The sequence below is a fragment of the Pseudanabaena sp. FACHB-2040 genome (assembly GCF_014696715.1).
Lineage (GTDB): Bacteria > Cyanobacteriota > Cyanobacteriia > Phormidesmidales > Phormidesmidaceae > JACVSF01.
Genome location: NZ_JACJQO010000022.1, coordinates 515,669 through 630,602 on the forward strand (window position 1 = coordinate 515,669; position 114,934 = coordinate 630,602).

Annotated in this window: 99 protein-coding genes, 1 pseudogene and 1 riboswitch (2 of these 101 cut by a window edge); of the genes and pseudogenes, 38 read left to right on the forward strand and 62 right to left on the reverse strand. The window is 54.8% G+C overall.

Annotation, left to right across the window (positions count from 1 at the left end):
• From H6G13_RS25290 to H6G13_RS25305, 4 genes are all read right to left on the reverse strand, one after another.
• Window positions 1-2,389, reverse strand: the 5' portion of a protein-coding gene (locus H6G13_RS25290; protein WP_199306722.1) for a cellulose biosynthesis cyclic di-GMP-binding regulatory protein BcsB. Its footprint begins 218 nt before the window's first position; only the first 2,389 of its 2,607 coding nucleotides appear in the window; it begins with the start codon at window positions 2,387-2,389; its stop codon lies off the left edge, out of view.
• A 79-nt stretch (window positions 2,390-2,468) separates the two neighbouring features.
• Window positions 2,469-3,713 (reverse strand): glycosyl hydrolase family 8, encoded by a 1,245-nt coding sequence (locus tag H6G13_RS25295; protein WP_242028511.1) that lies wholly within the window; start codon window positions 3,711-3,713, stop codon window positions 2,469-2,471.
• 311 nt (window positions 3,714-4,024) lie between these two features.
• A complete protein-coding gene (locus H6G13_RS25300) occupies window positions 4,025-6,340 on the reverse strand; it encodes a tetratricopeptide repeat protein (RefSeq protein ID WP_190488089.1) in 2,316 nt (771 codons plus the stop codon).
• 8 nt (window positions 6,341-6,348) lie between these two features.
• Window positions 6,349-8,475, reverse strand: a complete 2,127-nt coding sequence (locus tag H6G13_RS25305) for a hypothetical protein (RefSeq protein WP_190488091.1) — start codon at window positions 8,473-8,475, stop codon at window positions 6,349-6,351.
• A gap of 344 nt (window positions 8,476-8,819) precedes the next feature.
• Between H6G13_RS25305 and H6G13_RS25310 the strand changes: the two genes are divergently transcribed.
• On the forward strand, window positions 8,820-9,365 hold the full coding sequence (locus tag H6G13_RS25310; RefSeq protein ID WP_190488093.1) for a hypothetical protein: 546 nt from the start codon (window positions 8,820-8,822) through the stop codon (window positions 9,363-9,365).
• 157 nt (window positions 9,366-9,522) lie between these two features.
• Here the strand turns inward: H6G13_RS25310 and H6G13_RS25315 are convergent, their stop codons facing one another.
• On the reverse strand, window positions 9,523-10,317 hold the full coding sequence (locus tag H6G13_RS25315) for a hypothetical protein (protein WP_206756545.1): 795 nt from the start codon (window positions 10,315-10,317) through the stop codon (window positions 9,523-9,525).
• A gap of 571 nt (window positions 10,318-10,888) precedes the next feature.
• On the opposite strand from H6G13_RS25315, the gene H6G13_RS25320 reads away from it, so the two are divergent.
• The gene (locus H6G13_RS25320; protein WP_190488098.1) at window positions 10,889-11,779 is read left to right on the forward strand and encodes a peptidoglycan recognition family protein; all 891 of its coding nucleotides are present in this window, start codon (window positions 10,889-10,891) and stop codon (window positions 11,777-11,779) included.
• On the opposite strand, the gene H6G13_RS25325 is transcribed toward H6G13_RS25320, so the two are convergent.
• From H6G13_RS25325 to H6G13_RS25365, 9 genes are all read right to left on the reverse strand, one after another.
• Window positions 11,696-12,622 (reverse strand): Npun_R2821/Npun_R2822 family protein, encoded by a 927-nt coding sequence (locus H6G13_RS25325; RefSeq protein ID WP_199306725.1) that lies wholly within the window; start codon window positions 12,620-12,622, stop codon window positions 11,696-11,698. The genes H6G13_RS25320 and H6G13_RS25325 overlap by 84 nt on opposite strands.
• The gene (locus H6G13_RS25330) at window positions 12,619-13,662 is read right to left on the reverse strand and encodes an Npun_R2821/Npun_R2822 family protein (protein ID WP_242028512.1); all 1,044 of its coding nucleotides are present in this window, start codon (window positions 13,660-13,662) and stop codon (window positions 12,619-12,621) included. Before H6G13_RS25330 ends, H6G13_RS25325 begins: the two co-directional genes overlap by 4 nt.
• Window positions 13,659-14,627, reverse strand: a complete 969-nt coding sequence (locus H6G13_RS25335) for a glycosyltransferase family 10 (protein WP_190488101.1) — start codon at window positions 14,625-14,627, stop codon at window positions 13,659-13,661. The genes H6G13_RS25330 and H6G13_RS25335 overlap by 4 nt, the downstream gene beginning before the upstream one ends.
• A 44-nt stretch (window positions 14,628-14,671) precedes the next feature.
• On the reverse strand, window positions 14,672-15,910 hold the full coding sequence (locus H6G13_RS29545; RefSeq protein ID WP_190488103.1) for a glycosyltransferase: 1,239 nt from the start codon (window positions 15,908-15,910) through the stop codon (window positions 14,672-14,674).
• Between the two features lie 29 nt (window positions 15,911-15,939).
• The gene (locus tag H6G13_RS25345) at window positions 15,940-17,730 is read right to left on the reverse strand and encodes an ABC transporter ATP-binding protein (RefSeq protein ID WP_347277530.1); all 1,791 of its coding nucleotides are present in this window, start codon (window positions 17,728-17,730) and stop codon (window positions 15,940-15,942) included.
• 78 nt (window positions 17,731-17,808) lie between these two features.
• Window positions 17,809-18,837, reverse strand: a complete 1,029-nt coding sequence (locus H6G13_RS25350; RefSeq protein WP_190488107.1) for a glycosyltransferase family 2 protein — start codon at window positions 18,835-18,837, stop codon at window positions 17,809-17,811.
• A 235-nt stretch (window positions 18,838-19,072) separates the two neighbouring features.
• Window positions 19,073-20,233 (reverse strand): glycosyltransferase family 4 protein, encoded by a 1,161-nt coding sequence (locus H6G13_RS25355; RefSeq protein ID WP_190488109.1) that lies wholly within the window; start codon window positions 20,231-20,233, stop codon window positions 19,073-19,075.
• A 7-nt stretch (window positions 20,234-20,240) separates the two neighbouring features.
• Window positions 20,241-21,119 carry a ribosome biogenesis GTPase YlqF gene (ylqF, locus tag H6G13_RS25360; RefSeq protein ID WP_190488110.1) on the reverse strand — a complete coding sequence of 293 codons (879 nt, stop codon included), beginning with the start codon at window positions 21,117-21,119 and terminating at the stop codon, window positions 20,241-20,243.
• 41 nt (window positions 21,120-21,160) lie between these two features.
• Entirely contained in the window at window positions 21,161-21,568 is a 408-nt protein-coding gene (locus tag H6G13_RS25365; RefSeq protein WP_190488112.1) for a universal stress protein, read from the reverse strand.
• Between the two features lie 185 nt (window positions 21,569-21,753).
• Between H6G13_RS25365 and H6G13_RS25370 the strand changes: the two genes are divergently transcribed.
• Complete coding sequence (locus H6G13_RS25370; protein WP_190488114.1) at window positions 21,754-22,959, forward strand: phosphoglycerate kinase; 1,206 nt, start codon at window positions 21,754-21,756, stop codon at window positions 22,957-22,959.
• Window positions 22,960-23,322: 363 nt separating this feature from the next.
• Window positions 23,323-24,519, forward strand: coding sequence for a class I SAM-dependent methyltransferase (locus H6G13_RS25375; RefSeq protein WP_242028513.1), 1,197 nt, complete (start codon window positions 23,323-23,325; stop codon window positions 24,517-24,519).
• 20 nt (window positions 24,520-24,539) lie between these two features.
• Here H6G13_RS25375 and H6G13_RS25380 read toward each other — a convergent pair whose 3' ends face one another.
• From H6G13_RS25380 to rpaB, 8 genes are all read right to left on the reverse strand, one after another.
• The gene (locus H6G13_RS25380) at window positions 24,540-25,670 is read right to left on the reverse strand and encodes a geranylgeranyl reductase family protein (protein ID WP_190488116.1); all 1,131 of its coding nucleotides are present in this window, start codon (window positions 25,668-25,670) and stop codon (window positions 24,540-24,542) included.
• A gap of 131 nt (window positions 25,671-25,801) precedes the next feature.
• Window positions 25,802-26,806: a homogentisate phytyltransferase gene (locus tag H6G13_RS25385; protein WP_190488118.1), complete on the reverse strand. Its 1,005-nt coding sequence runs from the start codon at window positions 26,804-26,806 to the stop codon at window positions 25,802-25,804.
• 100 nt (window positions 26,807-26,906) lie between these two features.
• Window positions 26,907-27,203, reverse strand: coding sequence for a DUF2288 domain-containing protein (locus H6G13_RS25390; RefSeq protein ID WP_190488120.1), 297 nt, complete (start codon window positions 27,201-27,203; stop codon window positions 26,907-26,909).
• A 131-nt stretch (window positions 27,204-27,334) separates the two neighbouring features.
• Complete coding sequence (locus H6G13_RS25395) at window positions 27,335-27,970, reverse strand: lysophospholipid acyltransferase family protein (protein WP_190488122.1); 636 nt, start codon at window positions 27,968-27,970, stop codon at window positions 27,335-27,337.
• Window positions 27,971-27,979: 9 nt separating this feature from the next.
• A complete protein-coding gene (gene fabD / locus H6G13_RS25400) occupies window positions 27,980-28,870 on the reverse strand; it encodes an ACP S-malonyltransferase (protein ID WP_190488124.1) in 891 nt (296 codons plus the stop codon).
• A gap of 327 nt (window positions 28,871-29,197) precedes the next feature.
• Window positions 29,198-30,205 (reverse strand): beta-ketoacyl-ACP synthase III, encoded by a 1,008-nt coding sequence (locus tag H6G13_RS25405; protein ID WP_190488126.1) that lies wholly within the window; start codon window positions 30,203-30,205, stop codon window positions 29,198-29,200.
• Window positions 30,206-31,240 carry a phosphate acyltransferase PlsX gene (gene plsX / locus H6G13_RS25410; protein ID WP_190488128.1) on the reverse strand — a complete coding sequence of 345 codons (1,035 nt, stop codon included), beginning with the start codon at window positions 31,238-31,240 and terminating at the stop codon, window positions 30,206-30,208.
• Between the two features lie 38 nt (window positions 31,241-31,278).
• Entirely contained in the window at window positions 31,279-32,007 is a 729-nt protein-coding gene (rpaB, locus tag H6G13_RS25415) for a response regulator transcription factor RpaB (RefSeq protein ID WP_190488130.1), read from the reverse strand.
• A gap of 360 nt (window positions 32,008-32,367) precedes the next feature.
• Here rpaB and radA point away from each other — a divergent pair, with 360 nt between their 5' ends.
• Complete coding sequence (radA, locus tag H6G13_RS25420) at window positions 32,368-33,936, forward strand: DNA repair protein RadA (protein WP_190488132.1); 1,569 nt, start codon at window positions 32,368-32,370, stop codon at window positions 33,934-33,936.
• A gap of 112 nt (window positions 33,937-34,048) precedes the next feature.
• Here the strand turns inward: radA and H6G13_RS25425 are convergent, their stop codons facing one another.
• Window positions 34,049-35,338, reverse strand: a complete 1,290-nt coding sequence (locus tag H6G13_RS25425; protein WP_190488134.1) for a serine hydrolase — start codon at window positions 35,336-35,338, stop codon at window positions 34,049-34,051.
• 229 nt (window positions 35,339-35,567) lie between these two features.
• Between H6G13_RS25425 and gatA the strand changes: the two genes are divergently transcribed.
• The 3 genes from gatA to H6G13_RS25440 all read left to right on the forward strand — a co-directional run bounded on the left by gatA (window position 35,568) and on the right by H6G13_RS25440 (window position 38,625).
• The gene (gene gatA / locus H6G13_RS25430) at window positions 35,568-37,025 is read left to right on the forward strand and encodes an Asp-tRNA(Asn)/Glu-tRNA(Gln) amidotransferase subunit GatA (RefSeq protein WP_190488136.1); all 1,458 of its coding nucleotides are present in this window, start codon (window positions 35,568-35,570) and stop codon (window positions 37,023-37,025) included.
• Window positions 37,026-37,040: 15 nt separating this feature from the next.
• Window positions 37,041-37,907 (forward strand): alpha/beta fold hydrolase, encoded by an 867-nt coding sequence (locus H6G13_RS25435; RefSeq protein WP_190488351.1) that lies wholly within the window; start codon window positions 37,041-37,043, stop codon window positions 37,905-37,907.
• Window positions 37,908-38,004: 97 nt separating this feature from the next.
• Complete coding sequence (locus H6G13_RS25440; RefSeq protein WP_190488138.1) at window positions 38,005-38,625, forward strand: exopolysaccharide biosynthesis protein; 621 nt, start codon at window positions 38,005-38,007, stop codon at window positions 38,623-38,625.
• 24 nt (window positions 38,626-38,649) lie between these two features.
• On the opposite strand, the gene H6G13_RS25445 is transcribed toward H6G13_RS25440, so the two are convergent.
• Together H6G13_RS25445 and H6G13_RS25450 are read right to left on the reverse strand one after the other, a co-directional pair.
• Window positions 38,650-39,177, reverse strand: a complete 528-nt coding sequence (locus H6G13_RS25445; protein ID WP_199306860.1) for a thylakoid membrane photosystem I accumulation factor — start codon at window positions 39,175-39,177, stop codon at window positions 38,650-38,652.
• A gap of 167 nt (window positions 39,178-39,344) precedes the next feature.
• Window positions 39,345-39,950, reverse strand: coding sequence for a hypothetical protein (locus tag H6G13_RS25450; protein WP_190488140.1), 606 nt, complete (start codon window positions 39,948-39,950; stop codon window positions 39,345-39,347).
• Window positions 39,951-40,125: 175 nt separating this feature from the next.
• On the opposite strand from H6G13_RS25450, the gene ychF reads away from it, so the two are divergent.
• The gene (gene ychF, locus H6G13_RS25455; RefSeq protein ID WP_190488142.1) at window positions 40,126-41,217 is read left to right on the forward strand and encodes a redox-regulated ATPase YchF; all 1,092 of its coding nucleotides are present in this window, start codon (window positions 40,126-40,128) and stop codon (window positions 41,215-41,217) included.
• A gap of 154 nt (window positions 41,218-41,371) precedes the next feature.
• Window positions 41,372-42,241: a GDSL-type esterase/lipase family protein gene (locus tag H6G13_RS25460; protein WP_347277531.1), complete on the forward strand. Its 870-nt coding sequence runs from the start codon at window positions 41,372-41,374 to the stop codon at window positions 42,239-42,241.
• 59 nt (window positions 42,242-42,300) lie between these two features.
• Here the strand turns inward: H6G13_RS25460 and H6G13_RS25465 are convergent, their stop codons facing one another.
• Window positions 42,301-43,161 (reverse strand): fatty acid desaturase, encoded by an 861-nt coding sequence (locus H6G13_RS25465; protein WP_190488144.1) that lies wholly within the window; start codon window positions 43,159-43,161, stop codon window positions 42,301-42,303.
• A gap of 143 nt (window positions 43,162-43,304) precedes the next feature.
• On the opposite strand from H6G13_RS25465, the gene H6G13_RS25470 reads away from it, so the two are divergent.
• The 4 genes from H6G13_RS25470 to H6G13_RS25485 all read left to right on the forward strand — a co-directional run bounded on the left by H6G13_RS25470 (window position 43,305) and on the right by H6G13_RS25485 (window position 49,384).
• Window positions 43,305-44,555: a TetR/AcrR family transcriptional regulator gene (locus H6G13_RS25470; protein WP_190488145.1), complete on the forward strand. Its 1,251-nt coding sequence runs from the start codon at window positions 43,305-43,307 to the stop codon at window positions 44,553-44,555.
• Between the two features lie 303 nt (window positions 44,556-44,858).
• Window positions 44,859-45,665 carry a class III extradiol ring-cleavage dioxygenase gene (locus H6G13_RS25475; RefSeq protein ID WP_190488147.1) on the forward strand — a complete coding sequence of 269 codons (807 nt, stop codon included), beginning with the start codon at window positions 44,859-44,861 and terminating at the stop codon, window positions 45,663-45,665.
• 944 nt (window positions 45,666-46,609) lie between these two features.
• Window positions 46,610-47,932, forward strand: a complete 1,323-nt coding sequence (locus H6G13_RS25480; protein ID WP_190488149.1) for a carbamoyl-phosphate synthase — start codon at window positions 46,610-46,612, stop codon at window positions 47,930-47,932.
• Between the two features lie 6 nt (window positions 47,933-47,938).
• Complete coding sequence (locus H6G13_RS25485) at window positions 47,939-49,384, forward strand: alanine racemase (RefSeq protein ID WP_190488151.1); 1,446 nt, start codon at window positions 47,939-47,941, stop codon at window positions 49,382-49,384.
• A gap of 106 nt (window positions 49,385-49,490) precedes the next feature.
• Here the strand turns inward: H6G13_RS25485 and H6G13_RS25490 are convergent, their stop codons facing one another.
• The 4 genes from H6G13_RS25490 to trxA all read right to left on the reverse strand — a co-directional run bounded on the left by H6G13_RS25490 (window position 49,491) and on the right by trxA (window position 53,569).
• The gene (locus H6G13_RS25490) at window positions 49,491-50,285 is read right to left on the reverse strand and encodes an ABC transporter ATP-binding protein (RefSeq protein ID WP_190488357.1); all 795 of its coding nucleotides are present in this window, start codon (window positions 50,283-50,285) and stop codon (window positions 49,491-49,493) included.
• Window positions 50,286-50,342: 57 nt separating this feature from the next.
• Window positions 50,343-51,764 carry a CmpA/NrtA family ABC transporter substrate-binding protein gene (locus tag H6G13_RS25495; protein ID WP_190488153.1) on the reverse strand — a complete coding sequence of 474 codons (1,422 nt, stop codon included), beginning with the start codon at window positions 51,762-51,764 and terminating at the stop codon, window positions 50,343-50,345.
• A gap of 170 nt (window positions 51,765-51,934) precedes the next feature.
• A complete protein-coding gene (ntrB, locus tag H6G13_RS25500; RefSeq protein ID WP_190488155.1) occupies window positions 51,935-52,774 on the reverse strand; it encodes a nitrate ABC transporter permease in 840 nt (279 codons plus the stop codon).
• A gap of 118 nt (window positions 52,775-52,892) precedes the next feature.
• Window positions 52,893-53,055, reverse strand: a riboswitch (cyclic di-AMP (ydaO/yuaA leader).
• Between the two features lie 184 nt (window positions 53,056-53,239).
• Window positions 53,240-53,569 carry a thioredoxin gene (gene trxA / locus H6G13_RS25505; RefSeq protein ID WP_190488157.1) on the reverse strand — a complete coding sequence of 110 codons (330 nt, stop codon included), beginning with the start codon at window positions 53,567-53,569 and terminating at the stop codon, window positions 53,240-53,242.
• Window positions 53,570-53,653: 84 nt separating this feature from the next.
• On the opposite strand from trxA, the gene H6G13_RS25510 reads away from it, so the two are divergent.
• A complete protein-coding gene (locus H6G13_RS25510) occupies window positions 53,654-54,109 on the forward strand; it encodes a YaiI/YqxD family protein (protein ID WP_190488159.1) in 456 nt (151 codons plus the stop codon).
• On the opposite strand, the gene H6G13_RS25515 is transcribed toward H6G13_RS25510, so the two are convergent.
• Window positions 54,099-54,383 (reverse strand): hypothetical protein, encoded by a 285-nt coding sequence (locus tag H6G13_RS25515; RefSeq protein ID WP_190488162.1) that lies wholly within the window; start codon window positions 54,381-54,383, stop codon window positions 54,099-54,101. The genes H6G13_RS25510 and H6G13_RS25515 overlap by 11 nt on opposite strands.
• A 154-nt stretch (window positions 54,384-54,537) precedes the next feature.
• Complete coding sequence (locus H6G13_RS25520; RefSeq protein ID WP_190488164.1) at window positions 54,538-56,547, reverse strand: hypothetical protein; 2,010 nt, start codon at window positions 56,545-56,547, stop codon at window positions 54,538-54,540.
• A gap of 228 nt (window positions 56,548-56,775) precedes the next feature.
• Between H6G13_RS25520 and H6G13_RS25525 the strand changes: the two genes are divergently transcribed.
• A complete protein-coding gene (locus tag H6G13_RS25525; RefSeq protein ID WP_190488165.1) occupies window positions 56,776-57,300 on the forward strand; it encodes a peptidylprolyl isomerase in 525 nt (174 codons plus the stop codon).
• Window positions 57,301-57,390: 90 nt separating this feature from the next.
• On the opposite strand, the gene H6G13_RS25530 is transcribed toward H6G13_RS25525, so the two are convergent.
• A complete protein-coding gene (locus H6G13_RS25530) occupies window positions 57,391-58,755 on the reverse strand; it encodes a GH1 family beta-glucosidase (RefSeq protein WP_190488167.1) in 1,365 nt (454 codons plus the stop codon).
• A 205-nt stretch (window positions 58,756-58,960) separates the two neighbouring features.
• On the opposite strand from H6G13_RS25530, the gene H6G13_RS25535 reads away from it, so the two are divergent.
• Window positions 58,961-60,304 (forward strand): TrkH family potassium uptake protein, encoded by a 1,344-nt coding sequence (locus H6G13_RS25535; protein ID WP_190488169.1) that lies wholly within the window; start codon window positions 58,961-58,963, stop codon window positions 60,302-60,304.
• Between the two features lie 68 nt (window positions 60,305-60,372).
• On the opposite strand, the gene H6G13_RS28850 is transcribed toward H6G13_RS25535, so the two are convergent.
• The 3 genes from H6G13_RS28850 to H6G13_RS25555 all read right to left on the reverse strand — a co-directional run bounded on the left by H6G13_RS28850 (window position 60,373) and on the right by H6G13_RS25555 (window position 63,907).
• Window positions 60,373-61,080 (reverse strand): HepT-like ribonuclease domain-containing protein, encoded by a 708-nt coding sequence (locus H6G13_RS28850; protein WP_347277532.1) that lies wholly within the window; start codon window positions 61,078-61,080, stop codon window positions 60,373-60,375.
• Between the two features lie 63 nt (window positions 61,081-61,143).
• On the reverse strand, window positions 61,144-62,643 hold the full coding sequence (locus H6G13_RS25550) for a DUF3747 domain-containing protein (RefSeq protein ID WP_190488171.1): 1,500 nt from the start codon (window positions 62,641-62,643) through the stop codon (window positions 61,144-61,146).
• Window positions 62,644-62,860: 217 nt separating this feature from the next.
• On the reverse strand, window positions 62,861-63,907 hold the full coding sequence (locus H6G13_RS25555; RefSeq protein WP_190488173.1) for a fatty acid desaturase: 1,047 nt from the start codon (window positions 63,905-63,907) through the stop codon (window positions 62,861-62,863).
• A gap of 474 nt (window positions 63,908-64,381) precedes the next feature.
• On the opposite strand from H6G13_RS25555, the gene H6G13_RS25560 reads away from it, so the two are divergent.
• Both H6G13_RS25560 and H6G13_RS25565 read left to right on the forward strand, forming a co-directional pair.
• Entirely contained in the window at window positions 64,382-65,692 is a 1,311-nt protein-coding gene (locus tag H6G13_RS25560) for a GTPase (RefSeq protein ID WP_190488174.1), read from the forward strand.
• Between the two features lie 299 nt (window positions 65,693-65,991).
• Entirely contained in the window at window positions 65,992-66,567 is a 576-nt protein-coding gene (locus tag H6G13_RS25565) for a hypothetical protein (protein ID WP_190488175.1), read from the forward strand.
• 226 nt (window positions 66,568-66,793) lie between these two features.
• Here the strand turns inward: H6G13_RS25565 and H6G13_RS28855 are convergent, their stop codons facing one another.
• Window positions 66,794-67,234 carry a molybdopterin-binding protein gene (locus H6G13_RS28855; protein ID WP_190488176.1) on the reverse strand — a complete coding sequence of 147 codons (441 nt, stop codon included), beginning with the start codon at window positions 67,232-67,234 and terminating at the stop codon, window positions 66,794-66,796.
• Window positions 67,235-67,368: 134 nt separating this feature from the next.
• Here H6G13_RS28855 and modA point away from each other — a divergent pair, with 134 nt between their 5' ends.
• Window positions 67,369-68,166 carry a molybdate ABC transporter substrate-binding protein gene (gene modA / locus H6G13_RS25575; protein ID WP_190488177.1) on the forward strand — a complete coding sequence of 266 codons (798 nt, stop codon included), beginning with the start codon at window positions 67,369-67,371 and terminating at the stop codon, window positions 68,164-68,166.
• Here the strand turns inward: modA and H6G13_RS25580 are convergent.
• Window positions 68,163-68,777: a Uma2 family endonuclease gene (locus tag H6G13_RS25580; RefSeq protein WP_190488178.1), complete on the reverse strand. Its 615-nt coding sequence runs from the start codon at window positions 68,775-68,777 to the stop codon at window positions 68,163-68,165. The two genes, modA and H6G13_RS25580, sit on opposite strands and share 4 nt — an antisense overlap.
• Window positions 68,778-68,862: 85 nt before the next feature.
• Between H6G13_RS25580 and modB the strand changes: the two genes are divergently transcribed.
• Window positions 68,863-70,692: a molybdate ABC transporter permease subunit gene (modB, locus tag H6G13_RS25585; RefSeq protein WP_190488179.1), complete on the forward strand. Its 1,830-nt coding sequence runs from the start codon at window positions 68,863-68,865 to the stop codon at window positions 70,690-70,692.
• An 82-nt stretch (window positions 70,693-70,774) separates the two neighbouring features.
• Here modB and H6G13_RS25590 read toward each other — a convergent pair whose 3' ends face one another.
• From H6G13_RS25590 to murF, 5 genes are all read right to left on the reverse strand, one after another.
• Complete coding sequence (locus H6G13_RS25590; RefSeq protein WP_190488181.1) at window positions 70,775-71,245, reverse strand: nucleoside deaminase; 471 nt, start codon at window positions 71,243-71,245, stop codon at window positions 70,775-70,777.
• A 322-nt stretch (window positions 71,246-71,567) separates the two neighbouring features.
• A complete protein-coding gene (locus H6G13_RS25595) occupies window positions 71,568-71,972 on the reverse strand; it encodes a hypothetical protein (RefSeq protein WP_190488183.1) in 405 nt (134 codons plus the stop codon).
• A gap of 248 nt (window positions 71,973-72,220) precedes the next feature.
• A complete protein-coding gene (gene moeB, locus H6G13_RS25600) occupies window positions 72,221-73,393 on the reverse strand; it encodes a molybdopterin-synthase adenylyltransferase MoeB (protein WP_190488185.1) in 1,173 nt (390 codons plus the stop codon).
• A 100-nt stretch (window positions 73,394-73,493) separates the two neighbouring features.
• Window positions 73,494-73,988: a Mov34/MPN/PAD-1 family protein gene (locus H6G13_RS25605; RefSeq protein WP_190488187.1), complete on the reverse strand. Its 495-nt coding sequence runs from the start codon at window positions 73,986-73,988 to the stop codon at window positions 73,494-73,496.
• A gap of 69 nt (window positions 73,989-74,057) precedes the next feature.
• Window positions 74,058-75,419 (reverse strand): UDP-N-acetylmuramoyl-tripeptide--D-alanyl-D-alanine ligase, encoded by a 1,362-nt coding sequence (gene murF / locus H6G13_RS25610; RefSeq protein WP_190488190.1) that lies wholly within the window; start codon window positions 75,417-75,419, stop codon window positions 74,058-74,060.
• A 412-nt stretch (window positions 75,420-75,831) separates the two neighbouring features.
• Here murF and H6G13_RS25615 point away from each other — a divergent pair, with 412 nt between their 5' ends.
• Entirely contained in the window at window positions 75,832-77,199 is a 1,368-nt protein-coding gene (locus tag H6G13_RS25615; RefSeq protein WP_199306732.1) for a hypothetical protein, read from the forward strand.
• A gap of 319 nt (window positions 77,200-77,518) precedes the next feature.
• Here the strand turns inward: H6G13_RS25615 and H6G13_RS25620 are convergent, their stop codons facing one another.
• A complete protein-coding gene (locus H6G13_RS25620; protein WP_190488192.1) occupies window positions 77,519-79,726 on the reverse strand; it encodes a hypothetical protein in 2,208 nt (735 codons plus the stop codon).
• Between the two features lie 442 nt (window positions 79,727-80,168).
• Here H6G13_RS25620 and H6G13_RS25625 point away from each other — a divergent pair, with 442 nt between their 5' ends.
• The gene (locus tag H6G13_RS25625) at window positions 80,169-80,555 is read left to right on the forward strand and encodes a phage holin family protein (protein ID WP_190488194.1); all 387 of its coding nucleotides are present in this window, start codon (window positions 80,169-80,171) and stop codon (window positions 80,553-80,555) included.
• Between the two features lie 73 nt (window positions 80,556-80,628).
• Window positions 80,629-80,769 carry a hypothetical protein gene (locus H6G13_RS25630; protein ID WP_190488197.1) on the forward strand — a complete coding sequence of 47 codons (141 nt, stop codon included), beginning with the start codon at window positions 80,629-80,631 and terminating at the stop codon, window positions 80,767-80,769.
• Window positions 80,770-80,933: 164 nt separating this feature from the next.
• On the opposite strand, the gene H6G13_RS25635 is transcribed toward H6G13_RS25630, so the two are convergent.
• Entirely contained in the window at window positions 80,934-81,824 is an 891-nt protein-coding gene (locus tag H6G13_RS25635) for a neutral zinc metallopeptidase (protein ID WP_190488199.1), read from the reverse strand.
• 300 nt (window positions 81,825-82,124) lie between these two features.
• On the opposite strand from H6G13_RS25635, the pseudogene H6G13_RS25640 reads away from it, so the two are divergent.
• A pseudogene (locus H6G13_RS25640) lies at window positions 82,125-82,319 on the forward strand (aquaporin Z); the annotation flags it as partial.
• A gap of 194 nt (window positions 82,320-82,513) precedes the next feature.
• Here H6G13_RS25640 and H6G13_RS25645 read toward each other — a convergent pair.
• Together H6G13_RS25645 and H6G13_RS25650 are read right to left on the reverse strand one after the other, a co-directional pair.
• Window positions 82,514-83,203 carry a COP23 domain-containing protein gene (locus H6G13_RS25645; protein WP_190488202.1) on the reverse strand — a complete coding sequence of 230 codons (690 nt, stop codon included), beginning with the start codon at window positions 83,201-83,203 and terminating at the stop codon, window positions 82,514-82,516.
• 218 nt (window positions 83,204-83,421) lie between these two features.
• The gene (locus H6G13_RS25650; RefSeq protein ID WP_190488204.1) at window positions 83,422-85,269 is read right to left on the reverse strand and encodes a mechanosensitive ion channel family protein; all 1,848 of its coding nucleotides are present in this window, start codon (window positions 85,267-85,269) and stop codon (window positions 83,422-83,424) included.
• A 263-nt stretch (window positions 85,270-85,532) separates the two neighbouring features.
• On the opposite strand from H6G13_RS25650, the gene H6G13_RS25655 reads away from it, so the two are divergent.
• On the forward strand, window positions 85,533-87,278 hold the full coding sequence (locus tag H6G13_RS25655; RefSeq protein WP_190488206.1) for a hypothetical protein: 1,746 nt from the start codon (window positions 85,533-85,535) through the stop codon (window positions 87,276-87,278).
• 113 nt (window positions 87,279-87,391) lie between these two features.
• Window positions 87,392-87,904, forward strand: coding sequence for a GNAT family N-acetyltransferase (locus H6G13_RS25660; protein ID WP_190488208.1), 513 nt, complete (start codon window positions 87,392-87,394; stop codon window positions 87,902-87,904).
• On the opposite strand, the gene H6G13_RS25665 is transcribed toward H6G13_RS25660, so the two are convergent.
• From H6G13_RS25665 to H6G13_RS25675, 3 genes are all read right to left on the reverse strand, one after another.
• The gene (locus tag H6G13_RS25665) at window positions 87,835-88,365 is read right to left on the reverse strand and encodes a hypothetical protein (protein WP_199306738.1); all 531 of its coding nucleotides are present in this window, start codon (window positions 88,363-88,365) and stop codon (window positions 87,835-87,837) included. The genes H6G13_RS25660 and H6G13_RS25665 overlap by 70 nt on opposite strands.
• Before the next feature lie 73 nt (window positions 88,366-88,438).
• Window positions 88,439-89,218, reverse strand: coding sequence for a hypothetical protein (locus tag H6G13_RS25670; protein ID WP_190488210.1), 780 nt, complete (start codon window positions 89,216-89,218; stop codon window positions 88,439-88,441).
• 99 nt (window positions 89,219-89,317) lie between these two features.
• Window positions 89,318-89,575 carry a hypothetical protein gene (locus H6G13_RS25675; RefSeq protein WP_190488372.1) on the reverse strand — a complete coding sequence of 86 codons (258 nt, stop codon included), beginning with the start codon at window positions 89,573-89,575 and terminating at the stop codon, window positions 89,318-89,320.
• Between the two features lie 318 nt (window positions 89,576-89,893).
• Between H6G13_RS25675 and thrC the strand changes: the two genes are divergently transcribed.
• Window positions 89,894-90,973 (forward strand): threonine synthase, encoded by a 1,080-nt coding sequence (gene thrC, locus H6G13_RS25680; protein ID WP_190488364.1) that lies wholly within the window; start codon window positions 89,894-89,896, stop codon window positions 90,971-90,973.
• 31 nt (window positions 90,974-91,004) lie between these two features.
• Here thrC and H6G13_RS25685 read toward each other — a convergent pair whose 3' ends face one another.
• Window positions 91,005-91,478, reverse strand: coding sequence for a hypothetical protein (locus H6G13_RS25685; protein ID WP_190488212.1), 474 nt, complete (start codon window positions 91,476-91,478; stop codon window positions 91,005-91,007).
• A gap of 55 nt (window positions 91,479-91,533) precedes the next feature.
• Entirely contained in the window at window positions 91,534-93,009 is a 1,476-nt protein-coding gene (locus H6G13_RS25690) for a site-2 protease family protein (RefSeq protein WP_190488214.1), read from the reverse strand.
• A 223-nt stretch (window positions 93,010-93,232) separates the two neighbouring features.
• Here H6G13_RS25690 and H6G13_RS25695 point away from each other — a divergent pair, with 223 nt between their 5' ends.
• Window positions 93,233-93,931: an MBL fold metallo-hydrolase gene (locus H6G13_RS25695; protein WP_190488216.1), complete on the forward strand. Its 699-nt coding sequence runs from the start codon at window positions 93,233-93,235 to the stop codon at window positions 93,929-93,931.
• On the opposite strand, the gene H6G13_RS25700 is transcribed toward H6G13_RS25695, so the two are convergent.
• On the reverse strand, window positions 93,910-95,184 hold the full coding sequence (locus H6G13_RS25700; protein WP_190488218.1) for an HD domain-containing protein: 1,275 nt from the start codon (window positions 95,182-95,184) through the stop codon (window positions 93,910-93,912). The two genes, H6G13_RS25695 and H6G13_RS25700, sit on opposite strands and share 22 nt — an antisense overlap.
• Complete coding sequence (gene ctpA / locus H6G13_RS25705) at window positions 95,174-96,412, reverse strand: carboxyl-terminal processing protease CtpA (protein ID WP_190488220.1); 1,239 nt, start codon at window positions 96,410-96,412, stop codon at window positions 95,174-95,176. The genes H6G13_RS25700 and ctpA overlap by 11 nt, the downstream gene beginning before the upstream one ends.
• Before the next feature lie 501 nt (window positions 96,413-96,913).
• Between ctpA and petB the strand changes: the two genes are divergently transcribed.
• The 5 genes from petB to H6G13_RS25730 all read left to right on the forward strand — a co-directional run bounded on the left by petB (window position 96,914) and on the right by H6G13_RS25730 (window position 100,498).
• Complete coding sequence (gene petB / locus H6G13_RS25710) at window positions 96,914-97,582, forward strand: cytochrome b6 (RefSeq protein ID WP_190488222.1); 669 nt, start codon at window positions 96,914-96,916, stop codon at window positions 97,580-97,582.
• A 72-nt stretch (window positions 97,583-97,654) separates the two neighbouring features.
• Entirely contained in the window at window positions 97,655-98,137 is a 483-nt protein-coding gene (petD, locus tag H6G13_RS25715; RefSeq protein ID WP_190488224.1) for a cytochrome b6-f complex subunit IV, read from the forward strand.
• 178 nt (window positions 98,138-98,315) lie between these two features.
• Entirely contained in the window at window positions 98,316-98,735 is a 420-nt protein-coding gene (locus H6G13_RS25720) for an ATP-binding protein (protein ID WP_190488226.1), read from the forward strand.
• A gap of 88 nt (window positions 98,736-98,823) precedes the next feature.
• Entirely contained in the window at window positions 98,824-100,002 is a 1,179-nt protein-coding gene (locus tag H6G13_RS29550; protein WP_347277533.1) for a glycosyltransferase, read from the forward strand.
• Between the two features lie 91 nt (window positions 100,003-100,093).
• A complete protein-coding gene (locus H6G13_RS25730) occupies window positions 100,094-100,498 on the forward strand; it encodes a hypothetical protein (protein WP_190488228.1) in 405 nt (134 codons plus the stop codon).
• 71 nt (window positions 100,499-100,569) lie between these two features.
• On the opposite strand, the gene H6G13_RS25735 is transcribed toward H6G13_RS25730, so the two are convergent.
• Window positions 100,570-101,004 (reverse strand): hypothetical protein, encoded by a 435-nt coding sequence (locus H6G13_RS25735; RefSeq protein ID WP_190488230.1) that lies wholly within the window; start codon window positions 101,002-101,004, stop codon window positions 100,570-100,572.
• A gap of 230 nt (window positions 101,005-101,234) precedes the next feature.
• Between H6G13_RS25735 and H6G13_RS25740 the strand changes: the two genes are divergently transcribed.
• Complete coding sequence (locus tag H6G13_RS25740; RefSeq protein ID WP_190488233.1) at window positions 101,235-103,421, forward strand: pentapeptide repeat-containing protein; 2,187 nt, start codon at window positions 101,235-101,237, stop codon at window positions 103,419-103,421.
• A gap of 43 nt (window positions 103,422-103,464) precedes the next feature.
• Complete coding sequence (locus H6G13_RS25745; RefSeq protein ID WP_190488235.1) at window positions 103,465-103,824, forward strand: DUF565 domain-containing protein; 360 nt, start codon at window positions 103,465-103,467, stop codon at window positions 103,822-103,824.
• Here the strand turns inward: H6G13_RS25745 and H6G13_RS25750 are convergent.
• The 3 genes from H6G13_RS25750 to H6G13_RS25760 form a co-directional block, all read right to left on the reverse strand.
• Entirely contained in the window at window positions 103,821-104,456 is a 636-nt protein-coding gene (locus H6G13_RS25750; protein ID WP_190488237.1) for a bifunctional 4-hydroxy-2-oxoglutarate aldolase/2-dehydro-3-deoxy-phosphogluconate aldolase, read from the reverse strand. The two genes, H6G13_RS25745 and H6G13_RS25750, sit on opposite strands and share 4 nt — an antisense overlap.
• A 167-nt stretch (window positions 104,457-104,623) precedes the next feature.
• Window positions 104,624-106,465 carry an ATP-dependent zinc metalloprotease FtsH3 gene (ftsH3, locus tag H6G13_RS25755; RefSeq protein WP_190488239.1) on the reverse strand — a complete coding sequence of 614 codons (1,842 nt, stop codon included), beginning with the start codon at window positions 106,463-106,465 and terminating at the stop codon, window positions 104,624-104,626.
• Between the two features lie 151 nt (window positions 106,466-106,616).
• Entirely contained in the window at window positions 106,617-107,417 is an 801-nt protein-coding gene (locus H6G13_RS25760; RefSeq protein WP_190488241.1) for an aminotransferase class IV, read from the reverse strand.
• 133 nt (window positions 107,418-107,550) lie between these two features.
• On the opposite strand from H6G13_RS25760, the gene H6G13_RS25765 reads away from it, so the two are divergent.
• Entirely contained in the window at window positions 107,551-108,333 is a 783-nt protein-coding gene (locus H6G13_RS25765; RefSeq protein WP_190488243.1) for a TIGR01458 family HAD-type hydrolase, read from the forward strand.
• A 102-nt stretch (window positions 108,334-108,435) separates the two neighbouring features.
• Here the strand turns inward: H6G13_RS25765 and H6G13_RS25770 are convergent, their stop codons facing one another.
• A complete protein-coding gene (locus H6G13_RS25770; protein WP_190488246.1) occupies window positions 108,436-109,386 on the reverse strand; it encodes a class I SAM-dependent methyltransferase in 951 nt (316 codons plus the stop codon).
• A 202-nt stretch (window positions 109,387-109,588) separates the two neighbouring features.
• Here H6G13_RS25770 and H6G13_RS25775 point away from each other — a divergent pair, with 202 nt between their 5' ends.
• Window positions 109,589-112,198 carry a M1 family metallopeptidase gene (locus H6G13_RS25775; RefSeq protein WP_190488248.1) on the forward strand — a complete coding sequence of 870 codons (2,610 nt, stop codon included), beginning with the start codon at window positions 109,589-109,591 and terminating at the stop codon, window positions 112,196-112,198.
• A 69-nt stretch (window positions 112,199-112,267) separates the two neighbouring features.
• Here the strand turns inward: H6G13_RS25775 and H6G13_RS25780 are convergent, their stop codons facing one another.
• From H6G13_RS25780 to H6G13_RS25790, 3 genes are all read right to left on the reverse strand, one after another.
• Window positions 112,268-112,930: a hypothetical protein gene (locus tag H6G13_RS25780; RefSeq protein WP_190488250.1), complete on the reverse strand. Its 663-nt coding sequence runs from the start codon at window positions 112,928-112,930 to the stop codon at window positions 112,268-112,270.
• The gene (locus H6G13_RS25785) at window positions 112,908-114,134 is read right to left on the reverse strand and encodes a sulfite exporter TauE/SafE family protein (protein ID WP_190488252.1); all 1,227 of its coding nucleotides are present in this window, start codon (window positions 114,132-114,134) and stop codon (window positions 112,908-112,910) included. Before H6G13_RS25785 ends, H6G13_RS25780 begins: the two co-directional genes overlap by 23 nt.
• A gap of 88 nt (window positions 114,135-114,222) precedes the next feature.
• Window positions 114,223-114,934 carry the 3' portion of a tetratricopeptide repeat protein gene (locus H6G13_RS25790; protein WP_190488254.1) on the reverse strand. Its footprint extends 119 nt past the window's final position, so only the last 712 of its 831 coding nucleotides appear in the window; its start codon lies off the right edge, out of view; its stop codon occupies window positions 114,223-114,225.

Genomic DNA, 114,934 nt, shown 5'->3' on the forward strand with positions numbered 1-114,934 from the left:
TGGCTGTGGTTCGCTTCACCAGCACTGTGTCCCCTTCAAGCTTGGAGAAAAGCTCGTCTCGGCGGAACAGCTGGCGAATGTCGGCCAGCCCCTGTTCACTTTGGCCGGTCAGACCTAACAAGATGCGATCGCGACTCCAGGGAGACGCAACTGCCTGAATCACGCCTGCGTTGTCAGGCAGGGTTTGCACCAGGCTTTGATTTTGTCGCCGCAAAAACCGTTCTCCTAGCGAAAAACGATCTGGCTGTTGAAACACCTCAGGAATTGGAAATCGGTTGCGAAGCCCAATGCCCACCAGGTTTTGCTGCTCTCGCACATTATTTGGCAATCCGCCTGCCAGATACACTCCTAGCTTGACTGAATCGGCTTGACTGAGACGACCCAGCCGGCCACTGACCTGAAGCAGGGTCAGCACCTCGGCGTCAGAAGGATTGTCTGGCAGCACAAAAGCCATCTGCGACAAATCCTGGGGGGCCGCCAGTGGGAACCCAACCTGTAAATGCCTAAGATCAGGCAATTGCACAATGTTGGTGCGCTGCAGATTAAAGCTGCTGTCGCCATGAACCGTTGCCCACATCGGCTGGTCGGGCACCTCCCCACAGGCAATCACCGCTGTTTGAGGGTAGGTAAAAAACTGAACCTCCAGCGTTGACGTGGGCGACATAACTGCAGGCGGCACCTCTACCGTAATAGAGTCACTACCACCTTTAGCCGACGATAGCCGCTCACCGCCAACCCCCTGACCGTTGATCCGAACAGTCACAGAGGAACGCCGCGTATCGATATTGGGGCCGTAGCTGTAGCGGAGCGTAAAATTACTGCCTTTGAGAAACTGATCGTCGGGCAAAGTATGCAGGGGTATAGAAATCGGGGGGGGTGCCGGCAACCCATTTACCGTGATGTCTTGGTAGGGCTTGCCGTCTGCTGTCAGAAGATCGCTCAACTGCAGTCGATTCCCTTCAGCTGGCAAATACCCCGGCCAGTCCCTAGGTGCAGGAGAAGGGACGTCAGCCACCTCGTTTACTAGCACTGCCTGGCCAGTCGCGAGCTGCCGATCAACGGGTTGGGCCAGCATCTGTACCGCCTTGAGAACAGCAGGCGAATCGTTACCCGTGGCCACTAATACCGGATGACTGCCATCAGCTGTGGTCGTTAGCATGAGGACGCCCACACCGTTGGGTAAAGCCTGACCACTGCCGTCTAAAACTTTGTTGTCTTTAATCGCAAACGGCAGCGCTAGCTGAGCTAGGGCAGGCTGCTCTGCCGGAGTCCCCAGCACAACCACCCCAGATTCGGCTCCAATGTCATCCAGGCCATTCACCAGGCGAGTCTCAATGGCTCGGAAGTTAGTCAACCTGGAGGCAGCGGCTTGAAAACGACCCGCTGCAGTCAGCCAAAGGTTATCGACCGATTTGGGGCGCAGGTAGGTCAGCTGATCGGCTTCTAACCCCAGGTCATCCAGGAAGGGATAGGGAAAGTTAGCAAAGTCTAGAGCAACATCCTGGGGCTGATAGTTCATCACGACCTGGGAGTCGGGCAAGATTTCAGTCCACAGGGTGGGATCAGTCGGGTCGGTACACTCCTCAGACGTGTGCTGCTGAGCTCGGATAATCAGGGTGTTGTAGTCCTGAATGAGGTTAGCTGGCACATCAAAGAGAACGTTGCCGATTTCGTCCGGCTTGCGGTTGAGCGGCAAGCTGCCCAGATGGGAGTTGTTCAGCCTCACCGTCAGGTTAGACCGACTGGCAACTAGAGCCGGAGAGTGGCGGAAGCGAATCAGCACCTTAGCCGAGTTGACCTGCCAGTTGCGAGGCCGGGTAAAGCCTAGCCGGGCCTGCGAGAGCACCCCTCCTAGCTGCAAGGCATTGCCCACAACTGGGCTGCGGTTAAACTGCAGGACATACTGGCTTGAAGCCGGTTGGGCTGGCGTTGACGAGGCTGCTGGCGTTGGCTCCTCTGGTTCTGGCGTGGGCGCAGCTGGGGCCGGGGTAGCTAGGGCAGGTTGGGGTCTAGCCGGTGCTGAGGGCCGGGGCGATGGAGCAGGCGAGGCCTGTCGGGACGGCGGCGAGGCCGGAGCAGACCGTGCAGGGGGTTCAGCGGGCCGAGGCCGGGGTCTGACGACGGGGGCTTGGGGCGCGGGACTGGGCAAGGAGTACTCTCGAATGACCTCGTCTTCCTGCTTTTGCACCGCCTCATTGGACTGAGCCATGACCTGAGGCATTTGCAGACAGAGCAGCAGGGTCAAGCAGCCTAAGCCTGCCCCCCAGGCTAGCCAGCCTGAGCGCCGACCTGACCAGAAACCAGAAGTTTTGCCAGATCGACGGGAGCTAGTTGGGATTGAGGATCGCCGCCAGCTCCGCCGCCGAAGCTGCTGATTCGGGAGCTTCAATAGAAGTTGCTTTATGAAATTACGCATAGGGTTAAGAGCTAGTTTGAGTCAGTTCAACTGGCTTGAAGAAGGTTGTTTATCAAGGGGTTCCCTTTAATAGGGAGGCGGGCAGACGTTCAGCTGGAAATAGGCCCAGCCAGGCCAGGTTTTGCACATAGTAGGCATCGTTGTTATCCCAAATTCCTTGGCGGTAGGCAGTTAACAGCTTTTCTCGGCGTAGACTTTCAGCAATCTGTGGTTCTATCCGTAGAAAAGCTGGGTAGAGCATGGCGTATTGGGCAGTCGCTTCGTAATCTACGAGGGCCTGCCCCTTGAGATCCAGCACGGCTGGAATGTTTTTTTGGCTCTCCCACTGGGTCTTTAAATAGCCCAGGTGTTCGGTCAAAAAGCGGTCGGCTCTAGGTTCTCCAAACCAGGCGGCATCTAGCGCTATTCGCCACCAGACCCGGTAGGCATCAAAGCCATAGTGGCTTTTCAGAGTGCTGTTTCTGCCGACGGGTGCTAGCTGCTGTGTCGCCATTTCCAAAACGACCCAATCCCCAGGTAAGCCCTGAGGAGAGAGGTCTTTGGTTTGGTTCAATACGCGGTAGCTACTCTCGACTAGAGCGGCCCAGTTCCGGTCTGGATCAACTTGAGCAAAGAGGCGAAAGGCATAGGGAGCTAGGTAGGAGGGGTTGAGATAGACCTTGCCAGGGCTGGGTTGAAATGCCTGCAAAGGGCCGGGCAAAAGATATCTGAGGGAGTTCTGAGCTTCCACTGCAGGCAGCATTAGAGTGGAGAAGTCCCAGAGGTCAGCCAGCTTTTCCTGGGCCAAAGCCTCGTAGTCTGGACGGTTCCAGCGCCGAGCTGCCAGAATCAAGGCTGTAGCAGCATCAATATCGGCATCGCTGGCGAAGTTACCGTCGATAACACCCCAAGAACCGTCCTCGCCCTGCCCCCATTTCCAAGCCCATAGGCTGTCGCCCTGAGCACTCCCTTCTCGCCTCAGGTTGCTTTCAGCCCATTGCAGAGTCAGTTCAAAGGTGGCGGGGTCGTCTGCCATCACAGCTCGCAGCAGGGCATACGCCTGTCCCTCTGAAACGGTACGGGCGTTGCCCTCCCAGTCGATTACTCGCCCATCGGCCTGAATAAAGCGCTGCCGGTAAGCAGCCCAACTCTCCTGCAGCAAAGCATCGGTAGAGAGGGCTGCCGGGTCTCTACCAGGCTGCTCTCCAGCGAGGTTGATTGCGGTTTCAACTGTAGGTGCGAGGTCTTCATCAAGAGGGTTAGCTGCCGTTGGAGGCCCCTCTTGGCTACAGCCCAGCAGACCTAAGCAGACAGCCAAGCCGACTGAACTGAGAACAGCTTGCCTGCTGGCATAGCTACGCCTGAAGCATTTGCACCCAGGGTTGCGCCCAAGATGCCAGGCAGATCCGAAAAGGGAAGTGGGAAGCATCGGTTTAAAAAGCGCTGGCGTGCGACTGCTATTGCGGGAGCATACTGGCAGTTATGCGGGTATTTCATCCTAGGTTGCCTTAGATCAGGTAAACGCGTTAACGATGGGTCCTGATCTTTATCAAAGAGTGCGATCGCATGTGAAAACTGTTAAGACGCACCCCTAAATCCTGCCGACGAGGCACTTCTCTGAAGCTGGCCCTAAAAACGCTCCCAAGGCGGCTGAATACCTCGCTGTTGCAACAGCCCTGCCTCGATCTGCTGAATCTGGGCAGATACCTGCGGATCGGCAAGGCCCTGGGCCTGCTGGAACTGTTGCCAGGCCCGCAGTTCCTTAATGGCCTGCAGCGGCCGACCTTGGACCGCATTGAGAGCCGCCAGAGAGGTGCGAGCTACGCCGCTGCTGGTATCGAGCGCTAGCGCCTGATTGTAAAGTTCGTTTGCCTGGGCCAAGTTACCCTGCTGAAATTCCAATCCGCCTAGAGCCAGCAGGGCATCGAGGTTGTTGGGCTGCTGCTGCAGGATTGCGGCGTAACTCTGACGGGCCAAGGCCTCATCGCCAGTCTGTTGGGCAATGTCTCCCTGCACAAAGTAGAGGTCAAGATTATTAGGAGACTGGGCAAGCAGTCGGGCAATCTCGGCTCTAGCCTGGGCTGGGTTGCGGTCGGCCAAGACCTGGAGCGATCGCAACTGCAGGCCCAAATTACCAGGCTCAACGGCCAGCAGTCGCTGATATAGATCGGCCCGACTTGGATCGGGCGGCAGAGCTGCCGCTAGAGCAATCAGTTCCGGCGGCGGCGTACTAGCCCCATACTGCTGCAAACTCTGATTCAAAACAGCGGCGGCCTGCGCTTCACTAATTAACCCAGCTTGGTAAGCCAAAGATGTTCGGCCCAAGGCAAAGGCTGGATCCTGAGGATTCTCAGCAATGATCTGGTCGTAAAGTGCGATCGCCTCTCGGTTGAGCCCCTGGCTCTGGTATACCGCAGCTAGGCCCTGAAGCGCACCACGTCGAACATCTAGAGTTCGGCTGCTGCTGATTAGGGCCTGATACCGCTGAATACTGGCATTGAGATTGCCTTCCCGACGGTCAATATCAGCCAGCAACAGCTGAGTTGTATCCCCATCCCGCTGGCCTGCTGGAGTGCTCGCGTAGGCAGCCAAAGCTGACTTGGCTGCCGCTAGCTGCCCCTGCTGAATCAAAATTTGGGCTACGCGAAAATTGAGAAAGCCCTCAGGCGATCCTGCGGCCAGCAGGCTTTGGTAGAGCGGCAGCAGATCTGCAATGGGCGGATCGACTCGGCTCAGCGTTTGACTAATACTGCGCACCTGTGCCGGATCTCCAGGAAGGCTAGGAAACGCTGCCCGCACCTGCTGGACAAAATCCGTCCGGGAAAGTTGCCCAGTTTGATACGCCAGCACCTGCTGACTAAAGACTAAACTGCTGTCATTTGGAGTTTCTCGGCTGAGTGCCTGCACCAGTTGCAAAGCAGAGGGTCGCCACTCCGGCAGGTTGCTAAAGACGGCAATAGCCTCCCTGCGAATACCTGGCGGTAGATTGGGCACTGTCGTTAAAACGGTTTGATAGATCTGGGCTGCCTCTTGAGAATAGGCAGTTTGGCGGCTGTACTCTCCAATGGCATTCAAAGCACGGGCTAGTGTGAGACGAGCATCGCTGCGGCCTCGTAGCGGTTGGATAACCTCCAGCGCCTGTTGATACTGGGCATTTGCTGCGTAGGCTGTACCCAGAGCGCCCCGCAGCCGAACCTGCTGAGTATTAAACTCTGGAGTCCGGTTTAGCTCTGCTTCAAGCACCTGAACAGCCTGGGCCACACTGCTGCTCTCGCGCAGCGCCTGAGCATAAGCAATCGCCTGATCGCCTCGCACGGCTCCGCCCGCAGCCTGGTAACGGTTAAACAAACTCAGCCCGGTTGCGTAGTCACCACTGTAGGTGTACGCTTCTGCAGCTGCCCCGACAACAGCAAGACTTTGCGTCTGGGGCAAGACCAGCGCATAGTCGGCCAAGGACTGAGAAAATAGCCCCTGATAGTAGTAGAGCTTGGCGCGTTGGGCTCTGGCATCTAGGTTGTTGGGCTCTAGATCGAGCAAGCGGGTCAGCGCCTGAATGCCGATCGGCTGCCATTCTGCCCGAAATTCACCCAGGAACCCCAGGGAGCTGAGGGCTAGCCGATTGTTGGGGTCCAGCTCCAAAACTCGCTGATAGGCTGCTAGAGCATCTGCATCTCGGCCTGCCCGCCGATAGGAGATACTCAACCCCAACTGAGCGTCAATATCTCGGGGATTTTGCCTAAGAATCGCTTGAAACGCGCCAATCGCTTCACTGACCCGATCTTGGGCCAGTAGAGTATACCCCTGCCGCACCGCCGAAGATTGGGCGTAAACAGCGGTAGGCGGTAGCCCGCTCAGAGAGAGAACTGGGGCTGCCAGCATGGCCAACCCAGCTAAAACCAATCGCTTAAACCAGTATGGGGAGACAACAGTTTGTTTTGCAGACATGGCATTTCTCAATCGAGGGATGGGCTGGGGGATAAATCGAGACCACTGCGAATGCGGAAGCCCGCAACCGATTCCGAAAACTGATTGAGCTGTTGAAAGGTAAAGCCAACCCGAATGTTAGGTAACACTTCGAAGTCATAGAAGACCTCCAGCGCATCTGGCGTTAGTCCGTTAACCGACGCTGTGGACAAATTGCGGCCATAGGCCAGCCCCAATCGATCATTCTCCATAAACAAGTCGAGGGCGTTTAGGCCCAGGCTGTAGGTATCTGTCGCGAAGCCGGTGTCTGTATTGTTTAGCCGTCCGTAGCGGCCAAACAGACCGATGTTTGCCTCTGGAATAAACCACTCTGCGTTGACGCCGTAGGCACTGAGCCGATCCTGCGTACCCTGAAACTGGGTATCTCTAGAGGTTAGATAGGTGCCCCGCAGAATCAGGTTGCCAGTTCGGAAACTCAGTTCGCCTGCAAAACCATCGAGCGCGAAGTCACTGATGCCGGGGGCAGAGGAAAAGGCTGACGCACTCAGGGTAATGTCATCGTTGACGGCCCACTGCACTAGCCCACCGGGTCGGGAGGCTGTGACGTTAGCCCCGGCCAGCAGCGCTGGATTGGTATTAAAGATTGGATTAAAAAAGTCGCGGCCAATATCTTTGGCAAAACTATTGCGATCAAAGTAGGAGGTTAGATCTAGCTGCCCCAGCCTGAACCGCAGGCCAGGTGCATCGGGTATGGACGCAGCCAGATACAGCTCTGTCAGCTGAACGCCGTCATTGCTGGTCAAGTCAGGCCCGGTTACAACGTCTAAGGTGCCCCCTACTAGAACGTTCGGAGTCAGAAAGGTGGCGGCATTTAAACGAGCTCTAGCGGAGGAGCGATCCCCCTGCAGCACGTAGAGACCCTCCACATTTAGATTGGTTTGGGTGAATGCCAGGGTCTCTTGCGGAGCCAGAGGGCCAGCAAATGCATTGGCTCCTGCCTGAGTAGCAGCCTCTAGAGACTGTGCAGTAGCTGGCGCGATCGTGGCAGGAGCAGTCCCTGGAATTGTCCCAGCCGGTATCGCTGGCGCAATTCCAGGCGGTACTGGTGTGGGCTGGGCCGCTGGAGGAATAATGGGTATGGGCTGGGCCGGTGGCGGTGGCACCGCACCGACATTGACACTGGGCGCTGTTGGAACAGTTAAGGTCGGAACAGTTGAGGGTTGACTGAAGCTAGCCGTTGCCCCGGTATTAAAGGGAAGTTGGTTGGGGATTGGCTGAGGGTATACAGGGGCAGGAACACTGCCCGGAAAGTAACCAAAAGCCCCAGGCACCTGCCCATAGGGATAGTAGCCAGGGGCTTGTCCATAGGGGTAGGAAGGTTGCGGTTGCGGGTAGGCAGGAGCTGCTGTTGCCGCTGGAGGTGCCACCCAGGGAGCAGCGCCTGTCGGGGAATAGGCAGCGGGGGGTGCGATCGCAGTTGGCCAAGCACTGACTGCACCCGGTGTCCCGGGCATGGCAGTAGAAGGCATCATAGGCACCCAAGCTGGATAGACCATGCCATAAGGTGTGGGTGCCCCGGTCATGGGATTGCCCCCTGCTTCGGGCATCCCCGGATATGGCATGCCATAGGGCAGCCAGACCATAACCCAAGTTCCTGCCGGAGTGGCAGCAGGTGCGCCAGCAGGTTGAGCCGCTTGAGCAACCGTGAGGGGAGGGGCGACCTGCCACGGTATGGGCATCCCAGCGGGAGCGGCCCCAACCGGCGGAACTTGGGCTAGAGCGGAAACAGGCTGGCTTGGGGCAAGGCTACCGGGCCAAACTTGAGCCAGTAATGGGGTGCTACTGGCTTCTTGCTGAGCCGGGGCAGCCGCCAAATCTGCAGGCAAAACATTAATTGAATTGAGGCGCAAGGGCGAACCTGTGGGCGCTCCGAAGGAAAAGGCGGCTGCAGGTTCGTTGGCGGTTGAAGGTAGCGAAGGCTGAGTTTCGGGTGCAGCAGCGTTTGGCGCTGCTAGTGCATCAGTGGCGGGCTCTGGTTCTGCTGCTACGGTGGAACTTCCAAGCCCTACTATCCCATAGCTCAGAATCAGTGATGAGAGAAGCAGTCCGGTGGACAATCTGTAACGAGTGTAAGAAGATTCAGGCAAGTGGGGCATAGCAGCACGTTTCTCCGAGTAAATATAGGGAAATGGATCGTGTCTGACTTAGGGATGTTGAGTATCGAATTTCAATAGACCTACAAGGATTTTCGAAGTAGCGCCCTAACCTTTTTCACTTATTGTTGATACTTTTCCGAACGTTTATGCGTAAACTTTTGCCGCCTTGGTTACCCCTGATATTGGTACTTCTGATTGGTTACGGTTGCACTCCTTTGCAGAGTGTGATCGGGATTTCCAGCAGTTCGTCACCGCTTGCTTTGAGCATTGAGCAGATTGAGCCCGCTGGCCAACCAGGAAACTATGCTCTGCGCGGGAAAACATCTCTCCCTGACAAAACTCAGTTGAGTGTATCAGCCATTCGCAACTTTGATCCCGGCACTTTAGCTGGAGATGGAGAAAGCGAGGCAACCCAGTTTGTCATCCTTGATCGTCAGTTTGCTCAGGTCGAAAACGGCACTTGGCAGACAGCACTCAATCTCTGGCAAGTTGCCCCAGATGGGCGCTATAGGGAGAACTGGCAACTCGATAGGCCAATTCCGCCGGCAGGGGCCTCCCCTAGCTCAACCATTACCTTTTTGGTAGCACTTGAGCCTAGCGCTTTCTCCAGATCGGTGGATCGCAGAGCGGTTGCAACCCTAGACGAACCAGGTAATACACTTTTGAGCTTTACTTCCTCTGGGGAACCTTATCTGCAGGTTAGCCAGGCAATAGCAGTGGCCCTACCAACAGGACAGGCGCAGGTAGGTCAACTCACCCTAGAACCCCCAAAGGATCCTTGGGCGGGACGATCCAATCTGAACGCTGCTGCTGACTTTGATCAGCCACCAACACTGCCTTTTGAGGAGAAAGATAATCTGCCGCTGCCTCAGAGTAATATGCTGAATTGATTCTTCCTAAAAAGAACCCGTAAAACATCTCATGGGACAATAAAGTTTGTTTCATGAGATGTTTCTTTAGAGTATGCAAAGCATTTACCTAAGCCAGTTTGCAGAGACACTCTAATGGCATCTCTGCAATTATTGACAGCTGAATTAAAGGTTGACTCTACGCAGCTAAGCCATTAGATCCACCAGCCCGCAGCTCTTCAACTTGCGTAGCTAGATCCTTAAGCTGCACCAGCAAATGGTCAAGCTGTCCACCCTGCACATCGCCATTGCTAGAGCTATCAGCTGCAAGATCTGCGGCTCCATTGGAGCGGGCATAGCTAGCATAAGACTGAGCTGCTGACAGTGCCATCGTGGCCTTGTCTTTTACGACGTTTACAGTGTTTGCTGAGGCCGGTTGCCGATGAGATAGGTCGGTGTAGCTGACGTAGGAAATCGTGTCAGGGTTGTTTACTGAAGCAGCGTGACTGACTACAGGCATTCCCTGGGAAACTGTGGCAGTGTGGGCTGTACTATGGTTGGGAACGGCTGCTAGAGGAGCCCGTTGAACCTGTTGATTGACAGCTTCTACAGGGGACTGAGGTTCAAGAAAAGCGTCTAGGTGTTGAGCTCGCAGGCGCAGCTCAGAAAACTTGATTGCCTCTAACTCACTCTGTTGAACAAGCAGGTCTTGCTGCAGGCCAGATAGTTTAGATTCAGCTGCCTCAGATTTCCGAGATGCTTGACGCCATCCTGCAAATCCCATGATACTCGCCCCGAGCGAGACGCTAATAATGCCTGTGAGCCCCAGATAGGGACCTGCTAGATCTCGAACTTCAGCAGAAAAAAGAGGGCGGTTTTTTAGCTCAACAGCAACAACTTCGGAACGGTACATCGCTAGCGGTGCTGTGGAGACAGCAAAGATGGCACCAGCGATACAGGCTGCAGGAATTAAGGAGCGTTGAATGGATGACATAGACATAAGCTGAATCTTCAAGAAGTAGGACTCGACACACAACCAAGACGGGAATTGGCTGATTAAGTAGATTGTCTTTTCCGTTGGAACACTGAGCTATCTGGTTACAAAGCTTCTCTATGAGACGTCCGGCTTACGCGGTAAATAGCATCTTCATTTTTCTCAACCCGTCTTAACTCAAGATAACCAAGCCTACGGATTTAATGGTTTATGGGACGTAAAGTATTCCAGGAAACTAGTAAAGCTAGGATAAAACTTGAAGGGGTTTCAAGCTTGGCAAGTTCTCTAAGGCACATAGGGGCTGCATTTGAACCAGTCTCAGTATGGAAACTGAGTAGAGGCTGTGTTCGAACCAGTCTCAGTATGGATACTGATAGGTGGGGGGTGATGTCCCCTGACGTGAAGAGCTGTTGGGCAAGTTAGTTTAGAAGTAGGAAGCGCAGTCTTGGCGCTAAGTAGACCAGTAGGAGATCCCCCGAAGAGAGAGGGGCCATTTCGGAAGAACTAGGCTAAAGTTTTTCCGTAGACAGCGTAAATATATGGTCATGTTGGGAGTTGAAGGGCGGCCCCTATGGTTAAGCGATTGTGGCTAATTGGCCTCCTGAGCCTGGTTTTGGTTGGATTCCTTGAATTTTCGGTGCGGGGAGCGGATGTGGCAGTTCCCCTGGAATCTATGATGAGCTCGTTCGGGCTGCCAGTAATGAAGCAATCGTCAGAGCAGGCGCTGAGACCAGACGAATCGGGAGGGCCAGCGGATTTTCAGGTGACCTTTGCGGCTGCGATCGCACAGTCAGCCCCCAACTACGTCCCTCGGGAAGAAACGGCTCTAGCCGATCCGACTAACTACGGCGATCGCTTTGCCACCGACGTTTATGGTCGGCCTGTTTACAACGACTTTATTGCAGTGCTTCACGAAACGGTAGGCTCGGCTCAAAGCGCCATCAATACCTTTCGTACACCCCATCCGCGCGATGACGACCAGGTCAGCTACCATGCGCTGATTGCCCAAGATGGCACCGTGATCTACATTGTGCCGCCAGAAAAACGGGCCTTTGGCGCAGGCAACTCCGTATTTAACGGGCCGCAGGGACCAGAGACAGTACTGACTAATCGCCAATTTCCGCCCTCGGTCAATAACTTTGCCTATCACGTCTCGCTGGAAACACCCTCGGATGGTCGCGGCAATAGTCGCACCCACAGTGGCTACACCCAGGCACAGTATGAGTCTCTGGCCTGGCTGTTGGCGCGCACAACCATTCCTGAGAACCGCATTACCACCCACCGCATCGTAGATCGATCGGGCAATCGGATGGACCCGCGCAGCTTCGACACCACTAAATTTTTGACCCTCCTGCGGCGATATCCCAGTCGCGCTGGGTTAGCCGCGGCGGAGTTTACTGAAAGATCGCTTGAACTGGCGCAGCAGGAAGGGGGCTTGAGTCCCAGCCGTAGCCGGTTCTAAAGGGCGCTCCTCCGGAGTCCTCAGGTATCGGTAGTGGGCCCAGATATCCCAGTAGGGGCACCCCGGGGCAATGCGGAAGCCTGCCCAGTGGAGGTAGTCTAGGGGTTTGCCAACGCTAGGATCGATGAGCTTCATGCCATCGTATTGGAAATGACGGGTTCCGGCCCAGTTTCCGGGGCCGCCGCCAGCCTGTCTGACCAGATTAAAGCGGCGCGAGATGCGCTTGAGGATCAGATAGTTGATGATGGGCTGGTCAGACGTTTTTTGAGAAAAGTCGAAGTAGTCGGGGTGGGCAGCACATTCGCGGAAGGTTTCGTAGAGATCTGATTCCTGGATTAACCCTCGCTTGGAGGCCCAAAAGCCGCCATTGAAGATGTCTAGCAGTTCGTTCTCGGTAAAGATCCCCTCTGTCAACACTTTTGGGGTAAATACGTTCTCAATGCCGCCGTTGTGCTGGTAGTCGTAGCAGAGAAAGTCAAACTGGTCGAGAGCATCGAGGGTGTTGACGATGGGGCTGAAGACGACCACATCGGTATCAATATAGAGAAAGCGCTCGAAGGGGCCAAACCAGCAGGCCTGTTTGCGGAACTGGTTGGGTCGGGCGAAGAAGCCGGTGCCGAAAATATCGTGCAGGTTTTGCGAGAGGCGCTCGATAAAGTCTAGGTCGGGATACAGCTCAACTCCGTAGTCTTGCTGCAGCCGAGCCGCCACGATCTGGTAGTTGTCGTCGTAGGGAATTAGGCAGATGGGCGTGTCGGGGTCGTGCAGGCGAATGCTGTTGAGGCATGCGATCGCAGTATCGATCACCTTATCGTTGGCCGTAATGTAAATGCCGCGCTTCATCGCTGGGTTCCTGAAGATTTTCCTAGAGTAAGCTGTCGGGTAAGGGCGCTTAAGTATCGCCGCCAACCTGGCACAGATTGATACGGTTTTAGTCTGCCCATTAGGCGGGGGCGACTGGTCGGGTCGTGGAGGTAGCGGTAGTGCAAAAAGACCTCCCGGTAAGGAAAATCGACATTTTCCCCGGCACAAAGCTGGCGAAACAGCCGAGACGAAACCCCAATGTAATGGAGATAGGTCAAGGGATGACCCCGGTCGTAGACTTGCCCTGCTTCAACTGTGAAGTGAGTTGATGTGATAGAGTTGCCAGTTGCCTGATCAACAGACAGACTCAGCGCCAAGTTGCAGGAGGCTAGCCCAGTACGCATCACCAAGTAGTTCAAAATCGTTTGATCCGGAGCCATCGGATACAGCACGGCGGCTTCTCCCTGCTGTAGGTAGCCCAAGATTGGCCCTAGCTGATCAGGGCTAAACGTGCCTCTTTTGGCAGCATAGAAGCCAGAGCAAAATGCCTGCCTGCGCAGCTGCTCGGCTGAAAAAATTTGGCTGAGCTGAGGAGCCGCTACGGTAAAGACGTGCGTGAGGTCTTTGTGCTGGTAATCATAAGTCACCCAGTCGCAGGTTTCTAATGCCTGAGAAATGGGCTCAACTGAGCTGAGCAGCACAGTGTCAGCATCCATATATAGGAAGCGATCGAAGGGGCCATCAAAGGCACAAAAGCGACGGTGGGTGCCCTGGCGATGAATGCCGTGGCTGCCGATCGCCTGCCACTGCTGTTGGGCCGTGGGGTGGGTCGCCCAGATCTCTTCAACAAAGCTATCCCACCGATCTAGGGAAGTGCGATCGCAATACAGCTGCACCTGGGGCCGTTCAGACACAAGCTGCCGCACTCGATCTAGACGGTCATCGTAGGGGTAAATGCAGATCGGCAAGTCCCGCCCGGCATTGGCCTCAATGCTGTTGATCAGGGCGACAAGCTGGTCGTAGACAGAGTCGTTGGCGAGGGTGCAGATGCCGTCCATAGCGAAGTTGCTGGGTTTCAAGAAAACTGCTCAACGTAGTCTGAGAGCCAGTTCAGCAGATTGAGCTGGTGCAGGATGATCTGGCGGGCTTCTGCGATCGCAGATCGAGCCTCGTACCAGGCATCGGGCGTAGCGGTGACGGCCTGGATATACTGCAGGCCCTTTTCATCTAAGCTGGGCAGCCTAAGGAAACTACCCGGCGGCAGCAACTTGTCTGCCGCGCCGCCGCCATAATAAATCGGCAAGCACCAGGCTAGCAGAGCATCCCAGAGCTTTTCGCTGGCATACCAGTCGTTTTCCGCATAGTTTTCAATGGCCAGATTGTAGTAGTAGGGAGCCATGACGTTCCACTTATTGCCGACTGAGCCGGAAGTTGTGGCCCAGTCAGGCAGATCGCGGCCATAGAGATCAAACTCTACTTCATGGGCCTGTAGCTGTCGCAAAAAGTCTAGCCGCTGACGATGGCTAGCAGTGCGGCTAATGCCGGAGGTAATCCAGCTGCACTGCCGGAGCTTCTGAGGGGGAGGCAGCTCATTGAGTTCTCGAAAGGAAGTGCTGAGGTACCAGATCGCAGGCATGTAGTTAGGCACTGGGGCTAAATCGTCTGGGCCTGAGACGTAGCCACAGTACTGCTGGGCCTGGGCATAGTTGACCTGAGCGGTGGGAATGACTTCTGGCAGCGGCGGCTCTCGCAGTAAATAAATCAGCCGTTCTTTGGGCACCCCTCGAAACTCAGCTGCCGGATCCCTGGGAGGAGTAGGGGGGCGCAGCCGCTGCCGCAGGCGCGAGCGCCAGGATTGAGGGGGCTGGGGTCTGGGAAAATCAAACTGATAGAGCAGCAAAAAATCGGGCTGCGCTGCCCCAGACTGCATCTGAATCTGCTGCCACGCGCCAAACGGATGGGGGGATTGGTTCCACATCCAATCGCTCGGGCTAGGCCGCAGATTGACGTAGCTGCTCACCATGCCAACAGTCTGACGATTCATAGGCTGCCAATTAAATGAAGGAGCAGAAAACGGTCAATATAGGCTTAGTCAAGCGATAGCTCAAGCTCTGACCACGGCGGCTGGCTGGGCTGAGGACGATACTGGGGCTTGACCTGCTGCAAGATATTAGCAATGCGATTTTCCCAAGAAAACTGCTGGCTGTAATGGCGATTTTGGCTGTAGCCTGCGCTCTGGCGTGGATATTGCTGCAGCACCTGCTGCAGGCAGCGGGCGAACTGTATGGGCTCATCCGGCTCACACCAGGCCATTGCCAGCTGAGGCTGCTGAAAAGGCTTTAACGGGGGAATGGCAGTAGCCGCAATGGGGGTGCCAGAGGCCAGGTACTGAAAGAACTTAACGGGATTGGTAAATTCTGCCTCTTTGCCAGAACAGTGCGGGTGCACCAGCACATCGGCAGCCTGCAAAAGACTAACCAGCCTTTCTCGAGGCAGCACCCAGCCTAGAAAGGTGACATTCTTTGCCTGCCGCTGCTTGGCCTTATCTTGGTAGGCCGCAACCTGCTCCGGGGTGCCCCCCGTCAGGACAAACTGCACTTGAGGCAACTCCCGCGCCGCCTCGATCAAGAGATCAATGCCTTTGAATCGGTAGAGCGCTCCAGAGTAAACCGCTAGCTGCTGCCGCCCTACCTGTAAAAGTTCTCGCCGCCAGTCAGCAGCTTGGTCAGGTTCGCGCTTGAGAAATACGGTTTCAAAGCCGTTGTGCATTGCGATCGCTTTTTCCTCAGGCATCCCTTGCTTAATCAAACTGGCCCGCGTCAATTCAGACTGCGTAATGGCTACTTGAAGGTAAGGGCTGTTGACGATTTCAGGTTCTAGCGGATCTTTTCGGAAATAGTGCAGCTCGAAAATGACCGGAACTTGCTTTTGCACAGCAGCTTTGGCAAAGTTCCAGTTGCGCGTGTGCACCAGCTGCGTGGTGCGGAGAAAATGCCAGGGAAAATAATACTTACAGACCAGGGTGCTGGGATGGGTCCATTTACTGGTCGACTGGTGGGCAAACCAGGGCAGGGGCAGCGGAGCCACCTGCAGGCGGGGCTGAACGTTGTAAAAAGCCAGAAACTCTGGATCCGGTTTTTGAGGTTTGAAGGGATGCAGCCAGGCCAGCGGATTGAACTGGCCGGACTGAGGCTGAAGGTAGGTCAGTACAGTTGAGTAGCCTAAATTTGCAGCCGCGTTTGCACACAGAACGTCGTGAATTTCGTGGGCGGTATCTGGCTGCAATGACAGGCGATCGCTATAGAAAAGGTAGTGCCGTGGTTTCACGAGGTAGCTCCCTAACCAACCCTGCCTGCTTAGGAGGGCAAAGATGTTGTTTCTTGACCCGACTGAGCCAGCTCCAAGTTTTGGCTAAACTGCAGGGCATAAAGCCGAGCGTAATATCCTGCCTGGTCTAGCAGATCGGCATGGGTACCGACCTCGACGACTCGGCCTTGATTGAGCACCGCAATTTGGTCAGCCTTTTGAATGGTCGAAAGGCGGTGAGCAATGACCAAGGTAGTGCGATCGCGACTGATATTGTCGATAGCCTGCTGCACCAGCCGCTCAGAAACCGTATCTAGAGCGCTGGTCGCCTCATCCAAGATTAGAATATCAGGATCTCTCAGCAGGGCTCGGGCAATGGCCAGGCGCTGTCGCTGCCCGCCAGAGAGCATAACGCCGCGATCGCCAATGGCCGTTTCAAATCCCTGGGGCAGATTCATGATGAATTCATAAGCGTTGGCCTGTTTTACCGCACCCACCACCGCTTCATGGGTCACCTCATGGCAGCCATAGGTAATGTTGTCGTAAACAGAAGCGTTGAATAGAAAAGTGTCTTGACTTACGATGCCCATTGCCCGCCGCAGAGAGCTGACATCATAGGCTTGCAGGTCGACGCCGTCTAATGTTATCTGGCCCTCAGTGCAGTCATAAAAGCGGGGCAGCAAATCTGCCAGAGTTGACTTGCCCGCCCCAGAAGCGCCTACCAAAGCTAGCGTCGTTCCTTTGGGAAGTCGTAAGGTGACGTCTTTTAGCACCCATTCCGCCTGCCCTGGGTACTGGAAGGAGACCTGATCAAAGACAACTTCATGGTTTAGGCCGCTGTAGAGCTGAGTGCCATTGCTCATAAAAGGCTTATCAAGCCGATTGAGAAAATCGTGCACAATCTGAGCGCTAGGAGTACTGCCAGCAAAGCGACTTCTCAAGGTGTTTAGCTGGCTGACAAAGGGAAGCAGCCGAGACAGCACCAACAGGTAAGTCAGCAAAACCGTCGAGAGCGTCGTTAGCTCATTGATAAACAAAAAACGACCCAAAACAACGATAGCCAAAACCGTGAGAATACCAGCCATTTCGTTGATTGGGCCGATGGCTGCAAACGTCATTTGGGCCGATAAGTCTACTTGTTCGCGCTCCTCAATCAACCGGCTGAGGTGAGCGTATTCTTTTGACTCGTTGCCGGTAGCTTTGACCAGACGAATGCCGGAGAGAATTTCTAACAGAGCAACCGAGTATCCACGAGATTTAGCTGACAGGGCATCTCCCTGCTGGCGAGCCAGCCTGACAAAATACTGGTTGGCTAACGCGACCAGAAAGAGCAATCCGGTAGAAACCAGGGTCAGCTGCCACGAAATCGCCAGCAGCAAACCCACAAACACTAGGATCGTGATCGCCGTGATAAAAAATTGAATAACGGTTCGAATTGCTTCAGAAGTTCGGGCTGCTTCTGTGCCTAGCGTATTGATCAGATCGCCAATTCGATGGCTCGAATAAAAATCAATATCCACCTCCAACAGCAGCTGAATTCCATCCTTACGAATCGAGTTGGTCAGCGCCTGCGACAGCCGATTGGAGGTTAAAGAGCCCATATAGGCCGTCAAATTTTTGAGTGCGATCGCAAGCAAAATAAGGCCCAGCATAGCCGCAAAGCGCTGCCCTTCAGGAATACCGTCAAACAGCGAGAGAATTCTTTGAATAATGGGCGGCATTCCCCTAAATTCTCCCTCCTGCCCCAAAAAGCCAAAGATAACGGGAACTACCAGTGCCGTACTAACGCCATTAAAAATAGCTCCCGAAAATCCCAGTAGGGCTGAAAGCACAACTAGCACAGGGTGCCTTGAGGCAAATTTAAGGAGAAGTTTTTGGGAAGACATATAAATTTAATTAACTAGAATACTCACACATAGTCAGCTGACTTCAGATAGGCCGCCTAGCTTCAAGAATCTAGCCATTGTTTTAAGAGCCCTTTCTGAACGAGGCCCTCTACAGCTTGGATATAGCAGCTGATTAGGAATTAGAGGTTTGAGATAGAAGAACAGCCTTAAAAGTAATACATGATCGAAAGTAATGCTGGGCTGAAACAGCCGCACCGGACATTGAGAAATTTTCAGCAGACGGTGAAAGTGTTCTGTATCTTGCTCTCGCATAGCCTCTTCAAGAAGGTACTCGACTCCCCGCTGGCTGGATTTCAGAACCTCTGGATGCTTACGGTAGACCGTTTCGTAGAGCAGCAGATAGTAGTCCTTCATATAGGACCAGGCGTTGGTGCGATTGGATTTGTGCTTAGTGTAGTAGGCTCCTTGAATAGGCGTGTAGACAAAGCGCACTCCCGACAGCAGCAGATCAATAGCAAAATCTCGATCCTGAAGAGCGCGCAGCGCCTCATCAAAGTGCTTCTTAGCAAAAACAGAGCGATGCATCAGCAGACACTGCTGCAGCGTTGGGAAAGGGGTATCTGCTAGAAAGTCAGGAATGAGCAGACGGTGGACAATGCGATCGCAACTCAGCGGGCCTACCGTCTTGCTTTCGCGCCGAGTGATGTTATGGCTCTCATCCAAAAACACCCGCTCGTAATCCGAGTAAAAAACAGTATCTTCTGGGCGATCAAGAGCATCAAGGTGGCTGAGCTGAAAGCGAATCTTGTCCTCGTGAATCCAATCATCCCCATCTAGAAACTGGATCCACTCCCCCCGAGCCTGTTGAAACCCCAAATTGCGGGCCGAGGAAACGCCCCCATTCGCCTGATAGAAATACTGCACTCTAGGATCGGCAGTTACCCAAGCTTGAGCGACTTCTCGGGTTCCATCTGTCGAGCCATCATCTACGATCAGGCATTCTAAATCTGCAAATGACTGGTTTAAGACGCTGGTAACTGCCTGATCTAAACAGTGAGCCTGGTTGTAGCAAGTAACAACGATGGAGACTTGAGGAGACATAGGCGATGCTTCTGAATCACTGCTTAACAGCGGCCAATGGGCTCATTCGACCCTCTTGGGTGGGTAGCCGAGACTTTTCATCCTACAAATTCTCTAGTCAGGCAACGCCTTTGCCCCCCTCACAATACCCTAAACGCCCTGCGAAGTTGGGCCAAATCCACGCACAGGCTCTACAAAAGGTTTTATAGGGCTGTCGGGGCGCACCTAACCTAGTATCGACAGAACTTCGCCAGAATTAACGCTGCCCTAGATTGGCAATCACCCTTTCTAAGGTAGACGCCATAGCGTGAACACTATACAGCTTGAGGCATCGCTCTCGCGCCATTTGCCCCTTGCGCTCAGCCTCTTCAAAATTCTCGAAAATATAGCGAATTTGCTGCGCCAGATCTTGGGGTGAGCCAGGGGCAGCTAGATAGCCGGTATTGGCCAAAATTTCAGGAATATCGCCCACCTGAGTAGACAAGATGGGTTTAGCCATAGCCATGCCATCGGTCAGCTTCAGCGGAAATTGGGCCTGAGCAGTCAATGTGTCTCGCTGCGGTATAACGACGACATGGGCGGCGGCTACAATTTCGGGCATTTTGGCAATGGGCTGTCGGGGCAGCTGAATAATCCAGCGGCCCCACTGCTGCTGCAGGCGAGCATCGTAGTCGTCGTAGGGGCTGCCGCCAATGATCACCAGCCGGTAATGAGGATTTTGCAGTGACTCTAGCGCCATTAAGATGTCTTCGACGCCTTTGTGAGGTCTGGGCGCACCGGGAAACATCAAGACTTTGTAGGGGCTGAGCCCATAGCGCTCTCGGCTCAGCGCTGGATCAAAGAACTGAGGATCAAACAGGTCGGTATCTTTTCCGTTGGGCAAATAAACGCCGCCAAAGCGATTTTGCAAAAACTGAGTATCTACGGTCAGAGCATCGGCGCGGGACACTAAGCCCTCTATCCACCGTACATACAGCGGATGATCGGGCTGGCGCAGCTCTCCATTGGACTTGAGCAGGTGCCGATACAGCTGCCGGGGAGTAGGCCGGTACTGCCAATCATCGCCCCCATGCCAGCTCATTTCCCAATCATCCATGTCTAGCAGAACGGGGCAACGGCTACCCAACCGCTTGAGCAGGGCTACGCCAAAGCTGGTGGGTTTAGGTTTGACGGCATAGATAATGTCGCTGTTGAGGCCTTTGAGCAGGGTGAAGACAGCCTTGAAGAACTCAGGGTAGGGTGATCCGGGAATGACCTTGACTGAAATTTCCTTAGGGGGAATGGCATAGAGGGCCGGGCCAAACTGGAAGCCAATCACCTCAACCTCGTGCTGTAGCTGCCTGAGCACCTGGGCCAGCAAAAACGCCCGAACGGCACCGCCTCCAGACAGATCGCTGACTACCAGTGAAAATTTCATCGCAGATTCACTCTGAAGGCACTGAACTGGGAGGCCATTCTAGAGGCAAAGGCCCTAGAGCACCGGTGCGAAAATCGTCTAGAATGCGGCGGGCCGCCCTTTCCGCATCCTCCTGAAAGCTTTTTTCGGCCAGCAGGGCAAGAAAGGATTCACCCGTTAGATCTTCCGGGGCAAGACTGTAGCGATCGCACAACGCTTGACTATAGAGAGTCAGCCCTTGCTGTTCCTGCAGTGACTGCAGCAGGTCAATAAAGGCAGCTGCAACCCGCTGAGTATCGTAGGCAGCTTCGCCAATATCATCACAGATGGCCAGTTTAAGCGCAGCCTGCTGATCGTTTAGATGCGAGGGAATAACGCCTGGTGCATCGAGCAGATCGAGATCGCCCGAAATCCGAACCCACCGAAGCTGCCGGGTAACTCCGGCGCGACGGGCGCTAGCAACTGCCTTGCGCTTTAGCAGTCGGTTGATCAGGGCTGATTTACCCACATTCGGAAAGCCAATTACCACAGCCCTAACGGGCCGAGGCAGCATACCTCGATTCTGGCGGCGCTGATTCATCGCCGCTCCGGCAGTCTGAGCCGCTTTGGTAACGGCATTGATGCCCTGACCGTGCTGGGCATTGGTGAAGTAGGGCACTTCTCCTTGAGCCCTAAACCAGGCATCCCAAGCAGTTTTAGCCTCTGTCGTAATCATGTCAACCCGGTTGAGGATTAGCACACTGGCTTTTTCCCCAATCCACTGATCCATACCGGGATAACGAGTAGCCAGGGGAATGCGGGCATCGCGCACTTCCAGAATGACATCGACCCGGCTGAGTTGGTTGGCCAGCGCCCTTTCAGCTTTGGCAATGTGGCCTGGATACCACTGAATTTCAGGAGTGCTCATGGGGGGCCTTTGAACCAACAGACCCTCAGATTCTAAGGCTTCTAAGGCACGATCAGCACAGGGCAGGGGGAGAGGTTGATCACCCGAGTGGTCACACTTTCATCCTGAACCTCTTCAATCAGACCGACGCCACGACAGCCCATGACAATCAAATCGACCCCCATTTCATCAGCCACATCGCAAATCACGAAAGCAGGCTGACCTTCCCGTTCAAAGGTTTCGGTAGCAATGCCTTGGGCCGCAAAATTATCTTTGGCCTGGTTTAATAGCTGGGCCACCGCTTCTGGAGAAGCTTGACCCGAGGGGACAGGAGCACCTTCTGCCACAGGTTCTACTACAGAGAGCAGGATCAGACGGCTCTGATTTTCTTTGACCAGTTGGGCAACTTGAGTGGCTGCCTGCTGGGATTCGAGGCTCATATCGATAGGGAACAAGACTGTCTTAAACATGGCGTCGAAGGGGAACTCAGTCTCCGGTAAAATGAGGACGGTGTTGGGCCTTTAAGACTACAAAAGCCAACTAGCACCGACTGAGTCCATGGCGCAGACTCTGAGATCTAGGTTAGTCAAGGTTTGCTCAGCTTTGTTTAAGAGCTGTGCATATCGTAATAAACGATTTTGGGAGGTATTTTTCTGTGGCGAAAAAAACGGTGGCAAGCTTATCGGCCTCTGACGTTGCCGGTAAACGGGTGCTGGTGCGTAATGACTTTAACGTGCCTTTAGATGATCAGGGCAACATTACCGACGACACCCGGATCCGGGCAGCTCTGCCTACAATCCAAGACTTAACTGGTAAGGGCGCTAAGGTGATTCTGACCAGCCACTTTGGTCGGCCCAAAGGCAAGGTCGTTGACAGCATGCGCCTGACTCCGGTGGCACAACGCCTGTCTGAGCTGCTAGGGCAAGAGGTCATTAAATGCGATGACTGCGTTGGAGATGCTGTAGCTGCTGCTGTCAACGGTATGCAGAATGGCCAGGTGGCGTTGCTGGAGAACGTCCGGTTTCACGCTGAGGAAGAGGCCAACGACCCCGAATTCGCCAAGCAGCTGGCCTCTGTAGCCGATCTGTATGTCAACGATGCCTTTGGTACGGCTCACCGGGCGCATGCCTCAACGGAAGGGGTGACCAAGTACCTGAGCCCCTCTGTAGCTGGCTACCTGATTGAAAAGGAGCTGCAGTATCTCCAGAACGCTATTGAAAATCCCCAGCGTCCGCTGGCTGCTATTGTGGGTGGATCCAAGGTTTCCAGCAAAATCGGCGTGATTGAGACGCTGCTGGAGAAGGTGGACAAGCTGCTGATTGGCGGTGGCATGATCTTTACCTTCTACAAGGCCCGTGGACTGAACGTGGGCAAGTCTTTGGTAGAAGAGGACAAGCTGGAACTGGCGAAGCATCTAGAGGTTAAGGCTAAGGAAAAGGGCGTTGACCTGCTGCTGCCTACGGATGTAGTGGTGGCAGACAACTTCGCAGCTGATGCCAATGCTCAAACCGTCAGCATCGAGAACATCCCCGATGGTTGGATGGGTCTAGACATTGGCCCAGACTCTATTAAGGTGTTTCAAGATGCCCTGTCTCAGTGCAAATCGGCAATCTGGAACGGCCCGATGGGGGTGTTTGAGTTTGACCAGTTTGCTCAAGGCACCGAGGCCGTTGCCCACACTCTGGCTGACCTGACGGGTCAAGGAGTAATTACGATTATCGGCGGTGGCGACTCTGTGGCTGCGGTTGAGAAGGTCGGTGTGGCTGAAAAAATGAGTCATATTTCCACTGGTGGCGGCGCAAGCCTAGAGCTGCTAGAGGGCAAGGAACTGCCCGGAATCGCGGCTTTGGATGAGGCGTAAAGCGGGTTGACTAACCCAACTGTCGCTAAATGCACTGATTAAATCACTCAAGCGATGAAGGATAGTAAGGAGCCTGTGGCCTTGCCCTTCATCGCTTTTTATTGCGATCGCACAGACCCCTCACTCCCCCAGATCTCTAGCCCCCAATCTCTGACCACCAGTGGGACAGCATGCCTCTATTGAGCCTGCCCTGCCCAAACTGCCGGGATCTACGCCATCAACTTAGCCTCTGAATTTAGGGATGCATTAGACTAAACGGGTTTCCCCTCACCCAGCTCTCACTGCTAGTTCCCGCCTGACAATTCAGGCAACTCTTTGCTTCTTCGTATTTGTTAGCACACTTCACTCTGAGTTGGGTTTTGCATGAATATGTCCCATAATGCTGAGCTGTGTCGGTTGATTGTGGACCGAATTAAGCAGGCACCTCAGCGGCGGATTTCCTTTGCTGAGTTTATGGATCTGGCGCTGTACCATCCGCAGCAGGGCTACTATGCGTCTAAAGAAGCGGCGATTGGGCCCCAGGGAGATTTCGTCACCTCGCCCCATTTAAGCCATGACTTTAGCGAACTTTTGGCAGCGCAGTTTGTAGATCTGTGGCAGATTCTGGGCTACCCAGAGCCGTTTACGGTAGTGGAGATGGGAGCCGGGCAGGGGCTGGTAGCTGGAGACGTTTTGAATTTCTTAGAAAAACGACATCCAGTCTGCTTTGCCGCCTTGCAGTACTGGATTGTGGAAAAGTCAGCGGTGCTGCAGGCAGTCCAGCAGCAGCGACTAGCTCGCTGGGCAGACAAGATACAGTGGACTGCGCTGGAGGCAATTCCGGCCAATACGGTTGTGGGCTGTTTTTTCTCGAATGAACTGGTCGATGCGCTGCCGGTGCATCAGGTCATGCTGACAGAGGCAGGTTTGTACGAGGTGTACGTTACGCTCATGGGAGGCTCTGAGGACGGGCTGATGGAAACGGTTGCAGAGCTGTCAGACCTACGCCTGGCCGCCTATTTTGAGCTAGTTGGCATTGATTTGTCGCTGCAGCGATACCCCGTCGGCTACCGCACTGAGGTGAACTTAGCAGCACTCAGCTGGATGAAATCAGTTGCGGCTCGGCTGCAGCGAGGCTTTGTGCTGACCATTGACTACGGCTACTCAGCTAGCCGGTACTATGGAGAGTCGCGATCGCAAGGCACCCTCCAGTGCTATTACCGCCACGCCCATCACAACGACCCCTACAGCAATATTGGCAATCAAGACATTACAGCCCATGTTGACTTTACAGCTCTAGAGCGGCAGGGAGAAAAGGCAGGCTTGATGACCGTTGGCTACACGCAACAGGCTCTATTTTTGATGGCGCTGGGCCTGGGTGAGCGGTTAAACGCCCTGTCTGATATTCAAGAAAGCGATCCGAAAACGCTGCACTTCGCCATCCAGCGACGAGAGGTGCTGCACCAGCTGATTAACCCGATGGGGCTGGGAAACTTTGGCGTGCTTATCCAGAGTAAGGGCTTGACGGAAGAGGAAGCCCAGCAGCCGATCAAGGGTCTGATAGTGCCTCCTCTGTTTTAGGGAAGCTCTTTGAGCAGGCTTTAGTGCGGCACCAGACCCCGCCCCATTTTTTGGATCACTCGGTTAACGACATCGGCATAGCGCATCTCACCCGAGAGAATTTTGACCATGCGATCCACCCCAGTCGGATGTTTGACGCCGATCTGGTAGCCCAGGGCTGGGAAGCGATAAAACAGGCTAGCCAGTCGCTGCGCCCAAACCATATCTGCGCCCCACTCAGTATGCATAACCTGGGTGTAGCGCTCTAGCGCGTTCAGATCCCCTGCTAAGGCGGCATGGGTGGCCTCTGCCGCCCTTAAACCACTCAAAATTGAAGGCCGAATGCCCTCAGCCGTAAAAGGATCCACCACACAGGCCGCCTCTCCCGCCAGCAATGCATTTTGGGTATGAAGCCGCTGCAGCCCGCTCCACAAGCAGAGAGGATGACCGTGGGCTTTCACCGCCTTGGCCTCGACCCCAAAAGCCTGGGCATAGTCCTGCAGGGAGGGCTGCAGATCCTGGGACTTGCGCTTGCCGGGGCGGAAAATGCCGCTGCCAATGGAGTAGCCGTCGGCCTTAGGAAAGTTCCAGACATAGCCATTTTTGATTAGGCCAAATTCGAAATGGGCGATATGCCCGTTTTCTACCGGCAGTCGCGGCTCAATTTCTAAGGCACCTCCGGGCGTATACTGCCGCTGCCCAAAGCCCAACCACTTGGCCAATGGCCCACGTGCCCCATCTGCCGCAATTAGATACCGGCCTGTAAAAGCACCCTGATCGGTCTGCACCTGCCAACTATCTTGCTGGAAAGTGATGCCTGTTGCCCGCGTACTGTGTCTGAGTTCGGCTCCCTGACCTTGGGCTTGCTGCACTAAAAAATAGTCAAATTCGTCGCGCCGCACCATCCAGATCGGCTCGCCGGTCTCAATTTCTGAAACAACCGGATCCCCAATGTTCCAGGTATAGCGAACGGCAGTGACCCGGGCCGAGATCGCCGGGGCAAAGTCAAAGTCAAACCACTGGGCTACTTGGGGAGAAACGCCACCGCCGCAGGGCTTGTAGCGAGGTAGGGTGGCTTTTTCTAGAAGCAGGACGGAGCGGCCTCGTTTGGCCAGGTGATAGGCGGCAGTGGCTCCGGCGGGGCCTGCGCCGATGATAATGCAGTCGTACATAGGGAGGGGGAGGGAGGAGCAGGGAACGGGTAGAGGTGGAGAGGCGAGAAGGTAGGGAAGATAGAGGAGAGTGGGAGTTGGTTCTGGGAGGGGCGCATGGGTATGCGCCCAAGGTAGGAACTGTGAAGAGGTTAGGCGAGCCAGGTGGCTAGGGGAAAGAGAAGATATTCTAGGAAGAACATTTTCCAGATGAACTGGTAGAAGTCGGGGTAGGACATGGGTTGAGATGGCTTGCTCCAGCGGGTGGAATTTGCTGTTTCAAAGCCAGCTACTCGAAAGCTGAGGAGCCAGAAGGTGGCGAGCACGATCAGGTGGCTAAGGGCGAGGAAGGGCCGGTTGACGTCGGGTAGCCAAGGGGCGGCCAAAATCACGCTGCCGTAGCAGAGGGTGAGCACGCCCCGAGCCAGGTTGAAAACGGGACGCTGCCCGAGCTGTACGGTGAAGGTTTGGATGTTGTAGTGCCGATCGCCTTCGATATCGGGAATGTCTTTGAAGATTGCGATCGCAATACTAAACACCAGCACAAAACCGGTCAGTGCCCAGATCTTGGGTGGAATCAGCAGGGTTTGGCCAAAGCGATCGCTCAAGTGTAGGAACAGGCCCAGGTTCACAATCGCTCCCCGCACTGCCAGAATGCAGAACGAGGCCCAAAAGGGAAACCGCTTTAGGCGAATCGGCGGTAGGGAGTAGGCGGTGCCAATGAGCAGGCTAGCGCCGACCAGCAGCAGCAGCCACGGCCCCCCCAGCACCGCCAGCAGCACCGCCAAAAATCCCATGGTGCCGACAATCCAGCGCCCGTCTCGCAGAGAAAATTCGCCAGCAGCCAGCGGTAAGCGAGGCTTGTTGATCCGGTCAATCTCTACATCTTCGATCTGGTTCAGACCGACAATGTAAACGTTGCCTGCTAGGCAGGCCAGCCAGGTGAGCAGCAGCGTCGGTAGAGTAGAGCCGTTGAAGGGAAGCGCCGCCCCTGCCCAGACAATGCCAAACAGGCCCAAAACACTCAGACTGGTGCCGATAATCGTGTGGGGGCGGGAAAACCGCCAGAAGGCGCGCAGCCACAAGCGAGGAGACTGCCTAAAGTGCAGCCGGCCGGAGTGGTCTTGAGCAGATTGAGACGAGGCGATGCGGCTCATGGATTAATTTCTTCGGTTTTCCATCCCATTTTCCCTTATCGAGACACCTCATCGGATAGAAGACGTGGGGACGCGTCTTCCCATTCCCGCATCTTCCCCATCAGGCATCAAGCACCTGCACCAGCACAAAGGGCTGCACAATCAGCGAACTGAACTGTTTACTCTGAGCCTGGTTCCAGTCGTTGAGCTGGTCGGGGGAGGGCTTAGTAAGCAGGGCTTCGGCAATCCAGCGGTCAACGGTAGAGACATCGTCGGTTGCGATCGCATATCCCACCTCCACTAAGTCCAGGGCGGGGTTTACCACGACCACCGACCCCTTATTGGCGTGGGGGCTGAGCCAACGCCATTCCGCAGGCCCCATCATTTCTGCTAGCTCCGAGCGTAGATCTTGTGTCATAAACAGATGTCAAAAACAACCCCAAATCATTCACAGTAACAGACAGGCCAACCCGACTCAGCCGCCAGCAGCCTCAGTTCTCGGCATTTTAGTGAGAATTGTCGGCCTTCTGGTGCTGCCAAAACTACTGTCTAACGGCCTAAATCATGCATCTGGTGAATGACATCAGTGCAGTGGGCTGTTACCGACTCTAGCCCAGCGCGATCGGTCGAAGGCGGAGGTGCAATCGGCTGACCAATGCGAATTGTCAACGGGATTGGGCGAGGCCATTTCGACTCTTTGAAAATTAAATGAGTCCCCCAAATGCTGACGGGCAGCAGGGGAGCCTGGGTCTTAGCAGCAATCAAAGCCGCACCCAACTTAGGATCCGGAATGCGGCCATCGGGCGTGCGCGTACCCTGGAGGAAAATGCCAACGGCCCAGCCTTGGTCGAGCTGCTTCATCGCTTCCCGCAGGGCGCTGCGGTCGGCACTGCCCCGCTTGACCGGATAGGCCCCATAAAGCCGAATCGCCGGGCTCAAAACCGGCACCCGAAATAGCTCCTCCTTAGCCATGTAAGACACCGGACGGCGCACGCAGCTAGATAAGATCGGCGGGTCAAAGTCGCTGGCATGGTTAGCCACCACCACCAGATTGCCCTGCTGAGGAACGTGGTTAGCCCCATAAGTGCGGCTACGGAAATAGACGTGCAGCATAGGGCTAACCACCGACCATTTAAACAGGTGGTAAAGCAGCAGGCTGCTCAGCGGTTCACGCGATCGAGCCATAAAACTTGCCTACCCAGCTACCGCTTCCAGTTGGGCCAGCGTGCCCACATTCACTAGCTCTAGATCCTTACAGGTACGCTTGATCAGCCCAGTCAGCACGTTGCCGGGGCCGACCTCGACCACCCGCTCAATACCTTCCTGCGGCAGCTGCAAAGAGATCTCGCGCCAGCGCACCGATCCCGTCATCTGCTGAGCCAGCCGATCCTTGAGCACCTGGGGTTCGACGCTGGGGCTGGGATCAACGTTAGAGAGCACCGGCACTTGGGCCTGCTGAAACGCAACCGGCGCTAAAACAGCCTGAAACTCCGTGGCAGCTTCTGCCATTAGGGGCGAGTGAAAGGCCCCGCTGACGTTGAGCTTAACTCCCCGCTTGGCCTTGACCCCAGCCAGCACAGCGTCCACCGCTGCAGGCGTGCCTGAAATCACAACCTGCCCTGCATTGTTGTCGTTAGCCAACACCACATCGGGCGTGTCCTCTAGCTTGGCCATCAACTCCTCCCGGTCAAAGCCAATTAGAGCAGCCATCATCCCGTCCGAGGCTTGAGACATCAGCTCGGCCCGGCGCTTGACCAGCCCCAACCCCGTCTCAAAGTCGTAAACGCCAGCGGCATAGAGCGCCACGTATTCCCCCAAGCTGTGCCCGGCCACCCGATCAGGCTGATAACCTCGCTCTTTGAGCACATCTACCAGCAGGCTCTCCACCACATACAGACAGGGTTGGGTGTAGAGCGTGTTGGAAACCTTGTCTTCCGGGCTTTGGATGGTGTCGAGGACTGACCAGCCCAGCAGGGTACTTGCCGCTTCAAATTTAGCCCTTGCCCCTGGCAATTCCAGCAAATCTACGCCCATGCCAATAGCTTGCGACCCTTGCCCAGGAAATACCCATGCTGTCTTTGTCATATCAAACTCCCCCTAGCCTGAACGAATGGTGTGCTGAGATTTCCCCTATGGAGAGGACTCTCGAAAATTGGGCGCAGACCTTCATGCTTGGGAAGGTCAATAACTCGGGCCAGTCCTAAGTTTTGATCTAGCGCATCAAAGCATCCCAATAGTCCACTTTCTCATAAAGCGGAGAAGTCGGGGCAAGGCAGTGCCATCAGAGTCTCTGCAAATTCTCACAAGGCCGTAGGGCCAGCCTCTATTCCTCTGTCTCGGGCTTAAACGCTACAAAGGGCGCAGACCTCTGCGCCCCTACCAAAAGCCATCGCTAGCTCAATTGAGGCAGGATTAATCCGCGTTGCCCCATTCAAAAATGGCGGCACCCCAGGTTAAGCCGGCTCCGAAGCCCGAGGTGGCAATGATATCTCCGGGCTGAATTTTGCCCGCCCTGACGGTTTCATCGAGAGCCAAAGGAATAGAGGCGGCTGAGGTATTGCCGTGTTGGGCCATATTGCTAATGACCCGTTCTGAAGGAACCTTGAGCCGATTGGCTACGGCATCTAGAATGCGCTGGTTAGCCTGGTGGAGCAGCAGCCAGTCAATATTTTCAGCCGTTAGACTGGCCCGAAAGAGCGCTTTTTCAATGACCTCAGGGACGCGGCTGACGGCAAACTTGTAAACTTCTCGGCCGTTCATCGTGATGGGCTGGAACGTGCCCTGCTGCACCGTGACCTCATCTATCAGGGATTGGGGTTCGGGCGCATAGGACAAATTCAGGCAGCTATTCATAGAGCCGTCGCTGCACAGCTCAAAGCCCAGCAGCCGATCGCGATCGCAACTCTGCAGCACCACCGCCCCCGCCCCATCGCCAAACAAAACGCAGGTGCGCCGATCGCTCCAATCCACCCAACGGGAAAGAATATCTGCACCAATCACCAGAATGTTTTGATAGGTTCCGGTGCGAATAAACTGAGAGGCCGTGACCAGCGCAAAGACAAAGCCCGAGCAGGCCGCAGTCAGATCAAAGGCAGCCGCATGGACAGCTCCCAGTTCTGCCTGGACTTGAGAAGCCGTGCCAAACAGATCGTCTGGCGTGGAGGTCGCCAAAATGATCAGCTGGATATCGGTGGGAGCTAGACCTGCCATTGCGATCGCATTTCGACCCGCTTCGGCGGCTAGCGATCTCAAAGACTCTTCAGCCCCCGCCAGATTGCGGCTACGAATGCCGGTACGGCTGGCAATCCACTCATCATCAGTCTCAACCAATCGACTCAGGTCATCGTTGGCTAGTCGAGATGACAGGCGCGCCGAACCGCTGCCCACAACTGAGACTCCCGTCTTGGGCTGATTTAGCATTTACTCTCCATCCACTGCTGGCATAGCCACTTTCTGGTACTGGGTCTTGATGCGCTCCAGCACCTGATTGTCAACGGCCTCTTTAGCCAGCCGGATAGCGTTAAAGACAGAGGGCGCATGGGAGCTGCCGTGGCTGATGACGGCAATCCCAGCGACTCCGAGCAGCAGGGCACCGCCATGCTCCGCGTGGTCAACCCGCTGTTTAATACGGCGCAGATTGGGCTTCAAAATTGAGGCCCCCACCTTACCGCGAATACCCTGCGGCAGCTCTTCTCGCAAAATTTGCAGAATGGCTTCGCCCACGGCCTCAGCAAACTTCAGCAGCACGTTGCCGGCAAATCCGTCGCAGACCACGACATCAAAGTCTCCGGTGAGCACGTCTCTGCCCTCAGCATTGCCCCGAAAGGGCACAAAGGGATTGTCTGCCAGCAGCTGATGTGCTCGAACTGCCAGGTCGTTGCCTTTGCTGGGTTCTTCACCAATATTGAGCAGCCCTACCTGGGGGCTTTCGACCCCCAAAACGTAGCGGGAGTAGATTGTCCCCATCACGGCAAACTGTTCTAGAAACTTGGGCCGGCAGTCTACGTTAGCCCCAACATCTAGAATTAGCACCGATTTGCCCGCTATGACCGTGGGAAACACAGCCCCAATAGCCGGACGGTCAATTCCTTTGAGGCGGCCCAGCCGCAGCAAGGCCGCTGCCATCGCTGCCCCCGAATGCCCCGCAGAGACAACGGCATCAGCCCGCTTCTGCTTAACCAGATCCATAGATACATTGATCGATGCCTGAGGCTTGCGGCGAAGGGCACCTAGCGGTTCTTCGTGCATTTCCACCGTGCCTTCCGAAGGCACGATTTCGATGCCGTCTAGATTCCCTAGCTGCGGAGTAGACGCTCTGATCTGCTCTGGATCGCCAACCAAGAGAATGTCGACCCCTAATTCCGCCCTTGCCCTGATGGCACCTGCGACGATTTCAGCGGGTGCAAAATCCCCACCCATCGCATCAACCGCGATTCGCGCCCGAGTTGATCCCATCGACAAAATCTGTAAAAACCTTAAAAAATTCTAGCAGACTACTCTTCACCCGGTTCCACGATTCGCTGGAACAGGTATCCGGTGCCCCGAGCCGTCAAAATTAGCTCAGGATTGCTGGGATCATCCTCTAGCTTGGCTCGCAGCCGAGAAATATGGACATCCACCACTCGCGTATCGACATGGCGCTCAGGTGTATAACCCCAAACTTCCTGCAAAATTTCGGAGCGGGAGAACGGTTCACCAGAGCGGCTTACCAGTAACTCCAGTAGGCTAAACTCCATGCCGGTCAGTCGAATACGCTCGTCTCCCTTGTAGACCTGTCGCTTGTTGGTATCGATCCGAATTGTGTTGACGGTGATCACGCCGGAACTCGGAATGCCCGAAGTACCAGTCTTTTCAACCCGCCGCAAGACGGAGCGAATGCGCGCCTCTAGCTCTTTAGGCGAGAATGGCTTGACGACATAGTCGTCGGCCCCTAGCTCTAGTCCTGTGATCCGATCGGCCACGTCACCCAAGGCCGTCAGCATGATGATGGGGATGTCTGACTCTTTGCGCAGCTCTTGGCAGACGCCATAGCCATCGAGCTTAGGCATCATGACATCTAGAACCACCAGATCCGGATGGGTCGTCCGAAAGGTTTCAATCGCCTCTTCACCATCTGCAGCAGTAACCACGTCGTATCCAATCATGGAGAGACGGGTCTCTAAAATCCTGCGGATACTGGCTTCATCATCAACGACCAGGATCTTTTCTTTGTTACTTTCCAAGTGCCGCAAAGCTCCCTATCAACGCCATACTTAATCAATAAACTCAGCCTTAAATGATTAACTTTTGAGAGCTAGATATTAAATGGTACGTCATTGCATCTCCGATTGAACCAGCGGGGATCTCGAACAGACGTCCTTTTCAGGGTTTTTTAAGAATTGCATCTGAATTTATGAAACCTCTGCTTTCTTAATCTAAAGCAACAAATTGAGATTCCTGCTGCCTGTTTGATCCGATCTTCATCGTTAAAGACAGTTTTCCCCACTGTAGCGGCCATATCAACAAGGTTAAGAAATGGCTACCCTGAGATTACTGATTTAACGTTTGGCTCACCTTTTCTAAGCTTCTGCTCGTTTGGCCCTATGCCCAAGACACGCTCTATTTATGTCTGTAATGAATGTGGCGCTGAATCGCCCCAGTACTTTGGTAAATGCGCGGTTTGTGGCAGCTGGAACTCGCTGGTAGAGCAGGCAGTCGCCGCACCACCAGCCAGTTCTGCTCGGCTGCCCGGCCGCACCTCAGGTAAAAAGTCAGCTCCGGCTGGAGCAACTGGCGGCAAGCCCCGGCTGGCGATGACCCTGAACCAGATTGAGGATCATCCCCAGGCCCGGCTGCCCTCAGGGTATCAAGAACTAGATCGGGTACTGGGCGGCGGCATTGTGCCTGGATCACTGGTGTTGGTGGGAGGCGATCCGGGTATTGGCAAATCGACGCTGCTGCTTCAGGTAGCCAGCCAGATGGGTCGTAAGACCCGAGTGCTCTATGTCTGTGCTGAAGAGTCGGGCCAGCAGGTGAAGCTGCGCTGGCAGCGGCTATCTGAGCAGCCATCGCGCCCCGCACGAAGTACTAAATCTACCAAGGCTGAAGCCCCAGCAACGGCAACCCTGGTGGCCGAAGCAGAGGGCAGTGGGGCCGACCTGGCCTCGCTAGAAGACTTGCTAGAAGCAGACTCAGGCGCAAAGCCCTCGGCTCTAGCGGCTCAGCTCTACCTGCTGCCAGAAATCGATCTCGAAACTATTTTGATGGAGCTAGAGGCGCTGCAGCCTACGATTGCAGTTATCGACAGCATTCAGGCTCTCTACTACGGAGCTTTGACCTCGGCTCCTGGCTCGGTGGCTCAGGTACGCGAGTGCACGTCGGGGCTAATGCAGCTGGCCAAGCGCTCCAATATCGCGATGTTTATCGTGGGGCACGTTACTAAAGAAGGTGCGATCGCAGGCCCCAAAGTACTCGAGCACCTAGTAGATACGGTGCTGTATTTCGAGGGCGACCGATTTGCCAGTCACCGGCTGCTGCGCTCGGTGAAAAATCGCTTTGGCGCGACCCACGAACTGGGCGTGTTTGAAATGGTCGATCGAGGGCTAGAGGAAATCCGCAACCCCTCGGAGCTGTTTTTGGGAAACCGCGATGAGCGCGTACCGGGGATCGCTACTATCGTTGCCTGCGAAGGCACCCGGCCCCTGGTCGTAGAACTGCAGTCTCTAGTCAGTCCCACCAGCTACAGCTCACCCCGCCGCTCAGCCACCGGCATTGAGTTTAATCGGCTGCTGCAAATTCTGGCAGTGCTGGAAAAGCGAGTCGGCATTCCCCTGTCAAAGCTCGATGCCTACGTGGCTTCCTCAGGCGGGCTGAACGTGGCAGAACCCGCCGCCGATTTGGGTATGGCGATCGCAGTAGCAGCCAGCTTTCGCGATCGCATTGTCGATCCCGAAATGGTGCTGATTGGTGAAGTCGGTTTAGGCGGCCAGGTGCGCCCCATTTCTCAGCTAGAACTGCGGCTCAAAGAAGCAGCCAAGCTCGGCTTTAAGCGAGCCATCGTACCCAAAGGCCAGATCGCTAATTTCCCAGGCATGGAAATTATTCCTGTGGCGCGGGTGGTCGATGCGATCGCATTCGCTTTAGCAGGAGAGACGAAAGGGGGGGAGGAGTAGGGAGTGGATGGGTAAAGGGATAGGGAGGGTAGAGGCTTGATTGAAGATAAGTGTTACTCGTCCACCCGTCCACTCATCTACTCATCCACCCACCCACTCATCCACCGACTCCCTACCGCCCCGACGTCACCAAATGCCCGTTATCCAAAATATGCTGCACCACCTCTTGAATCACCTCTCGCAGCAGGATCTGGTTGGCGCTGTTGTCGATGGTGACCGTTAGCAGGTAGCGCTCGTCGTCTACTTTTACACCGAGGGTACTGCCAATGACTTTGGAGTTCTGGCCGGTTTTCTCGCCAATCCAGGTAACTCGTTTGCGGTCTAGGCGCTTCAGTGCGGTGTAGCCAAAGTCCCAGTCGGACTGACCGACCAAGGCATCGAGGATCTCCTCATCGCCGGGGTGCTGGAAGGTGTAGATCTGGCGCATCATCTCGGTCAGCTCATTAGTGGTCGTGGTGTTGGGAGCAGACCCCATGTTTTCAGTGGGATAGATGCTTTCACCCACGAGCTTGGTGCTGACGGTGGTGTTGGGGAATCCGCGTTCTGTCAGGATGGTGTTGAGGGCGTCCCAGCCGATGTAGTCCACCAGCTGGTTGGTAGCGATGTTGTTACTTTCATTGATCATCCGGGCCATGACTTCTCTGAGCGGGTATTCATGATCGATGAAGATCTTGGCTCCGTCTGCATTCTCAGTAAAGTTGTGGGGATCGATATAGACTTCCTCATCCAAATCGATGCCCTCATCAGCCACCATCTGCATCAGCGCTACCGCCACGGGCAGCTTGATCAGGCTAGCTGGACTTTCTGGGGGAACGTCGCCCTGGTAGTCACGACACTCGCCCAACTCATGGCAAAGAGAGATGCGAATAGCGGATGACTGCCCGGTGTCTTCGGCAATCTCCTCTAAAAATTCAGAGAGGGCTCTATCAACCTTTTTGGCAACGGGTTCGACAATGCGGCGGTATTGGGCGATTTTTTCTTCGGCTTGCTCAGCCTGGATTGAGTCCTCGGGAATGGTTGCTAGCTGATCGATGGCGGCCTGCCAAAGAAACTCTTCTTGCTGCAGCGCCTGTAGGGAATCATCACCACTCTGGCGAGTGGTCATGGCTTGATTAGCCAGTTCTAGGGCACGGCGATAGACTGTTTCTGCTTGCTTTTCACCCTGGATGCGCTGGGTGACACGCTGGGTTAGCTGGGCCAGGGTGTAATACGGGTCGAGGCGTTTGGTGTCTTGGCTAGTGGTTTTGGGTAGCGAGCTGAGGTCGGTTTGAATGCGATCTCGCAGCTGGTAGAGGCTGTCGAGGGAAGCGGCCTCGTTTAGCTCTTGCAGCAGCGGATGAGAGTCTGTTAGCTTGGGAGCCATTGCCAGCATGGGATGAATGGCCGTCAGGCCTAGGGTCATCCCAAGGGTCGCTCCCGCAACTGCTAAAGGATATTTTATCCAGCGCATCTCTTTCGCCCCACCACACAAACACCAAAGAAATCGAGTTCGTTAACCAAAGTTAAACACTAATACTACCGCCCTGCGCAAGAGTGTCGGGTTGAATACGAAGCGTCTCCTCATTTCGGTACCCATCCTTTCTATACTGGTAGGCTGGTGCTGAACTGCCGAACAGTCGTCGAGGAATTCCATGTCATCGATCCGCGAACTGCATCAACAGCTCGTCAGCAAAGAGCGGACGGCTGTTGAAATTACCCAATCCTACTTAGACCGTATTGCAGCCTTAGAGCCAAGGCTCAAGAGCTATCTAACGGTGACCGCAGACCAGGCCCTGGAGCAGGCAGGGGCGGTTGACCAGCGCATTGCTGCAGGAGAGAGCATTGGCCTGCTAACCGGAATTCCCATTGCCATTAAAGATAATATGTGCACCCAGGGAATTCGGACTACCTGTGGGTCTAAAGTGCTAGAAAACTTTGTGCCTCCCTACGAGTCCACTGTGACCGAGCGGTTGGCCGCAGCTGGGGCTATTCCCCTAGGCAAAACTAATTTAGATGAGTTTGCCATGGGCAGCTCTACCGAAAACTCGGCCTATCAGGTCACGGCCAATCCCTGGGACCTGGAGCGCGTACCAGGGGGGTCTTCAGGCGGCTCAGCGGCAGCAGTGGCGGCCCGAGAGTGCGTGGTGGCATTGGGGTCTGATACGGGCGGTTCAATTCGCCAGCCCGCTTCTTTTTGTGGCGTGGTCGGGTTAAAGCCGACTTACGGCTTAGTGTCTCGCTATGGTCTGGTAGCCTACGCTTCTTCCCTCGATCAGGTTGGCCCACTGGCCCCAACGGTGGAAGATGCGGCGATCTTGCTACAGGCGATCGCAGGCTATGACCCCCGCGACTCTACCAGTCTCAATGTCGAGATCCCTGACTACTCCAAGGTGCTGTTGCCCAGCCTAGATCGGCGCAACAAGCGGCGCATCGGCGTGATCAAAGAAACCTTTGGCGACGGCCTCGACCCGGTGGTAGAAGCAGCGGTCGAAAAAGCGATTCAGCAGCTGCAAGATTTGGGGGCCGAAATTCAGGTAATCTCCTGTCCTCAGTTTCGCTACGGGCTGCCCACCTACTACATCATTGCGCCCTCTGAGGCGTCTTCTAACCTGGCTCGCTACGATGGGGTTAAATACGGCATTCGCAAAGACGACAGCAGCCTGATGTCGATGTATACCAAGACGCGAGCCGAAGGCTTTGGAGAAGAAGTCAAGCGCCGGATTATGATTGGCACCTACGCCCTCTCGGCTGGCTACTACGATGCCTACTACCTCAAGGCACAAAAAGTGCGAACGCTGATCAAGCAGGACTTTGAGCGAGCCTTTAACCAGGTTGATGTGCTGGTGTGCCCCACCTCGCCCACAACTGCATTCAAGGCTGGCGATAAGGTAGACGATCCCATCAGTATGTATCTGTCTGACCTGATGACCATTCCGGTCAACCTGGCTGGTCTGCCGGGAATGAGCCTACCCTGTGGGTTTGACGAGCAGGGAATGCCGATTGGTCTGCAGCTGATTGCCAATGTGCTGCGAGAGGATCTGCTGTTTGAAGTGGGCTATGCCTACGAACAGGCGACCGGATGGCACAAGCGGACTCCCGATTTGGAGTAGAGCGCTTTGAACGTTGTGTCGGGGCTGGTAAAGGGCGGGCTGTGGATAGTGGGGGCGGGTGCGATCGCATACCTCCTATTCTGCAGCTTGCTGTGGCTGGGCCAGCGCAAGCTGATCTTTGTGCCCAATCGCCTGCTAACCGTCACCCCGGCAGCCCTAGGGCTGGATTATCAGGAAGTCTGGATTCCGGTGGGCAGCGGCCCCGATCAGCTGCATAGCTGGTGGCTGCCCGCCACCGCCCCTGCCAATAGCCTCACCCTGCTTTACCTGCATGGCAATGCTGGCAACATCGGGGATCACTTGAGTTTGGCTAGCCGCTTTCAGGCGCTGGGGTTGTCAGTGCTGCTGGTAGATTACCGGGGCTACGGCCTCAGCACTGGCCCTTTCCCCAGCGAGACCCGGATCTATGAAGATGCTTTGACAGGCTGGCACTACCTGATCAAGGACCGGGGCATTGCCCCCGAACAGATCCTAATTTTTGGCCATTCCATTGGCGGAGCCGTGGCCATCGACCTAGCTGTGAATACCCCCCAGGCTGCCGGGCTGATTGTAGAAAATACGTTTACCTCAATGGAGGCGATGGCCCTACATCAGGGGTATGGGGCTTGGGCACCGGTCAAAGCGCTGCTCAACCAGCGCTTTGACTCCCTCCAAAAGGTTTCCCGGCTGCGGCTGCCGGTTCTATTTATTCATGGGCTCGCTGATCTGACGGTGCCGCCGGAAATGAGCCAGCAGCTCTATGAAGCAACACCCTCTCCCAAATGGCTGTGGAGCATTCCCGGAGCCGATCACAACAATGTTTTTGAGGTTGCTGGTCTTGAGTATGACCGCCGCATTCGTCAGTTTCTAGCAGATTTGGCGCTGATTGGGCGTCCTAGCTGAGGAATGCAAAGTGCTTGTGAAATCTTGATCGGTAGCCCTGCCGCTGGCAATTGAGATTTGTTAAATTGAGCCCATTCCTTTTTTCCCTAGGGCATTTATGGCTCGCCTCTCGCTAGAACTGCAGCGCTACTTTTTCGAAGACAGCCCTGGCCCTAAGGTCACTCTGCAAGACATCCTCAGCCTGGCCGGTGAGCGCACCTTTGGCTTTTTGTTTGTGCTGCTATCGTTACCATCGGCCTTGCCCATCCCCGCTCCGGGGTATTCGGTACCCTTTGGCATCGTCATGTTCGTGTTGGCTGTGCAGCTAATTGTCGGTCGTCAGCGCCTCTGGCTGCCTGAGAAGTGGCAGGGACGCGCCTTCGAGCTGGCTCAGGTGCAGGGCGTGATGAAAGCTGGCTTGCCCTGGCTCAAGCGGCTAGAAGCCCTCTCTCGGCCCCGGTTGAGCTACATCTGCACTAGCCTGCCAGGGCGAGTGGTGATTGGAGTTGCGATCGCACTGATGTCGATCTCCATGATGATTCCAGTGCCCGGTACCAACACCCTGCCAGCGATCGGCATTTTCATTACGGGCTTTGGGCTACTCGATGACGATGGCTTTATCAGCCTGATTGGGCTGGTGGTTTGCGTTATGGGCGGCATCCTCTCCAGCTTAATTTTGATGTTTGGCTACGAGGCCGTCAAAACCGGCATTGAGGTCATCCGCAACGGCGGGTTTTAACAGCCAAAACTAAGATTAGTCAAATTAGTCGGGCACTAGCTCGGTGTTCACTTCATTGAAAGAGCGGCGGCGCAGTTCTTCCGACTCTGTGCGCGGCAGCAGATCAAAGACTTCCCGCAGCGCATCATCTAGGCGCTCGTAGGACAGAACGCCGGCTTCGTTCAGCACCACCTTCCCCTCAGCATCAAAAATGACCGTTTTGGGCACTGCGTTATCAAAGTAATAGCCCGGCTCAGTCGGCTCGTAGCGGTCCTTAACCGAAATCGAATCGGCCATGATTGGGATGATGCTGGTCGCCCAACTATAGGGGCCTTGGAGCTGGGAGATCACCGAGGCGTATTGCTTGCACTCGCTGCTGTCGTCTACGTAAATGACCAGCAGTGCCGGTCTGCCCTGCTTGAGCGATTGCTCTAGAGTAGTGCGAGGTGGAACCAGTGACCCATTCCCGGCATATAGGGCAAAAATGTTGCCATCGTAGCGATCGTCAGTGAGTCCAGCAAAGGCAGCGGGTTGACCACCCCAGCCCAGCCAAGCGGTGACTAGAAAAAGCATTAGGCCCAGCAGCAGCCCAATTTGCCGCAGGAGGTCTTTGGCAGAAATCCGCCGGAGGGCGTCGCGTTGCAGCATCATGACAAACAGCCTGTTCTCTGAAAATCCTGTTTTTCAACAGGTTTTGTACCTGTTCTATTAGGCCACAGAACCGCCCCCTTCTGGAGGGATCAGATCTGCTCAAAGCTGGAAATAATCGACTGGAGTTCGTCGCGGTTCTCGTTGTAGCGCTCTTCTGAGGTCCAGGCAACGACCTGGTAGTAGCGGTTGTCGGCCTGAACCGTGGTGTGAAGGTAGGCAACGGGAGTGCCCTGAACCCGCCCTCGCACCAAATACTGACTAGCCGGGTTACCCGCAACGGAATTGAGTTGGGTGACTTCTTCCTGAGCCGTATCGTCAAACTGGCTAGCCAGCAGACGGCGGTATTCCTGGGAGTTGTCCTGCAGGCTGTTGTAGCTTACGGCATTAACCTCTTCTCCAATGACCAGAAAATACATTTCCTGATCCTCGTTGTAGGCATACAGGTCAGCATTGTCGTGCAGAGCATTGGCCGGGGCGATCTCCCACCCCCTCGGCAGACGCACCCGGATCTGCTCCTGGGAATTTTCCAGAGAGCGGCCTCGCAGGGTATTTCTCACCCGAGGCTGGGCATCGTTGTTTTCAGAGTTTTCAGAGGCAGGCTGGTCAATGTCACCAGCCAGGTTGAAGCAGCCAGTCAACGACAGCAGCAACAGCGCGGGCAGGGCAAATTTTTGCAGCAGGTTACGGGTCACCATCGCACCCAATTCATACAGAATCTATGGTGAAAGCCTAGCACTGCTGTTGGAGAACGGAAAACGAGAATGGAAAATTCGTTTTGACTCTGCGCCTGAGGTACAAATTGCGGCGCTCCTCTCCTATCCTGGTAAAAGTGTCTATTGGTCCATCTTCTGCCTGTATCGGGCAACGCCTATGCTGAGAGCTGGAATTGTTGGCCTCCCCAACGTCGGAAAATCTACGCTGTTTAATGCGGTTGTGGCCAATGCCAAGGCCCAAGCCGCCAACTTTCCCTTTTGCACGATTGAACCCAACGTCGGTATAGTCGCCGTTCCTGACACCCGGCTGGGCGTATTGGCTGGTATCTCTAGCTCTGCCGAGATCATTCCGGCCCGAGTGGAATTTGTTGATATTGCTGGACTCGTGAAGGGAGCCAGCCAGGGCGAGGGCCTGGGCAACAAGTTCCTGGCCAATATCCGCGAGGTCGATGCCATCGTGCATGTCGTTCGTTGCTTTGACGATGACGACATCATTCACGTTTCGGGCTCGGTTGATCCGGTCAGAGACATCGAGGTGATCAACCTAGAGCTGACGCTGTCGGACCTAGAACAGCTAGAGCGGCGGGCTGACCGAGTGAAAAAACAGGCCCGTACCAGCAAAGAGGCTCAGGCTGAACTGGTTGTTCTAGAAAAGCTGCTGCCTGCTTTGAATGAAGGCAAGACGGCCCGCCAAGTGGTGCTGAGCGAAGAAGAGGAGCTCATCATCAAGCCCCTGGGGCTGCTGACGCGCAAACCCATCATCTATGCAGCCAACGTCTCGGAAGACGACTTGGCTAACGGCAATGACTGGGTAGAGCAGGTGAGGGGCGTGGCGTCTCAGGAAGAGGCTGAGGTCGTTGTCGTTTCGGCTCAGGTTGAGTCTGAGTTAGTGGATCTGTCTGAGGAGGAACGGACAGACTTTTTGGCGGCGCTAGGGGTTGAGGAAGGCGGCCTGCAGTCGCTGATCCAGGCGACCTATGAGCTGCTAGGGCTACGGACTTACTTTACTACTGGGCCTAAGGAAACCCGTGCCTGGACGATTCAGGCGGGGATGCTGGCTCCTCAGGCGGCAGGCGTGATTCACACTGATTTTGAGCGGGGCTTTATTCGGGCAGAAACAGTGGCCTATGGCGACTTAGTGTCGTCGGGGTCGATGGGGGCAGCTAAGGAGAAGGGTCTAGTTCGTAGTGAGGGTAAAGAATACGTGGTGCAGGAAGGGGATGTTTTGCTCTTTCGGTTTAATGTTTAGGCTCACAAGTTTTTTGTTAAAGGACTGGTCTGTCGCTGAGAATCTATCTAGAATTTGAGCCATCCCTGTTGATGCAGTGGCCCAGTAGACAAACGTCAGTTTGCCGGTGGGCAATAATCTCGGGGAAAGTCCTGTAATCCTTTCTGCTAGGACCGTGGCAGTGCCCTTTCGAGAAAAGCTCCAGCTTCCTTCGCTGATTCAGAGCCTGCAGCAAGTGCCGCCGTGGGCTTTACTCTCTTTGGTCATGAATGGCCTGCTGTTTATTACAGTGCTGGTGGTGCTGCGTCAGATGGCCTTGCTGACAAACCCACGCACGCCCATGATTCCTCAGGCCAATGCGTTTGCGGCTGATGAAATGGCTGCATCGCCTGCGACTACCCTGGGGGACCGACACTACCTGGATTACCAGCAGTGGGTGGCGCTGCTAGAGCAGGAGGCGGCTGCGATCGCAGCTCGTAACGACCCTCGACAGACCATTTTGCTAGGGGACTCGCTTACCCTCTGGTTTCCTCAGGAGCTGCTGCCAGGCCGTAGAACCTGGATTAATCAGGCAATTTCAGGAGAAAACTCAGACGGTCTGCGGCAGCGCCTCTATATTCTGGACCAGACCGACCCTGAGACAGTCTTTGTCATGATCGGCATTAACGACCTGATCTGGGGTAAACCAGAGGAACAGCTGATTGACAACGCCCGCGCCATTGTCCGCCACCTGCGTGACACCCATCCCGACACCCAAATTGTCGTGCAGTCGATCCTACCCCACGGAAATGAAAGTGCCACTTGGGAGGGACGGGATCGGCTGCTAGCCCTGCCCAACGAGCGCGTTCGCGCCGTAAATAGCGAACTCAGGCAAATAGCCGACGAAAACGGGGCCTATTACCTTGATCTGTATCCCCTATTTGCCAACGGGGAAGGCGAACTCCGCCCCGATTTCACCACCGATGGGCTGCACCTCAATTGGCAAGGCTATATGGTATGGCGAACTGCGATCGCACTGCTGAACGAAACCGATTTTGGTGAATAGCTAGCAGCAAAAGGCAGAGGCCCCTTCTGCCCTCTGCCTTAACCTTTAACTTTCAACCCCTAAAGCCTAGCCAACGCCTCCGCAGGAGGCCGGTTAACCCGTCTAGCCAGACCTAGAACTTCCAGCACCCGAATAGCCCACCAAGTAACGTCAATCTGCCACCACTTCCAACCAGCAGGAGCCACATTGGGGTAGGCGTGGTGATGGTTATGCCAACCTTCGCCATAGGTTACCAGGGCAGTCCAAAATAGATTGCGTGAACCGTCTTTATTATCAAAGGGGCGTGCGCCAACCATATGAGTAGCAGAGTTGATCAGCCAAGTGGAGTGCCACAGCAAAACTGCCCGCAAAAACAGACCGTAGATTACAAAAGACCAGCCGCCCATCGCATATAGCACCAGCGCTAGGGGAATTTGCAGCTTCAAAAAATGCTTATCTAGCCAGGTATAGTAGGCATCTTTGGCCAGATCAGGAGCATGTTTACGGTAGTTTTCGGGAATATAGAACTTCCTGCGAGGATACATAATCCACAGCATGTGGCTCCACCAAAAGCCTCGGCTGGCAGCATAGGGGTCTTTGTCTGGGTCTTCTGTGTAGAGGTGGTGCTGCCGGTGGCCGCTCACCCAGAAGATAGGTCCGCCTTGGATAGCCAGTGCGCCTAGGGTAGCTAGCACATATTCCAACCACTTGGGCACTTGCAGGCTGCGGTGGGTAAGCAAGCGATGGTAGCCCAAGCAAATGCCAATGCTGCCAAACAGCCAGTGGAGAACAATTGTTACCCCCAGGGCTTTCCAAGAAAAGAACCACGGAGCCAACAGAGCAATCCCGTGGAAAGCCGTGAAAAAGGCAACGTTTACCCAGTTAAGAGTCAATTTCTCCTCAGGCGGTGCCTGAGTCCGGTTCGTTAATGTAGAAGTCATAGAATGTCCTTTTTGTTCAGCCTCACATCCAGAGTTGCTGCCTAATATTGGTCTTGAGCGTAGCCACAGAGAGATGCAAGTGACACTTACACTACAACAGTAACACTGGTCCTGTTAAGCTGCAAGTAGAACTTGCACTAAAAATGTCCAACAAACGAAAAACTGCCCGTCAACGCCTAGTTCAAACCGCGCTTCAGCTCTTTGCTCAGCAGGGTGTGACTACCACCACCACGCGCCAAATTGCAGATGTTGCCGGGGTCAATGAGGTTACGCTGTTTCGGCATTTTGGAAGCAAGCACGGCTTGCTTTTAGCTGTGCTCGAAGAAGCTGAAGTTTTTGTTGAGATGGGCGATGACTTACGAGAGCAGTCCAGCCAAACCCGAGGGTTTATCCCAGCCCTGCAAGCTTATGCTGAGGGCCATCTAGGAGCCTTAGAGCAACTGCCGGGGTTTGTGCGATCGCTCATTGGCGAAGCAGGCCATTACCCAGCCGAAAATCGAGAGGCGATTGGTCGCGGGTTGGCTCAAATTCAGCAGTACACAGAGGACTATCTAACCTGCATTATTGACCGAGAGCAAATTCGGGCGCGGCTCTCACCCGCTCAACTAGCCAGCCTGATCAACGTTCTGCTCTTGGGATATGCCGTGCTGGAATTTACCACCGAATTCCATCGGCTCTGGCCCAGCCAAGAAGCTTTTATCGCCGACATGATGGCGCTGTTTCGCCTCACCGAGGCAGTAGCAGAACCTGAAGATCTTGCTTCTAATGTCTCAATTCCGAATTTTGAAACAGCTGGGCAGAAAGAAATCCAGGATTTACCCGCCTCTTTGGTGCGAGCGATTTTGCAAAAGGCCCGCAGCCGAGGCCCTCAGGTCTATGCATTGGCCTACATCTTGTTTGGCGCAGGCATTAGCGCCACGGAAATCGCAAGTCTACGACGCGCCCACTCCATTGCCGATGAGCAGCAGCACATTTTGCAGGTCAGTGGTTCCGCTAGTCGGCAGGTGCCCTTAAATCAATGGATCATGGGGCATCGCTATGGATCACATAACAAGAATCCGCTGACCCAATGGTTGAGAACACGTAAAGACAGCCAGACAGCCCTGTTTGTTGATGGAGCCGGCAATCCATTGTCGGTAGCCGAAATTCGCCAGCTCTGGCAAGAGATTACCGCTGAGGTAGTGACCCCTGCAGGTCATCCCCCTACGATTGAGCAGGCTCAGCAGACCTGGCGTGTGGAAATGTTGATGCGGGGTTTGGCTTTAGAAGATCTGAGCATCTTAAGTGGATGCAGCTCCGAGCGCCTGCAGCCTTATCTACGACGAGCAAGAGAAAAAACTGCGCTAGAGCAGGCCCTTCGTCTTGATCAGCGGCCAGGCAAGCTGGAAGCTTGAGCTGAGCTGACTTTTGTTATATCTGCCTGCATTCAGCTTTTGGATCCAAGTCGGCGCAGAGTTAGTTGGCCAGTGAGGCAGCAGCATCTTATATAGTTCTAATTAGAACAAAATTTGTTAAAGTAGGACCAAGTTCAGAAGTAACCGAAAGCTGCCCTGAAAAGGGAGAAAAAAGAAATGCTGCAACTCGCTTTTTAAGAGAGTAGCTCTATCTTTAGCGCAACTAATTGTTCTACCTAGAAACAATTGCACCCCTTCCCACAATGGCGGCAGCTTCAAATCAAGTACTAGAAAGGAGCTATTATGAGCCGTTTACCGGCTTTGTTTATTTCTCACGGTGCGCCAGACTTGCCGATTCGAACAGGAGCGGTGCAGGCGTTCCTGCAGCAATTGCCGCAGGAGACACCTCGGCCTCAAGCCATCCTAGTCGTATCAGCCCACTGGAACAGCCCCCACCCGCTAGTAAGTACGGCGGCTAATCCAGCGACGATTTATGATTTCTCTGGCTTTCCTGAGTCGCTTCACCAAATCACCTATCCGGCTCTTGGTGCCCCTGACCTAGCCGAGCGGGTGATTGAGCTGCTAACAGCCGCAGGGCTACAAGCCGAGGCCGATCCCAGCCGGGGACTCGATCACGGAGCCTGGACACCGCTGATGCTAGCCTATCCTAAAGCTGAAATTCCGGTGACTCAGCTCTCCATTCAATACCGCTCAGGGCCAGAGCATCACTGGAAAGTAGGGCGAGCCCTAGAGCCGCTGCGGCATGAGGGTGTGCTGATTTTGGCCAGTGGTGCGGCAACCCACAATCTGCGCGCCCTTCGAGCGGCTTACGACGCGCCACCGCCGGAGTGGGTGACATCGTTTGACCAATGGCTGAGAGATGCGATAGTCGAAGATTCGCCTCAAGGAGCCATCGCAAACCATGACCTCCCCGCCCTATTCAACTACCGCCAGTTTGCCCCCCACGCTGTAGACAACCACCCCACAGAAGAACACTTGCTGCCGCTGTTTGTTGCTTTGGGAGCCGCAGGCGAACAGGGCCAAGGACGCCAGATTCACAGCAGCTACACCTACGGAGTTTTTAGCATGGCGGCCTACGCATTTGATTAGCTTGATTTAATAGTTTGACTAAAAGGAGGCAGCAATGGCACTCGGTCAATTGGTCGACAGCAAATAGACAGCTGACTGGACGGAACGCAATAAACAGGGACAGTTTCAGCGGATCCCAACCTAGTTTCATCAGCGGGCAACAGCAGATGGATCGACCAAACCCTCGATGCTATCTACCAACCCATCAAAAACGGTGTTTACCACTGTGGCTTTGCCGCCTCTCAGGCAGCTTATGAAGGGGCCGTAGCAGAGCTTTTTAGGCGCTCGATCACTGGGAGGTCGTTCTCAAGCAGTACCCCTATTTATCTCTGTGATGAGCAGCTTACTCTAGCCGATTGGTGCCTGTTCACAACGCTTTTTCTATTTGATCTGGCCTGCTACAACCTGTCTAGGTGCAATCATCAAGCGGCTGGTAGATTACCCCAATCTTTGAAATTACTGCCGAGAGCTCTAGGCGTCAAAGAATGGTTTTGCAGAATGCCAACGCTTTTTGGCTGAGCAGTTGCCTCGATTGCCATAGAGATAACTTAGCTAAATTCAGCTAGGAATACGAAGGGCGCATTATACACCTAAGTTTTTCAACTTAATCTTGCAGCAACTTGTAGTTTAAGGGGAGTTCATACTAGGGCCCCTAATTAAAAAATCTTTTTGTAAGGAATACTGGGTACGGAACAGCTGACTTTGAATTCTGTTAATTTTGTAACAATCAGACTCTAGGGGGACTTCAGTAGCAAGCCATAACATCATTGACAGGCTTACAGTCAAGCGGCTTACGGCCTATCGTTAACGAACAGACAATGCTGGGCATGTTAGGCACATCTACTGAATGAGTAGTCTGCTCTCGCATCAATAGGTTTAGGGTACTGTCTGCGTCTTTTCTAACATTCAGGGGAAAAATAATATGAGGTTCCTGTCCTTCCTTAACAGTGAAGGGAGTGCTTCGCGTGCGTAGTTTTAACGAAGCACTGGTAGAGAGCAAGTCGGGCTTCAGGCATCTACCGCCACCAAAAGGTTTTCTGCTTACAATGGGGAACTACATAGGCACTCTAGCCGCTGCCCGTGACTTAGGAAGTCACGGTATCCCTGTTGTATTAGCAGATAGTCAGAGGTACTCTTTGACTTCTACGTCTCGCTACATTTCTCGATTTGAAAAAGCGCCCAGTCTCGAAAATTTTGAAGCATTTTTTCAATGGCTAATGAATTTTGGCCAAGAAAATTCAGGATATGTTCTTTATCCCACATCAGACGATATATGCTGGCTCATAGCTAGCAGACAGAGCGAGTTAAGAAAATTCTTTTACCTCTTTCAACCTTCAGAAGAAAGCACCTACGAGCTCTTAAATAAAGAAAAGCTATTTTATCGTTGCCAATCGCTGGGTATCGACTGTCCTGAAACATGGGTTCCGATCAATCCCGAGATGCAGCGAGAATTAGCTCGCACTGTTAGCTATCCAGTTTTAGTTAAGCCTAAAACCCAAGCTGGCATGGTTCTGAGCGTGAAGGGAGTGCTCTGTCGCTCTCCGGGAGAACTTTTAGAAGCTTTTGCCATGTTTAAAAGGCGCTTCTTCTATAAGCCAGAGATGTTGAGCTACGACTCCGCATTGACTAACGTCATGGTTCAGAGCTTCTATCCCGAAGCATCAGAGCACATCTATTCTTTAGCGGGCTTCTTTGATTCCGCCAGCGATACTTACATCCTCAGAGCATCCGAAAAAGTACTCCAGCAGCCCGTAAAGATTGGGTTAGGACTGTGCTTTGAAAGCCGAGAAGTTTATGAAAAGCCTGCTAGGCAACTTCGTACTCTGCTAGAGGAGGTTGGCTACAAGGGGGCTTTTGAGGTGGAGTTTATTCACCTTGAGGATGAAGACCGTTTCCTGCTAATTGACTTCAATCCTCGCTTTTATGGGCAAATGGGCTTTGAAACTGCCCGCGGCTTGCCCTTAGCAAGGCTCTGCTACTTTGCAGCAACTGGAGAGCAGCAGCAGGTTGATCAAATTTGTAAAGCGGCATCTAACTGGAATCACACCATCCTTTGGAAGCACCGTATTTTATGGATGCTGATTTTCTTTGTAACGACAAAATGGCTAGGGGGAAATATGACCCGAAGCCGGAGAGACTTCTGGATCCGCTGGGCTCGTACTGGAAACTGCTACGACCCTATTTATGCTGCAGATGATCCGAAGCCTGCTCGATCTCATGTTTGGGAACGTCTAGTCGATATCGTTCGGTATCCTCGCTCCTCGTTTTATAAGTACTTCTGCTCTTAGTATTCCATGCTAAAATTCACCGCTCATAAACGCTTAAAGTCGGAGCTGAAGACTTTCATTAAAGCCGCAGGTCAGCAGTGGCTATCGACAGCAGCAGCTCAAAATCCTAGGCTTTCCCCAGAACTCTGGCAGCTTGAATACGTTGGTAATGAACTAGCATTTCGAGGCCGAGCCCTATCATCTCTCTTGTCTAAATGGGGGACACCGCTGCATATTGTCGATGAAGCAAAGCTGATTTCTAACCTAGAAAGCTTTCAAAAAGTCGCCGATGGTTTTGAGGATGGGTTAGAGGTCTTCTATTCCTACAAAACTAACCCTTTGCCCTGGGTATTTGAGGTGCTGCATCAGCAGGGCGCAGGGGCAGAGGTGATTTCGGAATACGAGCTGTGGTTAGCCCTAAAGCTGGGTGTTCCAGCCGACAAGATTATCTATAACGGCCCTGCCAAATCTCAAGCTTCTTTAGAAGCAGCGATTGATAAAAATATCCTCAGCATCAATATCAACAACGCTGAGGAACTAGACCGAATCTCTGCACTAGCTGCCGCACTGGGCAAAACGGCTCGGGTTGGCATTCGGGTGACCTCGGCAGCAGGTTGGACAGGTCAATTTGGTCTGCCGGTAGAAACTGGCGCGGCTTTAGAAGTTTTCCGGCAGGCGTTGGCACAGCCTGAGTTAAGCGTGACGACTCTTCATTGCCATAGAGGCAATTTGATCTATGACGAAGACACGCTACAAAGTCATCTGCATTTTCTACTGAAGTTTGTTGACGAACTCAAGGAAAAGCTGAACTGGATCCCTGCTGTATTAGATGTAGGTGGAAGCTTAGCTACGCCCACCGTTCGCTATCTAAGCAAAAAGGAAATTAAGCTGGCGACAACGTTTTTGGTGCCACCATCACCACCGGAGCCACAGTCTGTACTGACGCCTCAAGCGTATGCTGAAACTGTGGTTCGAGTGGTGCGATCGCACTTCCAGCAGCAGGGCTATCCACAACCTCGAATTGTGTCAGAACCGGGACGATCGCTGACCGGCAACAGCCAGTTTATGCTGACAACGGTTCAAAATTTGAAGCACGATGCGAGTTTCGACTTTGCTGTTTTGGATGCTGGAATTAACCTAGCAAGCTGTGTTGCCTCTGAATATCACGAGGTTTTTCCCCTCCAGTTAAAGTCTGCGCCGATGCGCTGTCACCGGCTCGTGGGGCCGATTTGCCATATGGGCGATACGCTCTATATGGCCAGCTATTTGCCTCAATTGGAACGACAAGATGCGCTAGCCATTATGGATTCGGGCGCTTACTTCATTGCCGATGCAACCTCCTTTGCTTTTTCACAGCCTGCCGTTGTGGCCATCACAACCTCTGGGCAGGAAGTTCTGATCCGCAAAGCAGAGAGCTTCGATCACCTGGTCAGCCTAGATCACTTTGCAGCTAAAGAAGGACAGCCTTCTTGATGAGAGTTACTGGGACTAGATAGGGCAGCCCTAGAACGCAGACGCTATGTGCTTGGGGTGTACCTCAGATCCTTTGGGCCAAATCAGCTAGCTCAGATAAATCAGGCTAGTCATCTCGATCAAAGCGGTGATAGAGAAAATCTAGTGCCTGAGCATGAATTTCCTGATAGCGAGGATCGTGGCGAATGTCCTCCCGGTTACGGGGGTGGGGAAACGGTACCGTGAGAATTTCACCGATGGTAGCCTCGGGGCCGTTGGTCATGAGGATGATGCGATCGCTCATGTAAATTGCTTCGTCAATGTCGTGGGTAATCATCATTACCGCCTGCCGGTGATTTTCCCAAATGTGGAGCACCTGCTGCTGGAGTTTGCCCCGTGTCAGCGCATCAAGGGCTCCAAAGGGTTCATCCATCAGCAGTACCTTGGGCCGCACCGCTAAAGCTCGGGCAATCCCCACTCGTTGCTTCATCCCACCTGAGAGCTGGTCAGGATATTTTTCAGCAGCGGCCATGAGGTTTACCATCGTCAAGTGCTCGTCCACCAGATTGGACTTTTCAGCAGGTCGTAGGTTTTCAAACACTTCGTCTACCGCTAGCCGAATGTTTTGGCGCACGGTCAGCCAAGGCAGCAGGCAGTATTGCTGAAACACCACCATGCGATCAGAGCCGGGCTTACGAATGGGTTTGCCCTCCATGCGGATCGTACCCGCACTGGCCTTCTCCAGTCCGGCAACCAGCCGCAACAGCGTCGATTTGCCACAGCCAGAGTGACCTACGACAGAGATGTACTCGTCTTGTCCTATCGTCAGATTTATGTTGTCTAGCACTACCGTGTGCCCCCCCTGAGGCTTGGGGTAGGCTTTGACCAAGTTTTCAATCTCCAGAAAAGCAGTGGAGCCCATGTTGGGGATGTGGGAGTTAGTTGCGGTATTGGGAGCAAGGTTAAACACGAGTTCCTCCTAGTAGGTCATAGCGAATGTGCGGGGTTGGTTGGCATGAATCTCAAAGCTATTGAGATAGCCCACTGGGTCACTGGGATCAAAGGTTTTGTTGTCAATGAAAAGCTCTCCCGGCTCCACTTTGTAGTCTTCTGCAGGGCAGGGGATGTCTAACTCAGTAGCAATCTCGCGATAGAGATCAGTGCGCCAAGCTTGGCGGGCAATCTCTTCAGCATTCCTGGGAAATTCAGGAATCTGGCCCCAACGAGCAGCTTGGGTCATTAACCATAGGCTTTGAGACTGCCAGAGAAAGGGCGAGTGGTCATTTTCAACTCCACCGATAGCCTTTAGCTCCTCGGGCATATCAAAGAAAATGGTTGTCTCATCGGGTTTGTCGATTACCCGCTGACGGTCATCAAAACCACCGTAGTTATAGTTGCCTTTAATTGCTGGGCCGGTAACGTTGGGCTTGGCTCCGGTGAAGGATCGCTCGGAGATTAGCTCGGTCACTTCCTGGCGATTCTGTGGATCGCTGCAGTAGCGGCAGGCTTCGATCATGGCTTTGACCAGCGAGCGATAGGTTTTGGGGTTTTCGTTGATAAACGATTCCTGCACCGCCAGCACTCGGTCGGGGTGGCCCCGCCAGATCTCCCGGCCCTGGGCAAAGGTAAAGCCGATGCCCTCGTTGCCAGCAATGGCACGTGTGTTCCAGGGTTCGGCCACCATGTAAGTCTGCATGGCTCCGATCCGCATATTCACGACCATCTGGGGCGGCGGCACGATAATGATGCGGAAGTCTTCTGAGGGATTGATGCCCGCAGCCGCAATCAGATAGCGCAAGAAGTATTCATAGATGGCAGAACTGAGCACAACCGCCAGCACTCGCTGACTGTCGGGGACACTGTTGAAGTAGCCTTGAAAGTCTCGGCTAAAGGCATCTAGGTTGCCGTTGTACTCGTGCCAGGGGCGCACTCCTGCCTCCCACATAGCTTTGCTCATGGTCATGGCATTGCCGTGGCGGTGAACAGTCATGGCAGCACACAGGGGCGCATGTCTGGCTCCCTCTGCTCCAGTGCGGGCATTGGTCACGGCTCCCGATACAACAGGAGAAGCATCTAATCGGCCAAAGACAACTCCGTCGCGGGAGGTGGCCCAGCTAGCTTCACGGCTAAGTCGCACATTCAGACCATATTTACGGAAAAAGCCTTTTTTCCATGCGATCGCAAATGGCGCACAGTCATTAACCGGCACGTAGCCCACAGCCAGATTCGGTTTCTCTAGAGTGCGAGGATCGACAACAGACTCCATCGCCTGTGCCTCTGCCGTGGTCGCCGAGGGACTGCGATCGCCATTGATATCGAGGCTAAAGAGAGCGGTTCCAGCGGCAGTTGCCCCAGCAGCTGCCAGGAAACCTCGCCGCGTCCAACGAGTGCGGTTGTTCATAGATCAGTATCCGTAGCGACACGATAGATCGCGTCTTAAATAGCGGGACAAAAAAAGCCGACAGCTAGTAATCTTGGAGCAATCAGGAGAGATGAGTTAATCAGCTAGGTAAGGGTTAGAAATGCGACTTACCATGTCTTCAGAAACCTGAACTCTCCCCTTGAAAACACCTAGGAATTAGAGGGCCGACGAGTCGCCAATTCCTGCAATTTGACCAAAATTACGTCCAAAATCAGACCAGTAATGCCAATGACAAACACAGCCAAAAAGACAGAGCTGAGGTTTAAGCGACTCCACTCATCCCACACAAAAAAGCCAATACCAATGCCGCCAGTCAACATTTCTACCGCCACAATCACTAGCCAAGCAACCCCCAAGCTAATCCGTAGCCCTGTAAAGATATAGGGCAAGCTAGCAGGCAAAATTACCTTAGTTAACTGCCGCCACCGAGGCATTTCCAGAACTTTTGACACGTCAATATAGTCCTGAGGCACACTAGAGACACCTAGCGCCGTGTTGATAATCGTGGACCAAAGAGAGGTGATAAAGATGACAAAGATAGCCGACGGGTTAGCCAAGTTAAAGATGGCTAGCGCAATCGGCAACCAAGCCAGTGGCGAAACCGGCTTAAAGATCTGAATTAAAGGGTTTAGCGCTAGCATCGCAGGCTTATACAGCCCAATTAGAAACCCAGCTGGAACAGCCACCAAAGCCCCTAAAACAAACCCAATCATTACGCGGCGAATGCTAGCCAACAGCAGCCAGCCAATGCCCAAATTGCCAGGGCCCCGTCGATAGAAGGGGTGAAGAATGTAGTCTAGATTTGCGGTCAGGGCCTGCCAAGGCGTGGGCATAATTTCACTACGCACAGTTGCCAGCAGCCACCATAAGGCAATCACACCAGCAAAGCCTGCTAGAGGCAGCAAAACCTGATCTCGAAAAAAAGTTGAGCGAAAACTACGCGCAGCAGAATGGCTGGCATTTACTGCCAGGTTTAGCAGTAATGTCATGGGCAGTGCCTCGTGTCAGGTAGGGGGTGGAGCAACTGAGAGTCCAGCCAAGAAGCCTGATCGCACGAGCACCGTCAGTTCAAACTTAAAAAGCTTGTAACGTAAATCAGCACGCTATCAGTCTTCTCTCAATGCCTACGAGGTTAGCTGTCGGGCTAGGGTTGAGAGATACCCCTTCTCAAAAGGTCAATCTTCAGACTGGCTGACCTTGAAAATACGCCCCTTGCTCCAAAAGGAACTTGGTTCCCCCGCTTCTGCTTTAGCTTTGTCAACAAGAAATTGCTAAAGCCTGAATTAGGCTGACTATTCAGTTAAATAAGACCTTAGCATCTTGGTCCAGAATTTGCCAAGACCTTCTTTAGATAGAGATTAGTGCCCAGCTCGAATGCTGGGCTTTTGACGGAAAACTGTTAATAAAACGGCAATACTTTCTGTGTTCTAAAAAGGTTCTGATGACTACTTAAGTTAAGCAGGCTCAAGGTGCCGATCCAGAGCTTGGCTAAGTTCTTCATAGGGCTTGACTCCAATCAGAGTTTCTACTAGTTCGCCCTGTTTAAAGAACATAATGGCAGGAATACTGCGAACACCAAAACGTTTGGCAACGGGTTGGTTTGTATCGAGGTCTAGTTTGAGGACCTTGGCCTGCTCACTGTAAGCTTCAGCCAGTTGGTCGACTAAGGGACTGATAACTTTACAGGGGCCACACCAGGCTGCGGTGCAGTCTACTACCAGCAGCGGTGTGCTAGACAGGAGCGTATCAAATTCGGCTTCGTCTTGAATATAGCCAGCAGCCATGTGGTTTTCCCTATACTTTAGATGGCTCAAGAATATACTGTTTTTGTAACCGGCAGGCCCTTTGTGGAGCGAAGAATCTAAATCATGCAGATTTGGGTAGATGCTGATGCCTGTCCTAACGTGATCAAGGAGATCCTGTTTCGGGCTGCTAAGCGAGCCAGCATTTTGACAACGCTAGTGTCGAACCTGGATCTTCAAATTCCGGCATCGCCCTACATTGATGCAGTACAGGTTCGATCTGGGTTTGATGTTGCTGATGGCTACATCGTCCAGCACTTACAGGCCGGAGATCTGGTGATTACAGCTGATATTCCTCTGGCGGCGGCGGCGATTGAAAAGGGAGCCTATGCCCTTAATCCACGAGGTGAGTTCTACAGCGCCGGAAACATTCGAGAGCGGCTGTCGTTGCGAAATTTTATGGACGAACTTCGCAGCGGTGGGGTAGACACAGGCGGGCCTCCTGCCTTTAACCAGCGCGATCGCCAGGCTTTTGCTAATCAGCTCGATCGATTTTTAGTAAAGCATCGGCCTAGCGGATAGACCAAAACTGCAGCACGCTGAGAATGCTGTTCATACTCAAGACCGAGAGCACACTGCCTGCGCTCAAGACACTCAGGATGCTGCCCGCACTACCAATGCTGAGTAGGCTACCGGCGCTGCCGATACTGAGAATGCTGCCGGTGCTGCCAATACTGAGAATGCTGCCCGCACTGCCTAAGCTCAAAATGCTGCGGTAACTGCCACGACTGAGAATGCCCCGCGCTAGTAGCGGCCGGTTTCTATCTGAATGGGTATCTTCTGCGGTTCTATGCATATTCTAGGGAGTTGATGGGCACGCTTTGCTTTGCCCATCCTACAAAACTGTCTGTGCTGTGCATATCCAGGAATTTGATGGGCTACAAAACTACAAACTTATAGGCTAGGGTTGCCTTCCTAAAAAGATGGGCTAAATTCCCTATCAGCAGGGCTTAAGCAGATCGACCTTCGAATCGACCCTGGGCGAAGTAGTGAGCAAAGCCGCTAATAAAGGATCCTCCACTCACAGCCGTCGCAACATCGGGATTGAGATTGAGGTACTGAGCCTCGTTGAAGAGTGGGCTGGGGTTGCGACCCTCGATGCTGCCGAAGGTCAGGTAGTGGTCAAATCCATCTCCAAACGATCCTGAGGCCACAGCCACTGCTACGTCTGGGTTTTGAGCCAGGTAATAGCTTTCCTGAAATAGTAGAAGTTCGGGGCGGCGTCCTTCCGAAGCGCCTACCTCGATCCAGTGCTCAAAGGCACTGAGATAGCCGCCACTCGTCACAGCATCAGCCACATCGGGATTGAGGGTGAGGTAAGTGCTCTGGCTGAATAGCGAGCTAGGATCGCGGCCCTCGATATGTCCCTGGCTAACAAAGTGTTCAAAGCCACTTCGCAAGGTTCCATTGGCAACGGCCTGGGCCACATCGGCCTGAGTTGCTAGATAGAAGGTTTCGTCGTAAATACTGCTGGGGTTGCGGCCTTCGAGCCAGCCGAACTGAATGAAGTGGTCGTAGCCGCTGGAGAAGAGGCCAGTGTTAAGGGCTGCCAGCACGTCGGGGTTTTGCCGCTGGTATAAAGCCTCATCAAACAGCGCGGTGAAATCTAGCCCCCCTACGGTGGACGGAATGGCTGGCAGCTCAACCCCAAACCAGGCGGCAGCGACTCGTTGGGTCAGGTCGAAATTGAAGAAGGTCGTTGTCGGAGTGCCCGCACTGGTCTCTGTTGTGCTGAGCTGCCAGCTTAAAAGGTCTGCTGATCGTTCTGTACCGTTGACCCTGGTTGTAAACCCAAACTGTGCCTGAGGACCCACTAGGGCAAGCAGGTCTACCGCGTAAGAAAGCAGCGGGGCGCTGGGTCGAGCTGGGGTATTGCTGAGGAAAAAGGAAAGTTGGTCTGTGAAACCGTTGTAATCGACCCAGGCAGTCAGGGGCCGACCACTGGCTAACTCTAGGGGAGCTGTGGCTTGAACTAGGGGCGTTGGAGCGGCTCCCTCAACAATCAGGCTAACGGTATTAGGGGCGATGGGGTCGAAGGTGAGGGCTAGGCTAGGTGTACTGCCTGCTACTGCAGGCTCAATCTGAAAGGCCAGGCCCGAAAGGGCGTTTGGCACGGGCGGCAGTCTAAACTCAAAGCGGCTCTGGAAGGAGAAGTTGGGATCGACGGCGAACGTCTCGGCAAGGAAAGCGCGGGTAGGGACATTGCCGGTGCTCGGAGCAAGCCGCAGGAAATTGTTAACAGGGGTTGCGCCTCCAGTTAACCTGATTTGCTCCAGGGGGTCGAAGGTCAAACCGCTGAGGACGCTCTCCTCGATATTTTGTAGGATGCGCTCTTGTAGAGGGGCGTACTCCGCGATATTACGGTGGGTGATGGTGCGATCGCTAAATAGCTCCTCAGCATTAATATTTTCCGAGCCTTCAACTACCTGCCCCCCCTGCAAATCTAGCGGATCGAAGCCAGGTTCAGCGGGATTAGCGCGATTGCGGATTTGATAGTAGTTGATGCCCCGGAGCACATTAGCAGGCAGGACATTATCTTCTGAACTGGCGTCGGTCAACGGCACGTAGGAGTCGAGCTGAACAAGCAGATTGACTGGACGAGGCGATTGGGCATTGGCCAGTCGAATGGCGGACAAACCGCCGCCGCTGTAGCCCACGATAGCGAGGCTGGCAGGCGTAGGGAACTGGCTAAGAAAGCTCTGAGCCTGCTGGCTGCCAACTTCCTCAAAGGCAAAGATGTTGCCTTCGAAGGAGTCAAACCCCTGGCTGGTCAAGAAATAGTCTGGAAACGTCTCAGCCAGCCGAGTATTCAAGGTGTCGATGCCGATGGCCTGAGGGCCGGCCGCCGAGGGAATCAGCAGACCACCAGCGCCTCGAAAAAGTGCGATCGCAGCCCGCTGGTCAAAACTGAAGTCTTGCCTAACGGGAGTAGGGCCGAGGGCAGCAGTGGTTGAGGGCATCACTTGCACCGGGGATCGCTAACTATCAATGGTTTTGGCAGCTTAACGCACAGCTCTGATTTTGTGGTGTGCCCAAGCCTGAGCCTAAGGAGTGCTGCAGGATGATTGAACTTGTACCCCATCCTGTGGCTTAATGCCTGAGGGGTCTGGCATTATTCACACCTTTTTCCACAAGTGCTGTGGAAAACTAGGCTACCTGTGTCGAATGTTTTTTAGGGCAGACTGGTTATGACAGAACAGACAAATCCCAAAGTGTTTTTTGACGTCACCATTGGCGGTCAACCTGCAGGGCGCATCGTCATGGAGCTGAGGGCCGATGTGGTGCCCGAGACCGCCGAAAATTTCCGCGCCCTCTGTACGGGAGAGAAGGGTACAGGCTCCTCTGGTAAGCCCCTGCACTATAAGGGCAGCTCTTTCCACCGGGTTATCCCAAATTTCATGTGCCAGGGCGGCGACTTTACCCAGGGCAACGGTACCGGCGGGGAATCTATCTACGGCAGAACCTTTGCCGATGAAAATTTTCAGCTCAAGCACACTACCCCTGGCCTGCTCAGCATGGCTAACGCTGGGCCAGGCACTAATGGTTCTCAGTTTTTTCTGACTACAGTTGAGACGCCCTGGCTCGACGGCAAGCACGTTGTCTTTGGCGCTGTGGTGGAAGGCATGGATGTGGTGCGCGCCATTGAACAGGTCGGCACCCCCAGCGGCAAAACTCGGCAGTCGGTGGTGATTGCTGACTGCGGCCAGCTGTAATGCCAAAGAAACCGGGTTTCTGTTTTAGCAGCCAAAATTTTTGATTGACTATTAGAAGAAACCCGGTTTCTAGATCGTTTCTAGATCTCTTCAAACCACGCGGTTTTCCCGCACGCAGTCGGCATACCAGTGAAAGCTGGCTTTGGGGATGCGCTGCTGGGTGGAATAGTCCACGTAAGTGATGCCGAACCTGCGATCGCAACCCCAGGCCCACTCAAAATTGTCCATAAAGCTCCAGAGAAAATAGCCGGTGAGGGGATAGCCTTCTGCCGTGGCCCGATGCGCTGCCTGGAGGTACTGGCGCAGGTAAAAAATTCGCTCTAGATCGAGGATTTCTCCCTGGGAGTTCACCTCGTCCTGGGCGGCGCAGCCGTTCTCGCTGATAAACACGCGTAGATCAGGGCGGTTGAGGGTCTCGCTAATGTGACGCACGCCCCAGTAGAGGCCGTCTGGCACTACCCAGAGCCAAGGCATGTGCAGCCGGGGATAACTTTCTCGAAAATCGAGGGTTTCGTAGCCCTGGTCATTATCTGCAGCCCGCACAACCGACCCGCTGTAGACGTTAAAACCAAAGGCATCTAGCGGCTGATGAATAGTCTCTAGATCGCCGGGGCGAATATCCGGCGCATCTGACCCCAAACGCTCCAGCAGCAGCGGGCTGTACTCCCCGGTCAGGGCCGGAAAGACAATGCCGCCATTGGTGCCCGTTGTATGGAAGGCCGTTTGAGCAGCAGCAATGTGCTCAGGGGTTTCAGCAAAGGGGACGGTGGCGAGAAAGTTATCGACCAGAGCAATAGAACAGGGCTGGCGCGAGGCGGCTCGGATTGCCTGACAGCCCAAGCCGTGAGCCAGTAGCGCGTGGTGAGAGGTTTGCCAGGTTTCTTTGGCAGTCTTGACGGTTGTGCCTGGGGCGTGGAGCGGGACTTGGTTCACCCCGTAGCCCATGTGGGTGAAGCAAAAGATCTCATTGATAGTCATCCAGTGGGAGATGCGATCGCACAGCCGCCCCACCACCACCGTCGCGTAGTCCGCAAAATCCTGGGCCATTTCCCGGCTGCGCCAAGAGCCATAGCGATCTTCTAGAGCCTGGGGGCTATCCCAGTGAAATAGCGTCGCATGGGGAGTAATGCCATATTCCAACAGGCAATCAACCAGCCGCTCGTAAAAAGCCAATCCGCCTTCGTTCACTGCGCCCCGTCCTTCCGGCATGACTCTGGGCCAGGAAATGCTAAAGCGGTAGTGGCGCACTCCCAGTTCGGCCATCAGGGCAATATCGTCGCGGTAGCGGTGAAAGTGGTCGCAGGCTATCGCCCCCGTATCGCCATTCAAAACCCGTCCTGGCGTTTCGCTAAAAGTATCCCAGACGCTGCGGCCCCGCAGTTCGGCAGCCCCTTCAATCTGGTATGAGGCGGTAGACACCCCCCACTCAAAACCGGACGGAAAAAAGTAGGTCATCGCTAAACCTCTCAATGTGCAGCATTAACTGACAGAACGAAGGCTCTTGAACTGTACACTCATTGGTCTCTTGGCACTGCCAATCTGGCCCCATCTCCGGGAGAATGGAAATGAATGGGAATACTCAACAGGGCTTGGCCCACATTTCTCGATCGCTTCAGATTTTCTGCCTCTCAACCTCTAACGCTTTTAGTTCCTTCTCTATATGACCATTGCCCGCACCGTTTGTCTGGGTTTTTTGTCCTTAGTTCTGGCCGGTACGCTACTGTTAGCCCTGCCCTTTACCAGCACCGACCCTTGGGGTTGGGACCACCTAATCATTGCTCTGTTTACCGCTACCTCAGCAGTTTGCGTAACCGGACATGCTGTAGTAGACACCGGCACCTACTTCTCGCTAATTGGGCAGGCCGTCATTCTGGTGCTGGTTCAGGTGGGTGGACTGGGCTATATGACTGTCACGACTTTCCTGCTGCTGCTGCTAGGTCGCCGCTTTGGCTTGAGGGAGCGGGTTGCTCTGCAGCAGGCTCTAGATCGGGAAGAACTCCAGGGCGCAGGGCAGGTTCTGCGCTCAATCGTAGCGGCAACCTTGATCTTGGAGCTGACTGGCGTTTTTCTGCTGCTGCCGTCATTTGCTGCTGATCATGGGCTCACCCGAGGGCTATGGTTAGCCATATTCCACAGTGTCAGCGCGTTTAACAATGCCGGGTTTAGCCTATTTTCCGACAACTTGATCGGCTATCAGGCGTCTCTGCCTGTGAATGCCGTCATTACCGGGCTGATTATACTGGGAGGAATTGGCTACGAGGTAATGTTTGAGACGTACCTGTTGAGCCGAGATTTCTTGACCCAGCGGCGGAGCTGCATGGTGTTTTCTCTCAACTTCAAAGTGGTAGTGAGCACTACGATCATCCTGCTGCTGGGCGGCACCGTGGCATTTTTCCTGGTAGAAGGCCGTAACCCTGCCACTTTGGGGGCTATGGACTGGCCGACTCGGCTATTGGCTGCCTGGTTTCAGGCAGTAACGCCGCGAACGGCAGGCTTTAACACCATCGACATCACCCAGATGACCACCGCCGGACTCTTTATCACCATTGCTCTCATGTTTATTGGCGGCGGTCCTGGTGGCACAGCAGGCGGCATCAAGACCACGACGCTACGGGTGCTGACGAGCTGCACTAAGGCGATTTTGCAGGGCAAAGAGGCAGTGACTCTCTATGAGCGAGAAATTCCGGTAAACCTGGTGCTCAAGGCTGTAGGGGTAGTCATGGGGTCGTTGGCAACAGTTATTGTGTTGACCACCTTAATCGCCCTGTTTGACCCAGAACTGCCGTTTATGTCGGTTTTGTTTGATACAGTCTCGGCCTTTGCCACCGTGGGGCTCTCGAGCGGACTGACCTTTGACCCCAATTTGTCCGACGCGTCCAAGCTGGTGCTGGTGGTGGCGATGTACATTGGGCGGGTCGGCATTCTGCTGCTGATAGGAGCCTTTATAGGCAACACCAAGCCCGGGTTTGTCCGCTATCCCCAGGAGAACCTACTGGTGGGATAACGCTGGCCTGGAGATGGGTTGAGACTTCGGGTTCGCAGAGCGCCTCCAGCGGCAAAAATTCAACAATCCTAGGGTTGGGGCTGGGTCGGCAGGAGCGGCTGAATGTATTTCAGCAGAGCCGGGATATCGCGCTGAAGCGTATCCCAGACAATGTCTAGCTGGACCTGATCGTATTTGTGGGTGAGGATGTCTCGCATCCCCGCAATTTGCTTCCAAGCCACAGTGGGGTGTTGAGCCCGAAATTCAGGAGATAGTCGCTTAACAGCTTCTCCTAGAATGGCGACCTGATAAAGAATGGCAGAGCGTGTGACCACGTCTGTATCGAGAGCGGGGCGCGCCAAGTCTTGGGCAATTTGTAAAACAGTTCTGGAGAATTGATCAATATCTAAAAGTGCAGCGCTGTCGCGGGTTGTGCGATCGGCCATAGCTTTAGAGGGAGCTGAAGCAAGGAATTTGACAGCAGGATCAGCGTACAGAACCGTCGCCGTTTCCAAAATAGCCTGCCGCCGAATCCAGTTGGGGCTGTTTTCAACAGAGGCTCGGTCTACCAAATCTATGCGGCGATGAACCAAGGCCTCTAGTTCTTCAGCCATTGCGGCCAGTGTGACTAGCGTCGGGTGGGCTTGGGAGGAAAACGTCACCAGCACATCGAGATCGCTGTCAGGGCGAAAATCTTCCCGGAGCACCGAACCAAACAGCGCTAGCTGCTGCACCTGCCAGCGCTGACAAAAGGACTGAATTTGCTGGGTAGACAAATCAATGGGAAGCGTTCTCACAGGCTAGCTCCATCGGTGGGTTTAGACCCGTGATTCAATCCTAGAGGGCCAGCGCAAAAGGCGCTAGCGACGCAGGTATTCAAGAATGCCTTCTGCGATCGCATCGGCAATTTGCATTCTGGTGTTCATGTTTTGGAACCGGGCCGCATCTTGAGAACCCGTGACAAAGCCGGTTTCCACGAGCACCGCTGGCATAGCGCTGTAGCGCAACACGTAGAAGCGGGCCTGCCGCACGCCGCGATCGCGCATGTCGGTGCGCCGCAAGACGCTGTTGTGAATCACCTGAGCCAGCCGCTGACCCGAGGAGTAGTAGTAAGTCTCCAGGCCGTTGACTTCAGGGCGACTCATGCTGATGGCGTTGGCATGAATGCTGACGAAGATATCAGCCCCAGCTCTTTGGGCGAAGGCCACTCGCGGATCAAGATCGATTTCTCGATCATCAGCCCGGGTCATTAGAACGGTCACCCCGGCTTCCTGCAGCCGCTGCTGCACTCGATTGGCAATAGTCAGGTTAATCTCTTTTTCCTGAATGCCAGCAATGCCAACGGCTCCCGGATCGCGTCCGCCATGCCCCGGATCGAGCACGACAACAAGCTGCCCCTGCGGCACCGAGGGCGGAATGGGCACCGAAGCCGGAGCCGGAGCGCTGGCATTGAGAATCTTGGCATCAATGCTGGACTGCAGTAGGCTGCGCTGCACTTCCTCGGCCCGCTGCCGCTCACGGAATAGCCCTACCTGTACCACATTCTGCCCATCAACCGTAGTGCGGAAAGCTTCGGGTTCAACGGCGCGCACCTGTTGCAGGGTGTTGACGTTGCTGACAGGCACAATCACCCGGTAGTAGGTGCCGCTGGCCGGGGCGCTAGTGGGTGGCGGCGGCAGAGGATTGGTCGCCTGGGGCGGAATGGTGGGCAGGGGCTGGCCAGCAGGGGTGGCAGGAGCCGGGCTGGCCGGGTTAGCTCCACCTGATTGGGCCAACGATGGCCCAGCAGCGGCAATAGGCACGTTCAGCGGCTCGTCGTGGGTCAGATAGATATGGCCTAGGGTCTGACCGTTGAAGGTGCGGCGGGTCATGCGCCAGCCGGGGTTGAGCTGCAGCTTGGCAAAGCCATTAGTGTTGCCGTTGGCGCGGGCAATCTCAATCGGCGGAATGGTGTTGCGATCGCGCACCGGGGTAGCCCGCAGCACCAGGTCATTGTTCTGGCGTAGGACCTCCAGCCGATAGCGCAGACCCAAATCTTCGCCATTGACCCGCAGAGAGTAGCCGTTGCTATCTACCAGGCGGTTGCAGATGCCGGTGAAGTCGAAGTTGAGCAGCAGCGGCTCGACCTGAGTTGGGGCATTACCGGTTTCCTGCCAGCAGGGGCGCTGATTGCTCAGCTGCTCCAAGATCATTAAGTTGTGTAAAGTACCATTTCGAACCGGGCTGGCAACAGCGATCACACGGCTTTGGTCGATGTCTTGTTGGCCAAACTGGTTAGCGAGGGTGGGTGACGGTGCGATCGCAAAAGCAGCAGCAGCGGCAGCAGTCAGTGTAGTGAGGCGACGAATCAAAGGAAACATACTCTACAGGGGCAAACGCTCCCATCAAAGGATACTCAAGAATACGGTTTGTCTTATTTCCCATCTTCTTGAGCAGTTTGCTTGACCAGGATTGGGCTGGTGCAGTTCCGGGATTGTCCCCCAGACACAAAGCAGGAGCTGGCTTTAGTTAGCCCAGCTCCTGCCTTAAAAACAACCTGTGATAACAGATTTTGCCAAAAATCAATCGGATACGGGGTTAACTGTTTTTTACTTCAGCAAAAGACTGATAGGCCCGCTGTGGATGATAAATGTGACATTCGTTCGCAATGTCCTGCATTAGCGCCCAAGAAAACCGCTCTTCCTGGTGCATCAGGTTGCCCCAGTTTTGCTTGAGGTGAGCATGGGCCAGCCGCAGATTATACGACGGAATACCCACCGAGACATGGTGAGGCACGTGCACGTTAATGTCGTGGCAGAGAGTTTCTATCCAGCGAGGGTAGGTGCAGTGAACCGTGCCGCCCAACTGGGCCTCAACCGCATTCCACTCTGGAGCAAACCGAAACTGGATATCGGGCAGCGTGTGGTGAACCAGAGTAAAGGTGCTCATCCAAAAGTGATAGCCCAGCCACGGCATCAGCCAAAACTTGACTACACCCCAAATTCCAGTGAAGTAAATCAGGGTCGGGAAAAATAGGGCAGCAAAAATTGCGACTGCTGCAATCGACACCTTGACTTTGGCCTGATCTCGGGGGGCAAAGTTTCTTAGATCGAAGTGGAGCAATGCCCAATGACCCACCGAACCCAGCCACCAAAAGCTGCCACGTACGCGCTCGTAAGTCCACTTCAGGAGAGATCCAGCGGCTGTGTACTCTTCCAGGGTCAGGGGTTCCCAGGCGTTGTCGGATCCCTGCTCGTTGGTGTGAATGTGGTGGTGGTCATGGAGCAGCCGCCAGCTGTGGAAGGGATAGAGCAGCGGCAGCATAAGAGTGTGACCCACTAGGTCGTTTACCCACCGACGGTTCGCAAAGGAGCGGTGACCGCAGTCATGGGCGACTACAAACCAACCCGTGAGCGCAGTGCCGGTGAAAAACCAGGCTAGAGGCAGCAAATACCACGGGGCAAGTGCGATCGCACCGTACCCCAATGCTGCTGCTGCGACACTAAGCACAACCCTGGCCCAGGCTTTGCGGGCATCTTTCTGAAAGCACTCTTTTGGTAAGGACCGGACAACCGTTTTTAGGTCCACATCCGAAAAAGCTCCCGAATCGGGAGCAGCAGTCAGTTTATCCGAGATAGCAGTCAAGGATTAATCTCCAACAGGTAGTAAGACTTAGGTGCAACCAGGCATGAAGAAATCTACCCGCTTGAGCAGGAAGGCAGGAAAACAAGCTCCAGGCCGATGGAATGCCCTTTAAGGGGTGTGTGACCTATCTACTGCGCAAAAAACCTAAAGCGAGCAGATAAGGTTGATTTTCCCCAAGCTTAGACAGCTTCAAAATCCTTTACACTTATATCACGTCTAGCTCTTTATTGAGGAGTTATTCTCCCTGAAAAAGGTACAGAAAACCTTGGAAATGGGCGGCTTTTCTAGGATTCCAGGGTAAACATTTTTTATTTACACTGCGCGATTAGGCCTGTGATTAGGGGCAGGAAAACTCTGAGGGCAAGCAGCTTTTCTATCGTTCGATGGCGCACAATCTCTACCTAAATTGCGCGATGCCGCCACATAGGTTCGGCATAATGAACAGTGAGGCGTGCGAAACAGTGAGGCACAGGCATGACGGATGAGCAAAGGAGTGATCCTGTCGCCAAACCAGTTCAGGTTAACCCAGGAAACCCGGTTGTCAGCTTTTTTGGTAGCGCAACCCAGCGATTGAAGGAAAGCTTGCCGTTTGATCAGCTAGCCAAGTTAATTCCAGCAGATCAGCTAACCCGCTGGTTTAGCGTTAGCGAGGATGAGATCGCCAACATCCTAGAGGCAGTGCGCCAGGAATTGCCCACTACCGAAGCTCTGCTAATTGGCAAACCACAAGCTGGGAAAAGTTCTATAGTGCGGGGGTTGACTGGAGTTTCTTCCGACATTGTGGGGCAGGGCTTTAAACCTCACACCCAGCACACTGAGCGCTATGCCTACCCTTCCGCAGACCTGCCGCTGCTGATCTTTACCGATACGGTGGGGCTAGGAGATGTCAATCAAAATACTCAGACTCTAATTAACGAATTAGTGGGCGATCTGAAGCAGGAGAGCGGCTGTGCCCGCATTCTAGTGCTAACGGTCAAAATTACCGACTTTGCTACAGATACCCTGCGGCAGATTGCTCAGCAGCTGCGTCAACGCTTTCCCGATATTCCCTGCCTGCTAGCAATTACCTCGCTGCATGAGGTCTACCCCGTCGATGCAGCAGATCATCCTGATTACCCGCCCCGCTTTGAGGCGGTGAGCCGGGCCGCCGCCGCTATTCAGGAGAACTTCAAGGGGATTTGCGATCGCACCGTCCTGCTAGATTTCACGTTGGAAGAAGACGGCTACACCCCGGTTTTTTATGGCTTAGAAGCGCTGCGAGACAGCTTAGCCGACCTGCTGCCAGAGGCCGAAACTCAGGCTATCTACCGTCTGCTAGACGAGCGCAAAGAAGCCTCTCAGCAGCTCGGCGACCTCTACCGCAATGTGGGCCGCCGCTATATCTCAGCCTTTGCTGTTATTGCCGCCACCTTGGCGGCCGTGCCCCTCCCCTTTGCCACCATGCCGATGCTGACCACTCTACAAGTCTCGATGGTGGGGCTATTGGGCACGCTCTACGGACAGTCTCTTAGCCCATCTCAGGCTGGGGGCGTGGTAAGCGCAATCTCAGGGGGCTTTGTGGCCCAGGCGGTGGGTCGGGAACTGATTAAGTTTCTGCCCGGTTTTGGCAGTTTAATTGCGGCTTCTTGGGCAGCGGCCTATACCTGGTCATTAGGAGAGGGAGCCTGCGTTTATTTTGGTGACCTGATGGGCGGTAAAAAGCCTGATCCCAAGAAGATCCAGTCTACGATGCAGACAGCTTTCAAATCGGCTCAAGAGCGGTTTAAAGGAATTCAAAGCAGTTAGTTTCGATTAAAAAATCACCCTTCGGGTAGACCTGATTAGTGGTTAGCTTGCGATAGCTTACCCAGAGCATTTAATGTTTTCTTAATTTAGATAACCTTTAGTGAGTACAACCTTAACTGCTGATGCCGAGAAAACCCATTGATACCGGCACTAGATATCTCTGCTTTAAATCTGCCGAGGCAGGTTTACTGGTATAAATGCGGCCTATTTTTACGCGCCTTTGCACTTTTGAGCTAACCGTTTTGGACAGAAAGAAGGCATTGTCGTGCTTTGTCTTATACCCACTTGGAGATATTAGTATGAAAGGCGAATTGTATAACATCCAGTCTTCTAGCGATAGCTGGATTGGTACGATTCTGCGTTCTCCCGCCAAGTTGGGAGTAGCCCTGGCACTAGGAGCCGCAGCCCTGATTTTGCCCGCCTGTGAAGCCCCTGATCAAACCGCTGGTAGCGGGGCTGACACAGCACAGCCTCAGCTAGGTGAGACCCAAGATCAGCCAGGCGCGACGGCAGAACAGCAGCCTCCTGCAGATGGCCCTGAACAGCTCGTGGGGCAGACTGTTGTTCTCAATGGTGAAGTCAATGAGGTCTATGGTCCCGATGCCTTTTCCATGCAGGCAGAGGACACTTTCGCGACTGATGAAGAAGTCTTGGTCTTAGTCACCGGAGGCGAAACGCCTACCCTTGTTGAAGGAGAAGCGGTGCAGCTAACGGGTGAAGTTCAGCAGTTTGATGCGGCTGTCATTCAAGACGAGTATGGAGCTGATCTAGATCAAACGTTATTGAGTCAATTGGCAGATGAGTATGAGGGCAGACCTGTCGTTATTACGCCTAGCATCGACCAGCTTGCTTCTGAGCTACCTAACAACAACTAACTGGTTGATGATGAATTTAACCAGCCTGAAAGTCGCCTTTTGATAGTGCCCTTTCAATAGAAAAAATCCTCTTAAGCAGCTGAGACAACGATTAATTGAGCTCGCGCTGACTGCCCAGAACCTAGGTTCTGGGTATTTTTTTGCTTCCGCTCACAGCCCAGAGTTCGCCACGTTTCCGCCTTCTATGCGCCCAACTCTACCCATCAACTTGTCGGTTGATAAAGTACTAGGGTGCGATCGCAGCAATCATCACGCTGTTAGATTTAATCACAGCATAGACCTCCTTCCCCACACTCAGGTGCAGCCGCTCAGCAGAGGCACGAGTAATCACAGAGACGAGTTCTGTGGTGGAGCCAATCGTCAAGGTAACTTCTGCGCTTACGCCGGACAAGGTTACCTGTTTAACTTCAGCCCGCAGCAGATTGCGAGCACTGATAGCCCAGTCAAAACTGTCGTCAGAGGCCTGCGGCACATCGGCTATCTCGGCCTCCTCCAAATCCTTCGCATCATCCAACGGCGGATCTACCGCCGCAGATTCAAGGCTGCGAACGAGTTCCCGTAAGATCTCGGTTTTAGTGCGCTGGCTGCGCTGGCAGTAGCTTTCCAAAATCTGCCGTTCTTCTGCCGACGCTTGAAACGTAATCCAGCCTTGATTTTTCCGGGGCATTTTTAGAGATTAGCAATGAGAAAACAGGCATACCAACCAAGTTGGCGCTAGAGTGTACCAACTTGGTTGGTAAATCAACTTATGATTGACCTATTGGATATCCGCTAGCCAGTCTCAATCCTAAAGCTGTTGCTATGAAGAAACGACATCTGTTGACCTTCCTTGCGGGGGTAGGGGTTGCGATCGCACTGAGTTTCTACCTGAGGTTGTCAGCTTCGGCCCCGGTAGCGGCTGACCGTACCGCGCTCCTAGTGTCTGCGGCAGCTAGCCTGCAAGAGGCCCTGCAGGACATCCAACCTTTGTTTGAGGAGGCGCACCCAGGGGTAATGCTGACCTATAACTTTGGGGCCTCTGGTGCTTTGCAGCAGCAGATCGAGCAGGGAGCACCGGCGGATGTGTTTGTCTCAGCCGCCACTGCCCAGATGGATACTCTGGCGCAAAAGGGGCTGCTGCTGCCAGAGAGCCGCCGAGATCTGCTGGGTAACCAGCTGGTGCTAGTAGTGCCCCAAGATTCAGCCCTGAACCTGACCAACTTTGCCCAGCTCGCCGACAGCCAGGTACGCCGCATTGCCGTTGGGGAGTTTCGCAGCGTCCCCGCCGGACAATACGCCGAGCAGGTCTTGACCAACCTAGGGGTTTTGGCCCAGGTGCAGCCCAAGCTGGTCTTTGCTAACAACGTGCGCGGCGTCCTGTCGGCTGTAGAAAGCGGCAATGTCGATGCCGGGATTGTCTACACCACGGATGCCAAGATTTCGGAGCGGGTGCGGGAGGTTGCGATCGCACCCACTACCTTACACACCCCAATTACTTATCCTGCCGCGATTGTGAATGCCAGCCGCACCCCCACAGCCGCCAGAGACTTTCTGGAATTTTTGGTCAGCGACTCAGCAGACAAAGTCTTTGAGGAGTATGGGTTCACGCTGATGAACTAACCCCGTGTCGATTCCATTAAGTCTTCAAGCTTTAGCCTCAACGCCGGGAAGCATTTTGAATTGAGGGTTTCCCCTAGACGGTACTGAGTCTTTTTGTAGTCCTCACCCATCAACTGACATACCGTTAACGTGGGCTGCTTAGGTCTGCCGATAAAGTCAATGCCGCCCAATCCCCGGAAATCGACGATCCAATACTCTGAAATGCCCAACAGCGAATACTCCTCAACCTTACGCGCATAGTCATCCTGCCAATTAGTGCTGACAACCTCAACCAACATCACAATAGGTCGCCCGGAAGTAACGACAGGCTCTTGCTGCCATAGAGGTTCTGCCTTCAGGATCACTTCATCCAACACAATAACGTCTGGCCGTAGGGCAGTGGCCTGCGCTGCGGGAGGGCTAATTAGGCAAGTTTTGGGAATCGTCCAGCGCTGCTTTGACCTGAGAATTTCTGCGAACAAATACCCGGCAACCTTCCCAGCAACGGTTTCGTGGGGGCCAGTCGGTTCCAAGTCTCGCAGTTCTCCATCAATTAGTTCATAGCGGGAATCAGCGCCATACTGCGCTAAAAATTGGTCAAGGGTCAGCGTTTTTGCAGGAGTGTAGGTCATTGGGGAGCCTCACCTCTCTTTTATGCTAATCGGCCAGCTTCCACTCGGCATTTCTAAATAATTTACCAAGGTCATACCGTTACCTATGCCCTGGCTACTTCCCAATCTATCCCCCCTTTGGATTTCCTTGAAGGTGGCTGCGATCGCAACCCTGATCACCTTCTTTCTGGGCATCGCCGCCGCCTATTGGATGCTGGGCTATCGCGGCAGGGGCAAGTCCTTGATCGAAGGCATTTTTATTGCGCCGCTGATTTTGCCGCCGACGGTGGTAGGTTTTTTGCTGCTGCTGCTGTTTGGTCGCTATGGTCCCTTAGGCAGGCTAACCACTGCCTTTAATTTCTCACTGGTCTTTACCTGGTACGGGGCCGTAATTGCCGCTACGGTGGTGGCCTTTCCGCTGATGTACCGGACAGCGCTAGGGGCTTTTGAGCAAATTGATCCGACCCTGCCGCAGGTGGCGAGTACCTTAGGGGCGGCTCCGGGGCGAGTGTTCTGGCAGGTGATCTTGCCGCTATCGGGGCCGGGTATTCTAGCGGGGTTGACCCTATCCTTTGCGCGGGCTTTGGGGGAGTTTGGCGCGACCCTAATGCTGGCAGGCAACATTCCCGGTCAGACCCAAACCATGCCGATGGCGATTTTCTTTGCGGTCGAAGCCGGGGCCATGAACGAAGCCTGGGTATGGGTCACAATTATTCTGCTTGTCTCTTTGAGCGGCATTGTGGCCGTCAACTTTTGGCAGCGGCAGCAGCTTCAGTCTCGCCGTTCCGCTGCCAGCCCCAGCGATTTGACGGCTAATCTATCGCCCATCTTGGAGCCTGTGCCCGGTTATGGGGCAAGCTTCCTCGGCAACTCTCAGCTGTGGGTAGATATTGAGAAAGATTTATCCAGTTTTCGCCTGCAGGTCAACTGCAAAGTGCGCCAGGAAACTCTCGGGATTTTAGGGGCTTCGGGGTCGGGCAAAAGCATGACCCTGCGCTGCATTGCTGGGGTAGAAACACCAGATCAGGGGCAGATTGTGTTGAATGACCGGGTGCTGTTTGACTCAAAGCAGGGCATCAATCTGCCCAGCCACCAGCGGCGGGTGGGGCTAGTCTTCCAAAACTATGCGCTGTTTCCTCACCTGACAGTCGCTCAAAATATTGCCTTCGGGCTCCAGCACTTGCCCAAAAGAGAACGACTCCAGCGGGTGAGCCAACAGCTCAGCGAAATGCATTTAGAAGGTTTGGGAACACGCTACCCGCACCAGCTCTCAGGCGGACAGCAGCAGCGGGTAGCCCTGGCGAGAGCCTTAACAGCCGAACCAGAGGCCCTATTACTAGATGAACCACTGGCGGCACTCGATACCTACCTACGCAGCCAAGTCGAGCGGCAGCTAGTCGAAACGCTGTCCCGCTATTCCGGAGTGACGCTGTTTGTCACCCACAACCTAGAAGAAGTGTTTCGGGTGTGCCAGCGGCTGATGGTCATGGCGGCGGGCGGTGCGATCGCACTCGGCGACAAACACGCTCTCTTTGACCAGCCGGAACGGGTAGCAGTAGCCCAACTCACAGGCTGCAAAAACTTCTCCCGCGCTCAAATTCAGGGGCAGGCCGAAATCGAGGCAGTAGACTGGCGCTGCGCTCTCAAAGTAGCCCATGCTATCCCTAATAACCTGCTTCAAGTGGGCATGAGAGCGCACCAAATCCGCTTTGTCAGCGACCCCTCTCTTGACAACACCTTCCCCTGCTGGCCCGTCTCCACCAGCGAAACGCCTCACCGCGTCACCCTCTATCTGCGGCTGCATGAACCGCCAGCAGACCCAGGCCAGTACGACTTGCAGGCAGAAATCTTTAAGGAGGTGTGGGTCAACCAACAGGCCCAACCCTTGCCTTGGTACGTGCAGCTGGCCCCAGACCGACTGCTGCTGCTGGAATGACTAAAAGCTGCCCAAATGTCTTTCCCCCGACAGTTCATCCCCGCCACTACCTTTTCCCCATCCACTCCCTACCCATCCACTTCTAATACCCCTTCCTATCCGCCTTATTCGCCCACTCCTCAAACGCTTCCAAAGCTTCGGGCTGCATCAGAGGCACCATCGGCAGCCTGCGGTCTTCTTGGGATTTGGCAACTTCGTCATAGATATTTTGACTGCTGAAGCCAAAGCGGGCCGCAGCTTCTCGGCTGTTACCGTAATAGATTCGCTCTAACTGAGACCAGTAGGCCGCCGCCAGACACATAGGACAGGGTTCGCAGCTGGTGTACAGCTCGCAGCCGTTTAGCTGCCAGGAACCAAGAGCCTGACAGGCTTCTCGAATAGCGGTCATCTCCGCGTGGGCGGTGGGATCGTTGAGAGAAGTAACTTCGTTCATGCCTCGACCAATGATCTGCCCATCTTTAACCACTACTGCGCCATAGGGGCCGCCCCGATTTTCGCGCATGGCTTGAAAGGAGAGTGCGATCGCATTCTCCATAAACTGCTTGTCGCTCATCTCCTGTGCCTCTGGTTAAGCTAACGTTTCAATAACTCTATCCGGAATTTTCGCCCAGAACTGCGAGGCAATGCGTTTTTGATGTGGCAGCGACTGGACAAGCCGACTTTATTCAAGCGGCCGTCACAGCCATTGTCGATACTGTGACCAATCAATTTCAAGACCAGATTCGAAATCAGGTGGAGGGGGAAATCAGGCGGAACAGTCCTGTTCCTATCCCCTTCCCCCTAACCGCGCTTCCCGTTCTAATTGGCAGGGGTGAAGCTTTTCAGAAAAGGCTCCGCTGCAGCGATGCTTCCCCCTGCAAAACCATCTATCACAATTAGTCAGTCAAAGCATAATAGTCGTTGTAGCAAACATCTACCTCATAATCTTCGACTACTTCACCGCTTTCAAAGACAGTTCTGATGTCATAGAAGCAAGTGTTTCTCGACGGATCAGCGAACTCTATTTGATAGGTGTAGCCGCTGGGGATGATTGAATATCTGTCTAGCAAGCTTCTGCCCCAGTTATCAGTGTTAGAGGAAGTAATGTAGATATCAATGATGTCTTCACGGCTGTCGTTGTAAACCTCGAAGTTGTGCTTTCCAGCCAGTGCAGGTTGCCCGGTCAAAGACACAACAGGCAGCGCCAACAGCGTCATCAAAGCGCTTTGCTGCAGAACTTTTTGGAAGCGGTTAGAGGAACGAGCAGCAGAAGTAGAGGGGGGGTTGTTATAAGTGTTCATGATCAGGCTCCTTTTGAATCTTCGGTTGGGGTTTTTAGAGGCGCTTTGCTTTGGGCTAAAGCTTTACCTTGATTCAAATTTAGAGCCTACAACACCGAGAATCAGCAGAGTTTTAAGCCGCTATCGTGGCTGTTTCTAGTCTGTGTGCTGGCAGAAAAAGACACGTCCCCTGCAGCTTTCTGCAATGTAAAAAAAGTGCGTCGGGCTGAAGCCCGACGCACTTTTTTTGAAATACAAGCCTTTAGACCTTAGTACTCCGGCACAGACGGATCGACTTCCCGACTCCAAGCGGTGATGCCGCCTTTGACGTTGGTACCCGTAATGCCAGCCTGCTTGAGAATGCCGAGTGCCTTGGCCGAGCGACCGCCCATCTTGCAGTGAGCAATCAGCTTATGGCCATTGAGCAGCTCCTTTACCTTCTCAACGCCGCTGCCGCTCTCAATCTCAGGCAGGGGGATCAGCACCGCCCCTGGAATCTGAGCAATTTCGTATTCGTTGGGATTACGAACGTCGATCAGGAGAATGTCATCGGCCCCGCTATCAAGCACCTGCTTGAGTTCGGTGACCGTCATTTCAGATAGCTCGGCCTGCTGCTGCTGTTCTTCTAGACGAGCCTGGGGAATGCCGCAGAACTCTTCGTAGTCGATTAGCTGCTCGATCACCGGGCGCACTGGGTTAGGCCGCAGCTTTAGCTCGCGGAAGGTCATATCAAGAGCGTTGTAGAGCAGCAGGCGGCCACTCAGAGTATTGCCCTGTCCCAAAATAATCTTGACGGTCTCTGTGGCCTGAATAACGCCAATAATTCCTGGCAGAATTCCCAGTACGCCACCCTCAGCGCAGGAAGGCACCAGTCCTGGGGGTGGGGGTTCGGGGTAGAGGTCGCGGTAGTTGGGGCCGCCTTCATAGTTGAAGACAGTGGCCTGCCCTTCAAATCGGAAGATCGAGCCGTAGACGTTGGGCTTGTCTAGCAGCACACAGGCATCGTTGACCAGATAGCGAGTTGGGAAATTATCAGTGCCATCCACCACGATGTCGTAGGGCCGGAAAATGTCCATGGCATTCTCAGCGCTGAGCCGGGTTTCGTAAAGATCGACCTGACAGTTGGGGTTGATCTCTAGAATGCGGTTTTTGGCCGACTCGATTTTAGGCTTGCCGACCCAAGACGTGCCGTGGATCACCTGGCGCTGCAGGTTGGACTGATCCACAATGTCAAAGTCCACAATGCCGATGCGGCCGATGCCAGCAGCGGCTAAGTAGAGCAGCAAGGGAGAGCCTAGGCCGCCTGTGCCGACACAGAGGACGCTGGCAGCTTTGAGCTTCTTCTGCCCATCCAGACCAACCTCCGGCAGGATCAGGTGCCGGGAGTAGCGTTCGTACTCCTCTTTGGTCAGTTGAATGGTATCAAGGTTGGGATTGAGCATGATAATCCACAGAAATGAGCAGTGAATGTGGGTGGTTAAGGAACCAATCTAGCGTCTGAAGAGACAGGGTTTGGGGGTTGGGTTGAAGGGTATGTGGAGGCTAGGCCCCCATTCGCATGACCTCAGGCTGAAACTGGTGCTGCTCGTCTAAGTGCCAGCTGCGTAAATCTGTAGCTTTACCCTGGGTGACGGCAACAATGATGTAGGAGTATCCAGGCCAAGCTAGGGTGCGATCGCACTCCGAAGGCACCGCTACATGATCCGGATGAGAGTGATAGACGCCGACAATATCGAGGTTGCGATCGCGCGCCTCTCGCTGCACCCGTAGCAGCACTTTGGGATCAATCCAGTAGCGACTCGTTTTGGCGGCTGCGGCCTCCGTTTCAGGCTGCTGTCGCAGGGCACCCACTTCAGCGGCAGCGGCCTCATTCCAGTCATTGTCTGCCGCAACGCAGTCCATTACCTGGCGCGTATCGTCGCCATCGGGCTGGCGCAACCACTGTCCTACCAGCAGACCACAGCACTCCTCAGGGTAGGTTTGCTCAGCGTGGGCGCGTATTCCTTGCAGGTTTTCTGGGTCGAGAATGAGTACCACAGCCGCAGGCGTCCGGTTTTATCAGACTCTCTATTTTAAAGCAGGATGACCCAGCTCAGTCAGTCGCCTTTACAACGTGGGTGACAAAGACTGCACCAGAGCATCGACTGCCCGATCCAAGGCAACTGCTCGCGAAGCTTTAAACAGCAGGCGATCCCCCGGCTGGACAAGGCCCTTCAAGTGCTCGATCAGATTATCTAGGGTTTCAAATATTTGTGTTGGTACGGGCACGGCTCCGGCGGCTAGCGCTGCGGCCTCTGCCGGATCGGCCAAAACACAAAGATGATCAAGCCCCAGCTGCCCTACCTGCTGTCCCACTTGGTGGTGGAACTCCACAGAGCGATCGCCCAGCTCCTTCATTGTGCCCAGCACCGCAATTCGCCGCGTTCCGGGGGTCGCGGCCAGCAGTTGCACAGCCGCCAGCATTGACTCTAGCCCAGCATTGTAAGTTTCATCCAGAATCATGATGTCGGGGGCCAGCGCTAGCCGTTTAGCTCGCCCGCTGGGCAGCTCTACCGTGAGCCCATAGGCCAGCTTGGTCCAATCCAGGTGCAGCGCCTGCATCACGGCAATGGCAGCCAGGTAGTTCAAGGCGTTGTGCTGTCCCGGCAGGGGTAGGGGCAGCCGCACCCCCTCCACGTCTAGCGTTTCAGCATCGACTAGGTGACCTCGAACGTCGCCCCCCTCTAGGCCAAAAATAATTTGCCGACCCGACCAAGCTCGCTTTGCTGTCGCCATAAGCCGAGCATTGTCGTGGTTGAGCACCGCTATGCCGCCAGCAGGCAGCTCTGCCAACAGCTCGCACTTAGCATCGGCAATCGCCTGCTCCGATCCCAAACGGCCAATATGCGCCGTCCCCACATTGGTGATAACAGCTACGTCAGGTTGGGCAATTTGAGTCAGGAGGGCAATTTCTCCCGGCCCTCTCATGCCCATCTCAACTACCCCAAATGCATGCTCTTGGTCTAGCTGCAGCAGCGTTTTGGGCACGCCAATTTCGTTGTTGTAGTTGGCCTGGGTCTTGAGGACTGGCCCCTGGGTTGCCAGAGCTGCGGCGATCAGCTCTTTGGTCGTGGTTTTGCCCACCGATCCGGTAATGGCAATGATAGAGGCACTCAACTGCTGCCGCCACCAGCGCGCCAAGCACTGGTAGGCCACTAAGGTATTGGGTACTCTAAGTAGCGGTAAGTCGGCTCCTGGCATATCCTGCTGAACTATGGCAGCAATGGCCCCTTTTGCGATCGCATCAGCCACAAACTGGTGCCCGTCAAAGGTGCTGCCCTGAAGAGCCAGAAACAAATCACCAGGCGTGAGTGAGCGAGTATCAGTAGTTACATTTTTCACCGGAAGCTCTAAGTAATTCTGCTGAATATTTCGCCTTTCTGCTGCCAAAACCTCTGCCAGCTGTCCCAAAGTCGCCTTAAGCGTCATATCTCCCCCTAAATACAAAACTCAGCGGCGTTTTTTGCCCTTAGAAGAGAAAATCACGACGACTGCTTGTGCAAAGCAACTTTACACAAGATCATCAGGAATAGAAAATTTCCCCCTGTATCTAGTCTTCAAGTTTCCGTAAAGGCCTATCTACGCTACGGTGTAGGGCTTTGCCTAGGATTCAGTTTACAGCAGCCTCACAGTTGGCCAGCAAGAGTTTACCTAATCTTTGATCTCGGTATCACTTTACGCACCGATATCAGGGGTTGTACGCAGTAACCTATTTATACAGGCCCGACTGATCTGGTGTAAAAACTGACGCCTTTAAGTACCGAAGCGCCTTAAATGGAAGGAAGCGGTTGAGCTTCTAAGGTACATATTGTCCTCAACCCGTCTTTCGCGTTTCGCAGCCATGCCCACCTTTTCTGGTCAACCCCACAAAACAGCCTTCGAATTCGGGGCAAAGGCGGTAGATGCCGTGAACTCTCGAGCCAGTTACCACAGTCGCAATACCACCCCAGACGAGCAGAGACTATACGACCATCTGCTGGGTTGTGTTGCGCTTCACTCTCCGGAAGAGATGGTCGCCCGATTTCAGTCGCTCTTCATCGAGGGCATAGGCTATCCCGACCGAGAGATGCTGCTGGTTTTAGATGATATTTTGAATGCTCCGGAAGTTGACCAATACTTTCGCTACATCCTAAACCGCTGTTGCCACATCCTGATTAACCGCTGGCAAAGCCATTCCCAGTTCCAAAATGCCATTCCAGATCTCGTTACGCTGCTTGAGCAGCCCCCTAGCAGACGCATCAATGACTATTCCCGCAGCCGCCCAGTGCGGCGACTGCGCTCGGTCGTTCAAGAGTTTTTAGACACAGAGCAGTACCTCACCCTCAAACGCCTAGCCCGAGTAGTAGAAGCACGGCAGCAGCAGCGTAAGGCTATGGAGGAAGACGCAGGCTCTAAGCCGCTAGGGACACTGATTGACCGTTACCCCTACCTCTATGAACACTGCCTAGTTTCAGAAGACAGTGACTTGGAGCATCAGCAGCACATTCGCCGAATACAGGCCGAAGCGCAGCACAAGTTTGAGGTCGACCTGTCTCACTATGTGACCTACCGAGTGCGCCTGTCGCGGCTCAACCGTCAGGGAGTCGACAAAACTCAGGTGAGTCGGCTACGGCCTATCGACAACCCTACTCTGCTCAGTGATCAGGACCTGATCTCCTCCCTCAAGCAATTTTCTGTTAACGGCGGAGATGGCCAAAGCTACCGAGAAGTAGCCCATCGGTTTATGGTCAACGGCGGACAGACCCGCTCCTATAAGAGTTTTAAGGCAGATTTATACGACTACATCACGGCTGGAGTAGAGCCTGGGTATGGTCGCCGTCAGTTTAATAAACTCTTGAGCCAACAGCTAATCGAAGCCTATCCCGACAGCGACCACAAGCCTCTCAATGATTTCCTCGTTGTACGAACCTGTAGTCAGCTGTTTAATTTCCTGGTAGTAGATAGCGCCCACAGCGGTCAACATTTCGTTTTTGTCGATCTAATCAACAACTTAGGCCCTCTCTGGACAACAGGGCTGCTGCTGCGGATTTTGCTGATCTGCCGCATGGTGCGCCCCTACGTAGAGCGTCGCTTCTCGATCTTGTTTAACCACTATGAGGCCTCTAGCCGCGACACCGTAGCCTGGCTAGTCAACGTACTGGAGAACCTGAACATTGCCCTAAGCCTTAACTTCGGCACGCTAGATCTGTCCCACGTAATGTCTCGGTAGGAACAAAAGCCGATCCTCCAGCATCGTCTCTCTATAGCAATGCCAGCAACGTCACGTTTCTACTGGCTGGCAGCTCTACCACCGACATTCCGCAGGTTGACATTTAATTCCTGAGATGCATCAATTTTGCGAAGCTCAGAAGCCTTGAAATAAGCAGATCGGCACCTTAGGTCAAGGCAGTTCAGAATGTTTCGTAATTTTAAGTTGACCCGCCAGTTCGAGAAGTAGGCTGAAGCTGAAACTGCGTCTAAGCAAAGGTCTTGGCAGTTCAACTTCGCGTTGCACAGGAAAAACCAATCGTCAACCTGCGGAATGTCGGCTACCAACCGGCATAAAGTGAGCCAGCAGAGGCAATGTGAACCGACGCAAGAATGAACTGGTTTGGTTCAGGCGTGAATGCCTGCGGCTCGTTATCGCTGGGGGCAGCCCCAGTCGGCGGCGGAATGTCAATAGGAGCGGGCGTGCTTAGGTCTGGGGCAGGAACTGCGGGCGCGGGAACTGCTCTCGGAGTATTTAGGACAGGCGGCTCAGCATTAATTGGCTCAGGCAGGGTGGGCGGAGCCGACAGCGGGCGGGAGGTAGGATTGATAGGGCCTGGAACCGCTTGAGGCTGGAGGCGGGGTGGGGCTACGGGGGGCAGTGCATCCCCCGGCACAGTCTCGATTCGGTATGGCAACGGCTCGGCTGTAGGCACCGTATTGGCAGGAGCAGGCTTGGACCACAAAGGCTCTGGAGCCGTTTCTGGGGCCAAGGTAGAGGCTGGGGCCAGGGGCTCGGCGGCAGTCTCGATTGCGGCTTCGGCAGCATTAGGGGCGGAGATGGGCTGGGCCAGTGCTTCCTGCCGAGCTCGCAGCCGGGCCAGTTCGGCTTCGCGAATGCGGGCATTCCAGGTTGCGATCGCACTGCGGGCCTCACCAGAAAGGGCTCGATCAGGCTTGATCAGGCTGGCTTCAGCAATGGCTTCGGGCAGGTTACCCTGGCTAGCTAGCGCCTGAGCTCGATTCAAAATGGGCTGATCTTCTAGAACTTGGGATTGGTTGTTCCAGACGTAGATCCAGCTTTGGGCCTCCTGGCGCAGCGCTCGGCCTAGCCGAATTTCACTGGCTGTTGCAATGGCGCGCTGCAGGTTGGTGAGGGTTTTCGTCTGGGCTAGCTGGTGGGCCTGCTTGAGGAAAGGGCGATCTTCAATCCGCTGAATTTCTCTGCTCCAGTGGGAGATCAGCGTTTGGGCCTGCTGCCGCCGGGGGTGATCGGCGGGCACGACAGCGGCTTTTGCGATCGCAACCTCCAACGCATCTCGATTAGCAAAACTGCCTATGGTCTGAGCAATCTGAATTTGCCCTAGATCTTGCAGGTGAACTTTCCAGCTGGCCAGACTCGACTGGGCCTGAGGATAAAAGCGGCTCTCTGGTGCAATCTGGTTGACCAGCAGCATCGCTCGATAAAGCCCCATGATTTGCTGGGGGGAGGTGCGCCAGTCAGATACGCTCTTGAGCGCTAGCTTCCGAGCCTGACTGAGCCAGATCAGCTCCTGAGCCACCTGCGCCCGATTGGGGTTAAGCGCAATCCGCTGCCCTAGAGTAATCGCTTCGTCTAATTGGGCGGCGTACCACTTATCGGTTGCCACACTCAGCAGCAGATCGCTCCAGCTGTCCATGAAGGGCTGCGCTTCTTGCCAGGTATAGGTACTAGGATCAATCTGGCTGGTCGCCCGCAGTGCCCCACTTAGGCGCTCAATACCGCCCGGCGAGGCCAGCGTTTTAGCTTGAGCCAGCAGCCGCTGTGCCTGCTTTTCCTGACGGATTTGCTGAGACAGGGTCTGTACCTGCTGCACCTGCCAGAAACCATTATCAAGTTGGGACAGAGCCGAAATTTGCTCCGACGCGGTGGCCCAGTCTTTTTGCTTGAGGGCTGTCTGAGCTTTAGCGAAAATCGCATCGCCCTGGTTCCATTCCTGTTGCCAGGCGGCAATTGCGGCCTGAGCTACTTCGTAAGTAGGGCTAGTGCTAGGAATGCGTTTGACCAGTGCGATCGCACCTGTCAAGTCATTTTCAGCGAGCTTCTCCCGGGCAGCGGTCAACGCTGCCTCAGACCACTGATCAACCAGCGGCTGCACTTCTCTGTGGAGAGGATGCTCAGGCGTCCACTGGCCTAGCAGGTCGAGACCCGCAACCAGATCCTGCAGTTCTCCCGACTCAGCAGCCGACTGGGCGCAGTAAAGCTGAGCCCGATCAGACGAGAGGGTGGAAAGCTGACTGCAGTCCGCGTTGGGCGGTAGGTTGATCAGCCAGAGAAAGGCCCCAATAGCAACACTCCCAGCGGTGCAGCAGCTGGCAAAGGCAATTAGCAGCCAACGCCAAGATCGATTACCGCTGGGAGTCGGGGGGTAAAGTATGGTGTCTGGAAACGGCGCGGCTGCATCACTGCCCTCTATTAGCCCCGCTAGGTCGGGCAAAACCTGAACTGTCTCTGAGACGCTGTTATTAGCTTGAGGGGCAAACCACCATTTCTTTGCCATGCCTGCCATCGACTCCTCCACCCAAGAGTTCCTGATTCCAAGGTACCTAAAATCCCTTAGTCAGTACAGAAGCATTATCCAAAATGCTGCCCAGTATCAGCCTAATCCTAAGAGCCTTTAATCAAGATCCAATCGCATCTGATTAAAAAAAGCATCAGCCAAGAGGATATATCTAGCTAATTTTCCTTTCTTAAATAGAAGTACCTAGAGAAGTTCACCTAAGCTTTGTAACTTCTCAAGTAGCCTCTAGCAGCATGACCTACAAAATCACAAGCCCAGCTTTTTTGTGTCAAACAGAATCTTAATTCCAGAAGCCCTATCTAAATCATCTGATGCCAGCTTCCACTTCTGGACAAATAATTAAAACTTCATCTTGTTTTACAAAAGTCTTACTGTGATGTTGTACTCTAACTTTTTTGATAGGTTTAAGTAGTTAATAAAAGGATGAAAAATGGGATTCATCACCTCTTTCTTAATCATTGCCGTTGTTACTGCTATTAGCCTACTGATCATCTCCAAAATCCCGCCTCTTGGGGTTGAAGTTGTGAGCTTTAGCAAGGCACTTCAGTCTGGGATTGTATTCGGCATTCTTAATGGTGTTGCCGGGTTCATTTTTCAGTTTCTCGGATGGCCTCTATTTGTGGTGTTGACTTTGGGCTTTTCTCTTCTAATTTTGCTTTTAATTAATGTCATTGTGTTCAGCTTGACAGCAAAATTAGTTGAAGGATTTAGCCTGAGATATGGTATTTGGAGCGCCGTTCTAGGAGCTATTGCTTTAAGTTTTGTAAACGGTGTTATCTTTTGGCTGCTAGGCCAGTTTGGTGTGACAGTTGCCTAAAGATTTTTGATGCTACCAGCAAGAATTCTGTAACCAGAAGCAAGAGACCTAGGTCCCTTGCTTTCTGCTATTGATGCTGAACAAACTTTCGCTAATGATGTCTCTTTGGCAGGAGCATAACGCCTGCATCCATCGGCTGAAGCTAACCCAGTCCGAGATGGCGCAGCTTGCCGATTTAATCATCACCAGCGGCACCCATATAGACCATTTTTGACCAGGTGCTTGCGGCTGGACCGATGAGTGCTTGATCAAGCCCACTGTGGCTTCTCAACTGGTAATGCGAACAATTCATTAAATTGAGTGCATCACCAGACCGCCTGGAAACAGTGCCAACACTTTCCCTCAGTCAAAACGGGGCAAGATAGGCGCGGTTAAAGCTTAGAGGCTAGCGACATCAAACGTATTGCATTCGGCTAGTTCCCCAGTTTGAATGCCCTGCTGAAACCAACGCACCCTCTGTTCAGAGCTGCCGTGGGTAAAAGAATCGGGGGTGACATAGCCCCTTGTCTCCTGCTGCAGGCGGTCATCGCCTATTTGACTAGCCGCATTAAGCGCTTCTTCAACGTCGCCCTGCTCCAAGATTTGCCGAGATCGTTGAGCATGGTTGGCCCACACCCCGGCAAAACAGTCTGCCTGAAGCTCTAGCCGGACAGAGAGATCGTTGGCGTCGGTGGTGCTAGCCCGCTGCTGCAGCCGCCGCACCTGACTGGAAATGCCTAGCAGGTTCTGAACATGATGGCCGACTTCGTGGGAAATGACGTATGCCTGAGCAAAGTCACCGGGAGCCTGGAGCTGATACTTCAGGTCTTCGTAGAAGCTCAAGTCGATATAGACTCTCTCATCAGCAGGGCAGTAGAACGGTCCCATTGCTGCCTGAGCAAATCCACAGGCAGAGTCTACAGAACCCGAAAAAAGAACAAGCCGGGGTTCCTGATAGGGCTGGCCAATTTGTTCTTGGAAAATGGCATGCCAGGTATCTTCGGTATCGGCCAATACGGCAGACGTAAAGTCAGCTAGCTGCTCCTCCTGAGGCGAAGTTGCGCCTGGGGCCGCGTAGTAATCCCCACCCGCAGACCCTCCCGACAGCATGTCTGAGGGATCACCGCCCAAAAACGCCACAAGCAGCATTAGCAACAAAGTGCCAAAGCCGCCCCCAACAGCGACTCCTCGGCCGCCCCCAACACTCACCCCTCGGCCGCCCCGAGTGGCCATCCCTCGGCCTCGACGGTCTTCAATGTTGCGGCTGCGCCGTCCCGTTTCCCATTTCATCGGGGGATCTCCATAGTGAGGAAAGCCATTTCAAGCGAGCAGACTCTTGAATATGTCTGAGCGCGCCTGAGCACTCGATCGGTGCTAGTCTCTCTCCCTGAACCAACGCTGGGTTGTTGGTGAGGCTAGGCAAGACCTGGACCTCTACTGCGATGTCGGTCTGCACAGAGTAGCGCCGATTTGCTGCAATCGTGTCCGGATCCTACACTAGCTCAGCAGTAATGGACACCTAGCTACCTGCAGTTGCGATCTTTTTTAGGCGGGGGTAGAGCCTTTGATCGGGCTTTCTTACAAGTTCCTTTTCCTGGCTCCAGGCTGCTGCCCTACATCATTGCTCAGGTGTTAAGTGCGATCGCAGGGGCCAGCATTGTCTATCTGATTGCCTTTGGACAGCCTAATTTTGTGTTGAGTGGCTCTAATCCTTTAGCTATCAACGGCTTTGATGAGCACTCCCCTAGCAGCTACTCCCTGGGGGTTGCCTTCATCACACTCGTCACTTTTACAAAAAATCCGGGAGTAGGCACAGCCTGAGTCCCGGATTTTTCTTTCGATAATCACTTTGCTGAGACGCAATAAATCGTATCTCGACGCTGTGGGATGAAGCCAGGAAAACACCTTACCTAACGTCTCCCCGTCGATGACTTGCTTGCCTGCCCTGCCTCTCGCTGACGGCCCTAGTCTTAAACTCCCTAGCGGAAGCTGTCTGGATTGAGGGGACGCCCTGCTGGAGCCGTAGACCCTGGAGCCAGCCGAGCTCCAGTGCCACCATCGATCGGAGCGAGAAAAGGTCTGAGGTTAATTCCAGAGGCAGAGCGTTGGGTGGTAGGTAGATTCAGCACGTTGCCCAGCTGATCCAAAATGTTGCTGCCTTCAACAAAGGTGTTAACACCCTGAGTCATTTCGCCTCGGTCAGCGACTGCCAGGTTCTCAAAGACACGATCGCGAGTTCCCGCCGGATCTTGCCCGCTGGGAACCGTGAAGACGATGCGGCAAGTTGGCACCTGCTGAGTCGTTACACAGACTGTGTTGTAGCCGTTCTCAACTCCGGTCTGCATTTCCACCAGACCATCTGGGCGGTAGAGTTCAAGGCGGCGGCTAATCTCCTGGCAGCGGCGCTCGGCGGGCCAAGCGCTCCCCATGTCTTCAGGCACGGCCCAAGGATACCCCTGGTTGGGCTGGCTCTGAGGCAGGTACATAACCGTGTATTGACCGTTCTGCAATTGGCAGCTAAAGCGAGACTCATTAGCATCAGCCGTAGGCTCGGCAGCAGGCTCGGCCGTTTGAGCGAAGCTGGCCTGCTCTAGGAGCGGGACCGTCACGAGTAGGCCAAAACTGCCTGCTAACGCAAAAAATCGAACTAACCGGGGAATACGCACCATGCTACCTGACCTCCAAAGACTCGTCGGTGGACTGACTGGGCTACTTAATTTAGACAGACCTATCTTTCTACTAAGACTCGATTAGAGGCGATATTGTTCACCTTCGGGGCAAATTTGTGACGATAGGTGCGATGGCTCTCAGGGGCCGTTTCTGACCATCGCAAAACTCCGAGCCGTTTTTGAAGATAGGGCCGAGACTGAATGGGGCTAGATCAATCCTAGCCCGTTTTTTGGCTGGGGTCTGCTATCGGATTAACCCAGGTAGGTTCTGGCTGAAGCGGCGCAGAAACGTCGGCAGTATGGTGCCACATCACCTGCTGCGGCTTACCAACTTCGATCTGGGCCTCTTCTAGGGCTAGCCAGACCCGACGGGTCATCTCGCGCCGCACATCAAACTGCTTCATCGGTTTGGTGATCAGCCAGACCCGAATCACAATGCCTTCGTGGCTGGCCTGATCGATGCCGAGAACTTGCGGCGGCTCTAACAGCTTGCTGCCCCAAATGGGGTCTGTAAACAGCGCCTGCGCCACGGTTTCTATCAGAGATAGGGCTTTTTTGAGGTCGGTGTCGTAGGCCACGGCGACAGAGAAATCAACCCGCGACCAGATCCGAGTCCAGTTTTCTACTAGGGTGATCTGGCTGTTGGGCACGGTGATCAAACGACCCTCCACATCACGCAGCTGAGTGATTCGCAAGTTGAGGTTTTCCACCAGCCCCGAAACCTGGCACAGGGTGACATAGTCGCCAATGGCGTACTGGTCTTCGAGCAGGATCAAAAAGCCGTTGACCAGATCTTTGACCAGGCTTTGGGAGGCAAAGGAGATTGCCAAAGCCAAAATAGCGCTTAGTGTCAGTACCGAGCTTAACGATACTCCCAGCACATTCAAGGCCCAGCCTAGCCCCAACAGATATACGGCAGTGGTTTTGCAGCCTTTGAGCGATCGCACAATCGTCGGAATTCGCAGCGAGCGTCGCTGGTCGTCCTCTAGCAAGAAGTGGTTGTCTTCCCAGGCGCGGGCTAGGCGAACAATGGCGATATTGCCAATTCGGTTAAGCAGGCCAACAGTAAACCAGATCAACAGGAGCGACAGCAGGCGAGTAGAGAGAATTTCGGCTAGAGGTGCCGTGGCTGGAAACAGCGCATAGATCCAAAGCAGGCCGCCTAGCCAGACCACCACTTGGCCCCACACTGTCAACCACAGCCCCAAGCCAATCAGGCTGAGTCGCCGCTCTAGCTTGAATTGCGATCGCAACCCCGCTAAAAACTGGTGTCGACCTGCTAGGCCGTCATCGTCATGCATTACGGCGGCGGCAGATCCAGTTGCCTCCTGCTGGTGGCGGCTCTCTAGCTGGCGGCAACGACGGGACAGCAGTAGCCACAGCAACCACAGCGCCAGACTGATAGCAATCATGCCAATCGCCATCAAAAACGCCCGTCGGGCCTGCTGCTGCAAAACGTCGGGCTGCCGCTGGAGTAGCGCATCCACCAGGGTAGTTTGCAGTATTTCTCGCCAGCGTTCGGCCAACTCTGGCACCGTCAGGCTGTAATAGCGAGCATCTAGATCGCTCACCGTTAGCAGGGTTAAGGGCTGCAGGTGGTTAGCATCGGTAGCGATCAAAATGGTCTGATTGTTTAGCCTAGCTATGCTTACCTGCAGCGTTTCAGGGTCATAGGCACTGCGATACATCTCCCAACCACCGCCGTTCGGCTCGGGGAAGAGGCCCGAGTCTGCCAGCCTTAGAATTTCTGCCAGGCTGTCTTCAATGGTCTCAGCCCGCCATTCCACCGGAATTTGAGTGCCTGGATTTTGCCGGTCAATCACCGCCGGAGCCACAACTCGAAACAGTTCTCGATTGGCTAGCCGCACTGGAGCAATCTCAAGCGAGCCTAACCGAGTCACCCCGTCAGGTAGCCTTGCCCCTTCCTGCACCGCTCCGCTAGGGGGGGTAAACCCAGGCAGTTGCGCCCCGGCAAGTGCCCCTTGTCCAGCCAGCAAAAATACCAGCTGGAAGCTCAGCAGAAACCCAACAATCCAACGACGGCGACGGCAGTGGGGAAACAGCATAGAGGCAAGGGGGCAGACAGGCCAAATACAGCGCTGGTCGTAAAACTCTGGGCAAGGTTAATCTAACCCACCTACCAGGGCGGTTGATGCGGTCAGTTCTCTCTATCTTGCTGCCAAAGGGCGCTTAATAAAATCCGCTGGTCTGCTCAGGTATTGCCTGGTTGTCCCCAGGATGCTCTCCTGAACTCTCCCACAACCGCAGCCAATTTCTTGACGAGAAAAAATTGGCGTGCTGAAATCGGCGTGCAGCATGAACACAGGCGATGGGCAGTGGACTCTGGCATAAGCGACTTTTGCCCTGGGGCTTTCTTGCAGGGTTAGTTGGGCTGTGGCCGTTTTCTCTCCAGGTTAGGGGGCTGGCAGTCGAGACCAGTCCACTGCCTGCTGTCAATCCTCTACCTGCACAGGTCCACGCCTATGATTTGGGCCTTATAACCCTGATCCAAACCGGGGTAGCCGATGAGTTCAGAGAAATGCCGGTACCGCTGCGAGGAATCTTGGCCCGCCCCGAAGGGACTGGCCCCTTTCCTGTGGTTGTAATCCTCCATGGTCGGCACACCGGCTGCCACTTTGCCCCAATCTGGAGCGAAAGCACTTGGCCCTGCCCGATTGGGTCAGAAACTCGCTTTGACCAAGGTTTTACCTACTTGGCGGCGGCCCTAGCAGATCAGGGCTACCTGACCCTGGCCATTGACCTGAATGGAGCCTATGCCTTTGCCTACGGAGCAACGCTCCAAAACTACACGACCCTAGCCCATCAGCGCAGCCCCCAGATTTTAGCGGCCCATCTGTCGCGGCTTGCTGCTGCCAACCAAGGGGAAACCGTTGACTTTGGGGTGCCATTGACGGGACAGGCAGACCTGTCGCGGCTAGTGCTCATCGGGCACTCTATGGGCGGCGCAGGGGCAGTGTTTAGCAGGCTCAATCAGCCCTCAACTGGCTCCATGGCGATACCCCAACTAGGGCAATTGTCGGGCCTATTGTTAGTCGCGCCAACGCCGAGCCAGGCCATCTCCACGGCTCCTGAGGCTTACGAACTGCCGGACGTGCCCACTAGCGTTTTACTCGGCGGGTGCGATCGCGACATTTACGATTTCAGCAGCCTCTACTATTTCGAGTCAGCGGGGCGGCAGCCACGCCAGCACTGGGCTGCCAGCGTTTTGATTCCGGGAGCCAATCACAACTTCTTTAATCGAGCGCTAGCGGAAGACGACTACGCTCGCCAGCCTGACAATGAACCACTATGTAATGGTCAGAAACCCACTTCTGAGGTCGATCGCTCCGCCTCGGTTCGCCTGTCTCGTGCTGCCCAGGAAACCTTTTTGATCGCCTACGCTACGGGCTTTCTCAAGCAGGTGTTTAATCCTTCCGAAGCAGCTGGCTTAGCCCTAGCCCCCGAGCAGGCCGCACCAAGTCGCCTCTGGGATGTGCCGGTGCTGACCAACCTGCACCCCGGCCAAGGACAGCAGCGGCTGCTAACGCTGGAACCGGCCAATGCTCCAGTGCTGGAGATCGCTCCGGAGCCAACTCCTAATCTCTCTATGCAAATTTGTCCTGCCCTGCAGCCTTGCGATCGCTTTTGGCGACCCCAGCCTCGCTTCCCGGCGGTGCTGCGGCTGAGTTGGCGGCAACGGCCCCAGTCCTTGCGCTTTTCCCTACCACCGGGGAGCCAAGATCTGCGCGACTTTGCCAGCCTGCAGCTGCGGGTGGCGGTCGATACCACCGATGCCCTGAACGATGGCCAGGTTGTAGCCTTTGCAGTGATCCTGGAGGACCAGCAGGGGCGAGCCGTGCGGGTTGAGGTACCTGCGACTACTCCAGCTTTGCGCCCATCTCCAGCCGACCCCCGCTGGGGCTATCAGGGCATTCCTATCTACCCCAGCGCCATTCGCATTCCCCTGGCCCAATTTCAAGGGGTGGACTTGGCCGCGATCGCAACCCTCAGCCTAGTCTTTGATCAGAGCGATCGCGGCGTCCTTTACCTGGCCGACGCCGCTTTTCTACGATAAAACTCGGACATTCCTCAGTGCCTTGCCAAATAAAGGGGTAATCACCGTTTACCGAAAGGCGATTATTTGCGACTATGGGGTTGCTAATTGAGCATCTATCCGGTTCCCTGTTTATGATTTTTGTTGAAATTGTCGATTATCAGGCTGAAAAAGAAGTTATTCACAGCATCCGCTATGACGTTTTTGTCCAGGAACAGCAGGTTCCTGCCGACATCGAAATCGACAGGTGGGATCCTCTATCTATCCATGTGTTGGCGCGACAAGCAGGGCAGGCAGTTGGCACAGGTCGGCTGTTGCCTGATGGTCACATTGGGCGGGTAGCTGTTCGACGTCCTTGGCGGCACCAAGGTATTGGTCGCCTGCTCATGGAGCAGCTGCTGCAAACGGCTCGAGAGGAGGGACACCCCCAGGTTGTCCTATCAGCCCAGTGCCACGCCATTAATTTCTACCAAAAGCTAGGCTTTCAGGAGGAAGGCAAAGTTTATCTAGAGGCGGGTATCAAACACATCAAAATGGTGAAGCCCCTGCGGGTTCCTGCCAAGCTGACCTACGTCGCTCAGCCCCCAGAAACTTGCTCTGCCCAGTGGCGAAATCGAATCTTGGCTGCCACATACAATGGAGCCTGATAGTATTCCCCCAGCAGCCAGAGCACCATCAACAGGTGAATGAGTAAGGTTCCAGCAGCCCAGTAAAGGGGCAAATGCTCCCCTGGGCTGCCCTCTAGAGGCGGAAACACGTAGGCCGAGGTCGCCACTAGGCCTGCAGGCACCAGCACCAGCGCCACGACCACGATCCACAGCATCAGGGTCATATCCCATTTGCCCTGGTAAATACTCTGCCAGCGATGCCCAATCCACCGCCAGGACATCGGCTGGCTGCTGTCAACAACCTGGACCGTTTGCTGCTCCAGGTTGACCTCAAAGATATGGCGGCAGAAGTTACAGGCAAAAGCATCCATCAGCGTCATGGCTTCAATCTGGCCATGACGACAGACAGGGCACAGATAGGTGCTGCCACTGTCTACACTTAGTCCTCGCGAGCTTTCTAAAGGCCGACCTGGCTTAGGCTTGGATGCGAAGAGGGGCATAGGCTCAAGGACTTAAAGGAGTTAAAGGGGCTTTAACGTGTCTGCAGAAAGACCTCGACCCGTTGACTCTAGCCTAAAACAATCCTGCTAGAGCCGCACTCCCTACAGAGCGGTAAAATTCCTGCCCGTTGTACTCCAGCACTACAACTGGTTCCGAGTTAGACAAATCGATCCGCTTAACCCGCACTTGGCCGCCCGCAATTAACTCGCCTGCTCGCACATAGCGGCTGGTCATCACCCCCGGCTCTTTGACAATTAGGCTGACGTGATCGCCAATCTGGGCTACCCCGCTAATCTCAATTCGATCCACCGGGCTTTGGGGCTGGGCAAAGGGCTGATCGCTGCTCAGCGGCATTGTCGGAGCCGCCGCAACTGGGCCTAGATTGGGCAGCGGGACCATCATCGTCGGCAGTGGCGGCAGGGCCTGGGTAGCAGCCACTGGAATGAGGGGTAGATCTTGAACCGGAGCGGGAGCGGCAGTGGCAGCCACAGGAGCAGCTGCTGCTGGCCGCTTAAGCGCACCTGGTCCTGGTAAGACAATGGGGGCAAAGGGGTCGGGGCGGCCTGCTACGACTGTCTCCAGACGAACTTCTTGAGGAGTAGATTTGAGCAAGCCCGGATCGGCCAGTCGCAGGGTTGAGGTAGAGGGTACAAAAGGGCTTGTCTGGAATGCGATCGCAGCCTCACCCCCTTCTCCTGTAGCACCAGAGACAGGCGTGAGCGCAGGATCAGGCGCTCCACTCGTTAAAATCCTAATACCACTGCCTACCCCTAAAGCAATCAATGCACTGGCAGCCAGCACCATGCCGATCTGGCGGTTTGAGAGTTTTGACAATGAAGGTTTCTGCGACATAACCGACTCCCCACAATCACCCCAGTAGGATAGCTAATTCTGGGGAAAGTGGCGCAGCATCGGCTAGACAGCTTTTAGGTAATTTGCAAGCAGATTCGACTAGCGGCTTTCACCTGCTCCTTGAGCGATCAGTCGCCTTTGGCTCAGGGTCTGCAGCTGCAGCAGCAGGGCATCGGCCTCAGCCTGCAGATGCAAAAGTTCGACCTGATGATCTAGCTGGTAAGGATAGTGCTTGATCTCGACCCAGCAGATCTTCTCATCTGTTGCGGGTGTCGTCTCGTGCTGGGAAGACTCAGTCCCAGCCGGAATTTCTACCTTAGATGTCCCAGTATTTGGTACGTCAACTTGGGCGTTCATTGCCACTCACACCAATAGAGAAATGTACTTAGCGGAAACGTACTTATGCAAAGAACGTTAAGACATTTTAACCTCAATGTCTAGGCTAGATGGTATCTGTTAGGCGTCAGCCTTTCAGCTACTCCCTGTGGCGATTCAGCAACTGGCTTTCCCCGAGGCGCATTGGCTAACGACTGGCCCAGCCCACAGGTTAGACTAAAAGATGCAGGACTGCGGTTGTGGTCGGGACCCGTCGACCGTTGGTTAAATGCCGTTGTGTTTTGAGTCTGAGACATCGTGACCCTAAGTTTAAATCCCCTAACCGCTAAAGGTGACGGCTTGTCACCCTCCCAGGCTGCCGTAAAATTTTGGCCTGGCCTCATAGAAGCCTACCGGCCCTACCTGCCGGTTTCTGAAACCACGCCTGTCGTGACTCTGTGCGAAGGCAACACACCTCTGATTCCTGCACCCTCCCTAATGGAGCGCATTGGTCGCTCGGTCAAGGTATTTGTAAAGTACGACGGTCTCAACCCTACCGGCAGCTTTAAAGACCGGGGCATGACGATGGCCGTTTCTAAAGCTAAAGAAATAGGGGCTCAGGCTGTCATCTGTGCCAGCACCGGCAATACCTCAGCGGCGGCTGCGGCCTACGCTCGCCGGGGCGGCCTGCGTGCCTTTGTGCTCATTCCCGATGGCTATGTGGCGGTCGGCAAACTGGCTCAAGCCCTACTTTATGGGGCTGAAATCCTGGCGATTAAGGGCAATTTTGATACAGCGCTAAATATGGTGCAGGATCTGGCCAAAAGCTACCCGGTCAACCTGGTCAACTCAGTCAATCCCTACCGGCTAGAAGGCCAAAAAACAGCCGCTTTTGAAATTGTTGACATGCTGGGCGATGCCCCCGACTGGCTTTGTATTCCGGTGGGCAATGCTGGCAATATTACCGCCTACTGGATGGGATTTTGCGAGTACCACCAGCGGGGTCAGTCAAGCCGCCTGCCTCAGATGATGGGCTTTCAAGCTGCCGGGGCAGCCCCGCTAGTACTCGGTCACAAGGTGAGCGATCCTCACACGCTGGCGACTGCTATTCGCATCGGCAACCCGGCCAGCTGGGATAAGGCGGTGGCGGCCAAGGAAGCCAGTCAGGGCCAGTTCCATGCCGTTACGGATGAAGAAATTCTTGATGCCTACCGGCTACTGGCGGCAGAAGAGGGGATTTTCTGTGAGCCTGCTAGCGCTGCTTCGGTCGCTGGGCTGCTCAAGGTTAAAGATCAGGTGCCAGCTGGGGCAACCGTAGTTTGTGTGTTGACCGGCAATGGTTTAAAGGACCCTGATACGGCCATTAATCACAGTCAAAACCAGGTTAAGGCAGGACTAGAGCCCGACCCTGTGACTCTGGCCCGAGCAATGGGTTTCTAGCGCGTCTGGCTAGAGTGTCTGGCGCAAGGGTCTAACTGCGATCGCGCTCTGCTCCCTGCCCGGCTTTAACAATTGCCGAGGAGGCCTGCTCTGCCTTGAGCATGTCAAAGGTATCGCCTAGGGCAGTGGTGAGGCTTTGGCGGGTCTGCTCATGAGCCTCTTTTTCAGCTTTTAACTGCTGAGTTAGGCTCTGGCACAGATTCAAAGTCTTTTGAAGCTTAGTTTCAAGGGCGTCTCCAGCAGCCGTCTCGCCCTGGGCAGCGACTAGGTCGGTCGGCCCAGCGCCAGTTGGGCTGTCCTTCAGCTGCTTAAGTTCAGCTTCTAGGGTCTGCAGATGCGATCGCAAAGCTTCAGACTCAGTGCGTCGCTGCCGCGCTTCTGTTTCATAGAGCCGCCGCCAATTGGCTGCACTAGCATAGGCCTGATCTCTCTCTTTTTGAGTATCTGCCAGCTGCCGCTGCAGGGTTCGAATTTCCGCTAACCACTGGCTCACATCATAGGACATAGCCGACCCACCTCATCCATCAATGCAATCAGGGTACTCTAGCAGGTGTTTGCACCTAAAACAGAAGCTGACTCAACAGCGGGGGTAATGGCAACACAATCATCACCAGCAGCGCCAACGTTGCTAACCCCAGCGCATCCCGCCGATTATCCAGCTCACTGACATCATTCAAAGCAGGTTCATCTACAGCCGGAATAAAAAACAGTAGGATTGCCCACAGCAGCAGTTCCGGATGCACCGCTACCAGGAACAGCACCAAAATGCGAGTAATTTGCCCAATGATGGCCCCCATTCGTTGACCATACATAGCATGTACCAAGTGCCCTCCATCTAGCTGCCCCACCGGCATCAGGTTAAGCGCAGTGACTACCAGCCCCAGGCAGCCCGAAATCGCTACCGGATGAAGATGAACTGCCGTTTCCGCCGTCAAAGCTCCCCCTAGCGCCAGCTTACTCAGCAGCGCTAACAGCACCGAGGTTCGCGGATCCATTGCCTCAAAGTTCAGCAAGCTGGCCGTCTCTGGCAGAGGCACCAGCTCTGAATGGGCTAGCCCCCACAGCAGCAGCGGCAAAGTCACTATCAGGCCGCTCAGCGGTCCGGCAATGCCGACATCAAAGAGAGCCCGCCGATTAGGCACCGGAGAGCGCATCTGAATAAACGCCCCAAACGTGCCGAGAAAGAACGGCACCGGAATGAAATAAGGCAGAGTGGCCTTAATCTGGTGGCGACGGGCTACCAGGTAGTGCCCCATCTCGTGGCACCCCAGAATAAACAGCAGTGAGAAGGCGTAGGCCAAGCCCTGAGCTAGGAGCCGGGGATTGCCCTGCAGCTGCTCATCGGTAACGCCCGCAATAAAGGTGCCTACCCAGGTAGTCGTAAATAGAGTAGTGACCAGCAGCCCTAACGCAATAGCAGGCCGGGTAAGCTTTTTATTTGAGGTCGCTGAGTCACTTTGCCCTTGAGGATTGGGCACTAGCGCGAAAAAAGGCTTGCCCTGACCGCCCTCCTGAAACACCACCAAAAATCGATTTCCAAACCGCTCCTGAACGTTCTCGCTCACAGTCTGATAAGCCACTGTGGGCGATGTTCGCAGCTGCCCTCGGCAGATCATGGCTTGAGGTCGGTACTCAATGTTCTGAAGGTAATACACTGTCCAGGGGAAGCAGTGCTGTAGAGCACTCTCTTCTTCCTTGTTGATAGGGCGCAGAAGCGGTTTGGGGATATTGGATAAAGCGGAGGTGGCGGTTGCCGCTGGGTCTTCTTGAGAAGCAGCCGTCTTGGGTAGGGGAATGCGGCCCCACTGGATTAAAAACCAGTAAAGCAGCGGACAGACTACAAACAAAATCAGCAGCAACCCTGCAGGAGCAGGTTCATCTCTACCCCGAACCACCATCCACCCTGCCAGGGTAAAGGCGGGCAGCATCATTACCAGCCACAGCAGCCAGGTCGGCGTTCGGGTGATGTTAGCGACGCTACGCTTCACCACGAAATAGGTAAAAACGCTCAGTAAGAGCAGCCAGATGAGCAACATTTGGGGTGTTTGATTTGCCAGAGTACAGGGAGCAGAGGCCCTAGTCTCCCATGATGCCTTATCTTTCGAGAAAGCAGTAAGCGCCCTAGTCTACGATTGGCCCTAGAACTCGCGTTGTTTAAGCGGCAAGCCTTTTCTCTAGGGGATTTCCTGAATCGGGATCAAGGCGGCAAGAATCCGGTAAGATAGCTGGTTCTGCTTCATGGTAGCGCTAGGGATGTCTATGAACCCGCCGACGAAACCGCCGGTTAACGCCAAGCTTCCCCGTCCGGTCTTCGACACTGTGTTTGCCTTTTCGCCTAACAGAGACACCCTGGGAGGCACCGCTTATCTCATTGTAGAAAAGGATGCAGCAGGGGCTCCAGCCAATCTCCTGATTGATGCCCCTGCCTGGGATGAATCAACCCGTGACTTCCTGGCTCAGCAGGGTGGCGTGCGGTGGCTGCTGATCACCCATCGGGGAGCTATTGGTAAAGCCAGAGCCCTGCAGGCAGAGTTAGGTTGCGAGGTAGTGGTTCAAGAACAGGAAGCCTATCTGCTGCCAGAGACGCCGGTTACGCCCTTCCAGTGGGAGCACGTATTTACCGATCGCTGCCGAGCCTTGTGGACACCCGGGCACTCGCCGGGCTCCGCCTGCCTTTATTACGAGGCTGAGGGGGGAATCTTGTTTACGGGTCGCCACCTGCTTCCCGATCAGCAGGGTCGCCCAGTGCCTTTACGGTTTTCAAAAACCTTTCACTGGCCCCGCCAGCTACAGCAGGTTGAGCGGCTGCGCCAAGAATTTTCGGCAGATACGCTGGCCTTTGTGTGCCCCGGAGCCAACACTGGCTTTTTGCGCGGGGAGCGAGCTATTGCCAATGCCTATGAGCAATTGCGATCGCTAGATCTAGCAGCCTGCCGTCAGGCGGTGCCGCTGCTGTAATTCTCCCAAGTTTGGCGCACCCAGGCGGTTACCTCGCGGGGGTAGAGCAGCCAGATCCGCTCAACGGGTTGAGCCAGAGTCTGCACCAGCGGCGACACCTGCTTGATGTCCTGCAGCTGATCGCCTCGATGCAGCTTAATGCCCCGCTGGTAGAGGGTATATCCCCGACTCCAGATGTGCCGCAGGCCGCTGTAGCAGGCGCTGTCTAGGTCTAAAGCAGCCAGCTGCGGCTGGAGCAATTCTAGAAATTGGCTCTGCTGCTCCTCGCTTAGCTCAGTCAACTCAATAACTTTGAGCAGATCTCGGTCTAAAAAGCGGCGGCAGAGGTCAGCCAGCAGTGGATCTGGGTGAGATCGCCACTGCTCTAGGTGATAGCCAAACACCACGTCGTTACCGGCCAGATACGTTTCTAGGGGCAGCGTCTCTTCGGCCTGTGTCATCCAGGCGGTTACGGTGTCGTCGGCCCAAAGGGTGCCTTGCTGCAGCAGGGTGCGGGCGCGAATGAAAGCCTGCTCTAGCACCCAGGTGGCCGAGAGGTTCTTAGGGTGGTTGTAGACCTGGGCATACATGAAGTAGCGAACCACCAGGTAATGCTCAATCGCGGCCAGTCCCTTATGGGCCACAACCAGCTGCTGGCTCTGGGGTTCGTATTCTAGGGCCATGAGAATGCGATCGAGATCTAACCGTCCGTAGCTGGCCCCTGTGAAGTAGCTGTCGCGCAGCAGGTAGTCTAGGCGATCGCAATCTAGCTGGCTAGAGACAAGCTGCCAGGCACAGGGTATTGGGTGCTGGTGGGTGTATATCTGGTCGATAGCCTCCCATAGCTGGGGCGATACACCGTCTAGCAGGGTGCGAATTGTGGGCACCTCTCGCACAATCCGGCGGGTCCAGTACTCGTGGTGAATGCCGAAGATTTCCTCAGCGGTGTGGCTGAAAGGGCCGTGGCCGATGTCGTGGAGCAGGGCGGCACAGAGAATGGGGGCGCGGTGCGATCGCAACTCCGGATGCTGCTGCGCCAGCCGATCAAAGGCCCGCCGAGTCACCGCCATTACCCCTAGCGAGTGGGTAAAGCGCGAGCTCTCGGCACCATGAAAGGTGAGGCTGGCCGGACCCAGTTGCCGGATTCGCCGCAGCCGTTGGAAGGGCGGCGTATCAATTAGGCGAATCAGCAGGGCCTCTGTAGGGTCATCTCCATCGAGCGTGATAGCTCCGTGGAGCGGGTCGTGGTAAGAACGGGTCGACTTACGAGACACCCGCAATCACCGCAGCACTGCCCAGCAGCTCCAACGCTGCCTGATACTGAGGGTCTTCCCCAGTTCCGAAGGTTTCTCGGCCCAGCGGCTTGACTTCGACAACCTGGTCGGGGGTAATGCCTAGGCGGTTGATGTCATGGTGGTCGGGAGTTTCGTACTTGGCCACCGTCACTGCCAGCCCAGCCCCATCGGAGAGATCAAACAGCGACTGAATTAGCCCCTTGCCAAAGGTAACCGTTCCCACCAGCTGGGCTCGGCCATTGTCCTGTAGCGCCCCGGCCAAAATCTCGCTGGCGCTGGCAGTGCCTTCATTGACCAACACCACTAGCGGGTCTTCAGTTAGCGCAGGGCCGTGGGCCTCAAAGCTATCTAAAATGCCCTGGCGGCTGACCGTGTAAACAATCGTGCCTTCATCCAGCCAGAGCCGAGCGATCTCAATTCCGGCCTGCAGCAGCCCGCCAGGGTTGTTGCGCAAATCTAGGATGTAGGCGTCTGCCCCGTCTTTTTCCAGCCGCTTAATGGCAGCCGACAGCTCGCTGCTGGCGTTGGCATTGAACTGGCTCAGCCGCAGGTAGCCCACCTTGAGACCCTCCGGCGTGGCCCGCAAATCAGCTGAAACCGGATTGAGCGTGATGCGATCGCGCACCAAGGTAACCTCAAATGGCTCTGCCGTATCGGTGCGCTCAAGGGTGAGGGTAACCTTGGTGCCAGCTGGGCCTCGCATGCGGTTAGCCGCTTCATCTAAAGTCAGCTGGTGGGTGTCTGTGCCCTCAATCTTGAGCACCCGATCCTTAGGCTGAATGCCAGCCTGCTCTGCTGGAGACCCCTCAATCGGTGCAATCACGCTCAGCGCGTTGTCGGCCTCTCCCTTAGTGATCTGCAGACCCACCCCAGTCAGTTCACCCGAGGTGCTGGTTTGCAGGCTGCGGTACTGCTCTGGCCGCAGCAGCCGGGTATAGGGATCTTCCAGAACCGCCAACATGCCCTGAATAGTGGTGTAGGTCGTATCTCGGTCATTCAAGGACTGTTTCAAGGCGCGCTGCCGGATAAACCACCAGTTTTGGTGGTTAAACGTTTCATCTAGGTAGGCGCGATTGACAATGCGCCAGACCTCAGATACCAGGTTTTGCTCATCCGTTAAGGCCCAAGCTGGCCCGTGGCCAACGCCAAGCCACAAGAACCCTAACAGCACCAGACCAAAAATAACGGTTCGTAAACGTGCTCTCATATCCTCTAATAATAATCCCTGCTCTAGAGAATGCCTGCTGTTAGTCGTTGGCTATCTCTACCTCCCAAGCGACCTCTTCTGGAAGAAAGGTCGTCAGAAAAACGCTCCAGAAAAAGTTTGAGATAGGGTTGCTGACCATAAGCTGTCCATCATTATTGAATATTCAACCCTGTCTCTTTTTTCTTTCCTAGAAGATACTGGCAGCTTGGCTGCCAGCCCAATCGGCTTTACCCGCTGGGGACGCTAGCTGTCGGGGAAACAGCTGTAAAGAAAAGTAATTGAACATTGTAAACTTTTGTTCCAATTCTGATATCTGCCCCCAGGCTAACGATGCAGCCTAGAGGCCGCCTAGCTGCCCCGCCGGTTGAAAAGCGACGTTTGGAGCAGCCCTTAGGCCTCGGTCAAGCCCTTGAAATCAGCGTATTTCGATCACCTTGACAGGAGCGACTATGTTACATTTTTTATTGACGGCAATTATAGATTTATCGGGCTTCCCGCTTCATGTTTACCAAGCAAGTTACAGACTCCAAAACCTTTAAGTGGTTTAACGAGCGGCTGGAGATTCAGGCCCTTGCCGACGATATATCCAGCAAGTACGTGCCCCCTCACGTCAACATCTTCTACTGCCTGGGGGGCATTACCCTGACCTGCTTCCTGATCCAGTTCGCCACTGGATTTGCCATGACCTTCTACTACAAGCCAACCGTTACCGATGCCTTTAGCTCGGTGCAGTACCTCATGACCGAGGTCAACTTCGGCTGGCTGATTCGCTCCATTCACCGCTGGTCTGCCAGCATGATGGTGCTGATGATGATCCTCCACGTCTTCCGGGTCTATCTAACCGGCGGCTTCAAGAAGCCCCGTGAGCTGACCTGGATCACAGGCGTGGTGCTGGCGGTTATTACGGTTTCGTTTGGTGTGACTGGCTACTCTCTGCCCTGGGATCAGGTGGGATACTGGGCTGTAAAAATCGTGTCTGGTGTACCCGGTGCGATTCCCGTTGTGGGCACCAGCATTGTTGAGCTGATGCGGGGTGGAGATGCTGTTGGTCAGGCGACTCTGACTCGCTTCTACAGCCTTCACACGTTCGTTCTGCCTTGGGCGATTGCGGTCTTCATGCTGCTTCACTTCCTGATGATCCGCAAGCAAGGCATCTCCGGCCCCTTGTAAGTAACCCTTGTAAGTGTCGGTGCACAGCCGTTGAGATTCTACTAGACCCTACTTGGAGATAAGAGTTTAGACATGGCAACGATTAAGAAGCCGGATCTGAGCGATCCCCAGCTTAGAGAAAAGTTGATGCAAGGCATGGGCCATAACTACTATGGTGAGCCCGCCTGGCCCAACGATTTGCTCTACATTTTCCCCGTTGTAATTCTGGGAACCATTGCCCTATGTGTTGGGCTAGCGGTTCTAGATCCCGCAATGGTAGGTGAGCCCGCTGACCCCTTCGCTACCCCGCTGGAAATTCTGCCTGAGTGGTATCTCTACCCGACTTTCCAGATTTTGCGAATCGTGCCCAACAAGCTTCTGGGGATTGGCGCGATGACCGCAATTCCTTTGGGCCTGATGCTCGTTCCCTTCATTGAGAACGTCAATAAGTTCCAAAATCCTTTCCGTCGGCCTGTAGCGACGACCTTGTTTCTCATTGGCACTCTAGCCACCCTATGGCTAGGGATCGGTGCGACTTTCCCCATCGATAAGTCTCTGACGTTGGGCCTGTTTTAGTTAACCCCCCTTGTCGATCATGAACAAGCCTGTGACAGGATTACACCCTGTCACAGGCTTGTTTTTTGTAGCTTTTGATGCCGTAATATGAAAAAGGGTGCATCCGGTTATCCAAGCCTTGTCATAGGCTCAGAATCTTTTGGCTACAGTTCGCTGGCTATAGTCAACCGGGGGAAAGGTGAAGCAAGAACATTTGGTCGTTTCTAGTCGTTTAGATGTGCTTAACCAGGTGCAGTACTGGTTTAAAGACGTCTGTCATTCTTCAGATACGGATACAACTTGGGTTAGCAATTATGTGGACCGGTTAACCATTGCGTTAACTGAGGGGTTTACGAATGCTGTGCGCCACGCTCATGCGGAACTGCCCCCAGATACCACGATTGATATTGACCTGTCTTTTGGCCGCGATCGCATCGAGATTCGCATTTGGGATCACGGCCAGCCCTTCAACCCCGAAGAGCTGCAAGAGCCTGAACCTGGAGCATTGCTAGATGGGGGCTATGGCTGGTTTTTGCTGCGACGGCTGGCTGACCGAGTAACCTATCAGCGGGTCAAAGATGGCCGCAACTGTCTCTCTATTGTTCAATATGGCACTTGAGATAACCCCACTAATCTCATGGCCTTATTCAAAAAATAATCATAAGAGTCTAGATCGCCCGTGATTGTCCGTTACCGATGTTGATCTTGTGAAATCTCGGCATTCTGTGCGATCGCAACCTGCAGCCACCTTTGTCTTTCTAGAGGTCTTTTCCTGCGAAGGCGGGATTCAATCCTACGTCAAGGACGTCTTGGGGGCCTACCTACAGCAGCCAGATCCGCCTGTTTCCGACGTTTTTTTACTGCGAGATGGGTCAGCCTGCAATAACCCACTAGAAGGCAGCGCCCTGAGGTTTCACTACCTAGCTTCACCCGTAGCCCAGGTAGGCCGTATTCGTCTGGCAGTAGCCCTTACCCTGCATTTGTGGCGGCAGCGGCCTCAGCAAGTCATCTGTGGTCATGTGCTTTTGACTCCGCTAGTCCATCAACTGTGCCGTCTGTTGGGCCTGCCACATACGGTCATGACCTATGGCAAGGAGGTTTGGTTCCCGCTGCCTGACAGAGAACGGCGGGCCCTGCAGCAGGCTCAAGCTATCTGGTGCATCAGCCGCTACAGCCGCGACCTAGCCTGTGCCGCCAACAAACTGAATCCTAAGCAGATGCATTTGCTGCCCTGTGTGGTGGATGGCGCTGTTTTCACACCTGGCCCACCCGTGCCAGAGCTGGTGCAGCAATACGGTTTACAGGGTTGTAAGGTGCTCATGACTGTGGCTCGGCTCTGGGCCGGGGATATTTATAAAGGCGTCGACGTGACGATTCGGGCACTACCTGCGATCGCAGCGACTATTCCTACAGTCAAGTATTTAATTATCGGTCGGGGAGACGATCAGCCCCGACTAGCGCAGTTGGCTCAAGACTTAGGCATTGCGGATCGGGTCGTGTTTGCTGGATTTGTGCCCACTGCCCAGCTGCCTGACCACTACCGACTAGCTGATGCTTACGTTATGCCGTCCCAGGAAGGCTTTGGTATTGTTTACCTAGAGGCGATGGCCTGCGGCATTCCGGTGCTGGCTGGCGATGCCGATGGCTCCGCTGACCCTCTGCAGGATGGCCGCCTGGGTTGGCGGGTGCCACACCGAGACCCACAGGCCGTAGCGAGAGCCTGTATTGAAATCCTAGAAGGAGAAGACCCTCGCTGTCGGGGTGAGTGGCTGCGGCAGGAAACCCTGACCCACTTCAGCCCAGAAGCGCTGGCTGCCCAACTACATCAGCTATTGCAGCCCGCTAACTTCAAGGCGGAGGGGAACCAAGACGCAAAGCTACAATAGAGTTCGCGGGTTTTAGAGCTCAGGATGAACTGACCTGAAGCCTTGCCACATCCCTGGCCCCTCGTACTTTACGTAATGCTGAGGCAAAAGCGTGAACTCTAACGACTTTAAACAGATACAACTCAATTTCTCTGGAGCCGGGTGCTGGCTAACGGTCATTGCCGCCGCCTGGCTGTTGGGAGCAGTGGGGCTAGGCTGGTTGGTTAAATCCGTACTGGTTCTTGTCCTTTTGCTGGCTTTGGCCCCAGTCTTGGCGTTTGTGGGCTTGCGCTGGTGGCTGAAGCGAAATCTGGTGCAGGGCAAGTGCCCGACCTGTAGCCTTGACCTCACTGGGCTAAAAAATACTGGCACCCTTTGCCCCAACTGCGGTACCGCTGTGGAAGCCAAGGACGGCATTTTTCAGCGCTCTACGCCAGAAGGCACCATCGACGTTGCAGCGGTCGAGGTGCCGGTCGTTGAAGTCTTGCCCGAGAGGCTTGATAGGGCTGATGACTAGCGCAGATGGGGGAGACACGGGGACGCCGGGAAGGAAGCCCTTCGTCTCCGCATCTCTAGATTAACGGCGCGTTAATTTTGACTGATCGACAGGGTATAGGGAGTTTGAGCGGCTGTCTCATTGCCCACGTAGATGCTGTAGACTCCCTGGTTGAGCAGCCCAGGAGAGGTAATGCGGCCATCGTTGAAGCGATCTGTTGTGCGGCACTCGCTGAAGCCGCCAGGGCCTTGAATAAATAGCGTTACCTTACCTTCACCCTGTAAAGCAATGTTGAGGGAAGCGAAGGTCTCTGTGACCTGAAGCGTTTGGCTGGGAGCAGCGGGCAGGTTGCCACAGGCTGAGCTTTGGCTGCCGCCAGACAGGCCACTAACCTGCACAGTGCCAGATAGGGGTGTCGTTAGAGCTTGACTGCGAGCGATGGGTGCCATGCTGAAGACCGAAGCCAGAGCTAGGGGGATAGCCAACCAACGAACTTGAAACGGTTGCACCAGTAATCCTTTCAACATAAATCCCTCACTCGTATGCGTTGCTCCAGATACTTCTATGCTAGTCTTCTGCCCAAAGGAAGATAAACGTTCTGTGCCAGTTCTTTAAATGGCAAAAGTTCCCTAAGCTGTTTGGCCAGAATTTACGCAGAAAACGTATCCAGATCGGAGCTGGGATGCTAAAAAGGAGAACAATTTAGGCAGACTGTGCGTTCTACTTTTCCCTCACGGATTGATCAGGGTCGGCTGCTATGGCGCATACCGCTCAACGCCAAACTTCTTCTACTCAAACAGGTACCGCAACTGCTCTAGTCGTTGCCACTAAGCCCACTCTGGGTCTACGGCGGCTGGTCGCTTGGGCCTTGGAGGTTAGCCTGCTGGTGGGCAGTGCCGCTTTGCCCTGGGCCATTGGAGAAGCGGTAAGACAAACGACTGATTCTGGAGTTCCTCTCAATCCTGCAGTCTCTAGAGTTGAAGGTGCGATCGCACGTACCCTCAACCTGCCCAAGCAGCCCCGCCTTACCCAAGTGCCGCCACTCACCAATCTGCTCTGGTTTAGCGCCCTAGGGCTGCCGCTGGTGCTGGCAGGCTCCCAACTGTACTGGCTGGCCAGCACTGGCAAAACGCTACCCAAGCACTGGCTGGGCCTGCGCGTCGTAACGCGAGACGGATCGCCACCAGGGGGCCTGCGCACTCTGCAGCGAGAATTGAGCCGTTGGGGACTGCCGCTAGTAGTCGCCTATGGCCTCTGGTTCGGCAGTGGTGCTTTTCCCCAAATCGGTCTGCTGGGACTCTTGGCAGGGCTGGCGCTGGCGGCAGAAGGCGGCACAGGCTGGCTGAACCGCGCGCGTCGCCCCTGGCATGATTTGCTGGCAGGCACTCAGGTAGTTGCTGCAGGCGTGTATTTTCCTGTTAAGCGACTGGCTACAGACAGCTATCGAGAGGTGACAGTCTCAGCCTACTCAGCCGAACCCTTTTATGGCAGCGCACTGCCCTATGCTGAGCCTGAGGGGGGAGTGAGTTCTGTGGTTTTGCTGCCCTTGGGTAGGAGACCCCCTGGCAGGGGGCAGTGGGTGCGCCAGTATCCAATCCTCGTGCTGGGTGGGCTGGTGCTGGGCGGGCTGAGCATTTTGATGGTGGGCATAGTCGGCACCCAAATCTACACTCAGCAGCAGGTGAACCAGCGCAGTAGCCAGCAGCAGACCGACGACCTGTTTTTGGCCCTGGTTGATACCCTCAGCACTCGAGCCAGCCGCCCAGAGGAGCAGCAGGCCGCCATTTTAGCCCTAGCCAGCACCCAGGATTCCCGCGCGATTCCGCTGCTAGTTGACCTACTATCCCAGGCTCAAGCGCCGCAGGTGCTAGAAGCACTGCAGCAGGGACTAGTGACTCTGGGGCCAGAGACTCTGCCCCACCTACAGCGGCTAAATCAGTCCTTGGCCAATGATATTGCTGCCTTGCCCCCCGACCAACGCCTGATCTCCCAGCAGCGGCAGCAGACGGTGAAGCGCACTTTGGCCAAACTCCTAACGCTCTACAGCGGTCAACTTCAAGGCACTCAACTGAGCCGCACCTATTTGGGGAAAGTGGTAGAGAGCCCAGATGCTTTTACGCTAGTGCTAGATCAGGTCGATCTAGCCGGGGTGGTCTGGCAAGGATCGATTCTGTCGGGAGCGAGCTTTCGCCAAGCTCACTTTTTTGCCGCAGGGCCAGACCAGAGACCCGATACTTATGACGATTGGGTGGCCGACTTGAGTGGTTCCGACTTGACTGAGGCTGATTTTTCGGGCGCTCGCTTGCGGTATGTGCTCCTCCAAGGAAGCAGCCTGCTGCGGGCCACCCTCAGCGGTAGCGAAGCGGCTTTTGCCGATTTTTCAGAGGCGAATTTGAGCAGTGCCCAGTTAATCAGCGCCAACCTCAGCCAGACCCTGCTCGTGAACGCTAGCCTAGTAGGCGCAGACCTGACGGAGAGTAACTTATCTAGAGCCAACTTGACCGCTGCTCGCCTGCATCAGGCCCAGGGCACCGGGGCTAACCTCGAAGGCGCAAATCTGACCCGAGTGGAGGGCCGCGAGGCCAACTTAAGCAACGCCAACCTGAGCGGAGCAACCCTGACTCAGGCGGATCTGAGCGATAGCCAGTTGGCAGGCGCTAATTTCAGCGGGGCTAACCTGGAAAATGCTCGCCTACATAGGACTAATTTGCAGGCAGCCAATTTTCGGGGGGCTAACTTGAGCGGTACAGACTTTCAAGATGCTGTTTTTTCCTCGCCGACAGCTCTGGCTCCTGACAGTTTTATTGAGTCACTGCCTAATTCACAGCCCCAGGAAACGTTGACAAGCGTAGATTTTTCCAGGGCGCAAAACCTGGCTCCGGAGCAGATTGCCTATATCTGCAGGCAAGGGGGCATTCATCCGGTCTGCCCTCTCAATCCATAATAGGATTCTGAAGTAGAACGCTTTTCTCTATTGGTGCTAACCCATGCAACGCACCCGCCTCAGTACACTGTTTGACACGGCAAGCAATCAGCTCAACCGCTGGCTGTTTAACCCCTGGCGCAGGATATCAATCCTTGTCATTAGCCTGCTGGGAGGCAACTTTTTTGGGGTTGCGATCGCAGCTGTCGCCGGACAGGCCGCACAGCAAGACATTATTCTTGCTGCGATTTTGATGGTTATCAATGAACTTATTAGCCGCTTGATCTATGGCCGCAGTTGGCGCAGACCTGGCCAAGACCGAAACGAGCCTATTTCTATCCCGCTCTTTTATGAATCTCTCAATGCCTTCAAGATAGGCACTATGTATGCGCTAGCGGCAGAAGCCTTTAAGTTGGGCAGCTAAGTCGCCAGACGTTGCAGCAATGCTTCAATTTGCTGGGCAATCCCTGTCCAGTCGCGCTTTTGTACTTGTGCCGGGGGAAATAGCGATCCAGACAGGCCAATTGCGATCGCACCTGCCTCTAGTAGGGCCTGAGCATTATCTGGAGTCACACCGCCTGTAGGAATCAGGGGAATAGCAGGCAGCGGTCCCTGTAGACTGCGAATGTAGGCCGCTCCGCCGACAGCGCTGATCGGAAACACCTTGACCCCGGCAGCCCCTGCTCTCCAGGCAGTGACAATTTCAGTCGGCGTTAGCGCTCCAGCCACCATTGGGACAGCCCGCTCCAGCCCCAACTCCAGTAGAGAAACATCCGTAAAGGGGCTAAAGCCAAACTGGGCTCCGACTGCGATCGCCTGTTTCGCCTCTGCCAGGGTCAGCAAAGTCCCAGCCCCAATCCAGCAATGCGGCAGATCCTGGCGCAGATAACCAACCAGTTCCTCAGGCTGCTCGCTGTCCCAAGTAATCTCGATCAGCCGCACTCCTCCCTGTTCTGCTGCTCGCGCCATTTCCAGCCCGGTAGCTAGGTCAGGAGCGCGAATGACCGCCAGCAGACGATGTTTTTTCAGCAGGTTGAGCCAGTCTTGACAATCCATAAGCAAACAGGAGATGGACTGTAGGGGCAGGTTGCGCTAGGAGACTGTAACAGTTGCAGAGCCCAAGCCTGTCCAGATGTCTTCAGAAAAAGAAAGAGACGCGATTAATCGCGTCTCTACAATGGACTAATTTACTTTGAATCAGATCATCCTGCCTCAGGCCAGGACTAGACGATAGAAGCCATCTTCACATCGTTAGTGGCCAGCAGGTGCTGCAGTTCTTCCGCGTCTACGGTTTCTTTTTCCACCAGCATGTCAGCCAGTTTGTCCAGCACATGGCGGTTTTCGGTCAACACGCTCTTAGCTCGGATATAGGCTTCGTCTACCAGTTCCCGTACTTCTTCGTCGATGGCAGCAGCAGTCTCTTCCGAGAAGTCGCGCTCGGCGTTGATGTCGCGGCCCAAGAACATATTGCCCTGCTGACGGCCCAGGGCTACAGGCCCTAAGCGATCGCTCATACCAAAGCGGGTAACCATCTGACGAGCGACCCGAGCTACCTGCTGCAGGTCGTTAGACGCACCCGTGGTGACTTCCTCTTCGCCGAAGATAACTTCTTCAGCAATGCGGCCTCCCAGAGCGACAGCCATCTGATTCTGCAGGTAAGAGCGAGAGTAGAGACCAGACTCTAAACGATCTTCGCTAGGGGTGAACCAGGTCAAACCGCCAGCTCGACCGCGAGGAATGATGCTGATCTTCTGCACTGGGTCGTAGTCGGGCATCAGGGCACCCACCAGAGCGTGTCCAGCTTCGTGGTAGGCAACGAGCTGCTTGCGCTTTTCGCTCATTACCCGGTCTTTCTTCTCAGGGCCTGCCAGCACCCGATCAATGGCATCGTTAACCTCATCCATCGAGATCTCGGTGAGGTTGCGGCGAGCCGCGAGAATAGCTGCTTCGTTGAGCAGATTAGAGAGGTCGGCTCCAGTAAAGCCAGGAGTCCGGCGGGCAATTTTTTCTAGGTCTACGTCCGTAGCAAAGGTCTTGCCGCGAGCGTGGACGTTGAGGATTTCCAGACGACCTGCGTAGTCAGGCCGGTCAACCACAACTTGACGGTCAAATCGTCCCGGACGCAGCAGCGCCGCATCTAACACGTCGGGCCGGTTGGTCGCAGCAATGATGATGATGCCATTGTTGCCCTCAAAACCATCCATTTCAGTGAGAAGCTGGTTGAGGGTTTGCTCGCGCTCGTCGTTGCCGCCGCCGAGACCTGCGCCCCGCTGACGGCCCACCGCATCAATCTCGTCGATAAACACGATACAGGGCGCGTTGGACTTGGCCTGTTCAAACAGGTCGCGCACCCGCGAAGCGCCTACCCCGACAAACATCTCAACGAACTCAGAACCGGAGATGGAGAAGAAAGGCACACCGGCCTCACCCGCTACCGCTCGGGCCAGCAGGGTTTTACCCGTTCCAGGAGGCCCCACCAGCAGCACGCCTTTGGGAATTTTGGCTCCGACGGCAGTAAAGCGGTCGGCATTCTTCAGGAAGTCAACGACTTCAGCTAGCTCTAGCTTGGCCTGGTCAATGCCAGCGACATCGCCAAAGGTAACTTGGGTCTGAGGCTCCATCTGCACCCGAGCTTTGGACTTGCCGAAGTTCATGGCTTGGCTACCAGGGCCGCTTTGCGCTCGCCGCAGCACAAAGAACAGCACCACCAGCAGCATGATCGGAATCAGCAAGGTGCTAAAGGCACGAACCCAGACGCTGTCGTCGCTTTGGGGCAGCACGACAATATCGACATTGTTGTCTTCCAGAAGATCAATTAGTTCTGGATCGTTGGGCAGGTTGACGATTACCTGACCGTTACCCTCGGGATCAGTGAATCGAGCACGAGTACGATCAGAGCTGATGTTGACCCGCTCGACCTGGTTGCTTTCAACGGCCTGTAAGAAGCGGCTGTAGCGCCAGGTTTGTGTTTCTTGACCAGAATTATCAAAAATGGCAGTGGCTAAGGCGATGACCACGACCACTAGCAGGGCGTAAAGACCTGCGTTTCTCCACCGTTTGTTCACCGGGGTTGTGCCTCCAATTGCTTCAGGGTGAGGATGGGGTGTTTCTTAAATGAAAACGTATATTAACTAATGTTAACGCCAGATTCAGAATTGGTCGAATCAGCGAGGTTAAATAGTGGTTTGCGGATTTAATGCCAGGTCAAATCAAACCTTACGGCAACGCTTCATCAAACATGAAGCGCAGTTCCTGCAAAACCCTCTGATCAGGATTGTATTCCAGTCTAGTTCGCCCCTGCAGGACTGTGTGAATGGGGACAATTTCTACCCCGCAGTTGGTATAGGCAAGGTTCTCAAACTGCTGAGCTTTGGCAGGGGTCCAGGGGGTTTCGAGGGCAGGGCGACCCAGGATGTGCAGGTGGCGGATGAGCTGAGATCGCATTACCCCCGGCAAAATTCCTGCCGTCAGCGGTGGCGTCCACCACTGGCCCTCGGCCCAGCCCCACAGGCTGCCGCTGCTGGTCTCTAGCCAGTGGCCGGCCCCGTCAACCAAAATGGCCTCTGCCGCCCCTTGCGCCTTGGCGGCTTGGGCCGCCAGCCAGCAGGCCAGGTAGTTGCCCGTTTTATGAGCAGGCAGGGTTCTTGAGTAGTCGTGGGGGGCCACCCAGGCTGTAATGCCTCGCTGCTGACGTTCTGCTAAATCGGCTGGAAGTGGACGCCCGGTGATTAGCGCTTGACCATCAGGAAACAGCGTCATTCTCAAGATGGGGTAGTGCGGCATCAGCGCTTCAGCTCCTTGCCGTAGACAGGACTCGTCGGGCTGAGGCCACTGGAAGGCTTGAAGGGAAGTGCGGATGCGATCGCAGTGCTGCCGCCACGCCGTCAGCGGATGGTCTAACGACTGGCCGTAGACCCGCAGCGTTGTAAACACCGTCGCGCCGTAGAGCAGCCCTGGATTGTAAACGTCCAGAGCTAGCGTTTGCCCATCGATTACCTGACCGTTGAACCAGTACATTCTGCTTGTATATCCCACCCATCCTATTCAAACGTGATTAATCAAAACGACTGTAGCGGTTGCGCCCCTTTCCTTCGCCTGAATTGAGTAGGCTCCGTACAATATCTGGAGTCTCTGCCGAGGAAATCCACCGATGACAAGTGCACGTGCTCCCATCAACGGGCTGTTGCTGGATCTCAATGGCGTTTTCTACGTCTCCCATAGAACCCTACAAGGCGCTGTCAGCACCGTTGAAAGGCTGAAGGAATCGGGAATTCCCCATCGGTTTGCGACCAATAACACAACTGAGTCGGTAGCAGACCTCAGCCGCCACCTAAAAGCGATAGGTCTGCCCATTGAGCCAGAGTCAATCATCAGCGCCCCCTACGCTGCCGTGCTCTACCTACGTCAGAAAGGCAATCCGACGATCTTTCCCCTGCTCTCTAAAGAAACCCGGCAAGACTTTGAAGAGTTTAATGTGTCAGAAACCGCTGCCGATGTCGTTGTGCTCGGTGATATGGGAGATGAGTGGAGCTATCAGGCCCTCAACCGTGCCTTTAAGCTCATTCTCAAAGGAGCAGAATTGATAGCCCTACATAAGGCTAAATACTGGCAGTGGGAGGCCGGTCTACAGCTCGATATCGGTGCCTTTGCAACGGCTCTGGAGTTTGCCACCGACCAACAGGCAACCGTTATCGGTAAACCCAATGCCGCCTTCTTTAATCTGGCGCTGAAAGACCTGGGCCTGCCGCCGGAGCAGGTGGCTATGGTGGGTGACGATATTGAGGACGATATCGGCGGGGCTCAAGCTCTAGGGATTCAAGGGATTCTGGTAAAGAGCGGCAAATACCGGGAGTCGCTAGTCCAGAAGTCGGCAGTGGTACCCGATATGGTGGTCGATTCCCTGGACGACATGCTGAAGTTGATAGGGATTTGACCGCCAGGGAGGATGGGCAAAGGGCCGTAGCCCCTGCCCATCTTCTAAGGAGCATGACTAGATGGGCACGCTTTGCTTTGCCCATTCTACGAGACTGAGGCTCTAGCGAACCCGCGCGACTAGGGTGCGGTGGCGGGGGCTGTTGCAGGTTACCACTGGCGGCTCAAATCCGGCCTCAATAAAAGCCTGCTCGAAATCTAGAGCAAAGTATTCGTCTAGATAAGGCTCGGTGCTTTTTAGCAGGGTCAACACAAAGGGCGGCATTTGGGCAAAGACTTCTGAGCGGGGGTTCATATCCATGATTGCCAAGTGCCCTCCTGGGCGCAGCAGACGACGGGCCTCTTGGAGAATGGCCTTAGCAGCACTTTGGGGCAACTCGTGGAAAACCAGGCAGGCCGAAGCCAGATCGTAGGCTGCATCGGGCAAGCCGGTCGCCTCTGCAGCTGCATGGTGCCAGCGCACTCCGGCAGCCCCATCAGAACTAGAGCCTTCGTTACAGCGGTACTGAGCCACCGTCAAAAAATAGGGAGATAAGTCTACCCCGGTCAGTTGGGCCCTGGGAAAGGTTGCCTGCAGCGTCAGGGTGCTCATGCCAACGCCACAGCCCAAGTCGATGATGTCTTTGGGGGCCTGCGGCAGCTGGGCCTTCAGCAAATCGTGATAGCTCTGGCGCAGCTTGGCATCGCCTTGGGCTCCCGCTTCCGGCCAGATGCGGGCATGGACGGCATGGGCTGCGACCTCAACTTCCAGAGCAGGTAGCCAGCCCAGGTTGCCTTCCTCATAGGCGTGGAAGCTGTTGACGTAGTAGTCGGGATAGCTCAAGTCAGGATTGCGGATGGCGGCTAGCTCTGACTCCCAATCAGAGGCAAAGTCAGCAGGGGTGTGGCGCGATCGCAACTGCTGCACGCGTTCTCGCCAGGGCACCCCAATCGACTCAGCCCGCTCGATCATCATGGCGCGGGCGCGACCTTTAGCTAGGTTGAAGAGGGGCTTGATGGCAAGAACTCGGTTGATCAGGCTAGAGAGAAGATTGGGCGCTGCGATCGCATTCATAAGCAGACGAATTTAAAGAGTTTGTTATGGATAAAGCCATTATCCCAAAGACCCGACGCTCAATCCCTACCAAAACGCTACCCTGATCAATTAGGGTCGCATTGCCACCAAAGTACTCCGCATGAAGGTGGGTGGCGCGTGGCAGGTAGGGCTGTCACACCGAGTTTTTACAGGATTCATGTTCTAAGGATTAACTGCTCCCATGCTCAATGCCCATCGTTTGGATACCGACAACAATAGCCACAAGTCATTTGAACTGCCCGGTGCCCGCCCCCATTACAACCCCGACCGCCCCGGACAGGTAGAGCACATTGCCCTGGATTTGGCCCTGGATCTGGATAACCAGGTTTGTGAAGGCACCTGTACGGTGCAGATAAATCCGGTACGAGATGGTGTGAAGCGGTTAACGCTAGACGCAGTGAGCCTGCAGATTCAGGCGGTGACGGTGGGCACAGTTCCCCAAGACTTTGACTACGACGGAGAGCAGCTCCACATTCGGCTGCAGCAGCCAACCCAAGCAGGCGAGGTGTTGACCCTACAGATTGCCTACCGAGCCGAACAGCCTCAGCGCGGCATCTACTTCATCGGCCCCGACCAGCACTACCCCAATCGCCCTATTCAGGTGTGGACTCAAGGGGAAGACGAAGACTCCCGCTTCTGGTTCCCCTGCTTCGACTATCCCGGCCAACTGGCGACCTCAGAAATTCGGGTGCGGGTGCCCCAGCAGTACCAGACCATTTCCAACGGCGAACTGGTAGAAACCGTGGAGGAAGGCGCTTTCAAGATCTATCACTGGGTGCAGAAGCAGATCCACCCCACCTACTTGATGGCGCTGGCAGTGGGTGACTTCGACGTGATTCAAGACCAGTGGCAGGGCATTCCCGTCACCTACTACGTCGAGAAGGGCCGCAAGGACGAGGCCCAGCGCACGATGGGCAAAACGCCTCAGATGATTGAGTTTTTTAGCGAAAAGTACGGCTATACCTATGCTTTTCCCAAATATGCCCAGGTCTGCGCCGCTGACTTCATCTTCGGCGGCATGGAAAACACCTCCTGCACTATCCTCACCGACCGCTGCCTGCTAGATGAGCGGGCTGCCCTAGATAACCGCAACTCTGAGTCGCTCGTGGCCCACGAACTAGCCCACCAGTGGTTTGGTGATTTGCTGGTGATCAACCACTGGTCCCATGCTTGGGTTAAAGAGGGCATGGCTACCTACTCTGAGGTGATGTGGACCGAGCGCGAATACGGCGACCAGGAAGCTGCCTATTACCGCCTAGAGGCAATGCGCAGCTACCTCTCGGAGGACCGCAGCCGCTACCGTCGTCCGATGGTCACCCATGTCTACCGAGAAGCGATTGAGCTGTATGACCGCCACATCTACGAAAAAGGGGCCTGTGTCTACCACATGATTCGCACGGAGTTGGGAGATGACCTGTTCTGGCGGGCCATCCATACCTTTGTGCAGACCCACGCTCACCAAACGGTCGAAACCATTGACCTGATCCGGGCTATTGAAAGGACCACCGGCCGCAATCTGCGCTCCCTATTTGACCAGTACGTGTTCCGGGGCGGTCACCCTGACTACAAGGTGGCCTACAGCTGGGATGGTGACAGCAATCTAGCTAAGATCACCATTACCCAAACCCAGGTAAAAGATGGCGACACCAGCAGCACCAGCGGCCTATTTGACCTGCGAATTCCAATTGGCTTTGGCTACGTTGAGAGTTCTGGCGAGCAGCCCCAGGTAGAGGTCACGCCCTTTACCGTGCGGGTGCATGAGCGGGAGCAGAGCTTTTTCTTCCCGCTAGCGAAGAAGCCCGACTTCGTCAGCTTTGATGTGGGCAACCACAGGCTCAAAACTGTCAATCTAGAGTATCCGCTGGCTGAGCTTAAGGCCCAGCTGCAGTACGATCCCGACCCCCTATCAAGGATTGAGGCAGCGGGTGCGATCGCAAAGAAAGGCAGTCTAGAAGCCGTTAATGCCCTAACTACTGCCCTCAAAGCAGAGCCTTTTTGGGGGGTGCGGGCAGAAGTCGCTGAGCAACTCGCCTCAATCAAGCTAGATCAGGCTGCAGCGGGACTGCTAGCAGCCCTCCAAGACCCTGAAGCCAATGTTCGTCGGGCCGTTGTCGAAGCCCTAGGCGACGTGAAAACTGCCGAAAGCTATGAAGCGCTCAGAGCGGTAGTCGAGCAGGGCGATCCCAGCTACTACGTAGAAGCCGCCGCCATCCGCGCTTTGGGTAAAGTAGGTGCCGCTGACGTAGAAGGCAAAACCCAGGGCCCAGCAACCGTGACGCTGCTAGAGTCCATTCTTAAGGAGCGCTCAGGCTGGAATGAGGTCGTTCGCTCTGGGGCAATTGGGGCGCTCAGCCATTTCAAGACCTCCGAAGCAGCCCTCAACTTGATTCTGCAATATACCGAACTGGGCGTGCCCCAGGCGCTGCGGCTGGCGGCGGTACGGGCATTGGGCCCCATCTCGACTAGCCAAAGCAAAGCCAACCTAGAGCGGATTTTAGACCGCCTAGAGGTCATCTCTCGCGAACCTTTCTTCCTCACCCAGGTTTCTGTCCTGATTGCCTTGGGCGCAATGGAAACTCCCCGCGCGATGACAGTCCTGCAGTCCTTGGCAGACCACACTGCCGATGGTCGAGTCCGGCAGCGCGCTGAGGAAGCCGTGCAGCGAGTTCAAAAGAACATCGGCAAAGACCAGGCGGTGCAAAAGCTGCAGCAGGAGATCGATGAACTCAAGAAAAACAATCAGGAACTTAAGAGCCGCCTAGAAGCGTTGGAGGCCAAAGCTAAAAGCTGAGTTGTAGCGATGTCTGGTACTTAGGCTTTGCCGCGATCGGAAGGCGAGGAGAAAGAGAAGAACATAGCTCTAAGGTTTGGAGCGGGGATCAATGTCATCATCTTTGCGGCGATGGCGTAGGCTCCAAACCAAACCTGCGAGCAGAACAATAGTGGCAGCAATCACAGAAGGCTGCCATAGCGGAGCAGCAGCGGGGGGCAGGGCACCACTTTCCACGCCCAACACTTCTGTAGATGCAGGGGCAGCTTCTGTCTCACCAGCAGTTGGGGCAGAAGCTGCAGGGGCGGCAGCGCTACGGGCGGCGACCGTGACCTCAAAGGGCAGCTCAAAGGGCTGAAATTCCTCGGCTGCGCGAGAGCTGCCTGTGAGCACCAGCGTATAGGCTCCCACATCGGGGAAAACCACCTCAGCGCCGGGAATGTTCTCATAGCTTTCTGCTGTCACTGGGGCCAGCGGCGGCTGGGCCAGCGGCGTCGCTCCCTCGCCGTAGGGCTGGGCAAAGACCGAGAGCTGGCAGTCACAGTCAGCCAGCGGAATCACTTGTCCACCTTGACGAGTGAGCGCAAACCAAACCTCAGTGGGTTCACCTGCCCGCGCCACATCGTTTGGTTCAATGTGCAGGGTGCCGCCCACATCGCCAGATACCTGTACCTTGTGAGCACTTACTGGCAGGGCCAGACTGGTCAGGCTCAAGGCCAGCAGCCAGCTATTAAGAACGCTTTGGCGGAACATAGTAACGATCCAGAGACAACAGAGACCAGAGCCAGTGCGATCGCATCATCAGCGCCAGTCCCACCACGCTCACAAACATACCTGTATGAATCGACTGAGACAGGCTTAAATGCCCCGACCCGAGATAACGAGTGCCCAACATCAGACAGTGAAGGGTACACAGCAGCAGGGCAGGAATACTCAAAAGATGAAGGTTACGCCAAAAAGTTCCCAACGCTCGCTGGGCCCAGTCGGTGCTAGTCAGTGCCAGCGGCAGCATCAATACTAGGGCCGAAGCCCCCATGATTACGCCCCACTGATGCCTGGGCAGCATAAACTCAAAGGCCCGAAAGTTCCAGCCCCAGCTATGCTCTACCATCTGCACACTGTGGGCCAGAGAAAGGATAAACGCACCCACACCCAGCACTCGGCGGTAGCGCAAAGGCCCGCTCCAGAGCTTGCTGATAGGCCGCGCCACTAGCGCCAGCACCAGCGCCACCAGTGCCCCATAGCCAGCGTAGTCAGTCATGGCTTCGCCAGTTCGCATCAGCGTTAGCACGCCAATCAGCAGCGTCAACCAACCGCCCAAGCGAAATAGCTGGCTGCGTCGGTCTTGGCCCAGCCAGCTGGCAGATAGTCCTACCCCTAGCATGATTGGAAGCGTACCTAGGCCAAAAGCCAGCATAGTAGCAGCTCCAATCGCCGGATGAGCCGTCTCGGCGGCCTTGATCTGAGCAGCGTAGAGAAATCCACAGGGAATTAGCCCCCATACCAACCCTAGCAGCAGCGGCGTCCACCACTGACGGCTGAGCGAGAAGCGGGTCAACGTCTTTTGCAGCCGCTCGTGCAGCTGCCCTTGTAGCATGGGGTGCAGAAACGGCAGTTTGGGCAACAGCCCCGGACTCACTTGGGCCAGCCCAAACCAAATCAGCAGCCCGCCGGTTCCCAGCGCCATTGCCCGCCGCAGGCCGCTGCCGATGCCAGCCACCTGCCCCCCTGCCACCAGCACTGAACCAATGCCGCCAATAACAGCACCGATCAAGGCATAGCTCAAAAGCCGCCCCAAATTCAGCAGCAGGTGAAATCTCACCGACTGCCAGCGAGAAGGAACCGCCTCAGCAGGGTGCCCCAGGGAAAAGGCCACCGTAAGTGGGCCACACATGCCCAAGCAGTGGCCAAAACTGCCCAAAAACCCCAGGCTGGTGATCAAAAACAGGTCGAGCATGGGCTCATCGCATCCGGGCTAAAGCTCCATAGACATCCTAATGAACTGAGCTGCACTGTGGAATCTGCCAGCTAACAGCTTAGAGGGCTTATAAATTCAAAAACTTCTCTAGCGCTGCCACCATCGCCGGAGGCCAGCGCCGCACCGTGCGCACCCAGTCGAGGTCTTTGTAGCGCCCATCTAGGCCCACTACAGCCACCCAGTTGCTCTCGGCTTCTCCCCGCTGGCCAGCTTCCCACAGGGCTGCTGTGAGCGCTGCTCGGGCATCGGGGAAGTTGGGATACTTGCGGCTGAGCCCCCGAAACTGACGGATGGCCTGATCTGTCTCCCCGATTTGATAGAGCGCCAAGGCTTCATTAATGCGGGCAAAGGAAAACTGTGGGTCTAGCGTTACAGCCTCACGGTAGTCTTTGAGGGCTGCCTCCCACTGGCCTAGCCCCGCTCTGGCATTGCCTCGATTGTTGTAGGCAGCCGCATCTTTAGAGTTGATTGTAAGGAGGTGGGTGTAGTCTGCGATCGCATCTTCCCACCGCCCCAAACCTTCTAGGGCCGCTCCCCGGTTCAGATAAGGATCAGGTTCATTAGGGGCCAGTTCAATGGCCTGGGTGTAGTCTGCTAGCGCCTCGGTCAGCTTGTTTTGGCTCACCCGCGTGTTGCCCCGGTTGCTCCAGACAGCCGGTTCATCGGGCAGGTACTCGATCAGTTCGCTCCACAGATCTTCAGCAGCGGCAAACTGACCTGCCTGGGATGCAGCAAAAGCCGACTGTTTTAACTCAGTGATGGTCTGAATATCGCCGGGA

What these genes read in the sequence shown, in the direction of transcription:
- murF (WP_190488190.1), bottom strand. Translation starts at nt 75,419, where the DNA reads ATGACGCTTAAGGCGACTTTGGGACAGCTGGCAGAGGTTTTGGCAGCA.
- H6G13_RS25515 (WP_190488162.1), bottom strand. Translation starts at nt 54,383, where the DNA reads ATGCATAGAACCGCAGAAGATACCCATTCAGATAGAAACCGGCCGCTA.
- H6G13_RS25475 (WP_190488147.1), top strand. Translation starts at nt 44,859, where the DNA reads ATGAGCCGTTTACCGGCTTTGTTTATTTCTCACGGTGCGCCAGACTTG.
- H6G13_RS25465 (WP_190488144.1), bottom strand. Translation starts at nt 43,161, where the DNA reads ATGACTTCTACATTAACGAACCGGACTCAGGCACCGCCTGAGGAGAAA.
- ctpA (WP_190488220.1), bottom strand. Translation starts at nt 96,412, where the DNA reads ATGAGAGCACGTTTACGAACCGTTATTTTTGGTCTGGTGCTGTTAGGG.
- moeB (WP_190488185.1), bottom strand. Translation starts at nt 73,393, where the DNA reads ATGCTCAATCCCAACCTTGATACCATTCAACTGACCAAAGAGGAGTAC.
- H6G13_RS25595 (WP_190488183.1), bottom strand. Translation starts at nt 71,972, where the DNA reads ATGAACACTTATAACAACCCCCCCTCTACTTCTGCTGCTCGTTCCTCT.
- ychF (WP_190488142.1), top strand. Translation starts at nt 40,126, where the DNA reads ATGCTGAGAGCTGGAATTGTTGGCCTCCCCAACGTCGGAAAATCTACG.
- petB (WP_190488222.1), top strand. Translation starts at nt 96,914, where the DNA reads ATGTTTACCAAGCAAGTTACAGACTCCAAAACCTTTAAGTGGTTTAAC.
- H6G13_RS25535 (WP_190488169.1), top strand. Translation starts at nt 58,961, where the DNA reads ATGACCATTGCCCGCACCGTTTGTCTGGGTTTTTTGTCCTTAGTTCTG.
- H6G13_RS25620 (WP_190488192.1), bottom strand. Translation starts at nt 79,726, where the DNA reads ATGGCAGGCATGGCAAAGAAATGGTGGTTTGCCCCTCAAGCTAATAAC.
- H6G13_RS25495 (WP_190488153.1), bottom strand. Translation starts at nt 51,764, where the DNA reads ATGAACAACCGCACTCGTTGGACGCGGCGAGGTTTCCTGGCAGCTGCT.
- H6G13_RS25685 (WP_190488212.1), bottom strand. Translation starts at nt 91,478, where the DNA reads ATGTCCTATGATGTGAGCCAGTGGTTAGCGGAAATTCGAACCCTGCAG.
- H6G13_RS25470 (WP_190488145.1), top strand. Translation starts at nt 43,305, where the DNA reads ATGTCCAACAAACGAAAAACTGCCCGTCAACGCCTAGTTCAAACCGCG.
- H6G13_RS25405 (WP_190488126.1), bottom strand. Translation starts at nt 30,205, where the DNA reads ATGCTAAATCAGCCCAAGACGGGAGTCTCAGTTGTGGGCAGCGGTTCG.
- modB (WP_190488179.1), top strand. Translation starts at nt 68,863, where the DNA reads ATGCCCTGGCTACTTCCCAATCTATCCCCCCTTTGGATTTCCTTGAAG.
- H6G13_RS25375 (WP_242028513.1), top strand. Translation starts at nt 23,323, where the DNA reads ATGAATATGTCCCATAATGCTGAGCTGTGTCGGTTGATTGTGGACCGA.
- H6G13_RS25355 (WP_190488109.1), bottom strand. Translation starts at nt 20,233, where the DNA reads ATGAAATTTTCACTGGTAGTCAGCGATCTGTCTGGAGGCGGTGCCGTT.
- H6G13_RS25690 (WP_190488214.1), bottom strand. Translation starts at nt 93,009, where the DNA reads ATGTTGCTCATCTGGCTGCTCTTACTGAGCGTTTTTACCTATTTCGTG.
- H6G13_RS25300 (WP_190488089.1), bottom strand. Translation starts at nt 6,340, where the DNA reads ATGTCTGCAAAACAAACTGTTGTCTCCCCATACTGGTTTAAGCGATTG.
- H6G13_RS25580 (WP_190488178.1), bottom strand. Translation starts at nt 68,777, where the DNA reads ATGACCTACACTCCTGCAAAAACGCTGACCCTTGACCAATTTTTAGCG.
- H6G13_RS25530 (WP_190488167.1), bottom strand. Translation starts at nt 58,755, where the DNA reads ATGACCTACTTTTTTCCGTCCGGTTTTGAGTGGGGGGTGTCTACCGCC.
- fabD (WP_190488124.1), bottom strand. Translation starts at nt 28,870, where the DNA reads ATGACAAAGACAGCATGGGTATTTCCTGGGCAAGGGTCGCAAGCTATT.
- H6G13_RS25745 (WP_190488235.1), top strand. Translation starts at nt 103,465, where the DNA reads ATGCAACGCACCCGCCTCAGTACACTGTTTGACACGGCAAGCAATCAG.
- H6G13_RS25775 (WP_190488248.1), top strand. Translation starts at nt 109,589, where the DNA reads ATGCTCAATGCCCATCGTTTGGATACCGACAACAATAGCCACAAGTCA.
- H6G13_RS25520 (WP_190488164.1), bottom strand. Translation starts at nt 56,547, where the DNA reads ATGCCCTCAACCACTGCTGCCCTCGGCCCTACTCCCGTTAGGCAAGAC.
- H6G13_RS25770 (WP_190488246.1), bottom strand. Translation starts at nt 109,386, where the DNA reads ATGAATGCGATCGCAGCGCCCAATCTTCTCTCTAGCCTGATCAACCGA.
- H6G13_RS25780 (WP_190488250.1), bottom strand. Translation starts at nt 112,930, where the DNA reads ATGTTCCGCCAAAGCGTTCTTAATAGCTGGCTGCTGGCCTTGAGCCTG.
- plsX (WP_190488128.1), bottom strand. Translation starts at nt 31,240, where the DNA reads ATGGGATCAACTCGGGCGCGAATCGCGGTTGATGCGATGGGTGGGGAT.
- H6G13_RS25695 (WP_190488216.1), top strand. Translation starts at nt 93,233, where the DNA reads ATGAACCCGCCGACGAAACCGCCGGTTAACGCCAAGCTTCCCCGTCCG.
- H6G13_RS25565 (WP_190488175.1), top strand. Translation starts at nt 65,992, where the DNA reads ATGAAAGGCGAATTGTATAACATCCAGTCTTCTAGCGATAGCTGGATT.
- H6G13_RS25645 (WP_190488202.1), bottom strand. Translation starts at nt 83,203, where the DNA reads ATGGTGCGTATTCCCCGGTTAGTTCGATTTTTTGCGTTAGCAGGCAGT.
- H6G13_RS25550 (WP_190488171.1), bottom strand. Translation starts at nt 62,643, where the DNA reads ATGTTTCCTTTGATTCGTCGCCTCACTACACTGACTGCTGCCGCTGCT.
- ylqF (WP_190488110.1), bottom strand. Translation starts at nt 21,119, where the DNA reads ATGAGCACTCCTGAAATTCAGTGGTATCCAGGCCACATTGCCAAAGCT.
- radA (WP_190488132.1), top strand. Translation starts at nt 32,368, where the DNA reads ATGCCCAAGACACGCTCTATTTATGTCTGTAATGAATGTGGCGCTGAA.
- H6G13_RS25650 (WP_190488204.1), bottom strand. Translation starts at nt 85,269, where the DNA reads ATGCTGTTTCCCCACTGCCGTCGCCGTCGTTGGATTGTTGGGTTTCTG.
- modA (WP_190488177.1), top strand. Translation starts at nt 67,369, where the DNA reads ATGAAGAAACGACATCTGTTGACCTTCCTTGCGGGGGTAGGGGTTGCG.
- H6G13_RS25445 (WP_199306860.1), bottom strand. Translation starts at nt 39,177, where the DNA reads ATGCTTTTTCTAGTCACCGCTTGGCTGGGCTGGGGTGGTCAACCCGCT.
- H6G13_RS25450 (WP_190488140.1), bottom strand. Translation starts at nt 39,950, where the DNA reads ATGGTGACCCGTAACCTGCTGCAAAAATTTGCCCTGCCCGCGCTGTTG.
- gatA (WP_190488136.1), top strand. Translation starts at nt 35,568, where the DNA reads ATGTCATCGATCCGCGAACTGCATCAACAGCTCGTCAGCAAAGAGCGG.
- H6G13_RS25315 (WP_206756545.1), bottom strand. Translation starts at nt 10,317, where the DNA reads ATGTCATCCATTCAACGCTCCTTAATTCCTGCAGCCTGTATCGCTGGT.
- H6G13_RS25670 (WP_190488210.1), bottom strand. Translation starts at nt 89,218, where the DNA reads ATGTCGCAGAAACCTTCATTGTCAAAACTCTCAAACCGCCAGATCGGC.
- H6G13_RS25740 (WP_190488233.1), top strand. Translation starts at nt 101,235, where the DNA reads ATGGCGCATACCGCTCAACGCCAAACTTCTTCTACTCAAACAGGTACC.
- H6G13_RS25380 (WP_190488116.1), bottom strand. Translation starts at nt 25,670, where the DNA reads ATGTACGACTGCATTATCATCGGCGCAGGCCCCGCCGGAGCCACTGCC.
- H6G13_RS25660 (WP_190488208.1), top strand. Translation starts at nt 87,392, where the DNA reads ATGATTTTTGTTGAAATTGTCGATTATCAGGCTGAAAAAGAAGTTATT.
- H6G13_RS25385 (WP_190488118.1), bottom strand. Translation starts at nt 26,806, where the DNA reads ATGAGCCGCATCGCCTCGTCTCAATCTGCTCAAGACCACTCCGGCCGG.
- trxA (WP_190488157.1), bottom strand. Translation starts at nt 53,569, where the DNA reads ATGGCTGCTGGCTATATTCAAGACGAAGCCGAATTTGATACGCTCCTG.
- H6G13_RS25350 (WP_190488107.1), bottom strand. Translation starts at nt 18,837, where the DNA reads ATGTCTCCTCAAGTCTCCATCGTTGTTACTTGCTACAACCAGGCTCAC.
- H6G13_RS25765 (WP_190488243.1), top strand. Translation starts at nt 107,551, where the DNA reads ATGACAAGTGCACGTGCTCCCATCAACGGGCTGTTGCTGGATCTCAAT.
- H6G13_RS25490 (WP_190488357.1), bottom strand. Translation starts at nt 50,285, where the DNA reads ATGGGCTCCACTGCTTTTCTGGAGATTGAAAACTTGGTCAAAGCCTAC.
- ntrB (WP_190488155.1), bottom strand. Translation starts at nt 52,774, where the DNA reads ATGACATTACTGCTAAACCTGGCAGTAAATGCCAGCCATTCTGCTGCG.
- H6G13_RS25560 (WP_190488174.1), top strand. Translation starts at nt 64,382, where the DNA reads ATGACGGATGAGCAAAGGAGTGATCCTGTCGCCAAACCAGTTCAGGTT.
- H6G13_RS25750 (WP_190488237.1), bottom strand. Translation starts at nt 104,456, where the DNA reads ATGGATTGTCAAGACTGGCTCAACCTGCTGAAAAAACATCGTCTGCTG.
- H6G13_RS25525 (WP_190488165.1), top strand. Translation starts at nt 56,776, where the DNA reads ATGACAGAACAGACAAATCCCAAAGTGTTTTTTGACGTCACCATTGGC.
- H6G13_RS25615 (WP_199306732.1), top strand. Translation starts at nt 75,832, where the DNA reads ATGCCCACCTTTTCTGGTCAACCCCACAAAACAGCCTTCGAATTCGGG.
- H6G13_RS25325 (WP_199306725.1), bottom strand. Translation starts at nt 12,622, where the DNA reads ATGAAGCGCGGCATTTACATTACGGCCAACGATAAGGTGATCGATACT.
- H6G13_RS25425 (WP_190488134.1), bottom strand. Translation starts at nt 35,338, where the DNA reads ATGACCCTAGGCCTGACGGCCATTCATCCCATGCTGGCAATGGCTCCC.
- H6G13_RS25510 (WP_190488159.1), top strand. Translation starts at nt 53,654, where the DNA reads ATGCAGATTTGGGTAGATGCTGATGCCTGTCCTAACGTGATCAAGGAG.
- H6G13_RS25665 (WP_199306738.1), bottom strand. Translation starts at nt 88,365, where the DNA reads ATGCCCCTCTTCGCATCCAAGCCTAAGCCAGGTCGGCCTTTAGAAAGC.
- H6G13_RS28855 (WP_190488176.1), bottom strand. Translation starts at nt 67,234, where the DNA reads ATGCCCCGGAAAAATCAAGGCTGGATTACGTTTCAAGCGTCGGCAGAA.
- H6G13_RS25635 (WP_190488199.1), bottom strand. Translation starts at nt 81,824, where the DNA reads ATGAAATGGGAAACGGGACGGCGCAGCCGCAACATTGAAGACCGTCGA.
- H6G13_RS25655 (WP_190488206.1), top strand. Translation starts at nt 85,533, where the DNA reads ATGGGCAGTGGACTCTGGCATAAGCGACTTTTGCCCTGGGGCTTTCTT.
- H6G13_RS25440 (WP_190488138.1), top strand. Translation starts at nt 38,005, where the DNA reads ATGGCTCGCCTCTCGCTAGAACTGCAGCGCTACTTTTTCGAAGACAGC.
- H6G13_RS25785 (WP_190488252.1), bottom strand. Translation starts at nt 114,134, where the DNA reads ATGCTCGACCTGTTTTTGATCACCAGCCTGGGGTTTTTGGGCAGTTTT.
- H6G13_RS25735 (WP_190488230.1), bottom strand. Translation starts at nt 101,004, where the DNA reads ATGTTGAAAGGATTACTGGTGCAACCGTTTCAAGTTCGTTGGTTGGCT.
- H6G13_RS25305 (WP_190488091.1), bottom strand. Translation starts at nt 8,475, where the DNA reads ATGCCCCACTTGCCTGAATCTTCTTACACTCGTTACAGATTGTCCACC.
- H6G13_RS25630 (WP_190488197.1), top strand. Translation starts at nt 80,629, where the DNA reads ATGCTGAACAAACTTTCGCTAATGATGTCTCTTTGGCAGGAGCATAAC.
- H6G13_RS25390 (WP_190488120.1), bottom strand. Translation starts at nt 27,203, where the DNA reads ATGACACAAGATCTACGCTCGGAGCTAGCAGAAATGATGGGGCCTGCG.
- H6G13_RS25320 (WP_190488098.1), top strand. Translation starts at nt 10,889, where the DNA reads ATGGTTAAGCGATTGTGGCTAATTGGCCTCCTGAGCCTGGTTTTGGTT.
- H6G13_RS25395 (WP_190488122.1), bottom strand. Translation starts at nt 27,970, where the DNA reads ATGGCTCGATCGCGTGAACCGCTGAGCAGCCTGCTGCTTTACCACCTG.
- H6G13_RS25675 (WP_190488372.1), bottom strand. Translation starts at nt 89,575, where the DNA reads ATGAACGCCCAAGTTGACGTACCAAATACTGGGACATCTAAGGTAGAA.
- H6G13_RS25335 (WP_190488101.1), bottom strand. Translation starts at nt 14,627, where the DNA reads ATGAATCGTCAGACTGTTGGCATGGTGAGCAGCTACGTCAATCTGCGG.
- petD (WP_190488224.1), top strand. Translation starts at nt 97,655, where the DNA reads ATGGCAACGATTAAGAAGCCGGATCTGAGCGATCCCCAGCTTAGAGAA.
- H6G13_RS25365 (WP_190488112.1), bottom strand. Translation starts at nt 21,568, where the DNA reads ATGTTTAAGACAGTCTTGTTCCCTATCGATATGAGCCTCGAATCCCAG.
- H6G13_RS25590 (WP_190488181.1), bottom strand. Translation starts at nt 71,245, where the DNA reads ATGAGCGACAAGCAGTTTATGGAGAATGCGATCGCACTCTCCTTTCAA.
- H6G13_RS25625 (WP_190488194.1), top strand. Translation starts at nt 80,169, where the DNA reads ATGGGATTCATCACCTCTTTCTTAATCATTGCCGTTGTTACTGCTATT.
- H6G13_RS25760 (WP_190488241.1), bottom strand. Translation starts at nt 107,417, where the DNA reads ATGTACTGGTTCAACGGTCAGGTAATCGATGGGCAAACGCTAGCTCTG.
- H6G13_RS25485 (WP_190488151.1), top strand. Translation starts at nt 47,939, where the DNA reads ATGCTAAAATTCACCGCTCATAAACGCTTAAAGTCGGAGCTGAAGACT.